Genomic DNA, 113,551 nt, shown 5'->3' on the forward strand with positions numbered 1-113,551 from the left:
CAACGAAGGCCAGGGCCAGTGGGGTGACTTGCCGGCCCAGGCACTGCCCACGGGGGCCCGACGTGAAGTGCCGAGCTGGCCAAAAAAGCCCTAGGCATTCGCCCCCGTTCACCGGCGGGGGCGAATGCCAGACCCCGTGCCGGACGACTCGACCAGGGCCGCCAGGGCCGTAGCAAAGCGACGGCCAGTGGTGCGGTGAATTGGCCAGGGACCTTGCTCAATGGCCGGCCGCGCCTGTACGAAGACCTGCGCTTTCACGGTCGCCATCGCTCGCCCCATCAATTGTGGCTGGTCATCGTCGATGCCTCGGCCTCGACCCGCCGACATCGAGCCCTCAGCGATGGCAAAGGCCTGCTGGCGCAACTGTTCGACGACGCCTACCGACAGCGCGCCCGCTTGGCCCTGCTGACGGCCAGCGGCACGCTGCCGAACTGGCAGGTGCAAGGGCTCAGGGCCTCCGCCGGCCTGCGGAGCTGGCTCGATGGCCTGGGCGCCGGTGGCGGTACGCCGTTGCTGGCGGCGCTGAACGAGGCTGGGCGCTGGTTAATGGCGCGGCGCAAGCGTTTTCCGGCAGAGCAACAGCGAGTATTGGTGATGACGGATGGGCGAGTGAAAGAAGGGCTGGCACTGCCCTCCATGGATTGCCCGTGCCTGTTGATCGACATCGAGCGCGGTCCGATTCGCCTGGGTCGGGCCCGGCAGTTGGCGGGGCGGTTGGGGGCTGAGTATCGGCATATTGATGAAGGGCTTTCTGGCTGAGATTTACTGGGCTCTATCGGGCTTCATCGCGAGCAAGCTCGCTCCCACATGGGTTGTGTTGTGAACACATAACTGCTTAACACCGAAGCCCCCTGTGGGAGCGAGCTTGCTCGCGATTAGCATCCCCTCGGTCCCGGATCTGCCCCCTTAACCCGGATCACTGCTCTATGCTCAGGCAGTCCCTCACAGGAGTGAACCATGCGCGTACTCGTCACCAACGCCCAGGACGATTTTCGGGTCAAGGCCTATGCCGGCACCAACGGCGTGCTGCTCGCCATGGACCTGGCCGAATCCCGGCGCAAGGGCTTGCTGGGTTTTGCCATCGAGAAGCAGCAGGGCGATAAACCCTGGCTGTTCCTGTTCAACAGCCTGACCTTCCCCGACAAGGCCCACACATTCCCCCAGTTCCACGCCACCCCCAGCGACAAGGCACCGTTGCAGAAATTTCGTTGGGCTGACTACGCCGTCAATCCCGGTGTGACAATGCACTATCGCGTGCACCTGGCCTATGGCAGCCCCGATGCGCCGCAATTGGGCGAATCTCTGGAAGTCACGGTCACCAGTGATGACGGGCAGCCGGCCAATCAGCGGGTCATCTTCAATCGGGCCGTGGCCGCCAGCCAGGCATTCCAGCGCAAGTTTCCCGAAGTGGACGCGTTGATCAGTGCCAACAAAAAACTCTCCATCGATGACTGGCCCGACGCGCCGCGCCGTTGGCTGGAAAATGGCTTGCTGGGGCGCTTGACCGGTTTTATCGACCGGGCCCTGGATGCCAGCTGGGCGCTGGATGTCGCCATCTATGAGTACGAACTGCCAGTGATCGTCGACGCGGTGACTGGCGCTCACGCTCGCGGCGCCCGGGTGAGGGTGCTCTACCACGCCGAGCCGGGAGACGACACCACGGCGCGCAACGAAGCCAGCCTCGAAAAAATGCCGGCGGCCAATAAGCGTGGACGGGTCACCCATAACATTTTCCACGATAAGTTCATCGTACTGAGCAAGGTGGATGGCAGTGGCTCATTGCAACCGCAAGCTGTGCTGTGCGGCAGCACCAACTTCACCGCCAATGGTGTCTACCGCCAGGCCAACGTCGTTCATGTGCTGGATGATTCTCGGGTGAGCACCAGCTACCTGCAGGTGTTCGAGCAAATTTGGGCCGAGCCTCAGGACGTCGATGCCACTCGCCAGTGGCTGACCCGTAACAACGCCATGGCACCGCAAGAGGCGTTGTTCGCCGGGTTCTCGCCGCGAACCGGGGAGGGCGACCTGGCCCGCTTCGTTGACATCATCAATGGCGCACGGAAGGACCTGCTGTTCGTCACTGCCTTTGTGTTGCCCGACCGCATCCTCGACGCCGTGCTCGGCCAGCCCAATGACGACGTGCTGCGCTACGGCCTGCAAAACACCAAGAGCCGCATCACCGGCTTTCACGCCGACCGCACCGCCGAATTCGCCGCCACCGCGCTGCTCAACACCGGTCTGGAAGGCTGGCTCAAGGAAAACATGAAAGGCCAGAAGGGCAACCTGCTGGTGCACACCAAAGCCATCGTCACCGACTTCACCAGCGACACGCCGACGATCATCAGCGGCAGCCACAACCTGAGCGCCGCGGCCAGCAGTGGCAACGACGAGAACTATCTGATCATCCAGGGCGACACCGACCTGGCCGACCGCTATGGCCTGGAACTGCTGCGTTTCTATGAACACTACCGCTTTCGCTACTTCGCGAAAAAACTCGCCCTCAAGCAGGTCAAGCCCCTGGCGGTGGACGACAGTTGGAGCGATGACTATTACCGCGATGGGGATCTGCGGATGTTGTCCAGGGTGAGGTTTTGCGGGCGTTAGGTGCAGCAGTTATCCGGTGATAGCATAGGGCTACCTATCAGCCAGGAAGCTGTCATGAGTCTCTGTCACGGAATGTCCGGTTTACTGCGCATCAGTGTCGCGATCCTGTTGTTGGCCCTGGGTACTTCGGCCGTCGCCGCCAATCAACCGTGTTCCGGACGCAAGGGCGGGATCGCCGGGTGTGATGGCGATACCTTCCTGTGTAACGACGGCTCCATCAGTGCCTCGAAGAAGTCCTGTTCTGCTGTGCTGGGGCTGCGCAATGAGGCTCGACCGCAGTCGTTGCTCAAATCCTCCGACGGTTGCCAATGTGGCACTGGCAATTACTGCGTCGGGCCCCGGGGTGGGGTCTATTGCCTCACGCCTGGCGGTAGTAAGAGCTACAAGCGCAAATAGGCCAGGAACACCACCGAACCATTGTGGGAGCGAGCTTGCTCGCGATGGCGTCAGGTCAGTCAGCATTTTATTGACTGATACACCGCTATCGCGAGCAAGCTCGCTCCCACAGGTTATCCATTTACCATTTCAGAGTGGCTCCGTTTCGGTGCGTCGGGCGCGTTGAGTACTCGACTTGGGGCCCTATTACCCGTTACTCGTGGCCAACGGTAGCAACAGCATTCGCGCGCAGACGCTGCTGTCCGCAGGCCGGTTTTTCCCATCCCCCTGATTTTCTTCACTTTCCATTTTCCTCTCCCATGGCTCTCAAGCCTGTGGCACACTTTCTGCTGTCTATTCCGTTGTTACATACTATGTTCCGGTATAGCGGAATAAACTCACTCTGGAGTGCTTGCCATGCAACGCCGACCTTCCTTGTTCAAAGCGTGTGTTTTTCTCTTCGCGGCCACGACGGCTGCCATGGGTGTCGCCCAGGCGGCCGACAGCAAGCTGGACAGCGTGCTGCAGCGTGGGAAATTGATCGTGGGCACGGGCAGTACCAATGCGCCGTGGCACTTCCAGGGAGCGGATGGCAAGTTGCAGGGTTTTGATATCGACATTGCGCGGATGGTCGCCAAGGGCCTGTTCAATGACCCGGAAAAAGTCGAGTTTGTGGTGCAGTCTTCTGATGCGCGCATTCCCAACTTGCTGACCGACAAGGTCGACATGAGCTGCCAGTTCATCACCGTCACCGCCAGCCGTGCCCAGCAAGTGGCCTTCACCTTGCCGTACTACCGCGAAGGCGTGGGCTTGCTGCTGCCGGCCAACAGCAAGTACAAGGAAATCGAAGACCTCAAGGCCGGTGGCGACGGTGTCACCGTGGCGGTGCTGCAGAATGTCTACGCCGAAGAGTTGGTGCACCAGGCATTGCCCAAGGCCAAGGTCGACCAGTACGACAGCGTCGATTTGATGTATCAGGCGGTGAACTCCGGTCGCGCCGATGCTGCCGCCACCGACCAGTCCTCGGTCAAGTATCTGATGGTGCAGAACCCTGGTCGCTACCGCAGCCCGGCCTACGCCTGGAGCCCGCAAACCTATGCCTGTGCGGTCAAGCGTGGCGATCAGGACTGGCTGAACTTCGTCAACACCACCTTGCATGAAGCCATGACCGGCGTGGAGTTCCCGACATACGCAGCGTCGTTCAAACAGTGGTTCGGCGTCGAGCTGCCATCGCCAGCGATCGGTTTCCCTGTCGAATTCAAATGACCCTGTGAGCCCGGGGCGCCACTTTCGGGCGCCCCGTTGAAGGTACTGTCGACCATGAATTATCAGTTGAACTTTGCCGCCGTCTGGCGCGATTTCGACACCTTGCTGGCGGGGCTTGGCCTGGGGCTGTCCCTGGCGCTGGTGTCGATCGCCATCGGTTGCGTGATCGGCCTGGCGATGGCGTTCGCGCTGCTCAGCAAACACCGGGTCTTGCGGGTGCTGGCATCGGTGTATGTCACGGTGATCCGCAATACGCCGATCCTGGTGCTGATCCTGTTGATCTACTTCGCCTTGCCGAGCCTGGGCATCCGCCTGGACAAGCTGCCGTCGTTCGTCATCACCCTGTCGCTGTACGCCGGGGCGTACCTGACCGAAGTGTTCCGTGGCGGGCTGATGAGCATTCACAAGGGCCAGCGGGAAGCGGGGCTGGCCATCGGCCTGGGTGAGTGGCAGGTGAAAGCCTACGTCACCGTACCGGTGATGCTGCGCAACGTGCTACCAGCCTTGTCGAACAACTTCATCTCGCTGTTCAAGGACACCTCCCTGGCGGCGGCGATTGCCGTGCCGGAGCTGACCTATTACGCCCGCAAGATCAACGTGGAGAGCTACCGGGTGATCGAAACCTGGCTGGTGACCACGGCACTGTATGTCGCGGCCTGTTACCTCATTGCCATGGTGCTGCGGTATTTCGAGCAGCGCCTGGCGATCCGCCGTTAGGAGTGTCCCATGTACGAATCCCCCAGTTGGTTGCATGAGTTGTGGGTCGCCCGGGACACCTTGTGGGCTGGTTTCCTGACCAGTGTGCAGTGTTCGGTGCTGGCGATTTTGTTGGGCACCTTGATCGGCCTGGTCGCCGGGCTGGTGCTGACTTACGGGCGGACCTGGATGCGCGCGCCGTTTCGTTTCTATGTCGACCTGATTCGCGGTACGCCAGTGTTCGTGCTGGTGCTGGCCTGCTTCTACATGGCCCCGGCGCTGGGTTGGCAGATCGGCGCGTTCCAGGCCGGTGTCCTGGGCCTGACGCTGTTTTGTGGTTCCCACGTCGCCGAGATCGTGCGCGGGGCCTTGCAGGCTTTGCCGCGCGGGCAGATGGAGGCGAGCCGGGCCATCGGCCTGACGTTCTTCCAGGCGTTGGGCTACGTGCTGTTGCCCCAGGCCTTGCGGCAGATCTTGCCGACATGGGTCAATTCCTCCACCGAGATCGTCAAGGCCTCGACCCTGCTGTCGGTGATCGGCGTCGCCGAACTGCTGCTCAGCACCCAGCAGATCATCGCCCGGACCTTCATGACCCTGGAGTTTTACCTGTTCGCCGGGTTTCTATTTTTCATCATCAATTACGCCATCGAATTGCTCGGGCGGCACATTGAAAAGCGGGTGGCCTTGCCATGACTGACGTTTCGAATCTCTCCCAAACGGAGCTCTCCAACACCCAGCCGCTGCTGGACATTCGCGGTCTGCGCAAGCAATACGGCCCGCTGGAAGTGCTCAAGGGCGTGGACCTGAGCATGCAGCGCGGCAACGTCGTCACGCTGATCGGCTCCAGCGGCTCGGGCAAGACCACGCTGCTGCGCTGCGTCAATATGCTGGAAGAGTTCCAGGGCGGGCAGATCATGCTCGACGGCGAGTCCATCGGCTATGACGACATCGACGGCAAGCGCGTGCGCCATCCCGAGAAAGTCATCGCCCGGCACCGTGCGATGACCGGCATGGCCTTCCAGCAATTCAACCTGTTTCCCCATTTGACCGCGTTGCAGAACGTCACCCTGGGCCTGCTCAAGGTGAAAAAACTGCCCAAGGACGAAGCGGTGGCGCTGGCCGAGAAATGGCTGGAGCGGGTTGGCCTGCTGGAGCGCCGTGATCATTTTCCCGGTCAGTTGTCCGGCGGCCAGCAGCAGCGCGTGGCCATTGCCCGGGCGATTGCCATGAACCCCAGCCTGATGCTGTTCGATGAAGTGACCTCGGCCCTGGACCCGGAACTGGTGGGCGAAGTGCTCAACGTGATCAAGGGCCTGGCCGAAGACGGCATGACCATGTTGCTGGTGACCCACGAAATGCGTTTTGCCTTCGAGGTGTCGGACAAGATCGTGTTCATGAACCAAGGCCGGATCGAAGAGCAAGGGCCACCCAAGGAACTGTTCGAGCGGCCGCAATCGCCGCGTCTGGCGGAATTTCTCAAGAACACGCGTTTTTAACTTTCTATTCAACAAGGAGATAACCCATGAGCATTACCCGATACGGCACCGGCAGTACCGCAGGCGGCGGTCAGCCCCGGCCCTTCGCCCGCGCCGTGGAGGCTGACGGCTGGCTGCACGTATCCGGCCAGGTGCCGGCGGTGAACGGCGAGATCATCGTCGGCGGGATCGTCGAGCAGACGCACCAGACCATGAAGAACCTGGTCGCCATTCTCGAAGAGGCCGGATACGGCCTGGAGGATGTGGTGCGCTGCGGCGTGTGGCTGGAAGACCCGCGGGATTTCTGGAGTTTCAACAAAGTGTTCGGCGAATACTTCAGCCCGGAACACGCCCCGGCCCGGGCCTGCGTACAGGCCAGCATGATGGTCGATTGCAAGGTCGAGATCGATTGTGTGGCATACAAGAAGAAGTGATCATTGATCGTTCCCACGCTCTGCGTGGGAAGCCGCCATGGACGCTTCGCGTCCGCTGTCGATGTGACGCAGAGCGTCACGGGATGCATTGCCCACGCAGAGCGTGGGAACGATCAGGAATACTGAGATGACCGAAGACACCATCAAGCGCCGGGCCCGGGGATTGGATCGGGCGTTCGATATCCTCGATTTCCTCAAGGAAATCGGCCAACCGCTGCGTCCGAACGACATCGCCAGCGGCATCGGCAGCCCCAAGTCCACGGTCTATGAACTGGTGGCGTCGCTGCTGGAGCGACGCATCCTCGAACCCGTGGGCAAGGACGGTCACGTCTATCTGGGCCGCCAGTTGTACTTTCTCGGGCAGGCGCACCTGCGGCATTTCGACTTGAGCCGCGAGGCCGATCATGCGCTGCAGGAGATCGTCAGCCAGACTCGCGAAACCGCACAGATGTGCCTGCTCAACGGGCGCAAATACACAGTGGCGCTGATGAAGGAGGGTGAGCGGCATTTTCGTATTTCATCGGACATCGGTGAAAACGCGCCAATCCCCTGGACGGCGTCCGGACGCCTGTTGCTGGCGCATTTGAGCGACCAGCAGATCGTCGACCTGATCGACCCTGATGATTTCATCCTGCCGGACGGCGAGCGCCTGCCCCTGGAGCAGTTTCTCAAGGAAATTCGTCAGGCTGGCCTCGATGGTTTTTTTTCCTTCGACAGCGTGGCCGACACCTTCACCCATTGCTTCGCCGCGCCGGTCAAAGACCCCAATGGCGTGGCCATCGCGACCCTGTGCATCGTCGCCCCACGGGCCGACGCCAAGAACAATTACGCCGACTACCGCCGGGTGCTGATCGAAAGCGCCAACAACCTGGCCCGGCGCATCAATGAATAGACAGCCGCGCTGCCTGTGAGGAGTTTGAACATGTCTTCTACCATTCATAACGCTGCCGTGGAGAAGGGTGCTGCCACCGTCGGCGCGCATTTGCTGCGGGACGTCAGCTTGCCGGCGCTGGTGCTGCACCGCGCGGCGCTGGAGCACAACATCCGCTGGATGCAAACGTTCGTCAGTGACAGCGGTGCCGAACTGGCGCCTCACGGCAAGACCAGCATGACCCCGGCGCTGTTTCGCCGCCAGCTCGAGGCTGGCGCCTGGGGCATGACTCTGGCCACTGCCGTGCAGACCCGTGCCGCTTATGCCCACGGCGTGCGCCGGGTACTGATGGCCAATCAACTGGTGGGCGCGCCGAACATGGCGTTGATCGCCGAGTTGTTGGCCGACCCGGCGTTCGAATTTCATTGCATGGTCGATCATCCCGACAACGTGGCTGACCTGGGCGCGTTCTTTGCCACGCGTGGCGTGAAGCTGAACGTGATGATCGAATACGGCGTGGTCGGCGGCCGCTGTGGCTGCCGGAGCGAGGCCGAGGTGCTGGCCCTGGCCGAGGCGATCCGGGCGCAACCGGCGCTGGCATTGACCGGTATCGAAGGCTACGAAGGTGTCATCCACGGTGACCACGCCATCAGCGGCATTCGCGCGTTCGCCGCGTCTCTGGTGCGGTTGGCGGTGCAGTTGCAGGACAGCGGCGCGTTTGCCATCGACAAACCGATCATCACCGCCTCGGGATCGGCCTGGTACGACCTGATCGCTGAATCCTTCGAAGCCCAGAATGCCCACGGGCGTTTCCTCAGCGTGTTGCGTCCCGGCAGTTACGTGGCCCATGACCATGGCATCTACAAGGAGGCGCAGTGCTGTGTGTTGGAGCGACGCAGCGACCTGCATGAAGGCCTGCGCCCGGCCCTGGAAGTCTGGGCCCATGTGCAATCGCTGCCGGAGCCGGGTTTTGCGGTGATCGCCTTGGGCAAGCGCGACGTGGCCTACGACGCCGGATTGCCGGTACCGCTCAAGCGCTACAAGCCCGGTTCAGATGGGGTGGCAGGTGACGACGTGAGCGGTTGCAAGGTGACGGCGGTGATGGACCAGCATGCGTTCATGAGCGTGGCGCCAGGGGTTGCGTTGCGGGTCGGGGACATCATTTCGTTCGGTACTTCCCATCCGTGCCTGACGTTCGACAAGTGGCGGGTGGGGTGTCTGGTGGATGAGCAGTTGCGGGTGGTGGAGAGCATGGAGACTTGTTTCTAAGGCTTGAGACCGAGTCGCGGCTATCGCGAGCAAGCTCGCTCCCACGGGGGATCTTTGGCGAGCGCAGATTGTGTGCTCACAACGGCCCAGATGTGGGAGCGAGCCTGCTCGCGATAGCGGCCTGCCAGACACCACCGAAATATCAGGATCATTCATGAGTACACCCAAACCCCGCATCGCCCTGATCGGCGAGTGCATGATCGAGTTGCAACAACGCGCCGACGGCAGTCTGCAACAAAGCTTCGGCGGTGACACCCTGAACACGGCGGTGTACCTGTCCCGCGCGCTGGGCGACCGGGGCTCGGTTGACTATGTCACCGCCCTGGGCGACGACAGTTTCAGCGATGCCATGTGCGAGCAGTGGGCCGCGGAAAACATCGGCCTGGAACGGGTCCAGCGGTTGCCCGGGCGCTTGCCGGGTTTGTATTGCATCCAGACCGATGCGGCGGGTGAGCGGCGGTTCCTGTACTGGCGCAACGAGGCGGCGGTACGCGATTGCTTTACCACCCCGGCCGCTGGGGCGATTCTTGCCGCATTGGTGGATTACGATGTGCTGTATTTCAGCGGCGTCACCCTGGCGGTGCTCGGCGAGCAGGGGCGGGCCAAGCTGATCGAAACCCTGGTCCAGGCGCGTCGGCGCGGGGCCCAGGTGGTGTTCGACAACAACTACCGGCCAAGGCTCTGGACCTCGGTCGAAGCGGCCCGTGCGGCCTATCGCAGCGTACTGCCCTACGTGGAGTTGGCGCTGTTGACGGTGGACGACGAGCAGGCGCTGTTCGGGTATGCCGACAGCGAGGCGGTGTTCGCCGCGTACGCGCAATTCGGCACCCCGGAGGTGGTGCTCAAGCGCGGCGCCGAGGCCTGTCTGATCCGTTGCGATGGCCAGTCTTATGAAGTGCCTGCCCGCCGGGTCGAGCGGGTGGTGGACACCACGGCGGCGGGGGATTCCTTCAGCGCCGCGTACCTGGCAAGTCGCTTGCTGGGTGGCAGCCCGACGGAGGCCGCCGAGGCTGGGCATCTGCTGGCGAGCCGGGTGATCCAGGTGCCTGGGGCGTTGATGCCCAGATAGAGGAGACACAGAACCTGTGGGAGCGAGCTTGCTCGCGATAGCAGTGTGTCAGTCGACATGGATGCTGGCTGATCCGGCGCTATCGCGAGCAAGCTCGCTCCCACGGGGAAACTGGGTACTCGTCAGTCCCGGTAAAACACCTGCACCAAGTGATAGCCGAACTTGCTCTTGATCGGCCCATGCACCACCCGCAGCGGCTTCTTGAAGATCACCGCATCGATTGCGCCGACCATCTGCCCTGGCCGTACTTCACCCAGGTCGCCGCCGCGTTTGCCGGACGGGCAGGTGGAGTATTTCTTGGCCAGCACATCGAAGGCTTCGCCCTTGGCGATGCGTTGCTTGAGCTGTTCGGCTTCTTCGGCGGTTTTCACCAGGATATGGCGGGCTTGGGCTTTCATTACAGCGCGGACCTGAACGTAACGGGCCGGCGATTATGCCTCAAGTCAGCTGCCATGGTTGATCATCGTCCGAATCTTGTTCGCCAGCAGGTCGAGGGTGAAGGGCTTGGCGACCATATCCATGCCCTGTTCGAGGAAGCCCTGGCGTTCGGCAGCTTTCTGCGCATAACCGGTCATGAACAGCACCTTCAGGTCGGGGCGGTGCTGGCGGGCGATTTCCGCCAGTTGCCGACCATTCATGCCCGGTAGGCCGACATCGGTCACCAGCAAGTCGATGCGCTGGTCTGATTCCAATAGGGGCAGGGCTGTCTTGGCATCCTGGGCCTGCAGGGCGGTATAGCCCAGGGCATCCAGCAGATCGAGGACCAGCATGCGCACCGCCGGTTCGTCTTCCACCAGCAACACGGTCTCCCCGGCGAGCGCTGCCGGTACGTCGACCGTTTCTGGCGCCACGGGCTGTTCGGCGGGCGTGATGTGCAGCCGCGGCAGGTACAACTGCACCCGGGTGCCCTGGCCTGGCACGCTGTCCAGGTTGAGGTGACCACCGGATTGCTGGGCAAACCCGTAGATCATCGACAGCCCCAGGCCGGTGCCCTGGCCGATGGGCTTGGTGGTAAAGAACGGGTCGAAGGCCTTGGCCAGCACGGAGGGGGTCATGCCGCTGCCGTTGTCGCTGACGGCAATCATCACGTAGTCCCCGGCTTTCACTGGCTCCAGGGTGCTGATGTCATTGCCGTCGAGGTAGACGTTGGCGGTTTCGATGGTCAGTTCACCGCCGTCGGGCATGGCGTCCCGGGCGTTGATCACCAGGTTGAGCAAGGCGTTTTCCAACTGGCTGACATCAGTGTTCACCGGCCATAGCTCGTCTGCCAGTTGCAGGCGCAGCAGGATGTGATCGCCGGTGGTACGGCTGAGCAGGTCTTCGAGTGAGTGCACCAGGTCGTTAGGGTCCAGCGGCTTGCGGTCCAACGACTGGCGTCGCGAGAAGGCCAGCAGTCGGTGGGTCAGGGCGGCGGCGCGGTTGGCCGAGGACACCGCCGCCTCGGTGAAACGACCGATCTCGGCGGCACGGCCATTGGCGATGTAGCGTTGCATCAGGTCGAGGCTGCCGAGAATGCCGGTGAGCATGTTGTTGAAGTCGTGGGCGATGCCGCCGGTAAGTTGGCCCACTGCTTCCATTTTCTGGGCATGGCGCAACGCTTCTTCGGCACGTTCGCGCTCGAACATTTCACTTTGCAGACGATGGTTGGCTTCGGCCAGTTGCTGGGTGCGGGCGATGACCCGTTCTTCCAATGTTTCGTTGAGGTTGCGCAAGGCCTCCTCGGTTTTCTTGCGCTCGGTCTCGTCGATCACAAAGATGTAGAAACCGTTCACTGCGCCGTCCGAACCGTGGCGGGGCAGGTAGTTGACCAGTGCATGGCGCTGGCGACCGTCGCGATGGTCCGACTGTACGGTGAAGCTGCACGGCTTGCCCGCCAGGGCGCCGGCGATCTGTTCGGCGCGGCTGGCGTAGGCTTGCTCGCCGAGCACTTCGCGGACGGTCTTGCCGTACAGTTCCTGGGGTGTCAGGCCGTACCAGTCCAGGTAGGCACTGTTGTTCAGTCGGAAACGCTCTTCGCGGTCCACGTAGCTGATGAGAATCGGCATGGCATTGATGATCAGCTGTAGCTCGGTCTGGCTCTGGCGCAGAGCTTGCTCGGTGCGCTTGCGTTCGCTCAGGTCCAGGGCCGCGCCAAGAAAGCGCTTGGGCCGACCGTGGCGATCCTTGTAGCAACGACCGCGCACGAACACCCAGCGCAGCTCACCATCGGGCCGCAGCAAACGGTATTCCTCGGCGTATTCGGTGCCATGGGTGATGCAGTGCTTGATGCTGCGAGCCACCATGGCCCGGTCTTCGGGGTGTACGCCTTCGAGGTAGGCGCTGATGGGCAACTGGCGTGACAGGCTCGGATCGACGCCATGAAGCAGGGCGAAATGTTCATCGGCAATGAAGCGATCTTCGCTGATGTCCCAGTCCCAGGTACCCAACGCATCGGTGGCGGCCAGGGCCAGTTGCAAGCGTTCCTCGCTTTCATGTTGGGCCTTGAGGCTGGCCTCGGAGCGCCGTTCGAACTCCTGGGCCAGCTTTCGCCGTTCGCTGGTTTCAATGGCTGTGATCAGGATACCGGCGACGCTGGCGCTTTCGTCGTGCACGGGGCTGTAGGTCAGGTCCAGCCACAGGTCGCAGAGGCGGCCGGCGAAGGGCAGGCGCCATTGCTGATCGCGGCTGCTGTACGTGCGATCTTGCAACACGCGGTGATAAATCGGTTCGCTGACGGCTTTGAGTTCGGGCCATGCGGTATGGGTCGGCAGACCGAACGCCTGCGGATGCTTATCGCCGGCCAACCGGGCAAAGGCGTCGTTGTAGAAGTGGATCAGTTGCGGGCCCCACAACAAGGCCATCGGCATCGGGCAGTGGAGCATGATGTCCACGGCGGTACGCAGGCTTTGCGGCCAGTCTTGCGCGGTGCCCAGCGGGCTGCGGGTCCAGTCCAGTTGGGTGATCAGGCTCTGTATGTCGCTGCCGGAGGGTATCGCGTTCATGACAGCCCCCCTGGAAGTCGTGTCGGTGCCACGGCGTCTACTATCCTCTGAAGAAGGTAAGCGCGGGTTGATCTGAAGGGTTTCATGCTCGGTTCAGCTTGTTTCAATTGATGTCTCGCGGAAATTTCAGTCCATGGAAATCGATCCATTGTTGCGAATCCTGGCAAGCCAGGATGGCTCCGATCTTTACATGTCCACCGGCGCGCCGCCGTGCGCGCGATTCGAGGGCGTGCTCAAGCCCCTGGGTAACCAGGCATTCAAGGTCGGCGAGATCGCCGGGCTCGCCGAGTCTTTGATGGACGCCGAACAGCGCCTTGAGTTCGATCGGGAGTTGGAAATGAACCTGGCGATCTCCATGGCCGGTGTCGGGCGCTTCCGGGTCAATATCTTCAAGCAGCGCAACGATGTGTCGATGGTGATACGCAACGTCAAGCTGGACATTCCACGTTTCGAAGACCTGAAACTGCCACGGGTGCTGCTCGATACCATCATGCAGAAGCAAGGGCTGATGCTGTTCGTCGGGGCGACAGGGTCAGGCAAGTCGACCTCCCTGGCGGCGCTGATCGATTACCGCAATCGCAACAGCAGCGGCCACATCATCACCATCGAGGACCCGGTGGAGTATATCCATCGGCATAAGAAATCAATCATCAACCAGCGGGAAGTCGGTGTCGACACCCGCAGTTTTCATGCCGCCCTGAAAAACACCCTGCGCCAGGCGCCGGACGTGGTGCTGATCGGCGAAATCCGTGATCGCGAAACCATGGAACATGCCCTGGCCTTCGCCGACACCGGGCATCTGGTGATCTCCACGCTGCATGCCCACAACGCCAACCAGGCCCTGGACCGAGTGATCAATTTTTTCCCGGAAGAGCGCCGGCCACAGTTGCTTAATGACCTGGGCAACAACCTCAAGGCCTTCGTTTCCCAACGCCTGGTGCGCACCCGCACCGGCCAGCGTCGGGCGGCGGTGGAGGTCATGCTGGGCTCGCCCACGGTGGCCGACCTGATCCGCCGCAATGAGCTGGGCGAGCTCAAGGGCATCATGGAAAAATCCGAAGAGTTGGGGATGCAAACTTTCGATCAGGCGTTGTTCAACCTGGTGGTCGAGGGGGCGATCGATGAGGAAGAGGCGCTGAAAAACGCTGATTCAACGAACAACCTGCGCTTGCGGCTGAAGTTGCATGCCGAGACGGGCGCGGTGCCGCCACCTGATCCGGCGGCGGGTGAGTGGGGGTTGGTGGATTAATTGGCTTCAGGCAAACCGCGTTATCGTTCATCGCGAGCAAGCTCGCTCCCACAGGGGATCTGCGGCGATGACAAATTCCGTGTTCACAGCGGGCCCGTGTGGGAGCGAGCTTGCTCGCGATGAGGCCCTAGTGACTGACAAAGCTTTCAAAGTCAGGTAGCGAGCTCCACTCGCCCCCGAAACTGCTCCAGTGCCTCAGGATTAGCCAGGGCATCGGTATTTTTCACCACCTCGCCATGCACCATATTGCGCACTGCCAGTTCGACGACTTTGCCGCTGATAGTCCGGGGAATGTCCGTCACCGCCAGAATTTTCGCCGGCACATGCCGTGGCGTGGTGTTGGTCCGGATGACTTGGCGGATCTGTTGCTCCAAGGCTTCATCCAACATCACCCCGTCCCGCAGGCGTACAAACAGCACCACCCGCACATCGCCTTGCCATTGCTGGCCGATGGCGACGCTGTCCAGCACCTGCTCGACCTTCTCCACCTGCCGATAGATCTCCGCCGTGCCGATGCGCACGCCACCGGGGTTGAGCACGGCGTCGGAGCGTCCGTGAATCAGGAAGCCGCCGTGGGCCAGTTCTTCGGCGTAGTCCCCTTGGGCCCACACCCCGGGAAATTGGCTGAAATAGGACGCACGAAGTTTCTCCTGCTGGGGGTCGTTCCACAAACCGATGGGCATGGCCGGAAAATGCCGGGTGCACACCAGCTCACCTTTCTCGCCGATCACTGCTTGGCCGGCCTCGTTCCAGACCTGCACCGCCATGCCCAGGCTCTTGCCCTGCATCTCGCCCCGACGCACCGGCGACAGCGGGTTGCCGTTGACGAAGCAGGAGACAATGTCGGTGCCGCCGGACATCGAGGCCAGGCAGACGTCGGGCTTGAAGTCGCGGTACACGTAATCGTAGCTATGAGGCGCCAAGGCCGAGCCAGTGGACAGGATGGTCTTCAGGCTACCCAAATCATGGCTCTGCCGAGGCTTCAGGCCCTGGTTCTCCAGGGCCGCCAGGTATTTGGGGCTGGTGCCGAACACGCTGATGCGCTGCTGGTCGATCAGGTCCAGTAACCGTTCGGGGCCGGGATGAAACGGCGAGCCGTCATAGAGCACCACCGCACTGCCCACGGCGAGGGCCGACACCAGCCAGTTCCACATCATCCAGCCGCAGGTGGTGTAGTAGAACAGCCGGTCCTCGGGGCTGAGGTCGACGTGCAGGCCATGTTCCTTGACGTGTTGCAGCAACACGCCGCCGGTGCCGTGGACGATGCACTTCGGCACGCCGGTGGTGCCGCTGGAATAGAGGATGTACAGCGGATGATCGAAGGGCACGCCGATGAAGGCGGGTTCGCCGCCGCTTTGATAAAACGCGTTCCACAATGCGACGTTGGCTTGGGTCTTGAAATCCTCGATGCCTGTATCTGGGCGGGCATAGGGCAGCACGATCAACTGCTGCAACGACGGCAATCGCTCGAGGATTTCATTGACCTTGGCACGCTGGTCGATGACCTTGCCGGCATAGCGATAACCGGCGCAGGTGATCAGTACCTTCGGCTCGATCTGACCGAAGCGGTCGATAACCCCCTGGGTGCCGAAATCCGGCGAAGAGCATGACCAGATCGCCCCCAGGCTGGTGGTGGCGAGCATGCCCACCAGGGTCTGCCAGGTATTGGGCATGCAGGCAGCCACCCGGTCGCCCTGGGTCACGCCAGCAGCTTGCAGGCTTCTTTGCAGGCCGGCGACGTGGGCGGCGAGTTCGGCCCAGGTCAGGTGTTCCTGGTCACCGTTCTCGTCGAGTGCCACCACCGCGACGGCCTCGTCACGGCGGCGCAACAGGTGTTCAGCGAAGTTAAGGGTCGCCCCCGGGAACCAGCGGGCACTGGGCATTTGCGGGCCTTCCACCAAGACATCGGTCGGCGCTTGTTGAAAGCCGATCTCGAAGAAATCGACGATGGCCTGCCAGAAGGCTTCACGCTGGTCGATGCTCCAGGCGTGCAGGGCGGGGTAGTCGTTCAGTTGCAGGTGATGCCGCGCGTTGACGAACTGGCGAAAGGCATTCATGCGCGACTGGGCGATGCGTTCGGGGGAGGGTTGCCAGAGGATGTCGGACATGGGGTGCCTCTTGTTCTTTTGTCGGGCCTGACGATCGTTCCTACGCTCTGCGTGGGAATGCCTCTGGGGACGCTCCGCGTTCCGCTCTTGGGACGCAGAGCGTCCCTGTCTGCATTCCCACGCAGAGCGTGGGAACGATCAGTATCCAGTAGTGAGGGTTACTGAGCCAACCACCCACCATCGATATTCCACGCCGCGCCGCGCACCTGGCTGCCGGCTTCGCTGCACAGGAATAGCACCAGTTCCCCCAGTTGCGGTGGGGTGACGAATTCCAGGGACGGCTGTTTCTCGGCCAGCAGGTCATGCTGCGCCTGTTGTGGATCGACGCCTGCGGCAATGCGGTCGTCGATCTGCTTCTGCACCAGCGGCGTCAGCACCCAGCCGGGGCAGATGGCGTTGCAGGTCACGTTGCTGGTGGCGGTCTCCAGACCGACCACTTTGGTCAGGCCGATCACCCCATGTTTGGCCGCGACATACGCTGCCTTGCCCACCGAACCGACCTGACCGTGTACCGAGGCGACGTTGATGATCCGCCCCCAACCCTTGGCACGCATGCCTGGCAGGCTCAGGCGGGTGGCGTGGAACACCGAGGACAGGTTGATGGCGATGATCGCGTCCCAACGTTCCACCGGAAAATCTTCCACGGCGGCCACGTGCTGGATCCCGGCGTTGTTCACCAGGATGTCCACGCCGCCGAACTCACGCTCGGCGTAGGCGAGCATGTCGGCGATCTGCGCCGGGTCGCTGACGTCGGCTGGATGATGGCCGACCTGGCCGCCGAACTGTTTCACCTCGGCGATCACCGCTGAGGCGTCGCCAAAACCATTGAGGATCAAATTGGCGCCGGCCTTGGCCAGGCTCAGGGCGATGCCCAGGCCGATGCCGCTGGTGGAGCCGGTAACCAGGGCGGTCTTGCCCGAAAGAGTTGTCGTCATAGGAACCTCAAACAATGCCAGTGGCGTAGAACACACCGATCACCACGAAAACCGCGAGGGTCTTGATCAGCGTAATGCAGAAGATGTCTTTGTAGGCTTCGCGGTGGGTCAGCCCGGTCACTGCCAGCAGGGTGATCACCGCGCCGTTGTGGGGCAGGGTGTCCATGCCGCCGCTGGCCATGGCGGCCACCCGGTGCAGCACTTCCAGGGGAATGTTGGCGGCGTGGGCGGCGCTGATGAAGCTTTCGGACATCGCCGCCAGGGCAATGCTCATGCCCCCCGACGCGGAGCCAGTGATGCCCGCCAGCAGCGTGACGGTCACGGCTTCGTTGACCAGAGGGTTGGGAATACTCTTGAGCCAGTCGGCCAGCACCAGGAAGCCCGGCAACGAGGCGATTACCGCACCGAAACCGTATTCCGAGGCAGTGTTCATCGCCGCCAGCAAGGCGCCGCCCACTGCGCTCTTGCTGCCTTCGGCCAATTTGCTGCGAATAGCGCGGAAGCCGAACAGCAGGACCATGATGATGCCCACCAACAGCGCGGCTTGCACGGCCCAGATCGCGGTGAGCTTGGCGATGTCGCTGGTCACCGGTGTTGCCATGCCCGGCAGCGCCAGGCTGTGGGTCTTGCCGTACCACAGGGGAATCCACTGGGTGAACAGCAGGTTCATGATCCCTACCGCCAGCAGCGGCGAGACAGCGATCCACGGGTTCGGCAGCTTGATGTCTTCGGCGGTCTCCGGCTCGTTACGCAGTTCGGTGCCGTAGCCCTCACCCACGCGTTGAGCCTTGTGGCGCTGGCGCTGCAAAAACAGCATGCCGAGGCTGAACACGAAGATCGTACCGATCACGCCCAGCCACGGTGCGGCCCAGGCGGTGGTGTTGAAGAAGGTGCTGGGGATGATGTTCTGGATCTGCGGCGTGCCGGGCAGGGCGTCCATGGTGAACGAGAATGCGCCGAGGGCGATGGTGGCCGGGATCAATCGTTTGGGAATATTGCTCTGGCGGAACATCTCGGCGGCGAACGGGTACACCGCGAACACCACGACGAACAGCGACACACCGCCATAGGTCAGCAAGGCGCACACCAGCACGATCACCAGCATGGCCTGGCGCGTACCCAGCAAGCGAATCGCTGCGGCGACGATGGAGCGCGAGAATCCCGACAACTCGATCAGCTTGCCGAACACCGCACCGAGCAGGAACACCGGGAAATACAGTTTGATGAAGCCGACCATTTTTTCCATGAACACCCCGGTGAACGCAGGGGCGACGGCAGAAGGGTCGGTGAGCAGGACGGCGCCGAGGGCGGCGATGGGGGCAAAGAGGATAACGCTGTAGCCACGGTAGGCGGCGACCATCAGCAGCGCGAGGGCTGCCAAGGCAATGATCACACTCATGGTGTGTCTCCTGGATTGTTATTGTTGTGATGAAGCTGTGGAGGGGCTTTAGCGAGTTTTGTGCCAGTTATTTAACTTGTTGAAATATAAGGAAATTATTTGGTTTTGTAGGAACGATCTGAATACTTTGTCTCTGTTTTGAGACTTTCAGGGGCTGTGCGGGCCTCATCGCGAGCAAGCTCGCTCTCACAGGACGACTGTGTGCGACAGGAGAGTGCGATCCACTGTGGGAGCGAGCTTGCTCGCGATGAGCGTAAAGCGCTCTCAAGCAAGGCTGTCTATATCTTGAGAATTAAGTCTCTTTATTGAGACTCCGCAATTCCCAACGCCACCATTTTCTTGTACAAGGTCGACCTTCCCAGCCCTAACCGTTCGGCTGCCTCGACCACCTTGCCCCCGCATTGCGCGAGGGTGGTTTCGATCAACTGCCGGTCGAATCGCGCCCGGGCCTGGCTGAAAGTTTCGTGCGCCAGCGGCTCCAGGCTTGGGCCAGCCGTGCGGGTGACCGGTGCGAAGGTGCCAATGGCCGCACGGATGTCAGCAGCGGTGAGCAGCAGGTTGTCGCTGAGCAGCGCGGCCCGCTCCAGCACATTGCGCAGTTCGCGGATGTTGCCTGGCCAGGCGTGTTGACTCAGCAGGTCGAGGGCGTCGTGGTTCAGTTCGTGCTGGCTGCGCAGCTCTTCGAGGATCGCCTCGCTCAAGGCCGGCAAGTCGTCCAGGCGTTCGCGCAGTGGCGGCACCTGGATCGGCAACACATTGAGGCGGTAATACAGGTCGGCGCGGAACTCTCCGCGTTTGATCGCGGCCTCCAGATCCATGGATGTGGCGGCGATCACCCGCACATCACTTTGCAGCACCTCGTTGGAGCCCACCGGTTCGTACTCCTTCTCCTGGAGCACGCGCAGCAGTTTGCTTTGCAGCGGCAAGGGCATGTCGCCGATCTCGTCGAGGAACAGCGTACCGCCCTGGGCGATCTGCAGTTTGCCGACTCGGCCCTTGCGGTCGGCCCCGGTAAAAGCCCCTGGCGCGGTGCCGAAGAATTCGGCTTCCAGCAGTGATTCGGGAATCGCCGCGCTGTTGATGCTGACGAACGCCTTGTGCGCGCGTGGCGAAGCGCTGTGGATGGCCTGGGCCAGCAACTCCTTGCCGGTGCCGGTCTCGCCGAGCAGCAGCACCGGTGAATCGGCACTGGCGCTACGCCGGGCACGGCGCTTGACCTCCAGGCCGGCGCTGCTGGTGCCGATGAAATGGGCGAAGTTGTATTTGGTTTGCCGTGCCCGCAGCAGCGAGCGGGTGGAGGCCAGTTCTTCCTGCATGCTCAGGTAGCGCTTGAGCATTGGCGACAGGCTGCGCAACTCGTCGAACAAGGCAAAACCGATGGCGCCGATCACCGCGCCGGCGCTGTCGTGGATCGGCAGGCGCATCACCACCAGCGGTTCCTTGGGCGTGTCCTGCATGTCCAGCAGAATCGGCCGCCCGGTACGCACCACTTCACGCAGCAGGCTGCCGGGGATCACACTCTCGCAGGCCCGGCCGATGGCTTCCTGCGCTGAGTTCAGGCCGAAGCGCCGGGCATAACGTTCGTTCATCCAGACAATGTTCGCATCGCGGTCGACAATCACCGTGCCTTCGCTGGACTGCTCGATGATTTCGAACAACGAACGGATCGCCAGCGTGCGTACGCGCTTGTAGTCCTTGAGGCTTTCGGTGGGGTTCATGGTCGAATCCGAATTGTGTATTGCTTGTCAGGCCGCCATCGCGAGCAAGCTCGCTCCCACATTTGATATTCAGCGCGACGCGGGCCACTGTGGGAGCGAGCTTGCTCGCGATGGGCGCGACACGAAGCTACGTCATGCACGGCATTATGCCCACCCCGTATGCGCCGCCGCCAACAGCTCCTTGGTATAAGGATGTTGAGGCGAATCGAACACGTCATGGCTGGCGCCTTGCTCGATCACTTTACCGTCCTTGATCACGATCATGTCGTGGGCCAGGGCGCGGATCACCGCCAGGTCATGGCTGATGAACAGGTAGGTCAAGTCGTACTTCTCCTGGAGCTGGCGGAGCAGGGCGACTACTTGCTTTTGCACGGTACGGTCCAGGGCCGAGGTCGGCTCGTCCAGCAGGATCAGGGCCGGCTTGAGCACCAGCGCCCGGGCAATGGCGATGCGTTGGCGCTGGCCTCCAGAGAACTCGTGGGGATAGCGATGGCGGGTCAGCGGGTCGAGGCCGACTTCCTTGAGGGCCTGGATCACCCGGGCTTCACACTCTTGCGGGCTGGAAGGCTGATGGACTTCAAGGCCTTCGCTGATGATCTGCTGCACCGACATTCGCGGGCTGAGGCTCCCGAACGGGTCCTGGAACACCACCTGCATCTGCTTGCGCCACGGCCGCAAGGCTTTTTGCGACAGTTGATCGAGGGCTTGGCCCTGGAAGCGAATGCCGCCTTCGGATTCGATCAGCCGCAGGATCGCCTGGCCGAGCGTGGACTTGCCGGAGCCGGATTCACCGACAATGCCCAGGGTCTTGCCGCGCTGGATGGACAGGCTGATGCCGTCCACGGCGTGCAAGTATTCCTTGCGCCGGAACAGGCCGCCACCGAGGGGGAAACTGACGCGCAGGTCCTGCACCTGCAACACCTCTTCCCGCTCATCCCGGGGCAGGGCTTCGCCTTCCGGTTCGGCGTGCAGCAGCTCGCAGCTGTAGGGGTGTTTCGGTGCACTGAAGAGAGTTTCGCAAGGCGCCTGCTCGACGATTTCCCCATCTTTCATCACGCACACCCGTTGCGCGATGCTGCGCACCAGGTTCAGGTCGTGGCTGATCAATAACATAGACATGCCAAGCCGTTTCTGCAGCGACTTGAGCAGCAGCAGAATCTTGCGCTGCACGGTCACGTCCAATGCGGTGGTCGGTTCGTCGGCAATCAACAGTTCCGGCTCGCAGGCCAGAGCCATGGCGATGATGACCCGCTGCCGCTGACCGCCGGACAGTTGATGCGGATAGGCCTTGAGTCGTTCGACAGGGTTCTGGATGCCAACCAGGGCCAGCAGTTCCAGAATGCGCTGGCGCGCGGCTGTGCCCCCCAGGCCCTTGTGCAGCATCAGTGTTTCGCCGATCTGCTTTTCGACGCTGTGCAGCGGGTTCAGCGAAGTCATCGGTTCCTGGAAGATCATCGCGATCCGGTTGCCACGTATCTCCCTCAGGGCCGTGGTATCGGCACCCACCAGCTCCTGGCCGCGATAGCGAATGCTGCCGGTGGTGCGGGCTTCTGTTGCGGGCAGCAATTGCAGGATCGAGTGGGCGGTCACCGACTTGCCGGAGCCGGACTCGCCGACCAGGGCCAGGCATTCGCCGGGGCGAATGTCCAGGCAGAGGTTGCGTACCACGGTGTTGTCGTTGAAGGCCACGCTCAGGTCGCGGATTTCGATCAGGTTGTCGCTCATCTCAAGATTCCGCTTCATGATCGTGGGTCGAATGCGTCTCGCAACGCCTCGCCGATAAACACCAACAGGGAAAGAATCAGCGCCAGGGTGAAGAACGCTGTCAGCCCCAGCCACGGCGCTTGCAGGTTCTGCTTGCCCTGGCCGATCAACTCACCCAGCGATGCGCTGCCGGCCGGCATGCCGAAACCGAGGAAATCCAGGGCCGTGAGGGTGGAAATCGCCCCGGTGAGGATGAAGGGCAGGTAGCTCAGGGTGGCGTTCATCGCGTTGGGCAGGATATGCCGTACGATCACCTTGCGGTCGCTAAGCCCCAGGGCTCTGGCGGCTTTGACGTATTCGAGGTTGCGTCCGCGCAGGAACTCGGCGCGAACCACGTCCACCAGGGCCAACCAGGAAAACAGCGCCATGATCCCCAGCAGCCACCAGAAATTCGGTTCCACGAAGCCGGACAGGATGATCAGCAGGTAGAGCACCGGCAACCCCGACCAGACTTCCAGCAAGCGTTGTCCCAGCAGATCCACCCAGCCGCCGTAATAACCCTGCAATGCACCGGCGGCGATGCCGATCAGCGCGCTGATGGCGGTCAGGGCCAGGGCGAACAGGATCGATACTCGCGCCCCGAAGATCACCCGGGCCAGCACGTCCCGGGCCTGGTCGTCGGTGCCCAGCCAGTTCACCGACGAGGGCGGGCTCGGCGCCGGTTGATTGAGGTCGTAGTTGGGCGTGTCGTCGCTGAACGGAATCGGCGGAAACAGCAACCAGCCGCCTTCCTTGTGGATCAGGTTCTGCACGTAGCTGCTGCGGTAGTCGGCCTGGAATGGCAACTGTCCGCCAAATTCCTGCTCGGTATGGCGTTTGAACACCGGGAAATACAGTGAGCCCTGGTAGCTCACCACCAGCGGCTTGTCATTGGCGATCAATTCACCGCCCAAGGTCAGGATGAACAGACCGATGAACAGCCACAGCGACCACCAGCCCCGGCGGTTTTTCTTGAAGCGTTCAAAGCGCCGACGGCCCAAGGGGGAAAACTTGAACATCAGGCGTTCCTCGCGGCGAAATCGATGCGCGGGTCCACCAGGGTGTAGCAGAGGTCGCCGATGAGTTTAATGAGCAGGCCGAACAGCGTGAAGATGAACAGTGAGCCGAACACCACCGGGTAGTCCCGCGACACGGCGGCCTCGTAGCTCATGCGTCCCAGGCCATCGAGGGAAAAGATCACCTCGATCAGCAAGGACCCGGCAAAGAACACACCGATGAACGCCTGGGGAATACCCGAGACCACCAGCAACATCGCGTTGCGGAACACGTGGCCATACAACACCCGTCGCTCGCTCATGCCCTTGGCTCGCGCAGTGACTACGTATTGGCGGGTGATTTCATTGAGGAACGAATTCTTGGTCAGGATCGTCAGGGTGGCGAAGCCGCCGATCACCAGTGAGGTCACCGGCAGCACCAGGTGCCAGAAGTAGTCGGCGATCTTGCCTAGCGTCGACAGCGACTCGAAGTTATCCGACACCAGCCCGCGCACCGGAAACCAGTTCAGCGACGTGCCGCCGGCGAACACCACGATCAGGAACATGGCAAAGAGGAACGCCGGCATGGCATAGCCGATGATGATCGCCGTGCTACTCCACACATCGAACGCGGAACCGTGACGCACGGCCTTGCGAATACCCAGGGGAATCGACACCAGGTAGGTGATCAGCGTGGCCCAGAGCCCGAGGGAAATGGTCACCGGCATTTTTTCCAGGATCAGGTCGGTGACCGTGGCGCCACGGAAGAAACTCTTGCCGAAGTCCAGCCGGGCGTAGCTGCTGAGCATCAGCCACAAGCGCTCGTGGGCCGGCTTGTCGAAGCCGTACTGTTTCTCGATGTCCTTGATCAACTGGGGATCGAGGCCGCGGCTGGCCCGGGAACTGCCGGTCATGGCATTGCCCGAACTGCCGATTGTGGCGCCGCCGATGCCTTGCAGGTGGGCGATGGCCTGTTCCACCGGTCCACCCGGCGCGGCCTGGACGATGACGAAGTTCACCAGCAGGATGATGACCAGGGTCGGAATGATCAGCAGCAGGCGTCGTGCGATATAAGCCCACATCAATGCTGTCCTCCGGGTGTGCCGCGCTTGATGCGTTCGGCGCTCATCTGCTCGTTGGTCAGCGGCGTGGTACTCATTTCCCACCAGCTTTCGATGGCTTCCTCATTACTGGCCTGCACTTTCGGGATACCGAAGCGGTTCCACCACACGGTCGAGCTGCCCGGCGGGTAATAGTTGGGGATCCAGTAGTAATTCCATTGCAGCACCCGATCCAGGGCGTGGGCGTGGCGGAGCATGTCGCTTTTGGTGGTGGCCTTGACCAGCCCGTCGATCAGGGCGTCTACCGCCGGGTTCTTCAGGGCCATGTAATTGTTGGCGCCCGGATCGTTGGCGGCCGCTGAGCCGAAGTAATTGTAGAGTTCCATGCCTGGCGAAGTGCTGACCGGGTAGCCGGTGATGATCATGTCGTAGTCACGACTCATGAGGCGATTGACGTATTGGGAGGCGTCGATGCGCCGGATGCTCATGTCGATGCCAATCTGTGCCAGGGTACGCTTGTAAGGTAGCAGCAGGCGGTCGATGCCGTTCTGGCTGTTCAGGAAGGTGAAGCTCAGCGGTTCGCCCTCGGCATTGACCAGGCGGTCGCCGTCAGGTCGCCAGCCGGCCTGTTCCAACAGCGCCAGGGCTTGCAATTGTTTGTCGCGGATCACGCCGCTGCCGTCGGTTTTCGGCGCCTCGAACACTTGGGTGAAGACTTCGTCGGGTATCTGCCCGCGCAGCGGTTCGAGGATCGCCAGTTCGCCCGCGTCGGGCAGTTGTCGGGCGGCGAGGTCGGTGTTGGAAAAGTAGCTTTGCTGACGCACATAGAGGTTGCGCATCATCTGGCGATTGCTCCATTCGAAATCCCAGAGCATGGCCAAAGCCTGGCGTACGCGGCGATCCTGGAACTGCGGTTTTTGCAGGTTGAACACAAAGCCCTGGGCGGTCTGGGGCGCCTCGGTGGCCAGGTGAGCCTTTTGCAGGCGACCGTCACGCAGGGCCGGGCTGTCATAACCGATGGAATACGCGGTGGCGGAAAATTCGCGATTGTAGTCGTACGCGCCACCGCGCAGGACCTGTCGAGCCACATCGGTGTCGCCGAAGTACTCGATACTGAAATGGTCGAAGTTGTAGAGGCCGCGGCTGACCGGCAGGTCCTTGCCCCACCAGTCGGCATTGCGTTCGAAGGTGATGCTGCGTCCGGAGTCGATCTTGCCCACCCGATAGGGACCGCTACCCAACGGTGCCTCGTAGCCGCCGCCGTTGGCAAAGTCGCGACTCTTCCACCAGTGCTCGGGAAAGACCGGCAGGGTGGCGATGTCCAAGGGCAGGGTGCGGCTTTCATTGTTCTTGAAGTTGAAGCGAACGGTGCGCTCGTCCTCGATCACGACGTCCTTGACCGCCGCGAATTGGGTGCGATAGCGCAGGCTGCCCTGGGTCATCAGCAGCTCGAAGCTGTAGCGCACGTCCTGGGCGGTGATGGGCTTGCCATCAGCGAAGCGGGCCTTGGGGTTAAGGTAGAAACGCAGGGACAGGCCATCGTCGGCGCGTTCCATCTTCTCTGCCACCAGGCCGTAGACGGTGTAGGGCTCATCCAGCGAACGCTGGGCCAGTGGCGAATACAGCAGGCCATCGATCTGGCTGACCCCGATACCTTTGTCGATATACGGCAGCACATGGTCGAAATGGCCGATCTCGATGGCCGAGCGGCGCATGGTCCCGCCTTTGGGGGCCTGGGGATTGGTGTAGGCGAAGTGGCTGAAGCCTGCGGGGTACTTGGCCGGTTCGTCATAGACGGTGAGGGCATGTTGCGGTGCGGCATCCACGCCAGCGACGCCTGTCAGCAGGGCCACGGCAGTGAATAGCAGGGAAGGGAACGCCAGTCGCATTGTCAGCCTTAAAGCCGGGTGATCGATGACCACGATTTGTACGCGAGCGGCGCGTGGATCGCCAGTCCCTCGCGAGACCCAAACACAACGGCCCACCAGAGGGCGGGCCGTTATGCCGATAAACCGGGATCAGTCCTGACGGCTGGTCACTTCCAGCAGGTGGTAGCCAAACTGGGTCTTGACCGGACCCTGGACCACATTGATCGGGGCGCTGAACACCACGGTGTCGAACTCCTTGACCATCTGGCCCGGACCGAACGAGCCCAGGTCGCCGCCTTGACGGCTGGACGGGCACGAGGAGTTGGCTTTGGCGACTTCGGCGAAATCGGCGCCGGCTTCGATCTGGGCCTTGAGTTCGTTGCACTTGTCTTCGCTGGAAACCAGGATGTGGCGGGCAGTGGCTTTGGCCATGGGGAAATTCCTTTCAATATTTTTAAAGGTGATGAGCCTACCGGATTCATTAACGGGTTGTTGTCAAAATTGCGTCAAAACCTTGAACCCAGCGATCAAAGGCCGGCTTTGCGCAAGCGCTCGGCGTGCCGCACATAAAGCTGTACCGGGTCTGTGCCCCTGCGCACCCGATCGCCCGTTTGATTGATGATGTCCATGTGGTCCAAGGGGTAGTCAGAACGAATGACCTTGCCCAAGTGCGAGCTGAAACGCCCGACCATGCCGTCGTTCTGCCCGGCTTCGGTAATGAAATACTCGGAGAATGCCCGGCAGAAAGCCTGCAAGGGGAACGCCGTATTGAATCCTTCGCCCGACGCGTCTGGCAGCGTGCCGCTCCATGAGTAGTAGCGCACGCCGTTGACGATGCCCGGGCCGCTGCTCCCCCAGCTCTTTGGCAAGCCTTGGGGGTATTTATCATTGAATGCCCCTACGCCTTCGGTAGTGAGCGCCGCCAGTGCCGCGACGGCCGTCTGGGGGAGCTGCGCCTGGCCGCTGAGCTGTGAGATGAAGTCGGCGAAAAGCGTGGCCACTTTACTCGCCACAAGCTCTGGCAGGCGCCCTGGGGTCAGGGCCTTGTACAGAAAATCGGCCAGTTCGGAACCGTGGTTCGGGCCGCTGACCGAGGTCACCGAGGCGATCCTGTCGGGAGCCAGCGCCGCGGCATATCGGGCAGCCAATGCGCCCTGGCTATGGCCGATCAGGTTGACCTTGGCGGCGCCGGTTCCACTCAGGACCTGATCCACCTGAGCCAGCAATTGTTCGCCACGGGCTTCATTGGAGTGGGTGGCCGACATATAGGGGATGAACACCCGGGCACCGGTAGCGCGTAATGCCTGTTTGATTCCATGGAAAAGTTCGAAGCCGCCGATCCTGTCAAACCCGAACAACCCATGGACCAACAGGATGGGAAATTGAGTGGTTGCATTCCGTTGCATGTTCGTACCTTTTTCGAAGAGGTTCACGTTGAATTTGCCACCTCACTCTAATTCAGCCCCGTGATGGTCGGTGTAGGAAGAAACCTCAGTGACTTACTGAAAGCGGAATAAAAGAAGCGGGAAGAATCGGATAAGCAGCCGGACCGCGCGCAAGGTGTCGGAGTCCTTCTGATAGCGCCTGACGTATGCAGCTACAGCTTCAAACGCAAGCGACCACTGCCGCTGAGGTCTTGTCTGACTGTGGATTTACAGCGGCTGCGCTTTAATGGGATGTCGGGCACCGTCAGGTAAAAACGGTGCCACTATCCAAGGATTGGAGCCTATACATGAGCACTTACCGAACCGCCCAACGAGCCCGGTTTACATCAACCGCCACGCTACCGGCACCGTCTCTGCCAGCTGCCAAGGCAGGGGTGATCAACCCCGCCTGGAGAAAGGCCGTCATCACCGTCAAGCCTTATCCGCTGATGGCGTGTGGGGACGAACTGTTGCTGTTCTGGCACGGGCTCAACTCAGACGCCCAGGCATATCGACATGAAGTACGACGGTTCGTGACAGAGCGCCAGGTGGGGCGAGACGTGGTTTTCGTCGTGCGCCAAGCCCATATCGCCGAGTTGGATGGCGGCTCGCTGGAGCTCTCCTACCAGGTGACCGGCAAACAATTACCGGCGACGTTGGTTTCAGAAGCCCTGCAACTGGAGATCGGCGACGTGCCATCGCAACTGCTGGCGCCTGTTGCCGATGATGCGGTGGGGGCAAGCCTCGATCCGGCGCGGGTGCCGGAGGGAACCTGTTTGACCATTCGGCCCTATCCCAGGATGGCGGTTGGCGATCGGCTGATCCTGACTGCCAGCAGGGACGCCAAGGCGCTGTGGCGCGATGTGCTGGATATCGAGGCCCATGCGGTCGGTCGTGAGCTGTCGTTCTGGATCGATCATGCGCAAATAGCGCCCCACATCGGCCACCGCCTGAGCCTGGCTTATGTCGTCAGGCGCGGACACTCAGTGCGCCGCGGCGAACCCTTGTCGTTGCACATTGGCCCTTTGGTGCGCCCTGCGTTGAAGGCGCCCCGGCTTCTGGGGTTGGACGGGGGGACGTTGGATCTCGACGATTTGCACGATGGGGTGACGGTCGTCATCGACGGTGCCAGGCTTGAGGCAGGCGAGTTGGTCTGGTTGCAATGCAACGGCAACTATGCCCATGTCGAGGAGCGGGAAATCACCGAGGCCATGGCGGGGCAGCGGGTCACCTTTGTCGTGCCAGCGGCGTACTGGCAGGACCAGCGCGGTCGCTCGGTGCGGCTGTTCTACCAGGTCGAGCGTCTGGATGACGTCAGCCAGCAATCCGGCTGGGTCACGGTCCAGGTGCCCTCCAAGGTGCCGGGCTGAGCGAAGGCCCTCCGAGGGAGGGCTCTTGCGGGGGGGCTCAGGCGGGCAATTGCAGTTTGCGATGGGCCTGGCGCAGCAACTGTTCGGTGGCCTCCCAACCCAGGCAACCATCAGTGACCGATACACCGTAACGCATCGATGGGCTCAATGGCTGGCAGCCTTCGAACAGGTGACTTTCCAGCATCATGCCGACGAGGGCGCGGTTGCCTTGCAGGCGCTGCTCCAACACGTCATTGAACACCTGTGGCTGACGCAACGGGTCTTTGCCACTGTTGGCGTGGCTGCAGTCCACCATGATCCGGGCCGGTATCTTCAAGCGGGTCAGGTCGCTGTGTATCTGCGCGACGCTCTGGTGGTCATAGTTCGGTCCGCGATGGCCGCCGCGCAACACCAGGTGGGTGTCGGGGTTGCCCGGAGTCTGGATGATCGCCGGATGCCCCTGGCTGTCGACGCCGAAATGCCGATGAGGATGGGCCGCCGAACGCATGGCGTCGCAGGCAATGCCGACCCCGCCGTCAGTGCCGTTCTTGAAACCCACTGGCATGCCCAGGCCGCTGGCCATTTCCCGGTGGATCTGCGATTCGGTGGTGCGCGCGCCGATGGCGACCCAACTGAGCAGGTCATCGAAGTAACTGGCGGCCATGGGTTGCAACAGTTCGGTGGCGACGGGCAGGCCAAGCTGGAGCATCTCGCGCATCAGCTCTCGGGACAGCGTCAGGCCGGTGGCCATGTCATCGCTGCCATCGAGGCCCGGATCGTAGGCCAGGCCTTTCCAACCCACGGTAGTGCGGGGTTTTTCCACGTAGGCGCGCATCACCAGCAGCATGCTGTCGCTCACCTCATGGGCAACGCGAGCCAGGTTGGCGGCGTATTCGAGGGCCGATTTCGGGTCGTGGATGGAGCAGGGGCCGACGATGAGCAGCAGGCGGGAGTCCTCGCCATCGAGAATCGCGCGGATGGCTTGGCGGTGGGCGCTAACCTGTTGGCTCAGCGCAGTGCTGAGGGGCAATTGATGCTTGAGCTGCAACGAGCTGGGCAGACGCAGGGTCAGGGCTTCATTGGCAGGGTTGAGCGTGGACAGCGGCAAAGCAGAGACGGACGAATTCATGATCTGACTTCCTGGACGGGCAGCGGGTTCGTTCCCGCGTGCCGGTCCTATTGGGGTGTTCGACAATTGGCCGTATTGGCCCGCAATTGAGGCTTGCCACCGGCAGGTGACCGATCGGAGGCGGCAGGCTGTCCCGAGCGGTGGCTGGTAAATCGCCAGGCGGAAAAACTGTCGTAACGGTAATAAGTGGCGTAGTTCATGGCTCAATCCTCAAGTTGTCGGGTGTTGCAAATGTTTTGGGGCCGGAAAAACAAAACCCCCGGTCGGGAGGCCGACCGGGGGTTTGGAAAACTCTGGAAGGCGACCCGTTTTAAAGTGGGCGCCGGTTGGGTATCAGGCGCGCCAGTGGCTAAACCAATACCCAAAATAAAAGTTGACCGGAGTTTGAACGCTGTTCGCCCAGGCAGCCGCAACCGAGCGCGGGGCGCTGGCGGTTTGAAGCGGTGAGAGGGCGTTGAACATGGTCTGTCTCCGTTGAATGGCCCTGAGCTTACTAGAGTGCGGTGCGCCGGTTCAATCAGAAAATTCTATCGCCGGCATGCAATTGTTCAGGCTGGCTTGAGTCCGCCGGGCTTTATGACAAACTTCGGCTTTGCATCGCCTTTTCGGGAAGAACCATGACCGCTCCAACCTTCGCCGCCGCCCAGTCGATTTCCATCGCGGGGGACATTCAGGCCAATCTGGTGCGCCATCAACGTTTCATGCAGGTCGCCGCTGAGCAGCATGTGCAATTGCTGGTGTTTCCTGAGCTGTCGCTCACCGGTTACGAACGGGGCCTGGCTGCGGAACTGGCTATCCTACCGGAGGATGGCATCTTGCAACCGCTGCGTGAGCTGGCGCGCGAACTTGCTCTGACCGCAGTGGTTGGTATGCCGATCCGTCTATCAGCAGGCGCACCGGTATTGATCGGTGCATTGGTCCTCGGTGCCGACGGATCCCTTGGGGTGTATAGCAAGCAGCATTTGCACCCTGGCGAAGAAGTGGCCTTCGCTCCAGGCTACGGTGGCTCGATGCTGGCGATGGGGCCGGAACACGTCGCATTGGCGGTATGCGCCGATTTTTCCCACGCCAGCCATGCTGCCGCGGCAGCCGAGCAAGGCGCTACGCTGTATGCGGCAGGTGTGTTGATTACCGAAGGTGGCTACGTGCCTGATACGGCACTGCTGCAAGGTTATGCCAGGCAACATGGCATGACGGTCCTGATGGCCAATCATGGTGGCGCCACCGGTGGTTGGGAATCGGCCGGTCGCAGCGCGATCTGGGGCGCGGATGGTGCGCAGATTGCGGCAGCGCCAGGCACGGGTGATCTGTTGGTTATCGCTCGTCGCGCCGCCGATGGCTGGGCCGGGCACGTCGTGCCGGTAGCCACGTTTTGACGAGGTTTGCATGAGTTTTCAGTGGCGTGCGGCAACGGCCGAGGACATCGACTTCGCCCGGCAGCTGACCTGCGACAACATGTTGGCTTATTACCTCAAGCATGATTTGCTGTGGCAGGACGAAGCGTTCGATGTGGCCTGGATCATTCGCCAGAACTGGATCATCTGCCGGGGCGACCAGAAGCTCGGTTTTGCCAGCCTCAGCCGTGATGTCCGGGCGTTGTATATCCGGGAACTACAGATCGATAAGGCGTTTCGCGGGCAGGGTGCCGGTACCTGGGCGATCGGACAGGTTTGGGGCATGGTGGCGCTGGAGCGTCGGCCGGCACTGCGCCTGACGGTTTTCAAGAATAATCCGGCCAGGGCGCTTTACGAACGCATGGGGCTGCGTGTCGTGGGCGAGGACGAGTGTTTCCTGAGAATGCAGCGAGACGCCGGTGCTTGAGACCTCGGATGTTGAGGCGATCAAGAAGTGTTGTAACTTTTATCTGTCCCTTTGCGCTAGGTCTGTCGGATGCTTTTTTGCTAAGGTGTGGGGCAACCCAAATAAGACCAAATCGTGAGGTGTCTGCTTGATTAGGGTGTTAGTGGTCGATGACCATGATCTCGTCCGTACGGGCATTACACGAATGCTGGCTGACATCGATGGCCTGCAGGTAGTTGGCCAGGCCGAATCCGGGGAAGAAGCCCTGATAAAGGCCCGTGAATTGAAACCCGACGTGGTGTTGATGGACGTCAAGATGCCCGGCATCGGCGGTCTTGAGGCTACGCGTAAAATGCTGCGCAGCCACCCGGACATCAAGGTGGTCGCGGTAACCGTCTGCGAAGAAGATCCGTTCCCCACCCGGTTATTGCAGGCGGGTGCAGCGGGTTACCTGACCAAGGGTGCTGGTTTGAACGAGATGGTCCAGGCCATCCGCCTGGTATTCGCCGGGCAACGCTACATCAGCCCGCAAATCGCCCAGCAGTTGGCAATCAAATCGTTCCAACCGACCAACGATTCGCCCTTCGACGCGTTGTCGGAGCGGGAAATCCAGATCGCCTTGATGATTGTCGGTTGCCAAAAGGTGCAGATCATCTCCGATAAGCTGTGCTTGTCGCCAAAAACCGTCAATACCTACCGTTATCGTATCTTCGAGAAACTATCGATCAGTAGCGACGTCGAGTTGACGCTGCTGGCGGTGCGCCACGGCATGGTCGATGCCAGCGCCTGATAATGACTGAACTGTTTGATCCAAGCGCTTTCCTGTCTACATGCAGTGGCCGCCCAGGCGTGTACCGCATGTTCGACAGCGATGCGCGCCTGCTGTATGTCGGCAAGGCGAAGAATCTCAAGAAGCGCCTGGCCAGTTACTTTCGCAAGACCGGCCTCGCACCGAAGACCGCTGCCCTGGTGGGGCGCATCGCGCAAGTCGAAACCACCATTACCGCCAATGAAACCGAGGCGTTGCTGCTCGAACAGACGCTGATCAAGGAATGGCGCCCGCCGTACAACATCCTGCTGCGTGACGATAAGTCCTACCCGTACGTGTTCCTGTCCGACGGGGCGTTCCCGCGCCTGAGTATTCACCGCGGGGCAAAGAAGGCCAAGGGCCGGTATTTCGGTCCTTACCCCAGCGCCGGGGCAATTCGTGAAAGCCTGAGCTTGCTGCAAAAGACCTTTTTCGTTCGCCAGTGTGAGGACAGCTACTACAAGAACCGCACCCGGCCCTGCCTGCAATACCAGATCAAGCGCTGCAAGGCCCCTTGCGTCGGGTTCGTCGAACCCGAGGTCTACGCCGAGGACGTGCGGCACTCGGTGATGTTTCTGGAGGGGCGCAGCAATGCGCTGACCGATGAGCTGTCAGCAGCGATGGAAGACGCGGCGGTCAACCTTGAATTCGAACGGGCCGCCGAACTGCGGGACCAGATCGGCCTGCTGCGCCGGGTGCAGGACCAGCAGAGCATGGAGGGCGGCAGTGGCGATGTCGATGTGATCGCCGCGTTCATCAACCCGGGCGGTGCCTGCGTGCACTTGATCAGCGTGCGCGGCGGTCGGGTGTTGGGCAGCAAGAACTTCTTCCCTCAGGTCGGTATCGAGGAGGACGTCGCCGAGGTCATGGCGGCCTTTCTGGGTCAGTACTACATCAGCAGTCCGGAACGCGACCTGCCGGCCGAGTTGATCGTCAACGTGGTCCATGAAGACTTCCCTGCCCTGATCGAAGCCATCGATACGCTTCGCGGTCGTGAACTGACCATCAGCCACCGCGTACGCGGTACGCGGGCGCGCTGGCAGCAACTGGCCGTGACCAACGCCGAACAGGCCCTGGGTGCTCGCCTGGCTAACCGCCAACACGTGGCGGCGCGGTTCGATGCCCTGGCCGACGTCCTCAACCTGGACGAGCCGCCGCAACGGCTGGAGTGCTACGACATCAGCCACTCCAGCGGCGAGGCCACCGTGGCGTCCTGTGTGGTGTTCGGTCCGGAAGGCCCGATCAAATCCGATTACCGCCGTTACAACATCGAAGGCGTGACCCCGGGCGATGACTATGCCGCGATGCATCAAGCGTTGATGCGCCGCTTCGGCAAGCTAAAGGACGGGGAGGGCAAACTCCCGGACATCCTCCTGGTGGACGGTGGTAAAGGCCAGCTGTCCATGGCCCGCGACGTGCTCAATGAGCTGATGGTGCCCGACCTGATCCTGCTGGGCGTGGCCAAGGGCGCTACCCGCAAGGCCGGCTTCGAGACCTTGTACCTGAACGATGCCGCCCACGAGTTCACCCTGAAGGGCGACTCACCGGCGTTGCACTTGATCCAGCAGATCCGTGACGAAGCTCACCGTTTCGCCATCACAGGCCACCGCGCCCGCCGTGGCAAGACCCGCCGCACGTCGACGCTGGAAGGGGTGGCCGGGGTCGGTCCGACCCGACGTCGCGACCTGCTGAAACATTTTGGTGGATTGCAGGAGCTGTCTCGTGCCAGCATCGAAGAGATAGCCAAAGCACCCGGTATCAGTAAAAAGCTCGCTGAGTCGATTTATGCAAACCTGCACAGCGAGTAGAATGCCCGTCAACCTCGTAGCCAGTTGTGCCGATGAATATCCCAAACCTGATTACCGTTCTACGCGTCCTGCTCATCCCGATCTTCATATTGCTGTTCTATTTGCCGTACCACTGGAGTTACGTGGCCTCCGCCTCGGTCTTCGCCTTCGCCGCCGCGACGGACTGGCTCGACGGCTACCTGGCCCGCCGCCTGGAGCAGAGCACGCCGTTCGGCGCGTTTCTCGACCCGGTGGCCGACAAGCTGATGGTCGCGGTGGCCCTGGTGCTGCTGGTGCAGGAACACGGTAACCTCTGGCTGACCTTGCCGGCGGCGGTGATCATCGGCCGCGAAATCGTCGTATCGGCACTCCGGGAATGGATGGCCGAGCTGGGCGCGCGTGCCCAGGTCGCCGTGTCGAACCTGGGCAAATGGAAAACCGCCGCACAAATGCTGGCGCTGGTGATCCTGCTGGCCAACCCGTCGGACTTCAGCTTCTGGGTCCTGTTGGGCTATGCATTGCTGCTGATTTCCGCTGGCTTGACGCTGTGGTCGATGGTCCAGTACCTGCGCGCCGCCTGGCCGCATCTGCGCACTGACGTAGACCCGAAATAAACTTTTTTTGAATCAAAGGGTTGACGGCGTAATCTGAATCTATAGAATGCGCCACACCAAGACGCGGGAATAGCTCAGTTGGTAGAGCACGACCTTGCCAAGGTCGGGGTCGCGAGTTCGAGTCTCGTTTCCCGCTCCAAGATTCAAAAAAAGCCACTCAGATGAGTGGCTTTTTTTTGTGCCTGGAAAATGCCCCGGCGTTAAATGCACTGTGCTGGAGGTTCGAGCACGTCAGTCGGTACGCAGGTGCAGCTGCACCTCCATAGCGACAAGCAGCGGCCCATTCGCACTACGGTTCCAGTTGCAAAAGTTCCTGCGCATTCCCCTGGCTGACTCGCTGCGCTCGCTCATTGCCTAATCCCATCCGTTCAAACCACTGCAAACTGTCTACCTGCCATTGTTCGATATCAGGTTGAGAGGTCTGGCCCAAGTCGGAACTGTAGAGCGCCCTGGGCACGTCGCGCAGGACCTGAGTGAAGTCTTCCCAGGGCTGGTAGCCGAGCAAGTAGGTCAGGGCGGTTTGTTCGGTATAGACCATGGGCGCTTGAGCCAATTCCAGCAGGGCGCTGGCGTCCAATCCGGTCAAAGGGTTGGCCGGCTGGTTGAGCATCAGTCGGGGCACATCCAACCGCACTGCCGCGTCTATCAACAGACGCACTTCCTGAGCGTCGGCATGACCGGTGGAGATGACGATCGGGTAGTCCCGGGCCATCCGCAGCACATCCAGGGTTTGCTCGTTCAGTTTCCCTTCATGGCTGACTGTCAGTGGCCGGATGGGGTATTTATCCAAGATCCAATGACCGCTGTTGCGCTTGAGTCGGGACTGGTGGGAGCGGCCTGTGACGGTGGGAAGGTGCACGATCAGCCGGGCTTCGCTGTCCCCGTGGTGGCACAGCGAACGCTGTACCACCCTGAAATCGATACCGCCGGCAATTTCATTGAGGACCACCGAGCCGGAGACGGGAAGCCCTTCCTTTCGGGCCTCCCAGGCTTGTGAGGCACTGCAGCCCAGGTGGTTCTTCAACACCACCCAGCCGTTCAACGAACGGTAGCGCCGTCCCGTCTCCATCACCCCATGACGCCGCAGGTAGGCGTCGGGACCGGCGTGATAATGCACATCGATGAAGTCAGCTTCGAGTAAACGCCGCGGGTGGCTCATGCGGCGACCTCCAGGTTGATGCCCAAATGCTCGCGCACGGTGCGCATCACCAATGCCGGGGCATCGAGTAATGGGCGCATGCCGCCGTCGGGGATAGGTAGCCGGTAGTGGCGGGCCTGCTCGTTGACATGCACGTTGATACCACGCACCAGCTGTGACTGTTCGCCATATACCGTCAATAACGCTCCGGGAAAACTGTGGCTGGCCTGCCGCAGGTCGAGACGATTGAGCAGCCGGAAGCCCAAGTGCAGGCGCCTGGCCTGGAGTGCGGCACTGTCCTGGTCGATGTCGATGGGCCCGCTGGGGCGTATCCGGGTCGCCGGTTGTACGAGTTGATCGAGTAGTTGGAGCGCCTGTTCGAGATCACCGAGCAGGGCCAGATCAGCCATTTTTCCAAGTCGACCGTCGAGAATCCCGTCTGCCAGGGCAGGGGAGGACAGCAATAGCACTTTGCTAATGTGCGGGGCCAGGCGAGTGCCGAGTAACGCTTGGACGACCGCGCCTCCCAGGGCCGAGCCTACCAACAGATCGATCTGGCCCAGCGCTGATAACACTTGCTGCCAGCGCTGCGAAAAATCTTCTAGCGATTCGTTCTCATCGGCCAGCAGCGATAGCGTGTCGAATACGAGTACCCGGTAACCCGCTTTTACAAGAGGGGTGATCATGGGTTGGAAGAACAGCCCTTCATCCCAAATGGGCATGACCGGCGACATGACCACCGCCAGTTGATTGCCGTTACCCCATTGGCTGCTGACTGCATTGGACGTTTGCATAATCCTTCTCCCGGATGATTAGGCGATTTTGTCGAGCGCCAACAGCTGTTGGCTGTTGCGCAAGATCCGCGTGGTTTCGCTCAACAGGTCGTGGACGATCTGGTGTGCCGGCTTGATGTCGCCGACCAGATCCAGAACCTCACCTGCCCAGATCGCCCGGTTGTCGAGATCGTCAGCGAGGACCGCTTTGGCATAGTCCTGGCGGATCGAATCCGGCGCATCCCGAAGTGCCTCGTCGCGGCCCAGCCACGCGTGCGAAAAGCGGTTGGCGATGGCCCGGCCGCTGTAGTGTTCAGGCCATTCGATGCCGCGTACCAGATCGAAAATTCGCGTGCGCACCGTGTCCGATGTGCCGGACTTGATCAGCCGTTTCTTGTACGCGGCGGAGGGCAGGGCCTCTTCGGACGCAAGGAAGCGTGTGCCCAGCATGACTCCGTCGGCACCCAACATCAGCGCTGCGGCCATGCCACGTCCGTCTGCGATGCCTCCGGCAGCAATCAGCGGGACCTTGTCGCCGACTAAATCCTGCACAGCGGGCAATAGCGGCATCAGGCCGCGGCGTAAGCTGTGACCGCCGGCCTCGGCACCTTGGACGATCAAGGCATCGGCCCCGGCATCCAGGGCCGCACTGGCCTGGTCAAGTTCATGGATTTGCACGATGGCTTTCGCGCCAGCCCGATGGATGATCGACACGAATGCCGCAGGATCGCCAAACGACAAGGCAACGGCGTTGGGGCCGTATTCCAATGCAAGGTCCAGCAGCGCCATGTTCCGGGCCACGGTGAACATCACCAGGCCGACACCCCATGGCTGCTTCAATTCCCGCATGGGTGCCAGTTCGGTGCGCATCCACTGCTCGTCGCCGTAGCTGGCGCCGACCAGCCCCAACCCACCGGCCCTGGATACCGCTGTGGCCAGCTTAGCCCCCGAGGCACCTCCCATGGGGGCGAGGACGATGGGGTGGGAGATATTGAAGCATTGTGTAAGGCGCGTGTTGAAGTCAGCCATATCGATACTCCTGTTCTCGTGCGGGCAGGCCGGTTCGGGCCTGCCGTTTCGGCTTTTGGATTCACTCAGCGATAAGTGCCGCGGTCAGCGCCTGGGGGATGAAATCGCTCACCTGGTAAAGGTGGAACTCCCAGGTTCCGGTGTCCTTGAGGCCTGAATAACGGGACATGAATGACTCGTCCTGGAACAACGAGTCAAAGGCGTCCTTGCTGGTCCATTGCGCCTGGTTGATGACGGTCTTCCCATCAAGGCTTTTATACAGTCGACTCCATTGGAAGGCCGGATAGGTTTGCGCCACGTACTGGACGGTGTCGCGCAGGACGGCGAGAGCGGCATCCTGCTGGCCTGGATTCACATGGACTACGTTCACCAGAAAAATGGCCTGGTCTTCGTCCGGTTGTGGCGCCTGGAATTGTTCGATCTGAGTCATGAGTCATTCTCCTGGGGATTGGGGTGGGTCATTGCGTCAGCCGGGCGGATATCGCCGGGCTGCCGTTTTCCCAAAGCAGTGGATGGATAGGTTCGGCGAACTGGACTGCGTCGACGCGGCCGATGATCACATCATGGGTGCCGTAGCTGAGGCGCTTGTCCAAGGTGCAGATAAGGCTCGATTGCGCATCCGCCAGGCAGGGCAGGCCTTGGATGTCTTCCCATTGCCCGTGGGCGAAACGTGCGGGGCCTTTGACCTGGCCGGCGAACACCGGCACCAGGGCGCTATGGGCCGCGCTCAGCAGGTTGACGCTAAAGCGTCCAGCCAGCATGAGCGGGCTGTGGAGGCTGGCCGAGCGGTTGACGCAAATCAGTAGCGCGGGGGGCGTGGTGCTCACTGAGATCACTGCCGTCGCGACCATACCTACCGGGTCATTGCCGTCGCGGCTGGCAATGATTGCCACGCTGGACGTCAGCCTGCGCATGGCGTTCTTGAACTGATCAGCCAATTCGTCAGCGTCGACATCGGTGGCGATGGGCAAGACCGTGACGTTGCCCGAAGCATTGCGGGCCTGGGAGAGTCTGCTCATGCCACGGCCTCCATGATCCTGCCAGGTTTGTGCGGCGCGCGTTGGCCGGCTTGCTCCATCAAGGGCAACACTTCCTTGACGAAGCGCTGGAGTCCGCTCTGGTAGTCCAGCCACGTCAGGTTGATGCCGTCCACGCCCAGGTCGGACCAGCGCTGCATCTGGTCGACGATCATCTCGGAGGTACCCACCAACGGCACGCCTGCAAACCCCGCCTTGAAATGAAAGCGGAAACGCTCGGCATCGGCGGCGTCCTTGAACATGCCGCTTTGCACACCGATCTCGCGGGTCACGTTATCCAGCGCGGCGTCGTCGCCATGCTGGGTCACGTAGTAGTCGAGCTGCTGGTGCGCCTGGTCCAGGGTGTCTTCGTGAACGACGTAGGCGTACACCCAAATTTGCAGTTCCTTGCCATGCTCCAGGCGCGCCAGATCGCGGTAAGCCTTGATCTGCGCGCGGATGGTGTCGTCGTCATCTTCGTGCTTGAGGATTAGGAACGCCGCATCGCAATGCTTGGCACAGAATTGACGGCCCCTTGGAGAACCACCGGCGTTCATCAGGAACGGCCGGTTGATCGGCTTGGGTTCGGCGTAGCCTTGCTTCACATTGAAGAACTCGCCCTCATAGTCGAAGTACCCGTTGGCCTCCCACGCTTTTCTGGCGATCTCTATCCACTCATCGGCATGGTCGTAGCGCTTATCGTGGTCACGCTGGTGACCATTGAACATGCCCATTTCCTGGCCGAACCAACCGCAAATCATGTTCAACCCGAAACGGCCACCGCTGATGTGATCGATGGTCGCCGCCTGCTTGGCGGCAAACAAAGGGTGGACCGTGGACAGGTGGGATGTGGTGAACAACGCGATCTGCTCGGTGACCGATGCCAGACCGGCGGCCCAGGTATAGGTTTCGTAGGAAACGCCCATCGGGTTGCTGGCGCCTTCCCAGCCGCGCCAACGGCCGACGGGCAGCAAAAGCTCCAGGCCGGCGCGATCGGCAAGGGTGGCGATTGCCAAGTTGCTTTGCCAATCGGCCGCCCGGTGGCGCTCCGGGGCGCTAGTCAGCGTGCAGCCGCCTTCAATGTTGAAACCGAACACGCCGAGTTTGATTTTGTTTTGGCTGTCGCGCACAGGGTTAGGCTTGCGAGTGGACACGTTTGCAGTGGTCATGTCGTCAATACTCTTTCAAATGAACGGAATAAGTCGCAACTCAGACGTTGGCCTGCTTTTCCCTGGATGACAGCCAGGGCTGGTCGTAACGGTGCAGGGCGCGGGCCTGTTCCAGGGTGTAGCCATCGCTCACGCTCTGGATGATCTCCTTCTCGGTTTGTTCGACGGCCTTGGCGCGTTGGATGACTTGTTCGGCCTTGTCGGCGGGTATTGCCAGGCAGCCGCTGCTGTCGCAGATCACCAGGTCACCCGGATTGACCGTCACCCCGGATATCTGCACGGGCACCTGGGTCGCCTTGAGCTGCACTCGGTTTTTTGCCGACTGCATGAAGCGGGCGCGACTGAACAGCGGATAGTTCAGGCGCTGGACCGTATCGATATCCCGCGCAGCACCATCTATCAGCGTGCCGCGAATGCCTTTGCTTATCGCGACGTGGGTCAGGATGTCGCCCCAGGTTGTGCAGTCGGTGCGCCCAGGGTTGCTGGAAACGATGACCGCGTCGGACGGCACTTCATCGATGTAGTTGGCGGCGGTCCTGAAGCCGCTTCGTTCTTGCACGGGCTCGTACAACACCGTGTAGGCGAAACCCATGCAGCGGGTTCCCGGTACCTGCTGGTTGAGGCCCGCTAAGCCGCCGGCAAGCCCCAGGCTGTCCAGTGCATCCGACAGGCTGGCGGTGTCGAGAGTCTCGCAAGCTTTGAGCAGCGCATCGTTGTTCTGTACGGAGGGAGAGATGATCGCGTTCATGCGTGGGCTCCTTTTTTCAGGGCATGCCTGTCCTGGTTTCCGGTCTGCTGGGCGGTCGACCCATCAAGCCGCTCCGCCCATTCGAGGGTTTGCTTGACAATGGCTGCCGCCACTTCGAAGGTATTGGCCGTTCCGCCCAGGTCGTAGGTGCGGCAATCACTGCGTGCCACCTGGGAGACGGCGTTGCGAGTCGCCTGGGCGGCGTGCACATGTCCGAGGTGCTCGAGCATCAGCGCGACCGACAGAAACATTGCGCTCGGGTTGGCCCGATGCTGGCCGGCATAGGCGGGTGCGCTGCCATGTACGGGTTCGAAGTAGGCACCCTGGGCCCCGATGTTTGCGCTGGGCGCCAGGCCCAGTCCACCCATGACCCCGGCCCCGAGGTCGGAAAGAATGTCGCCGAACATGTTTTCCGCCACGATCACCCCGAAGCGCTCGGGCCGTCGGACCATCCACAACGCAACGGCGTCGACGTTATCGATGTTGCATTGGATGTCGGGAAAATCAGCGGCAACCGACTCCAGGATCTCTCGGGCGAACGCGCCGCTGTACCTCAGGACGTTGGGTTTATCCGCCAGCGTGACGCGGTCATAGCCCTGCTGGCGCGCGTGCTCGAAGGCAAAGCGGAACAGGCGCAAAAGCCCTGCGCGAGTTTGCAGGCGCACCGTCATCGTGGCGTCGGTGCAGCTCTCTCGCGTCCATGGCGCTCCATTGCGTTCGCGCTCAGCCAGGATCGGCTCGAAGGCTTGCGGAATGCTGGCAAAATCCAGCCCTGCATAGAGGCCCTCGGTGTTCTCTCGAATCACCGAAAATCGATAACGGTTGGTGCCCAGCACATCGGTAACAGGCCGCACATTGGCAAACAGCCCAAGCTTTTGGCGAAGCTGGATTACCGGTGAAACATAGACTCGTCCGGTTCCCCTGAGTGTCGATGAAAGTTCTGCCTCTGCCTCGCGAAGAGGCTTACTGGTAATCGCTCCTAACAGCGTTGCATTACTTTGATTGATGAGGTCCCAGGTTTTGTCTGGAATACAATTTCCCTCGTTCTGCCAGCAGCTCCAGCCGATGTCTCCAAACCTGAGGTCGATGGGCAATTCAAGAGCGTCGAATAAAGGCAGTACCGCTTCAGTGACTTCGACGCCAATGCCGTCACCTGCCAATACACATACTTGTTGGCGCTGGCTCATTAGCGGATACCTCCACTTGCAAGCGAGGGTGACGGAGTTGTCGATAACGGCTTGATGGTCTTTTCCGGTTTCCGGTTGCCTTGTTCATGCAATATCTGCAAGGCATGGAAAGTTGAAGCGGGGCTGTGTGCCTTTATCACTTCGTCCAAGCGTTGCTGAACGTCGAACGGCATGTTGTAAGTGCCCATCATGACATCCGTCAGCGACAGCGGAAGGCTGCTGGCTGGCACAGTTTCAGCAGTGCGCTGGGATAAATGCAGGGCGCTCACCAGGTCGTAGTCGTTGCGTATGCCCGCGCGGTGCAGGTAGGCGACAAACACGCCCAGGTGCAAGTTGCCAGCCCCTTTGCCCATGCCGCAAATGGACGCATCGATGTATTCGGCCCCGGCATCCATGGCGGCGATGGAATTGGAAAGCGCCAGGGAAAGGTTGTTGTGGGCATGAAAGCCCAGGGGAATCAGCACCCGACTGGAGATCCGCGTGATCAACCGGTCGACATCGGTAGGGATCATGTTGCCGTTGGAGTCCGCGAATACCAGCAAATCTGCCCCGGCGTTTTCCGCGCGCAGGCTCATGTCGGAGATTTCCCCAGGCCCCAGGGTCGTGACGTGGGTGATATTGGCGCTCACCTGAAAGCCATAAGCCTTGGCCAGTCGCACGGTAGCCAACCCGTCTTCCAGGCGGTCGCGGCGTAGGCAAACCCTGATCATGGACACGCCATGTTCCTGAAGCAGCTGGAAATCACTGGCATCGACATTGTGCGGATGCACCATGACACACAAGTCGATCCGACCCGCTGCAGCGGTATGGACCGCGCTCAGGTACCGGGCATCGACAGCGCTGGTCAGTCCATGCTCGTCTTTACGTACGAACGAACCGTTGCGGTACCCGATTTCGCAATAAGGAATGCCGGCTTCGATCATTTGGGAAATTGCAGACTGGGCGTAATCAACGGTGAAGTTGAAATCATTACGGTATCCACCGTCTCGCAGCGTGACATCGATAATCTTTATCTGGCTCATGAATACAGTCCCTTTTTCATGTTTCGAAGGCACGCAAGTGTGCCGTTTCTACTTCGAATAAACAGAGGCAACCAGGAGTTTCAATGTCTTGCGCAGCCGAATACGTATAACGATATGCCAGCAGAGGCAGCGTTATTTATCGTACGGGCAGGGGGATTTATTATTATAGGAGTTAAGCAGGTGCGGCTTTGTTTGAGGTCATGGCTTCAAGCGAGTCTATTTCCCTGACCTGATTCGATACTGGACAATCTCCCACAGGTTGTAAACAGGTTGTTTTTAACAGTGGCTGTTAAAAAATTCCCAGTCGAGCCGAATCCTTGATTAACGATGTTGCTGGGCAAAACAATGAATGACGAAGTCCATCATTGCGCGTATTCCAGGAGCAGTTCGCATGTCACGATGGACCACCAGCCAGAGTTCAGCATGTAAGGGGTGCTCTTCGATCGGGACCCTTTGCAAATCGCCTGGGGCATCGGCCATGAAGACCGGTAGCAATGCGATACCAGCCCCCGCCCTGGCCGCTTCGGCCTGTACGTCGAAGGATTTGACCCTTAACACCACGGGCCGTTGGCCTGCGGCATTCTCCAGCCAGATCCGCTGAGGGGAGGGCTCCTGCTCATCGTCATGGGCAATGAATTCATAGTCTGCGCAGACGCGGCCCTGAAGGTAGGATTGTGCGGCGAAGAAGCCAAAGTCCAGGGTGCCGATCTTGCGCACGACCAGATCCGTCTCGGTCGGGCGTCCAACGCTGATGGCGATATCCGCTTCGCGCCTGGCCATGGAAGCCATGCGCGGGTTGGACAGGATCCGCACGTTGACGTCGGGGCATTGTTCCCTTAACCGACCCAGATGGGGCGCAATGAAGCGTGTCGTCAGGTGGGGAGGCGCGCTAAGGGTGATGTCTGCGACCTTGTCAGTGCGGATCGCGCAGACGGCGCGACTCAGAGCGCAAGCGGTTTCCTGCATGCGGTTACCCAACTGGGCGATTCGTTCCCCATTTTCGGTCAACTCGTACCGGTGACTTCGTCGGTCCACCAGGCGCACTTTCAGTGCGGTTTCAAGGGCTGCTATCCGCCGTGAGACGGTAGCGTGCTCGACGTTCAAGGATCGCGCTGCGGCGGCCAGGGAGCGTATCCGCGCGAAGGCGATGAAGTACCGAAGGTTCTCCCAATCGAACTGGGTGCTGTCTACAGGGAAGTCGACGGCCTGCGTGGCTGTGAATGAGGTGCTGCTAACATCCATATCGTGACTCCATCCGAGTGGTTCTGACCGATAGAAACTCCGCTGAGTTCGAGAAAGACCGTGGCTTGCCACAGTCTCCGATGAATGACTTTAGTGCAAAACCGCTTGGGTTTCCGTAGCAAGACCTGGATGTCGCGCCCCGTACACAAGTACCTTGGTCGCGATCGTCGCGGCTGCCAGCGCGCAGAAAACCAAGCCGCTTACGATGGTGCCTTCCATCCCCATGCGGGCCAGGAACCAGCCACCGGCAGTCGCGCCGAGCGTCACGCCCAGATTGATGAACGAGATGTAAAGACCAGTAACAAACTCAGGCGCCTCCGGGGCTTCGGAGGTCAGCCAGACCTGGGTCACGATCAGGCCACTGGTGTGGGTGGCGCCCCAGAGTACGACGATCAGAATCATCGGCAAGATGTCTGGACTGGCAAAGAAATGCAGGATCAGGTACGACGCCCCCAGCATGATCGGATGCATTAGCGTGGTACCCACTTTATTTTTGGACAACAAACGGCCTGCCAGCAGATTACCGGCCACACCGCCCACGCCGAACAGAATCAACATGGCACTGATCACTTCACCGCTCATTCCGGCTTCCCGAGACAGATATTCGGCGCTGTAGGAATACACCGAAAACATCGCCCCGAAGATCAGTGTCGAGGCCAGGATATTGAGCCACAACGTCGGTTTGCGCAGGATAGCCAACTGTTCCCCGTAAGGCGTCCGCTGCCCGGCAAAGGTATCGGGTAACCGGGCGATGATGCCCAGCCCGGCGATCACGTTGACTGCGGTGCAGAACAGGAAGGCCGCTTCGTAGGAAAAACGTGCAGCGATCCAGGTGGTGATAGGTACGCCGAGCACCATGCCCATGCTGGTGCCGACAAACGCCTTGGCCGTCGCCTGAGTCGCCTGTTCCTTGGGATATAGAGAGACCACCGCGACAAACGCTAGCGAGAAATACACCGGATGAAAGAACGCCGGAATGATCCTCAGGATCGCGAGCGTTCCATAATTGGGCGCATAGGCCGACAAAGCGCTTGCACCGGCGAAAATAAACAGCGACAGGGTCAGGATCCGCTTGCGGTTGTAACGCGAAAACCACAACACCATGAAGGGACCGAACACCGCGATGATCAGGGCGAACAGTCCCACCAGATAACCCGCCTCGGAGGCGCTGACGCTGTAGCGTTCGATGATCACCGGCAAGATACCGACCACGCCGAATTCGATGGTGTAGACACCGAACAAACCCAGGGCAATGAAGAACAACGGGTTGAACATTTTCATGGCCGGTCCTCCAGCGTCACGATGACTTTACCGAACTGCTCGCTGGCTTCCAGATAGCGATGGGCCTCGACGATTTCATCGAAGGCAAAGGTCTTGGCGACCACAGGGGACAGGCTGCCATCGACCAGGCCGCTGGAGACGAACGCCTTGCCTTGGGCGAACAGGGCGGGGTCGTTGATGATTTCGTGTAGCAGGTAGCCCCGCAGCGTGAGGCTTTTACCCAACACGGTGAACAGCGGAAAAGGCGAGGGGTCGCTGCTCAGGGCACCGTATTCGATGATGATGCCGCCGCGACGGGTAGCGTCCGCCAACTGCTCGATAGCCGGCCCGCCGACAGGGTCGAAGACAACCCGCACGCCATTTCCAGCGGTAATGTGCTCGACGCGCGCTGCCAGGTCTTCTTGGTCGCTGACGATCACATGGACTGCGCCTGCCGCCAGCAGTTTGCGCACCTTTTGTTCACCACGGGTCACTGCGATGGGGATCGCTCCTACGCGGTTGGCGATCTGAATGGCGGCCAGGCCTACGCTGCTCGAAGCCGCGGTGACGAGTACGTAGTCACCCGCGACCAGCCCGGCCACGGGCAGCAACGCGCCCCAGGCTGTGAGGTATTGCATCCAGATACCAGCGGCTTGTTCCATGCTGAGGTTGTCCGGATGACGCACCAGCATCGCCGCTGGCACTACCGCCTGCTCGGCGTAGGTTCCCCACTGGGCGATGCTCGAAGGTGGGACCAGGCTGACTGGATCACCTATTTCGAAGCCGTGTACGGCGTCGCCCACGGCTTCGACAAAACCGGCTGCTTCATAACCCAGTCGGCTGGGAAACGCCGCCTGTTCAAGGTACTGGCCGCGCCTGAACATCGATTCAGCGCGGTTGAGACCGATGGCTTTCACGCGGATGCGGACCTCATCGGGGCCTGGCTGGGCGACCGGCAAGTCCTCTATCCGTAGAACGTCTGGGTCACCATACTCATAAAATCGAACGACACGTGTCATGGAATTTCTCGCAAGGATTAGGAACGTTTGCAGTCTAGAGGCGCGTCCAATGCAGAAAAACGCGCTGGAGTTCCGGTGTTAACGGATATATGTGTCCGCAATTGCAATGGATTGGCCCTGGGGTAGCCGGCGACCGACGCTGCGAACCAGCACGTAGAAGAGCGGCGTGAAAATCAGTCCGAATGCGGTCACACCCAACATGCCGAAGAACACCGCGACACCCATTGCCTGGCGCATTTCCGCCCCGGCACCGGTGGAGATCACCAGGGGAACGACGCCCATGACGAAGGCAATCGAGGTCATCAGGATCGGTCGAAGCCTCAGCTTGCTGGCCTCCCAGGCGGCGTTCAGCGGGGTATGACCCTGGCGCTCCAAGTCCCTTGCAAACTCGACGATCAGGATGGCGTTTTTCGACGCCAGACCCACCAGCACCATCAGGCCGATCTGGGTGAAGATGTTGTTATCGCCTCCGGTCAGCCAGACGCCCGCCAAGGCCGAGAGCACGCCCATCGGAACGATCAGGATCACTGCCAGGGGCAACAGAAGGCTTTCGTACAGTGCGGCCAACACAAGGAATACCAGCAGCGTGCTGACCGCCAATACCCAGCCGGTCGCGTCACCAGCTAGCCGCTGCTGGTAGGTCAGGTCGGTCCATTCCATACGTACTCCCTGGGGCAGTGTTTCCCGGGCGATGCGCTCGATGGCCGCTTCGGCCTGGCCCGAGGAGTAACCGGGGGCGGGCGCGCCGTTGACATCCGCCGCCGTAAAGGCGTTGTAGTGCACGACCATTTCCGGCCCGTAGCTGGGGTCTACCGACAGCAGCGTCGACAGGGGCACCATGTCGCCATAGGCATTGCGCACCTTCAAGCGTGTGATGTCTTCCGGGTTGGCCCTGAACGGCGCATCGGCTTGCGCCCGCACTTGGTAGACCCGCCCGAACAGGTTGAAATCGTTGACATATAAAGACCCCAGGTAAATCTGCAGGGTCTCGAACACGTCCGTTACCGAGACGCCGAGCTGCTTGGCTTTGACCCGGTCAAGATCGACGTCCAGTTGGGGCACGTTAATCTGGTAGCTGGAGAATAGCGGTCCCAATTCCGGCGCTTTGGCAGCCTCGGCCATGAACGCCTTGACGGCGCTATCGAGGGCGACATAACCCAGGCTCGCCCGGTCCTCGATCTGCAGTTTGAAACCGCCAAGCGTTCCCAGGCCAAGGACGGGCGGCGGTGGAAACACGGCCGTGAACGACTGCGCGATCTTGCTGAACTCGCCATTGAGATCTGTCGCTATCTGGTTCGCCCCCAGCGTCTCGCCGGCGCGTTCGGCAAAGGGTTTCAGGATCACGAAAATGATTCCTGAGCTTGAGGAATTCATTAGGCCATTGACGGACATGCCGGGGAATTCGAGGGTATGGGCAACACCAGGATGCTTTAGCGCGATGTCGTTCATTTGTTGGATGACTTGCTCGGTGCGATCCAGCGAGGCGCCGGCGGGCAATTGGGCGAAACCCACCAGGAACTCCTTGTCCTGGGCCGGGACGAACCCCGTCGGCAGCGTGTGGCTGAGCCATGCGCAGGCACACAGCAAAGCGCCGAATAACGCGAAGGTCCTGCCCTTGTGTGCCAGGACACCGCGCACGCCGGCGCCATAGCGGTCCTCGGCCTGCTTGAATCGACGATTGAAGCCTTTGAAAAAACGCCCCATGACTTTGTCGATGCCGCGCTCCAGTGGATCCTTCGGCGCGCCGTGTGGTTTGAGCAGCAGGGCACAGAGGGCAGGAGAAAGGGTCAACGAATTGAACGCCGATATCACCGTGGATATCGCAATGGTCAAGGCGAACTGGCGGTAGAACCCGCCGGAGAGACCAGGCATGAACGCCAACGGAATGAACACGCAAACCAGCGTCAGGGTGATGGCAATGATGGGTTTGCTGACTTCTGCCATCGCCCGGTGAGTCGCCTGGTGAGGGGACAATCCCTGGCTGATATTGCGTTCGACGTTTTCCACCACCACGATCGCATCGTCCACGACGATGCCGATCGCCAATACCAGGCCGAACAGTGACAAGGCATTGATGGAAAATCCGAACGCCAGCAAGAACGCCAGTGTGCCGACGATGGAGATTGGCACTGCCAACAATGGAATGACTGATGCGCGCCAGGTTTGCAGGAACATGATGACCACCAGCACGACCAGCACGACGGCTTCGAACAAGGTGCTGATGACCGCATCGATGCTCGAACGAACGAATTGGGTCGGGTCGAAGACGATCTTGTAATCGACGCCTGCCGGCATATCGGCCTTGGCGTCAGCCATGATTTCCCGTGCACGTGCGGAGATGTCCAACGCATTGCCGCCCGCCATCTGGAAAACACCGAAGCCCACCGCCGGCTGGCCGTCCACCAGCGAGCGAAGCGCGTAGGTAGAAGCCGCCAGTTCGATCCGGGCCACGTCGCGCAGATACGTCACGCCCCCATCCGGCACCGTTTTTACGACGATGTTGCCGAATTCCTCTTCGGTTTTCAGTCGACCTTGGGCATTCACCGAGAGCTGCAACGGGACGCCGGCATGCATGGGAGAAGCGCCAATGACGCCGGCCGCAACCTGGATGTTCTGCTCCCGGATGGCTTGGACCACCTCGCCGGCGGTGAGGCCTCGCTGCACCACGCTGTCAGGGTCGATCCAGATACGCATGGCGTAATCGCCGCCGCCCCAGATTCGCACTTCGCCGACCCCCGGGATGCGTTCGAGCTGGCTCTTGATGTTCAGGATGCCGTAGTTGCGCAGGTAGTTGGCGTCGTATTCGTTGTTGGGCGACACCAGGTGAATCGCCAGGGTCTGTGTCGATGACGACTTGCTGGTGGTCACGCCCAGGTTCAGCACATCGGACGGCAGGCGCGGGAGTGCTTCGGAGACGCGGTTCTGCACCAACTGCTGCGCCTTGTCGGGATCAGTGCCCAAGGCGAATGTCACATTGATCGCCAGCGTGCCATCGCTGTTGGCCTGGGATTGCATATACAGCATGCCTTCCACACCGTTGATACGCTCTTCAAGCGGCGCGGCAACGCTTTCAGCCACCACCTTGGAGTTGGCGCCTGGGTACTGTGCATTCACCACGATGAGCGGCGGCACGACGTCGGGGTACTCCGAGACCGGTAACCGCGTCAGCGAGAGCAGGCCGGCCAGCAGAACAAGGGCGCTGAGGACGCCGGAGAAAATCGGACGGTCGATGAAGAATCCGGAAATATTCATCATTGTTGCGCCTGTGGTTGGGACGGCGCGCGTACAGGATCGACTTGGGTTCCGGGCGTCGCCAAGTGCAGGGAATTCACGACAACCTGCTCCTCGGGTGCGATGCCCTGGTCAATGACCCGTAGCGCACCCTGTCGTATCCCGGGCTTGACCTGGCGATACTGGACGCGGCCCTCGGCATCGACCACCAGCACGTACTTTTTGTCCTGGTCGGTGCCGATGGCGCTGTCTTCAATCAAGGTAGCGGGGTGGCTGGCGCTGCCTGGCAGCAGGACCCTGGCAAACAGGCCCGGGCGCAGCTCGCCGTTGCCGTTGTCGAAACTGGCTCTGACCCGGATAGTGGCTGACCGGGTATCCAGCCGGTTGTCCAGGGAGCTCAGGTTGCCTTTGCGCGGATATCCCTCTTCGTGGGCCAACCCGAGCATGACCGGGACCGGATCGTCTGCCGGACGGTTGCCCAGGTAGCGCAGGAAGGTTTGTTCATCCACGTCGAAGTCAGCGTAGATCGGTGAGATCGACACCAGGTTTGTCAGCGCCGTGGAGCGTTCCCCCACATCGACGATGTTGCCCGGTGTCACCTCTACCCGTGAAGCCCGGCCATCAAATGGCGCGAGGATGCGGGTGTGCTCAAGATCGAGCCGGGCCAGCTCGACCCTGGCCTGGGCTTCATTGACCCTGGCCTGGGCTTCGTTGGCGCTTTGTATGCGCTTGTCCAGGTCGGTTTTTGCGATGGCATTGCTGGTGATCAAATGCTCGTAGCGCTGCAGCTCTTTCTGCGCAAACAAGCTCATCGACCGGGCAGCCACCAACGCGGCTTGGGCTTGTTGCAGCGTGGCGGCATAAGGGCGGGGGTCGATCTCGAACATCAGATCGCCTTTGCGCAGCAGCGCGCCGTCCTTGAAGTGCACGCTGATGAGCGTGCCCGCCACCAAGGGCTTGATCACCACGGTGTCGGTGGCGACCAGGCGGCCGGTGTAGCTCTGCCAATCGATAACATCACGCGTGACGGCAGTCATCACTTGCACCTGGGGCAGCGGTGCGGGGGCGGTTTTTGCCTGGGCAACCGGGCCCCGCATGCTGATAGCAAAGCCGGCAAGTGCCGCTAGCACCAATACACCCAGCGCCCAAGCGGGCACGCCGGTCAACCTGCGAATTAACGATGACATGGCCAGCATCCTTTCTATGTAAAAAATCAGGCTTGAGGGACACTCAATGGCCGCTCCATCGGCTTGGCCTTGCCCCAACGTTGCATGGCGGGCCGCTCAACAAAGGCGAAGAGTAGCCAGCCACCAAGGAGCGACAGGCAGAACGTGGCGGCAAGAATGAAAGAGGCCGGCACAACGGAAAAACGTTGGCCGTCCAGCAGCGAGGTCACGCCCATCATGATCAGCAGGTGGATCATGTAGAACCCGAACGATATCTCCCCCAGCCAGACCATCAGCGGATGACGAAACCAGGACTTGCGTTGCGCGACATCGGCGGCGGCCAGGCTGGTAATCAGCAAGGCAATGGGAACGACGGTGGTGAGTGACAGGCTGTAGATAAAAGGCATTTCTCCTGCGAGGAAATAAGCCACCGCCGCCAACGTCAGGGACGGAGCGACCGGGATAGCAACCCAGCGCCCCGTCATCAGGATCCGCGCCATCAGCATGCCGAGAACGAATTCGAACAGCCGTAGCGGCGGAAAGTAATAAGCCAGCCACCACTGGTTCAGGGATATCGGGTATTCGACGATCTGCGGCGTACCGTTGACAAACTCGGCGATGAACCAGTGGGTTGCGGCCATCGAGCAGACTGTCAGGCCTGCAGTCAACCAGAGTCGGTCCCCTGGAACCTTCCACAACGCGCGCAAGAGAAACGGGAACGCCAGGTAGAAAACCAATTCACAACACAGCGACCAGGACGGCCCGTTGACACTCAGGAACACCGACATGTCCGGCACCCAGGCATGGACCAGCAGCAAGTTGGGCAGCCAGGCGCTGACGGCCGTCAGTGGTACGGCGAACAGAATCATCGCCAGGACGAAGGTGACCAGATGGTTGGGGTAGATCTTCACCAAGCGTCGGCGCCAGAAAGCGCCGAGCGTATCGTTCCTGCGGGCCGACCAGGTGATGACGAAACCACTGAGCACGAAAAAAAACGAGACCCCAAGCCAGCCACCCACGCTGAACAAGCGCTGGAAGCCGACGACGATCTGTGGGTCGGCAAACGGATTGAATCCGATGATTTTTGTCAGTGAGGCATGAAAGAAAAACACCAAGGCCGCGGCGACAAATCGGAACCCCGTCAGGGAGTCCAGGCGTACGTTGGCATAGTCGTGGAAGAGGCGTGAATGCGTCATGAGTCGATACCTTTCAATAAAGATCCGCGGCACTGTCGGGAGCCGAAGTGCCTGGTCAATTCCGTGGGGCAGGTAGCCAAGACAAAGCTGGACAACTCAAACTGCATTCGCATGAAGGCCGGCTCTCAAGCCGGTCTTTTCATGATGGATTTCTTATCGCGGCAACTGACTTGCCTCATTCAAGCGCCGTATACGGCGTTGCACAGATCGACCGTGAACTGTCCGAACATCCCCTCGAAGGCGGTGTTGGTAAACGCCACCACGGAGATCTGCTGCGCCGGATCGACAAACCAGGAATGACCAAAGGCCCCGCCCAGGCGCCAAGTGCCCACAGACTCCGGCGCTTGTGCCGCTTGCGGATCAGTCATCACGGTGAACCCCAGGCCGAAACCACGGCCGGGCCAGTTGGCGAGTTCCAGGTTGCCGGTCTGGACGGTTCCCATTTCTTTCGCCAGGCCCGCCGGCATGAGCGGGCCACCACCCTGGCGCAAGGTTTCGAGCAAGGTCAGAAATTCTTCGGCGGAGCCGATCATCCCTGAGCCTCCTGAGTGGTAGGCATTGCTGTCGAGGGCCCGATCCGCGTCCATCCGGATGCCGGCGGTGTTTTCGAAAACCTCGATCACTTCGACGCCATTCATGCGACGTGGCGCCGGATCGGCATTGAGATAGGCGGCCGTCAAGCGGGAAGTGTCGACGACATTGAAACGGGTATCGGACAGGCCGAGTGGCTCGCACACCAGTTGGTTGATTGCATCGGCCAGACTGGTCCCGCATACCTTGGCAATGAGCGCGCCTAGTACGTCGGTGGCAATTGAATACCCCCAATCGGTGCCAGGACGATAGAGCAGCGGCGCGGTCGCCAGTCGCCGAATGTTTTCCTCCAGGGTCAGCGGCGCATTTTCCAGCCCGTCACACACACCGGCCTGCGCATAGGCGCCGCCGCCCGTGCCTTCGAGAAAACCGTAACCCAGGCCCGCTGTATGGCTAAGCAACTGGCGCACGCTGATGGATACGCGAGTGCCGTCCGCCAGGGTTGGTTGAAACTCCGGTAGCCAGCGAGCGATAGGATCATCCAGGCCAATGCGGCCTTGGGCGACCAAGGCCAGGGCGGCGGCCGAGGTGATAGGTTTGGTCACCGAGGAGAGCCGGAACAAGGCGTCGGTGCGCATCGGCAGGCCAGCCTCTCGGTCGGCCAGGCCCACGGCGTTGCGATAAGTGATTTCGCCGCGACGGGCAACCAGCACCACGGCCCCCACCAGGCGTTTTTCTTCGATGGCGCTGTTCAGGGCAGCGTCGATTCGCGCCTGCATGGGGTCGGTGGCGATGGCGCTGGAAAGTTGGATGGTTTCTTTGGCGGTCATGATCGCGATTCCCTGCTGTAATGGACGTCGCCATGCTAGGTCGCAGACGGCAGGGGAAACAGAGGCTAGAATTCCGGACACATCGGACGTTTCATTCCGCAATCCAAGGCGCAAGAAACTCAAGGAGAGAGCGTGGACAACCTCAGCGGAATCTCGGTTTTCGTCCAGGTCGCCGAAACGCGCAGTTTTGTCGCGGCTGGACGGCTATTAGGCGTGTCTTCATCGGCGATCGGCAAAAGCGTCGCGCGCCTGGAGCAGCGCCTGGGCGTCAGGCTGTTTCATCGCAGCACCCGCAGCATCAACCTGACGGCAGAGGGCATGCTTTTCCTGAACCGCTGCCAGCGCGTGCTCAATGAGCTGGAAGCGGCGGAGCTGGAACTGTCGAGCACCAGCAGCGAGCCGCGCGGCAAGCTGCGCGTGAGCCTGCCCTTGGCCGGGCAGTTTCTGTTCACGTTGTTGTCCAGCTTTGCCAAGCGATACCCGGACATTCATCTGGAATTGGATTTCAGCGATCGCTTGGTGGATGTCGTGGAGGAGGGCTTTGATGCGGTGGTCAGGACTGGTGAATTGAATGACTCTCGCCTGGTGGCGCGGCGATTGGGCGCTTTCCGTTTCTTGCTGGTGGGCGCCCCGGCCTATTTCCAGACCCAAGGTACGCCGATGGACGCCAGCGACTTGAGCAACCATGACTGTCTGTTATACCGGGTGCCATCCACGGGCAAGCTTGAGCGCTGGCCGCTACCGGATAAATCCCACAACGGCGCGCAGGATTTGCGGGCCGTGCTGGTTTGCAACAACATCGACATGCTTTTCAACGCCGCCATGGAAGGGCGGGGCATCGCCTGCCTGCCGGAATTTGCTGTCAAGGAGGCCCTTGAGTCCGGGGAACTGCAGGCCGTGCTGACCCAAGAGGTAACCCGCACCATCCATTTCAGCGTGCTGTGGCCGCCGAACCGCTTTATCACGCCCAAGCTGCGCTGTTTCGTGGATTTCATTTCTTTGCATATGTGAGTGGGAGGGCTGCGTGGGACGATGGATGTAGAAGATCTGCGCCAGTTGCCGGGAGCCTTTCCAGTGGATTTCAGCACGTGTACTGCGACAGCGCCTTAAGGTGGTTAGCTGCAAGACCCAATGCAAGCTCGCCTCAGTTCTGAGCCCTGGGCGGCAAAGCATGTTGGCAATAGCTTGCGGTGGGATGAGAGTTAGCGGTTTTCAGAGAATAATCCTACGCGCAACTCAGTTGCGCCTAGGATCTTCGTACTTTCAGTACGCGGCCACCAGACCATCCTTCCGGGGATCAGTGCCACCCACATAACCATGAGTGGTGCGCTGGATAATCTGCGCGCCGCCAAAGGCGAATACGCCGTTAGGTTCTTCGATAACTATGTCGTGGCCTTTGGCACGCAAGGCTTCGACCACCTGTGGGTCGAATGCATGTTCCACTGCGACTTTCAGGCCAGATTCGAGCCTCCAGCGCGGTGCGTCTGCGGCGGCTTGCGGGTTCTGTTTGTAGCGCAGGATGCGCATCATCATCTGCAAGTGACCCTGTGCCTGCATCGGGCCGCCCATCAGGCCGAAGGACATCAACGGCGTGCCGTCGGCGTTCATCACAAAGCCGGGGATGATGGTGTGGAACGGACGTTTGCGTGGTGCAACGTAGTTGACGTGCTGCGGATCCAGGGAGAAGCCCGCGCCACGGTTTTGCAGGCTGATGCCGGTGCCAGGCACCACGACACCTGAGCCGAAGCCCATGTAATTGGACTGGATGAACGAGATCATCATGCCGCTTTCATCGGCCGCCGACAGGTAAACGGTGCCGCCCGGTTTAGGCGAACCATGCCCCGGATTGGCGGCCTTGTCGGTGACGAGACCGGCGCGCTCCATCAGGTAGGTTTTGTCCAGCAGATGCTCGGAAGGCACGCGCATGTGGTCGTTATCCGCCACGTGTTCGTCCAGATCGGCAAGGGCCAGCTTCATGGCTTCCAACACTGGGTGCACGGTTTCCAGGCTGTCCACTGGATGCTCGCCGACGCCCAATGCTTCGAGCATAGTCAGGCCGGACAGGGTAGCGATGCCCTGGCCATTAGGTGGCAATTCATGAACGACGGCGCCGGCGTAGGGCACCGACAGGGTGTCGATCCAGTCCACAGTGTGGGTCGCCAGATCGTCGAGGCTCATGACGCTGCCATTGGCGTTGGCATGGGCGATGATGGCTTGGGCCAGTTCGCCGCGATAGAACGCTTCGCCTTTGGTTTGGGCGATCAGCTCCAGGGTGCGGGCGTGATCCTTGAGCCGGATTTTGTCCCCGGCCTGTGGTGCTTGGCCGTCGGGCAGGAAGCACTCGGCAAAACCCGGCTGATCCTTGAGCCGTTCAGCGCCGAGCTTCCACAGCTGGGCTATGATCGGGGTGACTTGGTAGCCATCCCGAGCATAGCCGATGGCCGGTTCAGCCAGGCTGGCGAAAGGCAGTTTTCCGTAACGCTCGGACAGCTCGACCCAGGCTGAAACCGCACCCGGCACAGTCACCGCTGGCCAGCCGCGCTGGGGCATTTTGCTCTGCCCGGCGAAAAACTCAGGGGTCCAGGCTTGCGGTGCGCGACCGGAAGCATTCAGGCCCTGCAACTTGCTGCCGTCCCAGACGATAGCGAAAGCGTCGCTGCCGATCCCGCAACCGGTGGGCTCGACCACGGTCAGGACCATGGCGGCTGCGATGGCCGCGTCGACGGCGTTGCCGCCCTTGCGCAGCATGTCCAGCCCGGCCTGGGCGGCCAATGGCTGGGAGCAGGCGACCATGTTACTGCCCATCACTGGCGAGCGTGCCGAAGCGTAGGGTTGGCTGTAATCCAGATCATCAAACATTTGCGTTTCTCTTTGGCAGAAAATGTTAGCCCTTGGGGTCCAGCGCATCACGCAAACCATCCCCCAGCAGGTTGAAACACAGGACCGTAATGTAGATCGCCACGCCAGGCGCAATCGACATCCAGGGTGCCTGCTCCATAAAGTTTTTCGCGGTGTTGAGCATCGATCCCCAGGAAGGCGAGGGCGGTTGCTGGCCCAGACCGAGGAACGACAGGCTGGCTTCAGCCAGAATCGCCGAGGCGATGGTCAAGGTGGCTTGCACAACCAATGGCGACATCACGTTGGGCAGCACGTAGCGCAGGATGATCCAGCGATCCGGCAAGCCAATGGCACGAGCACCTTCCAGGTAATCTTCGTGTTTGATGGCCAGCACCTGACCACGGGTCAGTCGGGCAAAGATCGGCATGGCTGACAGGCCGATAGCGATCATTGCGTTGGTCAGGCTCGGGCCGAGGAAGGCGCCCAGCGCAATCGCCAATACCAGAAACGGGCAGGACAACAGCGCTTCCATGACACGGGAAATTACCGCTTCGAGTTTGCCGCCGAAATAACCGCCCAACAGGCCCAAAGGCACGCCGATGGCCATGGCGATGACCACCGAAACACCACCGGCCAGCAACGAACTGCGTGCGCCCCAGAGCAGGCGGGAAAACAGATCGCGACCCAGTTCGTCAGTGCCCATCCAGTAGATCAGCGATGGTGCCTTGCGGACCGCGAGAAAGTTGGCTTTCAGCGGGTCATGGGGCGCAATCCAGGGCGCCAGGATAAACAGCAGCAACACCGCCGCGCCGAGTACCGCGCCTTTGTTGGCGAGGAATTTCTTCACGAACGGCGAGCGGCTGCGGGGTGCGATCACGCTATGAGGGAGGCTGGAAATAGCGGTCATGAAGCAGTCCTCAGACGCGGATTAATCATCCGGTACAGCACGTCGGCGAGCAGGTTCAGCAGCAGGAAGCCAATTGCGATGCACAGCACCACGCCTTGCACCACGGCGTAATCACGATTGAACACGGCGTCGACAATCATCTTGCCGAAGCCAGGGATGCTGAAGACTTGCTCGGTCAGCACTGCGCCGCCGAGCAGTTCACCAAACAGCAGGGTTGTCAGGGTCACAATAGGCATCAATGCATTGCGCAGGGCATGCTTGAGGATCACCGTGCGCGGGCGCAGGCCCTTGGCCCGGGCGGTGCGCACGTAGTCGGTGCGCAACACTTCAAGCATGGCGCTGCGGGTATGGCGCATGAGAATCCCCGACAACCCTGCGCCGAGCACGAAGGCCGGCAGGATCAAGGTCTTCAGGTTTTGCCCGAAGTCCTCGCCCACAGGCACGAAACCCGAGGCCGGCAGCCATTGCAGTTTCACGGCGAAGACCATGATCAGCAGGATCCCCAGCCAGAAGTGCGGAATCGAGATCCCCGACAGCGCGATGACATTGGCCCCGTAATCCACGACGGTGCCTTTGCGTACGGCCGAGATAATTCCAGTGGGGATGCCGATCAGCAGTGCGATCAACAAGGCCAGCACTGCCAGCTCCAGGGTCACCGGCAACTTGGACGCCAACAGCGTGGTCACCGGTTGTTCGGTGCGCAGCGAAGTGCCGAAGTCGCCGGTCAGCACATTGCCGACCCAGCTCAGGTACTGCACGGGGATCGGGTCGTTGAGCCGATACTTGTCGCGCAGGTATTCCATCACCGCCGGATCGCGCTCTTCACCGGCCATGGCCAGCACCGGGTCACCCGGCAACAGTTTCTGCAGGGTGAAGACGAAGAGCGAAACCAGGATCAGTGTCGGGATCGCACTGAGCAGGCGTCGCAGGATAAACATCAGCATGCCGGACCCTCGTTTTTGCGGCGATCATTCACAGTCATGGCTTGAACGCGACGTTGTTCAGACGAATCAGGCCATCCGGGCTCGGCACGAAACCAGTCACGTTGTTACGCATGGCCATGATTCGCGGATCGAAATACAGATACGCGGTCGGCACTTCGTCAGCCAGCAAGCGCAGGGCTTCGTTGTACAGGGCCTGGCGCTGGGCAACATCGTTGACAGTGCGGGCCTTGTCCAACAGCTCGTCGAGTTTGGCGTTGCAGTATTTGCCGTCGTTCTGGCCGCCCTTGCAGGTCACGAACTGGTGAATGTCGCCATCCGGATCAGGACGGCCCGACCAGGCGCTCATGCCGATCTGGAAGTTGCCGCTTTGCTGTTCGCTAAGCATGGTGGCGTATTCAGTGGCAATCAGATTGACCTTGAAACCCGCTTCTTCAGCCATGGCCTGAATGATCTGCCCGACCTGTTGTGCGATAGGGTTGTTGGCGACTTTCAGGTCCACTGCCAGTGGCAGCTTCACGCCTGCTTCGGCCAGCAAGGTCTTGCTCTTTTCCACATCGCGGGTCGGGATCGGCAGATCCTTGTCGTAGTACGGGCTGTTTTTCGGAAAAGGCTGGGCGCTCGGCGCATACAGGCCTTCGAACACCACCTGGTTGATCGCATCACGGTCGATGGACAGCTCGAATGCCTTGCGCACGCGCTTGTCTTTGCCCATCGGCGAGTTGGCTTTTTCGCCGTTGTTAATGTTGAACATCAACTGCATGTAGCCAAGCCCTGGCGTGTTATAGACCGCCAGCTTGCTGTCCGCCTTGGCGGTTTTCACGTCGGTGGGGGCAACCCGTTCGATGATGTCCAGGTCGCCTGAACGCAGGTTGGCCAGACGCACCGAGGTGTCCGGAATCGGCAGGAAAATCACCTTGTCGAAGTGATAAGCCTGCTTGTTCCAATAGTTGTCGAAGCGCTCCAGCACAATGCGATCCTGCTGCACGCGCTGGACGAATTTGTAAGGGCCGGAGCACACCGGTTTGGAGGCGAACTCACCCTGGGCGGCCTTCGGCGCAAGCATCATTCCGGCGCGGTCCGAGAGCTGGGAGACCAGGGTGGCGTCCGCTTGCTTGAGTTTGATGGCAACGGTTTTGGCGTCGATCACTTCAACGCTGTCCACCGAGGCCAGCTCGCTCTTGCGCAGGGAGTCGGGCAGGGTGCGAGCGCGGTCCAGGTTGAACTTCACCGAGGCAGCATCGAACGCTTCGCCGTCGTGATAAGTCACGCCTTCGCGCAGAGTCATGGTCAGGGTCTTGCCGTCTTCGCTCCAGTTCCAGGCAGTGGCCAGTTGTGGGGCGTAGGTCAGGTCCGGGTTCACATCCACCAGCTTGTCGCACAGTGCGGTATAGACCAGACGGCCCGAATAGGTACGCGAACGATGCGGGTCGAGCCCATCAGGATCGTCCTGAATGCCGATGCGCAGGGTGGATTCGGCAAAGGCGGCGTTGGCGGCCAGCAATAACAAGGTTCCTGTCATGACGCGTGCAATTTTCATGGCTGGCTCTCCACTGCAAGGGATTGATGGTTCTTGAACAGATTCAGGCGCTGGGTGTAGGCAGCGCTGGGTGTCGGCAAAATCAGGGTGCCTGCACCGGCATTGGCGATTTCACGCCAGAAGTGGCACGCCACCTGACGCTCGGCCTCGACGGTTTCCATCACCGGCACCACTTCTTTGCACAGCGCCCGGGCGTGCGGGCAGCGGGTATGGAAGCGGCAACCCGATGGCGGGCGGCTCGGGCTCGGCATGTCGCCGCCCAGCAATGGGCGCGGCCGGCGCAGGTCCGGGTGGCTGACCGGCACGGCGGCCATAAGCGCCTGGGTGTAAGGGTGCAGAGGGTTTTCAAACAGGCCGTTGACCGGCGCCAGTTCGACGATTTCCCCCAAATACATCACGGCTACTCGGTCGCTCATGTGGCGGATCACGGCGAGGCCGTGGGCGACAATCATCAGGGTCAGACCGAATTGATGCTTGAGGTCTTCCAGCAGGTTGACCACTTGCGCCTGCACCGAAACGTCCAGCGCGGACACGGGTTCGTCACCCAGAATCAAACGCGGGTCAGACGCCAGGGCTCTCGCAATGCCGATGCGCTGACGCTGGCCACCGGAGAACTCGTGAGGGTGGCGGCCGCCGTGCTCGGGCGCCAGGCCCACGGTGCGCAGCAACTCGGCGACTTTGGCCTGGCGGTCGCTGCGGCTGGCATCGCTGTGCAGCCAGATAGGCTCACCGACGATGGATTCCACAGTCATGCGCGGATTGAGCGAGGCAAACGGATCCTGAAAGATGATCTGCAAATCACGCCGCACCTGGCGCAGCTTTTCCGGGGTCAGATTGGCCAGGTTGCGGCCTTCATAAATGATGTCGCCCGCCGTAGGTTTGAGCAGGTTGAGCAGTAGACGGCCGAGGGTTGATTTACCCGAGCCGGACTCGCCCACCAGCGCCAGGGTTTCCCCTTTGCGCACCGACAGATTGACCTGATTGACCGCTTGTACCGGCGGCTTCTTGCGCTGGAACAAGCCGCTTTCCACCCCGAAGTGTTTGCTCAGGCCGATGCCGTCGAGAATGATTTCAGGGCTTGCACGCTTAACTGTTTGGCGTTCAGAAAGGCTCACGCGCTGATTCCCATATGCTGTTCCAGTGGCGCACGAATGCACGCGGCGAAATGTCCGGGGGAAAGCTCAAGTAGCGGCGGGCGCGCCTCGCGACATGCCTGAATCGCAAAAGGGCAGCGCCCGGCGAATCGGCAACCGGTAGGCATTTGCGCAGGCGTCGGGACGCGACCATTGATGGTTGCCAGGCGACCTTCACGCGGGCCAATCGATGGCATCGAACCCATCAGGCCGATGGTGTACGGGTGCTGCGGGTCATCGAACAGGGTTTTTACCGGGCCGCTTTCCACCACTCGCCCGGCGTACATCACCATCACGTCGTCAGCGACTTCGGCGACCACGCCCAGATCATGGGTGATCAGGATCATGGCCGTGCCGGTTTCAGCCTGCAGATTGGCGATCAGCGACAGGATCTGCGCCTGAATGGTCACGTCCAGAGCAGTGGTGGGTTCGTCGGCAATGATCAGCGCCGGATCGTTGGCCAGGGCCATGGCAATCATTGCCCGCTGCCGCATGCCGCCGGACAGTTCATGGGGGTAGGCGTCCAGACGTTGCGCGGCGTCAGGCACGCGGACCTTTTCGAGCATTTGCAGGGCGCGCTGACGGGCGTCCCTGGCTGACAGACCCTGATGGCGGATCACGCTTTCGGCGATCTGCTCGCCAATGGTGAAGACCGGGTTCAAGGAGGTCATGGGCTCTTGGAAAATCATCGCCATGCGGTTGCCGCGCACATCCAGCAAGCGCTCGTCGGGCATGCCCAGCAAGGCTTCATCGAGCAGGGCGGACGTACGGGCGGCGATCTTGGCGGTGTCGGGTAGCAAGCCCATCAGCGCCATGGACGTAACGCTTTTACCACATCCGGACTCTCCGACGATGGCCAGGGTCTTGCCGCGCTGGACCGAGAACGAGACGCCGTCCACGACATTGGCGGGTGCGCCTGCAAAGCACACGGTCAAGTTGCTGACACTCAATACCGTGTCGGTGGCCTGAGTTGTGGTGCTCATAAACTTGCCTCCAGATCTTGATTGATGACGTTGTCCAGCGCTTGTTGCAGCGCGCGCAAATGGCCACGCATGGCCGTGGCGGCCTTGATCGGATCACGGTTTTCGATAGCGTCGACAATGTCGTTGTGGTCGTGGCTGTAGGTGTCGAGGCGATCGGCGTTGCGAGCCCGCTGACGCAGGTCACGCCAGGCCGGGTCGAGCCGGATCGCATCGAGCATTTCAAAGATATCCAGCATCAGGCGGTTACCTGCGGCCTCGGCGATCCCGCGATGCAGGGCGCTGTCCCACAGCTCAATGCCCTCGGCATCGGCAGGCTCGGCGGCCTGTTGGTGTCTGGTGCGTTCGGCAAGGCGACGCAAAATTGCTATCTGGTCGCCGTTGGCTCGAACCGCCGCCAGGGACGCCAGTGCCGGTTCCAGATGCAGGCGCGCTTCCATAACCTCGCTGAAGTTGGTCCGCCCGGACAACCGGGCAAAGCTCATGGCCGCACTCGGTGGCGTAGGGCCGACGAAGGTTCCTTTGCCCTGGCGCCGCCAGATCTGCCCTTCGGCTTCCAGCACCGCTAGCGCCCGCCGGATGGCCCGGCGACTGAGGCCAAAATCGGCGGCCAGATCCCGCTCGGTCGGCAATGCCCGGTGCGGGAAGGCAGCATGTTGCGCAACCATCTGCCGCAAGGCATCCAGCGCTAGTTTCGAAGTGTTGTCGATGGGTGTGTCAGGGTCGAACCTTTGCATCGTGGTACTCGCGCCAGAGTATAAAAAACGGCTCCGAGCTGACTGTGGGCAGGAGATCGAGGCAAAAGGGTAAGTGCAAGCGCGATGCCAATTGAAATTGGTTCGCCTCGGGATTAGCGCTATGTGCTTAGCTATTTCTCAGGAGCAGCGACGGCGGGGGCCGATAAGCAAGGGTTCGTCGGGTTGGTTCAGGGGATTAAAGAGGATTGGTTCGTGGATGATTGAACCAATTTTCGCCGCTTATGCAGGTTGTGCATCGATTCGTGCGTAGTGCGCCGGGGTGGTGCTTGGTATTGATCTGGGAAATTCTGTGTTCGGGCATAACATGCTGAAGAGGTGCACGTATGCCAACCACAACCCGTAAATACGACCTGCACTATCGGGACCTTGAAGGCGATATCGAGGCTGAGGTCGTGATCATCGGGGGGGGCTGTATCAACACGTTGCTGGACCTGCCCGAGCACAATGAGCGTGCCTGCAACCATTAAGGTTGTGCCGCCAGCTCATCAGCTTTGGGAGTTCTCCGATGTCACAATCTGCAGCGGAATATGCACCCGGTGACGCACAGGATCGAACTGCTCCGCAGTCTGCAATTCCACCAGTAGATCCACCAGTGCCGTTGCAGTCTGGCGCGGCTGAGAGTCGATCACCACATCGACCAAACCCTGGGCCAGGGCTTGGCGTGACAGCTCGGTGGACTCCTGCAAAATGCAGCACAGCGCCGGGCGCTTGGGCAGTTGCGCCAGGGCGTTGATGATCCCGTCGCCACCGCCGCCTACCACGCACAGCCCGCGCAAATCGTCATGCCGAACCAGGAGGTCGAGGGTTGCTTCTTCGGTGATGTCGCAGTTGTCCAGATTGATCAGCGGCTCCAGCGGGCGCAGCCCAGGTGCGTGTTCGGCCAAGTAACTGTGCAAGCCTTCGACCCGCGCCTGGTGGCCAAGAAAGCGATGACCTCCGAGCAGAATGCCGATGCTGCCTTTGCGCGCGCCACAGGTGCGGGCCAGCAACCACCCCATCGTGCGCCCGACTACCTGATTGTCTTGGCCGACATAGGGCTCGGCCGCTGCCTCATGAATGCCTGACAGCAGTGCCACCACGGGCACGCCGGCCTCGCGAATCTGGGCAAGGGCGGCGTTGATCTGCGGGTGGGCGAAGCTGACCACCGCCAGGCCGTCGCACTGCACCGCCAACTGTTCGATCTGGGCAACGATGGCGCTGGGGGTGCGATCAAAAACGTATTCGAATTGGCAGGTCAGGTTGGCCCCGGCCTGGCGCTGCGCGGCCTGAGTGATGGCTTGGGCCAGGTTGGCGTAGAACGCCTGGGCGGTGCCCAGCAGCAGGATGCCGAAACGGTACGTGGGACGGCGTTCGAGAATGCGCTGGCCGATCAGCCGCGCAGCAAAATAACCCACGGCTTCGGCGGCCTGAAGCACCTGTTCGGCAGTGGCTGGATTAACCGGGGCGCGAGCATTGAGCACGCGGTCGACGGTGGCGACACTTAACCTTGCGTGTTCGGCGACCGTGGCGATGGTGGGGCGTTTATTGTTATTCATGATGAGCCTTCAAAGCGTCTTGATAGAAAACTATCAAGCCCTGCAGGACCTGGATGATAGCTTGATAGGGAATGTATTCAAGACCTTGAGGGTAGCTCCCACGCTCTCTATATTTTTTTACGCAAAGCACCTGACCTCTCACGCTTGCGGAGAACAATAACAATGCCTCAAGACAACACAGCCTCTCCCCGGGACTATCGCCTGAGCGGCCCTGAAGCCGCCCGCGCGGCCGAAAAAGGTCTTGTATCGGCCAGTTGGCACCAGTCGCCCATTTCCCGTCAACGCATGAAGCAACTGATGCAGCGCCGCGACGGCCCGGCCTTGCTCGACACCGCCATCTGGCTGCTGACCCTGGTGGTCACCGGCTTCGGCGGCTACTGGTTCTGGGGCACTTGGGCTTGTGTGCCGTTTTTCCTTGCGTATGGAGTTTTGTACGCCACCGCCTCTAACCCGCGCTGGCATGAAGCCGGTCACGGCACCGCCTTCAAGACCCGCTGGATGAATGATGCGCTCTACCAGGTGGCGAGCTTCATGTGCATGTTCGAGCCCCATGTGTGGCGCTGGAGCCATGCCCGGCACCATACCGACACCATCGTCGTCGGCCGCGATCCGGAAATCGTCGAACCGCGTCCACCGAGCTTGTTCATGATGCTGCTGAGCCTGTTCCAGATCCCGTTGCTGCTGAAGACGATGGGAGGCCTGTGCCGGCACGCGGTTGGCAAAATGGATGCCCAGGAACAGACGTTCATCCCTGAGTCCGAATGGTCCAAGGTGTTCCTGGCGGCCCGTATCTGGCTCGTGATTTACGCCGTTGTCTTTGGCGCGGCGCTTTACCTGCACAGCTGGTTGCCGCTGATGTATATCGGCCTGCCCATCCTGTATGGCGGCTGGTTGTCCTACCTGTTTGGCCTCACCCAACATGTGGGCCTGGCGGAAGACGTGCTGGACCACCGCAGCAACTGCCGCACCATCTATATGAACCGGGTGCTGCGCTTTCTGTACATGAACATGAATTATCACCTTGAGCACCACATGTACCCGATGGTGCCGTACCACGCCCTGGCGCAACTCCATGAAGAGATCCGCCACGACTGCCCGCCGCCTTACGCCAACATAGGCGAGGCCTTCAAGGAAATCATTCCGACCCTCTTGAAGCAGCGTAAGGACCCGACGTATTTCGTGCGACGCCCCGTCGGTAGCTCAAGGCCTGTCACCGACGCTCATCCACAGGCTGAAGCCACGCTGGGCTGACACCTTCCGGCTGTATCCCGAACAAGAGAAAACGCCATGAACGATCAATGGATCGATGTATGCGCCGTGGGCGAAATCAATGAAGAAGACGTTATTCGTTTCGACCACGGTCCGCATACCTATGCCATCTACCGCTCTGCTGACAACGAGTTTTTCGCCACTGCTGGCCTGTGTACTCACGAGTCGATCCACCTGGCTGACGGCCTGGTGATGGACCACGTCATCGAGTGCCCCAAGCACAACGGGCGCTTTGACTATCGCAACGGCAAAGCCTTGGGGGCGCCAGTGTGCGTCAATCTCAAGACCTATCCGGTACGGGTCGACGCGGGACGGGTTCTGCTCGCCATTTCGGCTTGACCGCCAGGAGTGCACGCCATGAATGCTCCACTGATTATCGTCGGCGCCGGCCATGCCGGTGGCCGCGCGGCGCTGACCTTGCGCGAGCAGGGTTATACCGGTCGGCTGATCCTGATCGGCGATGAACTCCATCGGCCGTACGAGCGTCCTGCGCTGTCCAAGGGCTTGCTGCAGGGCACGATGGACCTGGACGATTGCAGCCTGTGGGGGGAGAGCCGGCTCACGGAACTGAACATCGACCACTTGGCGGGCAACCCGGTAAAAAGTCTGGATCCGCAGCACCACCGCCTGCAATTGACCGACGGACGTTGGCTGTCCTACAGCCGATTACTGCTGGCGACCGGAGGCAGAGCGCGTCGCTTGCCCCAGGTGCCTGAATCTCTGGCCAACGTGCTTTACCTGCGCACCCATGACGAAGCCCTGGCCCTGCGCAGCGCATTGAGGCCCGGCACGCGCCTGGTGATTGTCGGCGGTGGCTTTATCGGCCTCGAAGTCGCGGCAACGGCCCGAACCCTGGGCTGTCAGGTGACGTTGCTGGAAGCCGGGCCACGACTGGCCGGGCGAGTCTTGCCTGAAGCCGTATCCCAGGCCTTGTTGGAGTTGCATCGGCAACAGGGCGTGGACGTGCGGCTGAACGTAGCGCTTGAAATTGTACAAGGCATCGAACGCGCTGAGGCGGTGCAACTGGTGGACGGCCAGGTGCTGCCCTGTGACTGGGTGGTGGTCGGTATCGGCATGCAACCCAACATCGAATTGGCCGCGGCGGGGGGGCTTGAGGTGGGCCAGGGAATTCGAGTCGATGCCCAGTTGCGCACCAGCGCGCCAGACATCTTTGCCGCCGGCGATGTGTGTGAGTTTCGCCTGCACGCCGACGCGTTATTCCAGCGCCAGGAAACCTGGCGCAATGCCGAGACCCAGGGCCGTCACGCGGCATTGAATCTGTTGGGCGGCGAGTTGCCGTTCGAGGGGGTTCCCGGCTTCTGGTCTGATCAGTACGACTGGGGCTTGCAGACGGTGGGCATGATCTCACCGACACCACCTTCGGCCATTCGCGCCCTGGCAGACGGTGGTCTGCTGCTGTTCTACCTGGACACCGAGCAGCGTTTGCAAGGCGCCTGCGGTTGGGGGCAGGGCAACAGCGTTGCCAAGGACATCAAGTTGTGTGAACGGCTGATTGCCAACTTGACCCCACTCTCTGTGGACGCATTGGCCGACGCCGATGTGTCGCTCAAACATCTGCTAAGGCCATGACATGCGTGAATTCCTGGTATTCCAGTCCCTGTGGGCCATGCAAGATCACCGTGGTCAATGCGATCTTTCCCTCGAGGCGCAGGTGGAGAAGATTGCCGCTGCTGGCTTCGATGGGATCACCGACCATTTCTGGATCGCGCCACAGGCCGAACGTCTGCATGCCGCTGCCAAGGCGCAAGGCCTGCAAATCGAAGGTCAACTGTTTCCCCGCACCGTGAGTGACTTGGCGCAAGCGCTTGAGGTTGCCTCCCGCTACGGCTGCCATCACCTCACGCTGCAAGCCGACGTCCGGCTGCGCACGCTGGCACAGGCGATCACACTGATCGAAGGCTGGCAGCGTCTGGCCGAGCAGGTGGACTTTCCGATCCTGCTGGAAACCCACCGCTATCGTCTCACCAGTGACCTGTTGTTCACCCTCGACTTGCTTGCGCAGATGCCCGACCTCAAATTGTTGGCTGACTTGTCCCATTACGTTGTGAGCCGCGAACTGCCTGAGTCGGCCACTGCCGAAGACGACGAACAGATTCACACCATCTTGCGACACAGTTGGGGTTTTCACGGGCGGGTCGCTAATAGTGAGCAGGTCCAGGTGCCCTTGACCTTCGCCCAGCATCGCCCTTGGTTGGACCGGTTTTTGGGCTGGTGGCGTTACGGAATCAAGGACTGGCTGGCGCGACCGGACACACCCGCGAGCCTGTCCTTCACTTGCGAGCTTGGCCCGCCACCCTATGCGATCACGGGGAGTGATGGGCGCGATATAACGGATCGCTGGGGCGAGGCGCTGATGCTGAAGGAACTGATGCGTGGTGTTTGGGGTGAGTGTCAGGCGGGGCGCTGATCATAATGCATGATGGTTGTGATGCTCTGTATACGTGGATAAAACCAGAGAGGTCCAGATTGGAAAACCGTTGTTGGGGTGTTTCAAATCCCATAGTCCGAAGCCGCCTCTTATTGACCCTTGATACACCTCAAAAACAAGTCCGGGATTAAGTCTTTTCCTGCTTCGGCAAGAAAAGAAACCCCTTGGATTTCAATGGGTCGGACACCAGATAAGAGTCTCGTTTCCCGCTCCAGGATTCAGAAAAAAGCCACTCGGATGAGTAGCTTTTTTTTGTGCCCTGTCTCGTCCTAAAACGTTTTTATGCAGCCTCGGCCAGAAGCGGATGTTCCGAGGACTTGGCAGACCTTCCTTGAGGCTTGGAGGCATCTACGAAGCCAGGGGCGATGCGGTCTTGGGGGGAATCCATATGTGCACTGGGGCAAGTTTTGAAGGCCGGAGGCACAAAGATCCAAATTGATACAACCCGCTAACTAGCGGAAGTCAGTGTCAATCTTTGGTTTCCCATCAAGCGGATCCGCCGCGCGCTGTGAAGTAGCGTGAGTTCCAAGAACTTGCCAGTCAAACCGTCACGTCGACGTTATTGGCGCCTACGGACATCTGGGTGACTGTTTCATGCGTCATCCGCTCGCCCTTGCTCCACAACTGGGAGGAGAAGAAGCCGTTCAGGGTCTCAGCGTTTGGGGTTGTTCCTTTTTTAAGGAATAGAGCACCCAGATCGATGGTGTTGGCGAAGTTGTCCTTGTTCAGAATGTACCCACCCGTAAAGTTGCCACCCCACGTAGCGTCGGCGGCCACCAGGGCGATGGAGGCGTCGCGGTAGCTGCTCGCTGCCGATTTCAATTCACTGGAAGCATTCAACCGCTCGTTCAGCCGATCCATGTCGGAAGCGCTGAGCTGGTGTGAACTGTCGAGAACCTTGAGGCTGCCATCCGCTTCGATGGTGAAGCCAAATTTCTTGTCGGCGAGATCCGGATCGGTGTGAGCCAACGCTGATTGGAACTCTTCGAAAGAGAGTTTCAGCGATTGATGGGCGCTTTTGTGCCTCTCGGCAATTTGCGGGTAATCCGGCGACTGGGTGCGCGCGATCATGCTCTCGATCGATTCCGTTTCCGGGCTCGGCGCGGGGGCTTCATTGATCGGATGGTAAATTGCCGCCGGATTGATGTTGACCGTGGTTTTCAGCAAGTCTTCACTGAGGGATTTGGTGGTCAATGGCTGGCTGGTTTGGCTCAGCTGAGCGGCTGATGGCCGGATAAATATGGAATTGATTGAAAGGGTCATGTCGTCATTCCTTGAACGTCTGAATTAGCAGGGTATCGACGGCCTATGAAAAAACATGAGGGTGGAAGGGAAGGTCCAGACGGCAGTCCAAATCGTTGAACAGCCTGAACAGGGCTGGGAATGTGAAAACACTGTTGCTGATCAGCAAACAGCGAAGCTTAGATCGTCCTGTACGACAACACCTCATTCTTGAGCGGTTGGCCCCCAACCCTTGGCTGTTGCGCTTATCTCATTGAAGGAGCGCGCGACGGTTTGTGTGATTGTTGCTGGGCTATCGAATAGTCTATTTGATGCCTGGCAACTATCGACAGATTGGTTGTTGATGCGTGATTTTTTGCGCTTTTTTGATCGGTTATCCCGGCTCACCATATGGCTCATCAACCAGCTACACGTGGAGATGACCATGATTGAAGTACGCCCTTTTGCCCAGCTCGGCGGCGCGAACCACGGATGGCTAAACGCTAAACACCACTTCTCGTTTGCGTCCTACTACGACAGCAAACGGATGAACTGGGGGCAGATGCGAGTCTGGAACGACGACACCATCCAGCCTCACACCGGCTTTGCCACTCACCCCCACCAGGACATGGAGATCATTACCTATGTCCGCCAGGGCGCGATTTCGCACCAGGACAGCCTGGGCAATAAAGGTCGCACTGTCGCAGGTGATGTGCAGGTCATGAGTGCCGGCACCGGTATCCGTCACAGTGAGTACAACCATGAGGATGAGGTGACCAAGATCTTCCAGATCTGGATCCTTCCTGAGCAGACCGGTCTGCCTCCGTCATGGGGAACCCGTCCGTTCCCTCGTGGTGAAAACGCAGGTGAATTCGTCACCCTGGCCAGTGGGCTGAAAGGTGATGACGAAGCGCTGCCGATCCGTGCGAAGGCACGTTTGGTAGCGGCTACGTTGGATGAGGGTCATGAAGCCAAATACGAAATCGCACCTGGTCGTAAGGCCTATCTGGTGGTCGCCAAGGGGGCGATCGAAGTCAACGGTTTTCCGATGAAGACGGGCGATGGCGCGGCCATCCAGAGCGAGAAACTGCTCAGCGTCAAAGGCATTGAGCAGGCTGAAGTCGTACTGGTCGACGTGGCTTGAAGATCAGGCGGTCTCGCCGTTGAGGCTGCCGTCCGTTTGAAACGAAGAGGTACCAACATGGGTTGGCTCAACAGCATCGCCCGATTTTTCAGTGGCGATGAAAACAACACTCCACGCGAAGAGGAAGTAAAAATGGCAAAAGTACTGGTGCTGTACCATTCGATGTATGGTCATATCGAGACCATGGCGCATAAAGTCGCTGAGGGCGCTCGCAAGGTTCCAGGCGTCGAAGTGACGGTCAAGCGTGTACCGGAAACCATGGATCCTGAGGCGTTCAAAGCCGCACATGGCAAGGTCGACCAGCAGGCCCCAGTTGCCAGCCCTTCGGAGCTGGGCGACTACGATGCAATCATCTTCGGCACTCCGACCCGTTTCGGCAACATGTCCGGCCAGATGCGCAACTTCCTTGATCAAACCGGTGGTCTTTGGGCTAAAGGCGCGTTGGTCGGAAAAGTTGCGAGCGTATTCACCTCCACCGGTACTGGCGGTGGGCAGGAGATGACCATTACTTCCACTTGGACGACGCTAGCGCACCACGGCATGATCATCGTGCCGATCGGCTACAGCACGCCGGCGCTGTTCGACATCTCGCAGGTTGGTGGCGGTACCCCATACGGTGCCTCGACCATCGCAGGTGGTGATGGCTCCCGCCAACCGGATGACCGTGAACTGGGCATCGCTGAGCATCAGGGCGAATACGTCGCGAAGTTCGTGGCGAAGCTGGTCGGTTAAGCAGTCCCGCGAGCGCTCGAAATCCCCACGGTAGTCAAGCTGGAAATCCGTTCGAGCGCTCGCATCTCTTCCTGCCACTGCCTCCGTTCAGTGTCACCAATGGCGAACCTCTATCCGACCGTTTTTCAAAGGAATGACGCGTTGAGGTGGGCGGTACTATCTAGGCTTGCCGCTCAAAAGCGCTGCCGCGAAATAGCAGCGGCTAGCTTGGAAGCAACCCCAAATATCCAGGTTGCCCCAGCGCGAACAATTGTCGCCAGCGGAAGGTTTGAAACCTGTTGCACGGTTGAATGCACTGATTGGTCACCTGTCGCCAGGTTTGGCGGCCGTTGGAGACCGCAGGCGGTCGTGTCTCAGGCGCACCTCTGTTCCGGGCATGTGCCGTTCATGCTCACCGCCACGAGCAAGCACGTCTTTTCAATGTGCCGCTGAATGGCTACCGGGGCACGCTGGGATGTTCCTGCTTCGCATTTCAGGGCTGCAATCAGCACAAGTGGCCGCGCCCGTCGCCGCTTGTGCTGTTGATGGCGGGACGTTCATGCTCAGCAAAATGACGATGACCGATGAGCAGCGCAAGTCCCTCATCTGGAGTACTTCAGGGCTTTCGATAACGGCGGTGTTCGTCCCGGTGGAGGGAGCATCCTGGAACTCTTTGCCCCTGACGCTCAGGTGTACTTCCCTGAGTGGGGTATCGCCACAGGGCATACGCAAATCGAGAAGATGTTTTCTGACCTCGGGGCGCGCCTTGTGAACATCACCCACGACTACGCTCATTTCAATTGGGTGTTCTCTGGGAGCGATACCGTGGTAGTTGAGGGAGCCAGTCATGGCGAACATGTGGATGGGGCCTGGTTTGCGGGCAACCCAGACTGGGGCGCGGGTTTCTGGTGTGATGTCTTCGAAGTCAGGGGACTGGTTGATAACGCGCTGCTACATCTACCTGGATCCTGACCATGGCAGCGCGGACGCATCGCGCTACCCGTGGCTATCTTTCCGCCATAGCAAAGCTTGGAGCCGGTAAGCGGGAGCGCGGATCATTGTGAGCCGCGCCTTTAAGGCTTGCTCAGTAGGCGTGCTGGTCGTGAGGCTGGTGATGAGAGAGGCGCCGGTAGCCCAGTACGAAAATGACCAGGCCCAGCAAGGCACTGCCCGCCATGACACCCGCCATCGCATTGGCCGAATGGCCATCGTAGAAGTGGCCCACCAGGAAACTGGCTGCAGCGCCACCCGCCATTTGCAAGGCACGTAGGAGCGCGGCGCCGCTGCCAGCGATCTGGCCCAGCTCGTCCAGCGCCACATGGGTCGCATTCGGCATGACCAGGCCGGTGCAGACGTTGCTCGCCACGACCAAGGCGGCAAACACGATCACGTTGGCCGAGCCGACACTGGCGAGCAGCAGTCCAGCGCTGCAGAGGAGGCTGATGCTCAGGCTGGCCCCAATCACCTTGGACTCGCTCCAGCCCGCCTTGATGAGGCGCGTGTTGACCCAAGAGCCTATCAGCGTACCCAACGCGGTCACCGCGAATAGGACGGCAAAGCCTTGGCTGCTCATGGCCATACCCTCCATGAACACCAGCGGCGAGGCGGTGATGTAGGCAAACATGCCGGAAAAATTCAGGGCCAGGATGGGCGCCGCGATCGCGAAGCGCTTGTTGCGCAAGACCTTGGCGTAGGCGGGGAGCAGAGGATGGTTGCTGCGCGCCGACGACGGATGTGATTCCTTCAGACGCAGTCCCGCCCAGATCAGTATCAACCCGGCAAGCGCCAACGCAGCGTAGATGTCGCGCCAGTTGCCGATGAGCAAAATGGCTGCCCCGATCAGAGGGGCGACCAAAGGAGCAACGTTGTTAATGGCCACCAGGGCATTCTGCATGGCGCGGCCCTCACGCCCAGTGTAAGCATCGCGCACGATTGCAACAGGCATTACCGCTGCCGCGCCTGCGGCAGCGCCTTGGATAACCCGCGCGATCAGCAGCATTTCGATGTTCTGCGCGACAGCACAGGCGATCCCGGCCAGGGTAAAGACTGCGAGGCCACCGAGCATCACGGGCCGCCTGCCGATGCGGTCGGAGAGGGGGCCGAACAGCAGCGGGCCCAGCACGAAACCCAAAATGAAGAGGCCGATTGCTTGTGCCGCCAGCGCTGAAGTGCTGCCCAAGGCCGCGCCCACCGAACTGATGGCAGGCAACGCCATGTCGATGGACAGGGGAGGGAGCGCAGTCGCGGCGCCAAGCAACAGGAGGTTTGATGAAGTGGTGCGAGCGGTGGTCATGGCAACGCGACTCCAGCAGAAGACTGCGGACTGTACCCTGATTGAGCTTCATGAATTTAACCAAAAAACACCGCAAACAGATCAGGTAAATCGATCAATAAGCTTCTTGTCTAGACATGCTGCATTGATAGCAAGCTAACAGTTCAATTTTATCAATTGGTTTGAGTGAAAAATCGCCATTTTTTTGATTGGCTGGCGTGGCCAATAATTAGCCATCCAAAAAATCCGAAACAGGGGTATGTGATGGCCAAAGTGGGAAGCTACACCGCGACGGCAAAGTGGTTGCATTGGGGCATGGCGTTGATCTGGGTTGCCGCCTGGTGCATAGGGATCCTGGCCACGCACTGGCGTGACGAACTCAATGCTCATCACGAGCTGACGTTCTTGCACAAGGCAATGGCGAGCACGCTGCTGTTCCTGGTGGTTGGCCGGATTGCCTGGCGTCTTACTCATCCGGCGCCGGCTTTGCCTGACACCATGAGTCCGTTGATGAAGCGTGGTGCCTTTGTGGGGCACCTCTTGCTGTACTCCGTGGCGCTGCTGGCACTTCCTGTCTCGGGTTGGTACTGGAGCTCGGTTGCTGACAAACCGATCCTGGTCGCAGGGCTCTTTGTGCTGCCACCGCTGGTCGATCCAGACCAGAGCCTGTACGACCTGGCCAAAGTGATCCATACCTATGCGGCCTGGCTTTGCGGTGCATTGGTTGGTGGTCATGTCCTGGTCGCGCTCAAGCACCATTTTATCGAGAAGGACGAAGTACTTGCGGGCATGCTCCCAGTGCGCGGCGCCCGTTGATCCCACGAAAGAAGAGGAGCGTCAACATGCTGGACGGGAAAGAGCCAGGCGCGGAACAGATCATTCGCAGCTTGGAGAAACAGCGGTTTCAGGCGGTCGTTGATGGTGACTTCAATCAGTTCGCAGCGCTGGCGCACCCAGAACTTGCTTATGTGCATTCGAGCGGTACGGTCGACACTGTGGAGAGCTACTTGAAGAAGTGCCACAGCGGCTACTACGTGTACAAATCCATCGATCACCCGATTGACGAAATCCGCGTGTACGGTGAATCCGTGCTCGTCATCGGCGAAATGAACGCTGAGATGATCATCAACGGTGAGGCTCGTTCGTTGCGCAACAAGAGCCTTGCAGTCTGGGTCAAACTCGAAGGTCATTGGAAGTTGGCCGCTTACCAGGCCACGCCGATCATGGCTTAATCTTCGGCGGCGTCCGATCAGTACGCCGCTGCCTACCTTCCTTTTTCAAAGCTCTGGCAGACTTCACTCCTCGGTTGCTGCGTGGCTACCAGGGTCGACAGGCATGCCGCGCTGTGGATGCTTCCAAGATAAGAGCATTCCTCTTCTTGCTAAACAATCTTAACCAGCCGAGGCATTCAGCGCCGGGGTGATTTTTCCAATCTGCTCCGACAGGTATTCCAGCAGAACGCGCACCCTCAGCGGGACGTAGCGGTTGCTGGGCAGCACCGCATAAATCCCTAAAGGCGAGGGCTCGAAGGCCTGAAGTACGACCTTGAGGTCCTCTTTCAGGATGTGTGGCGCGACGATGAAGTCCGGAAGCAGGGTGATGCCCAGGCCTTTCAACGCTGCCTGCGCCATGGCATCACCATTGTTCGCCTGCATGACGAAGGTGGGGTAGAACCGCTCTGGCTTGCCATCCACGGAATACGCCCACGGACGATTGTTCACTTGAGGGGAATATCCCAGGCACGCATGACGGCTCAGGTCGACCGGGTGCTCGGGGGCGCCGTGCTTAAGCAGGTAGGAGGGCGAGGCGACGGTGAGCAAGCGCGCCTCGCCGAGCTTGCGAACGATCAGGATGGGATCGAGGTAGCTCGTGATCCGGATCGAGAGGTCGATGCCTTCTTCCGCCAGGTTGACCGTCCGATCGCTGAAGTCCAGGGCGAGACGGATGTCCGGGTACTCACGTCGAAAGTCCATTAGCAGCGGCACCAAGGTGCTCAGACCGAAGCTCAGTGGCAAGCTGATGCGCAGACGTCCACTGGGTGTGTGGCGCTCTTCCATGACCCCAGATTCTGCCTCTTCCAGTAATGACAGAATCTCCCGACATTTCTCCAGGTAAGCCTGGCCCGCAGAAGTCAGCGAGACGTGCCGCGTCGTGCGCACCAGGAGCTTGGCACCTAGGAATTTCTCAAGGTTGGCGACTTGACGGGTGACCATGGAACGCGCAATGCCGAGCTGCGAAGCCGCAGCGGAAAAACTTCCGAGCTCGGCAACTCGGGCAAAGACATTCATGGCTTCAATGCGGTTCATTGTTTACTCCGGAGTGAACAGATATTTCCATATTGTATACTTTTTAGCATCAATGATTGGCGGTAGAGTGGCTCCTAAATCGACAGCTGTAAAGCCAGCTGGAAAGAGAGCCTATACCGTGAACACTCACTACACGAAAACCGCTAAAGCCTTGCACTGGACTATTGCCGTAATGATATTCGGTTTGATCGGTCTAGGCTTTTATATGCATAACCTGCCTATTTCGCCTTCGAAGTTGAAGTTGTACTCGTGGCATAAATGGGCGGGTATCAGCGTGTTTGTGTTGGCTCTGATTCGCGTCTTATGGCGCTTGAACCATAACGCACCGGGACTGCCTTCGACCATGGCCGCAGCCCAGCGGGCAGCCGCTCACTTGGGACACCTGGCCCTGTATGCGTTGATGTTTGCGATACCGATTTCGGGATGGATGATGAGTTCGGCCAAGGGGTTCCAAACCGTGTGGTTCGGTTTACTTCCGCTTCCGGATCTGGTGAGCCGAGACAAAGTGCTGGGTGATCAACTGTTAGCGCTTCACCAGTGGTTGAACATCACCCTTATTGCTCTGCTGGCTGTTCATATTCTAGCGGCACTGAAACATCACATCATTGATCGTGACGACATTCTTAAGCGGATGCTGCCTCGTTTCAATGTTCATCTTTAAGAGAACACTATGAAAACGCTTGCACTTGCCTTTGCACTTCTGAGTGCAGGCACAACCTCCGTATGGGCTGTTGAATACAACACGTTCCAGCCGGACAAGAGCAGCATCGAATTCGCCTACGAACAGATGGGCGTCTCGATGGATGGTCACTTCAAGAAGATCGATGGCCAGGTCAGTTTTGACCCTGCCAAACCGGAAAGCGCGAAGGCGAGTTTGGATGTCGACCTTGCCAGCGTAGATACCGGTTCGCCTGAGAACGACGATGAGGTGGTCGGCAAGACCTGGTTCAACACCGCGTCGTTCCCCAAAGGCCATTTCGAACTGACTGGCCTGACGCCCAAGGGCGGAAACAACTACGACGTCGCCGGCAAGCTGAGCATCAAGGGGGTCAGCAAAGACATCGTCGCCCCGGCCACTTTCACAGAACAAGACAGCTCCGGTGTCTTCGAAGGCACCTTTGTCCTCAAGCGCGGCGATTATGCGATTGGGGAAGGCGAGTGGTCATCGTTCGACGTCGTCGCCAATGACATCAAGGTCAAGGTGCGCATCACCGCGACCGCTAAATGATACCCAACAATCCACCTCAACCGAATTCGAGGAATTACACTGTGAAATCCCTGACCACTGCCTTGCTGATCGCTGGCGCCGCTTCGGTATCCGCCACTGCAGCCATGGCCGCACCGGAAACCTTCGTCATCGACAACTCGCACACCTTCGAGCGTTTCTCGTACAGCCACTTCGGCATGTCGACTCAACTGAGCAAGTTCAACAAGACCACCGGTACCGTGATCATCGACAAGGCTGCGAAAACTGCCAAGGTTGACATCACCATCGACACCACCTCGGTCGACACCGGTTTCGACGTGTTCAACGGCCACATTCAGGGCCCTGAGTTCCTGGACACCGCCAAGTATCCAACCGCCGCTTTCAAGGGTGACAAGGTACGCTTCGAAGGCGACAAGCCTGTCGCGCTGGACGGCGAGTTGACCATCAAGGGCGTGACGAAGCCGGTCACCCTGAAGATCACCAACTACGTCGCCATGCCGCACCCGCTGCTCAAGAAAGACGCCATCGGTGCTGACGCAGAAGTGGTCGTCAAGCGTAGCGACTTCGGTGCGAGCAAGTATGTGCCTTACGTAGGCGACGACGTGACCATCACCGTCTCGCTGGAAGCTGTGAAGAAGTAATCCTTGGGCCTTGACTGGCCCGAGTTACTCCCACGTCAGCTAGACTCGTAGACGGTCTAGCTGGCGTTGCTGCATTCATAAAAATAAAAGCATGGAGGTGTCCAATGGATCGCCTACTGAGCATTGAGGCATTTGTTCGTGTCGCCGAGACCGGCAATTTCGCCCGTGCTGCGCAGCAGCTTGGTGTGACCCGCTCCGTGGTGACGCACCGTATTCAGCAGCTGGAAGCGTTCATCAAAGCTCCGCTGTTTCACCGCAGTACTCGCCATGTCCGGTTGTCCGAGATTGGTGAAAATTACTACCGCGAATGCGCGGACATGGTTGCAGGGTTCAATTCCCTGACCGAGCAGATGCGCGATCAGCGCGCCAAGCCCGTCGGCAAGCTTCGGGTGCAGATGCTGCCTGGATTTGCCATCAACCATTTCGGCACTTTGCTCGCGGAATTCACGACGCTATATCCCGATATCGAAGTTGACGTCATCGTCAATGACCGCGTCGTAGACCCGATCGAGGAGGGGTTTGATGTCGCCTTCCAGATGTTCCCGCCCCAAGCCGAAACGCTCATCGAGCGAAAGCTATTCAGTGTCCGCAGGCTGTTTCTCGCCACGCCTGCCTATCTCGACGTACATGGCGTGCCGGAGCGCCCTGAAGATTTGCTGAACCATCGTATCGCGCTCTATGAGGGGTATCCGACCCGCAACCGATGGCATTTCCACCACAGCACTGGCGTTATCGAGCTGAGCTTGCCTGGCCATATACGCTCAAACTCCGTGCACTTGCTTCGCGACTACGCGCTGACGGGGGAGGCATTGGTCTGCCTGCCGACCCTGGTGGCAAGTCCTGAGCTGCAAAGTGGCAGGATGGTGCCGTTGCTTACCGACTATCCGCTCGCCTCTTTTAACTTCTCTGCTGTCTTTCCCGCAACCCAGCGTAACGCACTCAAGGTGCGGACGTTGCTCGATTTTTTGCTCGAGCGGATGGCCGATGAACCGTTCTGGGACAAGCCTTTGCTGGAGCGCGGCTGGATTCGATAGGCATTCGCCTGTGTCAGGCCGTCGGCTTGTTTCGTTGCCTCAGTTGTTTGTGTTTCGCAAACACTGAGGTCGGTGGATGTGGGATTGTTGGTGATCCTCATGGGATTTACCTTGAACTCACTAATACAACAACAAAGGTAATCCGACATGACTGCTGCCTATCGCACTGTCTTCGGTTCTCTGGCGAACTACCGCAAGGGCACCATCGAACTCGTCAAAGGTGACGCCCGTCATTACGCTTTCTCCAATGTCTTCGAGGTCGCCGATAAGTCGGCCCCGTACGAGAAAGTCATCGTTGGCCTGAACCTGGGCTACGTGATCGAGGTGCTTCGCGCAGAGGGCCGTTCGGCCTGGTACACCTGTGCGCATGATGAGTTTGCCATCTGCATGGACGGCGACGTGCGCATCGACTTTCTCAAGCTCGATCAGCCCTTTGCGGGCGGCGACGGCACCCAGCTCGCTGGCGATGAGCCAAAAGGGCGCCCCATGGGTTACGTCGTTCTGCGCCGTGGTCACCAGGCATTGCTGCCTGCCGGCTGCGCCTACCGTTTCGAAAGTCCACGCCCTGGCGTGATTCTCCTGCAGACCATTCAAGGCCCTCTCTCCGTAGAGAAATGGGCAGAAATCTGCCTGAAGTAAATCGACTTGCAACGTATAAGGAGACCGCAACATGGCCATGCTTGAGACTGTCGAACTCGATTCCACACTGCCTCTGCTCGAAGAGGTGGATGCCAGTGCGCCGGACGCTATCACCGGATATCGCACTTTCCGCCTTGGCGCGTTCACCATTTCCCGCGACGAGTATTTCGCTCGTGTCGAGTGGCCGGCCAAAGGTCAAACTCGCTCGCATCTGATCCCTGCAGATGCCTTCCTCCGTGCGCTGATGCGTGATGTCGCCTGGGGCTTCTTCTACGGCTGGGTCAATTTCGACTCTGTGATCGGTACCCACAACCACTACGGCAAGGTCGACTTGTACGCTGGCACCTTTAACGGTGTACTGCGCGATGCTGGGGTCGACTACATCGAACAGTTCCAAACGCCGAAGATCATGGCGACCTTCAAGGCCATCCTGCGCGACTGGACAAACGAAGGCTTCGATCCGTTTGCCGCGCCCGAGGAAACCGGTAGCGCGTTCGGTCGTAAGCGTGGCGACAACATCGAGGCTATCGAGCGCTTCCGCATCGCCACCAAGCGTATGCCTGGTCTGCCGGGCGATTCGCCGTTGCGCAATGACCTGCCGGTTAACCGCCAGTTTGAAGATGTCGTTCAGGATGAGCCAGAAATGCACGTCGCCGCCGGCTTCGAAGGCGAGCTGCATGCCATCAACCTGTTCAAGTACCTGTCGCGTTCTGACGTGACCTGGAACCCATCGGTCAGCTCGGTGTGCAAGGCCAGCTTGTTCTGTCCGACCACCGAGGAATACATCCTGCCGGTCTTCCACGGTAATGATCGCGTTGAGTGGTTCTTGCAGATGTCGGACGAGATTATCTGGGATGTGGGTGACAAAGACGATGGTACTCCTCGCGCTCGGTTGACCATGCGAGCCGGCGACATCGCCGCCATGCCTGCCGACATACGTCATCAGGGCTACTCCACCAAGCGATCGATGCTGCTGGTGTGGGAGAACGCCACCCCGAACCTGCCTCAGCGCTACGAGAGCGGCGAACTCAAGCCGTATCCCGTCGACTTCTGATCATCCGTTCCACCGAACCTTTTGAACCACGCCGCAGGCGATGCGGCGTAGGGAGAGTCATTGCCATGCAAAACCAACTTTTCATCGACGGTCGCTTCGTACCTGCTATCAAAGGCGGTGAAATCGATGTGATGAGCCCTGCCGACGGCTCGTTGCTCACTCGGATCGCTGCTGCCGAAGCAGAAGATGTCGACCTGGCTGTTGCCGCTGCGCAGCGTGCCTTCCCGGCCTGGGCAGCCCTGTCGCCGGCGGACCGGGGGCGTCTGCTGCTCAAGCTGGCCGATGCCATCGAAGCGAATGCTGAAGAACTGGCGCAGCTTGAGTCGCGCGACACCGGTCACCCGATTCGCGACTCGCGTAATCTGGACGTGCCGCGCACCGCTGCGTGCTTTCGTTACTTCGGCGGCATGGCGGACAAGATCGAAGGTTCGGTGATCCCCGTCGAGGCGGGCTTCCTGAACTATGTCCAGCGCAAACCGATCGGGGTGGTCGGGCAGATCGTGCCCTGGAACTTCCCGCTGATGTTCACCAGCTGGAAGATGGGCCCGGCCCTGGCAGCTGGCAATACCGTGGTGATCAAGCCTTCCGAGATCACGCCGCTGTCCGCGCTGCGCATCGCCGAGCTCATGAAAGAAGTCGGTTTCCCTGACGGTGTCGTCAACGTTGTACCGGGTTACGGTCACACGGCAGGCCAACGGCTGGCCGATCACCCCGACGTGGGCAAGATCTCCTTCACTGGGTCGACGGCTACTGGCAAAAGGATCGTCGAGGCGTCCCAGGGAAATCTCAAGCGCGTCCAACTTGAACTGGGCGGTAAGGGCGCGAACATCGTCTTCGAAGATGCCAATATCGACGCGGCGGTGAACGGTGCCGCCTGGGCCATTTTCCACAATCAGGGTCAGGCCTGCATCGCGGGTTCCCGCCTGGTGCTGCACGACAGCATCGCCGATGAGTTCCTGGCGAAATTCATCAAGCTGGCCGAGTCCATCCGCCTGGGTGATCCGCTGGATCCGAACACCGAGATGGGCCCGCTGACGTCGGCCCTGCACCGTGATCGCGTACTTTCCTACGTGGCAGTTGCCCTGGAGGAGGGCGGGAAGATTCTCACGGGAGGCCGTGCGCCCACCGCGCCGGGTCTGGTTGACGGGTACTACGTCGAGCCGACCGTCGTTGAGGCCTTGCCGCACCACCGCGTTTCGCAGGAAGAAGTGTTCGGGCCTTTCGTGACGGTGATGCGATTCTCGACTGACGAAGAAGCGCTGGCCATTGCCAACGGCACTGCCTACGGTCTGGGTAGCGGCCTGTGGACGCAGAACCTGCAGCGCGCCCACAAGATGGCGTCCAAGATCCGCGCCGGCATGTGCTGGATCAACTGCTACAAGCGTGTCAGCCCAGGCAGCCCGTTCGGCGGCGTGGGGCAATCCGGCTATGGCCGCGAGATGGGCTTTGAGGCCATCCATGACTATACCGAGGCGCACTCGGTCTGGGTCAACGTGGATGCCACCATCCCACCGCACTTCAAACGCTGAGGTCGCTATGAAGTCTTTCACGTATCAAGGTAATCCCAGTCGCGTAGTGTTTGGCACGGGTGCGCTGGAAAAATTGGCCGAAGAAATCGAGCGACTGGGTGCCGAGCGCGCGCTCATTCTGACCACGCCAGAGCAGCGGGCCATGGGCGAGGAAATCGCTCGGATGATAGGTCAACGCAGCGCTGGCGTTTACCCCGAAGCGATCATGCATGTGCCGTTGGAGGTTGCACAGGCGGCTCGCACGGAAGCTGCCAAACGCGGGGCGGATTGCTGCGTGGCGGTCGGTGGTGGTTCTACCATCGGCCTGGGCAAGGCCATTGCCCTGGATTCCGGTCTGCCGATTGTCGCGGTGCCCACCACGTACGCTGGCTCGGAAATGACGCCTATCTGGGGCCTGACGGAAAACCGACTGAAGAAAACCGGTCGAGACAGCCGCGTTCTGCCCAAGACCGTGATTTACGACCCGAGGCTCACCCATACCTTGCCGGCTGAAATCTCCGCCTGCTCAGGCATGAACGCCATGGCTCACGCGGTAGAGGCACTGTATGCCCAGGATGCGAATCCTGTGATCAGCTTAATGGCGGAAGAATCTATCCGGGCCCTGGCCAATGCGCTGCCTTCGGTGGTGGCTGACCCTCGCGATGCAACGGCGCGGGAAGAGGCACTGTATGGCGCTTGGCTGGCGGGTATCTGCCTGGGTTCGGTCGGGATGGCGATCCACCACAAGCTTTGCCATACCTTGGGCGGTACCTTCAATCTGCCCCATGCCCAGGCTCACGCGATCATGTTGCCGCACTCGGCTCACTACAACCGAAGTGCAGCATCCAGCCAACTCAAACGCGCTGCCCGCGCACTGGGCGGTGTTGAAGCGGAAGAGGTTGGGCCTCTGCTCTACGAGCTGAACCGCAAGCTGGGTATTGCACTGGCTTTGGAGGCCATCGGCTTCCCGGTTGAGGGGCCGGAGGAAACCGCGCGGATTGCGTGTGAAAGTCCCTACTACAACCCTCGGCCATTTGAGCGTGCGCCGATTGAGCAGATGCTGGAACGAGCAAGGTTGGGGATGGCACCCGCCTGATGTGTTCAACCTTTGGCACAGGCTTCCGTGCAGGGAGCCTGTGTCCTTTTTCAGGGAGCCAATAACAATGAAACAGACCCCTGCAGAAGCCACGATCACCGAAAAGGCGATTGCCAGCTTCAGTGCTACACCGGATGCCAGGCTCCGCGAGCTTGTTCAAAGCCTCGCTCGTCACGTCCACGCCTTTACCCAGGAGGTTGAGCTGACTGAGCAGGAGTGGCTAGAGGGCATCCGCTTCCTGACCTCCACTGGCCAGATGTGCGATGGCCTGGTGCGTCAGGAATTTATCTTGCTGTCAGATGTGCTCGGACTGTCGATGCTGGTCGATGCCATCAACCACCGCGCTCATCACACGGTCACTGAAAGCACCGTGTTTGGGCCGTTCTACATCGAGGGCATGCCCGACCGCGAGTATGGCGAGAACATGGCCTTCACACCGGGTGTTCCTGCACTGGTGACAGGCAAGATCACTGACGCTGACGGCTATCCACTGGCCAATGCGACCCTGGATATCTGGCAGACCGCTACCAATGGTATGTACTCTGGCCAGGACACCGAGCAACCGGCTGGAAACCTGCGCGGGCGCTACCACACCGATGAACAAGGTCGATATGCTATTCGTACCGTGGTACCGGTAAGCTACCCGATCCCCACCGATGGCCCGGTAGGGCAGCTGTTGTCTGCAACCGGCCGGCATCCGTGGCGTCCTGCCCACCTGCACTTCATGATCGAGGCACCGGGGTATCGAACCTTGGTGACGCACCTTTTCAATCACGACGACCCCTATCTTGATTCAGACGCCGTGTTCGGTGTGAAGGATTCCCTGCGGGTGGTCTATCAGCCCCGCGAGGCCAACGATCCGCTGGCCAAGGTGTTCGGTTTCAAAGGGGCGTTCCAGCACGCCGCCTATGACTTCGTGCTGCCCCGGGTGCCATCGTGAGCCAATACTTCGCCGTGTTCGCCACAGACAAACCTGAACAAGGGCAAGTGCGAGAGCGTGTACGCGCGGCTCATCGACAGTACCTGCGTAATCCATCGCCGCATTTCGTTGTGGTCAGGCTCGGCGGGCCGACCTTGGAATGTGCCAGCGGGAAAATGAATGGCACGCTGCTGGTGGTCGAGGCCAACTCGGTCGAGGAGGTTCAAGCGTTCCTGGCAGATGACCCCTACATGCGGGCCGGCATCTTTGAGCAGGTCGTGGTGCGGCCCTGGAGTTGGGGCCTGGGCAATCCGGAGTTATCGTGATGGCTGACGAACAGGTGATGCTCTGCCGGTTGGATGACATCGCTGAGGGCGGGGCCAAGGCACTGGAGGTGGTGATCAAGGGCAAGCAGCAGCCGCTGGTGGCCGTGAGGCGAGGTGGGCAGGCCTGGCTCTATCGCAATTGCTGCCCTCATTTCTCTGTTCCGCTGGATTACAATCCTGGCGATTTCTGTACCTACCAAAGCCAGCTCATCATGTGTGCTCACCACTCGGCGATGTTCCGATTCGAGGATGGCCTGTGTGTGGACGGCCCCTGCGCCGGGGCGCACCTCGAAAGCGTACCCTGCAGGGTTGAAGGTGGGGCGCTTATCTTGGTTGAGGGCAACGCCGTAATCGTCACGGTCGGGTAGAATAGTGCCCGATTGGCAGAGGCTGGTCGGGCATGGTCACCCTCTGTTTACTGGAGCGTCTCATGCCCGTACACCGTACGATTTCCACCGTTGCCGCTCGCCATTTTCTGAAGAACCTCACACATGATTCACGTATTCCTGATGATGCCAGGAACACCGCGCTTGAGTTGTTGGGGCACTTCCCGACAGCCCCGGATGTGCTGACGCATGCGAAGCGCGGGAGTTACCTGAAAGAAACGGTGGGGATCAGCCATACCCTTTTCTACTTGGGTGAAGGAGAGGAAGCAGAACTGTTGCAGGGGCTGATCCAAGGCGAAGATACGAGCCGCTAAAGACCTTGCCTCGGCCACAGCCCCGCCCAGCGTGTCCGCGATTGCCATCGACTATGCCAACGAATCCATGCGGATCGACACCCACGCCTATCGCTGCAGTTCCATGCTCCAGTGAGCCTTGGGCAAACCGTGCACCTACAAGACCAAAAGGGAAATGTAGACTCGCATGAATAGAAGCCCGAGATCGATCAGTCTCATTTGATCCCGAAGAGAAGGCGCGCTGGGTGTGTGCAACTACGCCCAGGAAGAAGCCTATGAAACCCAGTGCACCTGTGACCAGGTGCCGCCCACAGCTGCACGTATTCGCTCCGCAGCGGAAATAGCGTTCTGGTGCGCTGGAAGCTGTCGGTGAAGATGGTTCCCGCTAGCGGCATCATGAACGACGCGATGCTGACAGAAGCAGCAGTCGGCGCCAGGCTTTCGCGGTGTGGATGCGGTCATCGTTATGACGAATGACGCGATCCAGATGGCGAAGAAGACGGTCGGCCCAGCGGAGTTCGTTGGGCTCGTGGTGCTGGCTGAGGCAATCGATACCAGGAACATGGTCAAGACGGCTGACATCAGTCCGGCAAGCAAGGCAGCGACGAATGTCATGAGATGACATCCCTGTGTGCGCTGGCGATATGGCATGACTGTGCTCAGGGCTACAACAGCGTTGCGAGACGTGCTTCGAAGCCGCCTCGCAATACTTGTGTCACTCTCGTCAGTGGATGATGAGGCGCCGGCGCATGGGCAGTAATTGCCACCCCAGCTTTTCCTGCACCGTGCCCCAAATGCCTTTGGGAGCCCACAGCATCATCCCCACTGCAACTGCGCCGAGAAGGATCATGTAGAACGTGCCGTATTCGGCGAGCGCCCCTCGAAGCGCGAAGTAGAGCAGGGTGCCGATGATGGGCCCTTCCAGCGTGCCGATTCCGCCGATGATGACGATGAAGATGACCACTGCCGTCCAGTCCTGGAGGCTGAATGCCGCATCTGGCGAGATCCGAAGCTTTTGCAAGAACAGCAGGGCGCCGATGAGTGCTGTGAATGCAGCCGTGGCGACGTAGATCATCAGCTTGATGCGGTAGGTGTTCACGCCCAAACTGCCTGCTGCCGTCACCGAGTCTCGCACGGCGGTGAGCGCCAGGCCCTGCCGGGATCGCAGGAAGAGAAAGCTCCCCAGCACTGCGGCAACCAGAAGCGACACGCCGGCGTAGTAAATGATCGCCTCTCGGTGCGGCCCGAGCTGCTTTACCACGGCCACTGGCAGGCTTTGTCCGGAGCCTCCGCCCAAGGCTGCTGACTGTGCGATGCCCAGTCGGAACGCTTCAGCGACCACCCAGGTGCCGATTGCGAAGTATGCTCCGGCCAGCCGGAACACGATCAAGGCTGTTGGAATCGCCAGGATCCCGACCACGACGCCCGCCATTACGACGGCGGCAATTGGGTGCAGACCGAACTTGGTGGCCAGGATGAACAACAGATACCCACCTAGTCCGATGAAGGCTTGCTGGCCTACAGAAACAAGGCCCGCGTACCCGGCAAGCAGGTTCCACATCTGAGCCAGCGCGAGGTAGCAAGTGAACTCCACGATCACGCGCAACGTGGCCCGCTCTGCCCAGGCGGGAGCGCTGAGCAGGATGGTCAAGGCAATCGTCATCAGGAGCAAGCCAACTATGCTGCTGCGCGTCGAGCGCTGCACTACAAAGGAAGGTGCTGCTTGGGCATCGGCCACTTCCAGCTGGTGGCCTACGTTGTTTGTCATGCTGTTCATCAGTCGACACTCCGGGGAAATAGGCCGCGAGGCCGAACGACCAAAATGGCAAGAAAGACCAGGTGGCCTGCTAGGATCTGCCAACCAGGATCGATCTTGGCGCCGACAGCCTGGGCAACCCCCAGGATGACGCCGCCCGCCAGGGTGCCCCAGAGGCTACCCAGTCCGCCGATAATCACAGCCTCGAATCCGTACAGCAGTCGTGCCGGGCCGACCGTGGGATCGAAGCTGGTACGGATCGACAGGAAGACGGCGGCAATGGATACGACGGCCATGGCCAGAGCCATCGCGATACCGAATATTCGAGCGTTATTGATGCCCATGAGCTGAGCGGTGTGTTGGTCATCTGAAGTGGCCCGGAATGCCCGACCGATCGATGACTTGTAGAAGAGCAGCTGCAGCCCGCCGATGATGACGACGGCGGTGCAGAACACAATGAGCGGCATCACGCCTACGCTCAGGCTGCCCATGCTAACGCTGGCCACTTCCAGTTCACCCTGTGACAGCTTCTGGCTGTCGGCGGAGAAGACCTGCATCAGCCCGTTTTGAAGAATGATGGAGAGCCCGAAGGTCACCAGCAGCGGCGGCAGGATGTCGTTGCCCAGGGTGCGGTTCAGCAGGACGCGCTGCAACACATACCCGAGGATGAACATGATCGGAACGACTACGGCAAGGCTCGCCAAGGGCGACAGGCCGAAGTGCGACACGACGACCAAGGCCAGGTACGACGCGAGCACGATGAAGTCGCCGTGGGCGATGTTGACCAGGCGCATGACGCCGAAGATGAGCGACAGCCCAACGGCGAACATGGCGTAGAGGCCACCCAGCAGGACACCCTGCAGTACGGTATTAATCCAGTCCATGCTACACCCCGAAATACGCTGCTTTGATCTGATCCATACCGACTTCGCCAGACTTCCCGGTCAGTGAAACGCGCCCCTCCTGGAAGCAGTAAAATCGATCACTGACCGCCAGTGCCTGGTTGATGTCCTGCTCGACGAGCATGACGGTGGTGCCGTCTGCCTTGATGGAGGGCAGGGCGGCGTAGATGTCCTTGATGGTAGTGGGCGCGAGCCCCAGGCTGATCTCGTCGCAGAGCAGCAGTTGGGGGTTGGACATGAGTGCCCGTCCTATCGCGACCATCTGCTGTTGGCCGCCCGACAAAGCAGTGCCTGGGCGTTTGCGAAGTTTCTCCAATACCGGGAAGAGTTCGTAGATCCGCTCAAGCGACCAGTTCCCCGGGCGCTTGCGATAAGCACCGATGCGCAGGTTTTCCTCGACCGACAGGGACGGGAACAGTCGGCGACCTTCTGGTACCAGGGCAATGCCTGAGGAGAGGGTCTGGTTGGCGGGTTTATCGCCCACTGCAGCGCCGTTGAAGACGATCGCATCCGGTGCATTCCGGATGAGGCCGGCGAGCGAGCGCAAGAAGGTCGATTTTCCTGCGCCATTCGAGCCGATGATGGCCACGGTCTCGCCTTGTTGGAGCTCCAGGCTGATATCGAACAGGGCCTGGAAGTCGCCGTACCGTGCAGACAGATTTTTGACGGTTAGCATCACGCGGCGCTCCCCATGCCCATGTAGATTTCCTGGACATGCTTGTCCGCCATGACCTGGTGCGGATCGCCCTCAGCAATCTTGCGACCGAAGTTCAACACCATCAGGCGACTGACGACGGCGAGTAGCGCGTGCACAATGTGTTCGATCCAGATGATCGACGTGCCACCTTTGTGGATGCCTTGGATGGTCTCCACCAGTGCATGGCATTCGGGTTCGGTCAGGCCGCCCGCGATCTCGTCCAGCAAGAGCAGCTTCGGACGTGTCGACAGCGCTCGTGCCATTTCGAGCCGTTTGCGATCCAGAAGCGTCAGCGAGCCTGCAGGCTGGTTGGCTTTCTTGAGCAAACCAGTGAGCTCGAGAACATGAACGCACCACGCCTGCGCTGCACGCCCGGACAGCTGGCCGCCAAATGAAGCGCCCACCAGCAGGTTCTCGAAGACCGACATTTTCACGAACGGATGCGGGATCTGATGGGATCGCCCGATCCCGCGATAGCACCGTCGAAACACCGGCTCCCGAGTGACCTCGTGCCCATCAAATTGAATCGAGCCCACATCGCACATGACGCCTCCCGCGATGAGGTTGAACAGGGTGCTCTTGCCGGCTCCGTTGGGCCCGATGATGCCGAGTGCCTCGCCCTGCCCGAGGCAGAGGTCGACGCCTTCGGTGACCTTGAACGAGCCATAGCTCTTATGCACATTCTCCAGTGCGAGTAGCTGCTCCATCACAACCTCCTCACCGGTAAATAATCGGTTGCATTTCGCCGCCAACGGGAATGGCGGTAGCACTGGCGTTGCTGGTGATGACCAAATCGAACTTGCCGCTGTCCTGCATGCGCCACTGACCACCGACCAGGGGCGTCTTCGCCACGTTCTTGATCGGACTGTCGCTCCAGTTCACCGGCCCTACCACGGTATTCAGGCGTGTCTTGCGCAATGCATCCCGCACCGCTTCAGGATTTCCGACTTCCTCGGTTCGCTTGAGGATGTCGACAGCCAGCTCGAAGAGCGCGTGAACGAAGCCCAGTGGCTGCGTCCATTGCTTGCCGGTGGCTTGGGTAAACTCGCGAGCCAGCTGGCTCGATGAAGCACCGGTGAGGGAGGAGCTGAACGGGTGATTGGGGCTCCACCAGACCTCGGTCGAGAGGTTGTGCCCTGACTTGCCGAGTGTCTCGACTGCGCTTGGGAACAACAGCGCTTTACCGACGGAAACGATCTTGGGCTCGAAGTTCTGTTGGCGCGCCTGCGTCCAGAAGGTCGTGAGGTCGGGCGGGATGACCACGCCCGTGACGATTTCGGTGTTGGCCTTCTTGAATGCCGAAAGCTGCGCCGAGAAGTCGTCGGTGAGGCTCTGGAAGCGACCTGGGTCGACCAGGCTGAAACCCTTCTCTTTCAAGGTCGGAGGGAAGCCCAGTTTCGCGTCTCCCCAAGCGTTGCCATCGCCATCGTTGGGGAACAGGCCAGCCACCGATCTGTTGGTGTCCAGGTCAGCCCACATGCTCGTATAGGCTGCGATGACATCTTCCAGGCCCCAGAAGAAGTGGTACGTCCATTCGAAACCTTGAGCCGGATCACCGCCACGGGTGAAGAACCAGGGCTGCCAGGGCGCAACGGTGGAGATGCAAGGGACTTCGTTGATTTCGCATTGATCGGATACGGGGTTGGTCGTCTCGGGTGTGGAGGACACCAGCATCAAGTCGACCTTGTCCGAGAGGATTAGCTGGCTGGCAACCTCCGCTGCCCGGTTCGGGTTCGATTGGCTGTCCTTGACCACGACCTCGAATTTGTAGCTCTTGCCGCCGATGCCGATCGTGTTATTCATTACGCGCTGCAGCGATTGGAGGATGTACTGGTCAGCTGCAGCGAAGGGCGCGAGCGGCCCCGTTTGCGGGCTCACATAGCCAATCTTGATGGTGCGCTCAGCAGCCAACAACGGCCCGAAGGGCATGCTGGCGAGCGCAGCGGTACCTGCCACGACGCCAGTGGTGCGCAGGAAGTTGCGCCGCGTTACCGGTAATCCACCGACGAGGTTTTTATTGTTGTCGTCTCGCATGGTCAGCTCCTACGTTGGGATGAATTCCAGGACTGGCCGCCCACCCGAACCAGGTCAGGTGGCGGACAGGGTTTAGAAGAAGACGGTGGCGTCGAACGACAGCACCAGTTGTGCATCCCGACTGCCGTCACCGAATGCATCTCGCCCGGGGCCGGAATGGATGTCGTAACGCGCTTCGGGACGTAGGCGCAGATTCGGTACCGGCAGCCAGGAGAGATTGGTGGTGACCGCATAGAAGCTGCCCCAACTGGGGTCAGGGATACCGGTGCGCGAGTCGATATTGGCCATCACCACATGTACCGGTGCGTCGGTGTAGAACCACTCTGCCCGGCTGTTCCAGCTAAGGTTCTCGCTCAACTTATGATGGAAATTGAAGTTGGCGCCGTACCAAGTCGCGTCGGTTTTGTTGGCAAAGCCTGCGAGCGCGCCGTTCTTTTGTTTGCCGTACGAAGTCTCAACAGCAATTCGGTTCGCCGGATCGAGCTGGTGCGAAATGGTCAGGTAGGTCTCGTAACGCTGGGCGGTGTCATCTTCAGTGCCAGCGGGCATGGGGGAGCCACATGCGCAGTTGGCGAAGCTGTCGCCTCCACCATTGCCGTAGATGTTTTCCCAGTCCACCCATGTGCCAAAGTCGGCTGACCGCCAACGGACGTTGGCGATAACATGTGGGTCGTGGTTCTCGCTCTGTAGGTTGTTCCACCCTTGAACGACGCCGACCTCGAAGCCGAGCATGCTTTCGCCGGGCGCCGACGGCAGCTTGAAGGAGTACAGTGCACCGGCATGCTTGGCTGGCCCATGCATGAAGGAATAGGTGTGGCTGTAGAAGTCTGTGGGCGCCGGGGAGGGCAGCGCAAAGCCGATCTCATTCTCCAGCGGGGTATGGAAGATGCCGAGCATCAAGTCCGAGCCACCGAGTACGGGGAAGTAGAACTCCAGGTACGCCTGAGCGATGGTGAACGCCTCGTCCTCGGGCTTGTTGTCTCGGTTGACTCCGAGGTCTTCATCCCAGCCGTAGGTCTTGAAGTAGCGGGCGTCTTTGCCATAGACCGTCGTGACGTTGAAGCCCCAGTCGGCTTCCTGCGGCATGGGGCCTGGGAACGGGCCGATGCGCCCTTGGATATTGCTGGCAGGGGAGCGCTGGATGCCCAAGGCGAACTGGTTGAGGTTGAAGCCTTCATCCGTGTTGAAAAACGCCTGTTTGCTGACGTCATCGGTGGAGTTGTTGTTATAGATCAGGCCCGCTTGAGCCCAACCGTACACCTTGACCCCATAGTCCTCTTTCAGCTGTTTACCCAGCGCGGTACTACCGACCAGGCTGCCCAGGGGATCTGCTGCGAGCGCACTTGCAGAGATAAGGGTTCCGATTGTCAAAATGGGGGCGAGACAAAGCGCTGCATTCTTAAACGCACGTGTGGACATACCTGCTTCCTTTTATTTTTATTCGGGCGAGGCTGCTGAGTGTTGGCGCTCACCGAGTCAATTGGCGGGAGGCTTGGAGGTGAGGCTACGCGTGGCTAGATCCGCGAACAATTGCGCTTTGAGCGACCTGAGTGTTTGCGTTTTTCGACGAATGTTTAATCGAGAGGAGGCGTAGCGCAGCAAAGCGCCACTCGCTAGGCGATGCTGAGCATTGGTGCGCCCGTAGCCCAGTTCTATGCTGTGAGGATCTCGAATGATCAATGCCCACCGGAAATGCTCCGGTGGGTTTAGAGTTACCCAGCACGACCCTTCAGGGAATCAGTACGGTCTTGTCGCTGTTGCCACCCTCGACAGCCTTGTATTCGGCAATGCCATCGATCAGAGCCACTTCGCGAACACCCTCTGGCGCAGGCAGCACACCTTCATCGAAGTAATGGCCAAAGTCCTTGAGCATGGCTGCGCATTGCGTGGTGTCATACAGCAGGGAATTGACGCCCACCAGTACGCCACCCTTGCGGTACAGCGCCAATGCTGGGAAATTCACCATGCCGTCGACAGGGGCCGCGATGATCGCGATACGCCCGAAGTTCGCGAGTGCTGACACCGACGCCGGGAGCCAGAAGCCGGTGGTGTCGAAGACTACCTCGGCACCGCCTGGGAAAACCTCTGCGACCTGAGCGCCCAGCGATTCCGCCGAGTCGAGAACGATGCTTTGGTAGCCCTTGGCTTCAAGTGCAGCGGCTTGTTCTGGTCTGCGCACGGCGGCCAGCACGCGTGCTCCGCGGATCTTCGCCAGGGCCAATGCAGCGGTACCGACAGCGCCATTGGCACCAATGACCAGGAACGACGTGCCTTGCTTGATGCCAGTGCGCTCAACAGCGTCGTAGGCGGTCGTGAAGGGCACCCCGATGGCGGCTGCCTGGGCGAACGAGAGGCTTTTGGGCTTCAACGCCACGCCGGTTGCGGGCAGGGTGAAGAACTCGGCATGCGAGCCATCGCGCAGGAAGCCAGGGCCTTTGCCCGTGCCCCAGACTTCCTGACCGATCATGTCCGCAGGGCCTTGCTCAACAACGCCTGCAAAGTCCCGACCTGGTACGCGAGGCAGCGTGGTGTAGGGGAAGCGCCCAAGGACGTTCTTCACATCGCTCGGGTTGAGGCCTGCAGCTTTGACGCGAACCAGAATCTCATCGGTAGCCGGGGTAGGGGTAGGCAGATCGACCAGGCTCAGGTGATCGATACTGCCGGTAGCCGTGAACTGCAGAGCCTTCATGATGCGTTACCTCAAGTGGATGATGTGTCCCAGCTTAAGGTCGTCCGTCCTGCCGCACCTGCCAGATACTTACGCGTATCTGACAGTTTGGATTCATCTCTGCAGGTGACGGGAGGCGTAGACGGAAGGTACAACGCCTACCGAGCGGCGGAACATCTCGCTGAAGCTGCCCAAGTTGAAGCCGAGTTCGTCGGCAATGGCGCTGACGGCTGCACCATCGAGCAGACGGGCAGACGCGTAGGCGAGTTGCACCTGTCGCCTCCACTCGGTAAACCCCTGGCCCAGCTCCAGGTTGAACAGGCGGGTCAGTGTCCGTGTGCTGGCACCGATGGCTTGGGCATGCTGTTCGAACGAGATGCTCAGGGAGGGCGTTCGCAGGATGTTCTCGCATAGGTTGCGCAAACGTCGATCGCCATTGGCGGGCATGGGTACTTGCAGGGAGGCGGTGCGTGCTTGCCGCAGCTCGATTACCAGCAATCCATCCAGGGCATCTCGGTAGATCTCATCAGGTGTTGCCCCCACGCTGACACGACGCCTGATCAATTCACGCAATAATGGGCTGACCTCCACCACCGTAAGCTCGCTGCCGATTCGGACAGCCAGTTCTTCTCGCAGGTAGATATTGCGCATTTCCAGGTCGGAGACCACGCGAACTCCATGATGGATAAGCGGAGGAATCCAGACGGCGCGATGGGGCGGTACCAGCAGTGCGGCGTTCGGCGTGTCGACCCACATGAGCCCGCTCTCTGCATACAGCAGCTGCCCCCAATCATGCATGTGAGGCTCGATTGCCAGGCCTCGGGGATAGGTGCGGGCCAGGGGCTGGATCGGGTGTTCCGCGCTATCCAGGTCAGGGGGTACGGCAATTGCCATCACGAGCTTTCCAAAAAACGATGGTCATTGGCTATTCAGGATGAAGCATACCGCCGACGCCGCGTAGCTGTCGTTGAGCGAAAGCCGAAGTGCTTACGGTACCGGACACCAACTTACCGGTTTCATCGCTTTCGACTGCCGCACGCGCGCGTGACACACAGGCCAGCGGTCTTGGGCTTAGACGATTTTTCTGTCACAGAGCGGAGGTCGAACACCATCACCTGTGCGTCGGCGGGTGCTGAAATCGCGAGCTTTCTGGCGTCAGCCAGCTTTAGCCCGTCACCTTGCGCAAGCCTTACGCCATTCACTTGGAGCCGACCATCAATCACGTGCACATAGACCTGTCGCCGGCTGCTGATTGGCAAGGTTACCGAGTCGCCGGCACCAAAGCGGCCTACGTAAATCTTCGCATCCTGACGCACCTTCAGCGAGCCGCTGGCTCCCTCTTTTGAGGCAATCAGCTGGAGCTTCCCGCGATGCTGATCGACTGAAAATTGCTTCTGCTGATAGCTGGGCTTGGTGCGGGAGGCCTGCGGTGTCAGCCAGATCTGCAAAAAGTGGACGGGCTGGGTGCTCGATGCGTTGAGCTCGCTATGTTCGATGCCTGATCCGGCACTGATGAGCTGAAACTCACCGACCTTGATCTTCGCACTGTTCCCCAGGGTATCCCGATGGGCCAGGGTTCCTTGCAGCACGTAGGTGAGGATCTCGACATCGCGGTGGCCATGCTGACTAAACCCTTTACCTGGAGCCACACGGTCGTCATTGATGACCCGAAGGTCGGAGAACCCCATTTCCTGCGGGTTTTTGTAGCCGCCGAAGGAGAACGAATGGCGGGATTTGAGCCAAGGCAAACGGGTGCTTCCGCGATCGCCCGCCTTGCGGATTTCTAACATGATGCGCTACCGAACTGCCTGCCAGGATATGAGTGCGAGGTAGCTTAATGGGATGGATCGATCGTGAATATGCCAAAAAATGAAGGTTAATGATCGAGCGTGTAGATCATTTCTTACCGCTATCTCAACCCGTACTTGGCACTCAATGGCGGACTGCCTGACTGGATGCAGTATCTCGGCGTTTTTTGATCCGAGATGGAAAACGAGGTCATGGGCTATTACTGACCTCATGCCAATCTGATAAAGACCTCCGCCTGTATGAAACCAACGGGCAGATCTTTAAATTCCAGATAGCCTAGATTGGTTTGGACGTGTCCCTGTTCTTTGTAGAACTGTCGCCAGAAGCTTCAAGGTGCCAGAGCTCGATTTGCAAGATTGAATGTAGAGGCAGTCAGCGGAAAAGCGAAGCCCGGCGGAGTGCCGGGCAACGAACAGAAAAGCCACCTCAGGCGATCTGACGCAGCCGACAAGCTCCTCACAAAACTTGATTTAACTGCGTCATGATTCGCCAACCGACCCTTGTCGTGGCCTGGATCGGTCAGTGAGACCTGTTTATCCGGCGAATCGAGTGCAGTCAGGTAACGGTCGATACTCGATTCAATTTCCTCCATTCGCCGCTGACGATACGGCCCGACTCAAACCAAGTCTTCTGGCTGCATCGTCAAGATAATTTTCCCAACGTTCTCGGACGACTCCATCCGGCGATGGGCATCGGCAGCATGTGACAGCGGGAAAGTGCTATCAACGACCGGCTCCAGGCTTCCAGCGCCATCGAATCGATCAAGCCAATGCTCGCGGAAGCGCTTAATCATGTCGTGCTTCTCTGGCTGCGTGCGGGACTTCATGACCGTGCCGATGATTTGCAAGTGACGGTAGAGGATGTGCTCCAACTCCACAGTCACCTTGCCGCCACCGCCGAGGATACCGACCTGGACCATGCGGCCACCGTGAGCAAGAGACGCGACGTTGCGTGCGAAGTAGGGTTCGCCAACAAAGTCGATAACGACATCGACACCCCGGCCATTCGTTTTATCGGCAATGGCTTCAGCGAAATCCTGTGTCTTGTAGTCAATAGCTACATCGGCTCCCAAATGCTCCACACGCGATAACTTGCTAGCCTCGGTTGTCGCATACACCGTGGCACCTGTGGCGTATGCCAATTGCACTGCGGCAGATCCTACGCCTCCAGCGGCAGCGTGAATCAATACTGAGTCGCCGGATTTCAGCCGAGCCAGGTGCATCATCGCTTCATGGGCAGTAACGAAGACCTCGGGAATTGCCGCCGCGTGGACATAGTCGAGCTGCGCAGGGATGTGCATGGCCATGCGGTAGTCGATGCGTGCCAGTTCGGCATAGGCGCCGCCTCCGACTACGCCCATCACTCGATCCCCCACCTCGAACCCCGTAACCGCGCTACCTTTCTCAATCACCTCACCAGCGATTTCCAACCCGATAATCAGCGAGTCGCCGAAATTCGGATGGCCATATCCACCGGTTCGATGAGTCAGATCCGCACGGTTCACGCCCGCTGCATAGACACGCACTAGCAGGTCGGTAGGGCGTACTTCAGGAGTGGGAGCATCTGCGAGTTCCAGTACGTCCGCCGTGCCGAATTCTCTGATATTGATGGCTTTCATATTAGTTTTTCTCCGATTCGGTAAACGTTGCATTAGCAATAGCAGACGCTGTGATGGCAGCAGGGAAACCCACGTAAAACGCCAGGTGGGTTATCGCCGCCGCAATTTCGTCATGAGTAACCCCATTGCTCACCGCCCGCCGTAGGTGCGCAGGCAACTCTTCTGAGTGACCGCCGGCAATCAATGCGGCCACTGTGATCAGGCTGCGGTCACGGGGGGACAACGCTGGATCGCTCCATATCTGCGGATAGAGAGTTGAGTCGACGAATTGCGACAGTTTCGGGGTAAACGCTCGGGCCGCTTCGCGAGGACTGCTGAAATTGATATTGGACATGGGAAAGTTTCCTTAAACCTGACTGATAAATTTGTGGGTGAGATAGTGCTCAATGCCCTCAATGCCGCCTTCCGAGCCGTGGCCGCTTTCTTTCATTCCGCCGAAAGGCAGCTCGGTGGCGACGATGCGGTATTGGTTGATCCCGATCATCCCGGCCTCCAAACCGTCAGCAACGTCAATTGCAGTTCGAGCGCTGGAGGTGAACGCGTAGGCTGAAAGCCCGTAGGGCAAACGGTTGGCTTCTTTCAGACCATCAGTCAGCTCATCGAAAGGCATCAGCACGGCGATGGGCCCGAAGGGTTCTTCGTGCATGACGCGGGCGTTCATGGGGACATCTGCCAGAACGGTGGGCTGGAAGAAGAAGCCTTCACCTGGTAAGGCCTCGCCACCGACCAATACTCGTGCACCTTTCTCGACGGCATCGGCTATCAGCTCTTCCATCTTTGCCAGCTGCCTTGGGTTGGCGAGCGGCCCGACCTGAGTCTGCGGATGCAGGCCATCACCGATTCTCAGGGCTTTGGTTGCAGCGACAAAATGATCGACAAACCTCTGATATGCGCCACGCTGAATCAGAAAACGGGTGGATGAGATACATACCTGGCCAGTCCCGCGAAACCGGTTCGCGACACCCTCTACAGCGGCTTTTTCAATGTCTGCGTCTTCAAATACCAGCACGGGTCCGTGGCCACCCAGTTCAAGGGTAATTGGCTTGACGCCCTCGGCTGCTCGGGCTGACAGGAGTCTGCCAATGGGGACTGAGCCGGTAAATGTCACCTTACGAATGATTGATGAGGCGATCAGGTGGCTGGACACTTGATCCGGGACGCCAAAGACCACTTGCAATACACCTTTAGGCAATCCTGCATCGTCGAGGGCACGAGCCAGGGCCAGCGCCGTGGAGGGGCTTTCTTCGCCTGGCTTGAGAATGACACTGCAACCGGCGGCCAAAGCTGCCGAGAGCTTGCGAGCGGGAGTGATGGCCGGGAAATTCCAGGGTGTGAATGCAGCCACAGGGCCGATGGCCTGGCGTTTTACCAGTTGCAGCACGCCTGGACGGTTGGCGGGTACAACACGGCCATCGATACGACGGGCGCTTTCGGCGAACCACTCAAAGTACTCAGATGCGCGGGTAACTTCATCCATGCTTTCACCCAGCGGCTTGCCTTCTTCCAGAGTCATCTGCGCCGCAATGTGAGGTGCTCGTTCCAGGATCAGATCGGCGGCCCGTTTCAGGATTTTCGCGCGCTTGTCAGGTACGGTCTGGCGCCACTCTTCGAAGCTCAGTCGAGCCACCTCAAGGGCGTGATCAAGGTCGACTGCGGTGGCGAGGGGGACGAGTCCGATTTCACGTCCGGTTGCCGGGTTAACGACAGAGGCAGTATCGCGCCCTTCGGCACTGATCCATTCACCACCGATAAAAAGATAAAGCGGATCGTAGGAAGTGTTCATGATTTGGCCTTCAGTTGGTTGTCAGAGATTCGTATGAATATCGTCGCCTGAGTGGCTGTACCGCAGGGCCTGTTCAGGCGGCCTGTGCAACCAAGTCTATGGAAGGTGAGCCATTTGATTTAGTCGGCCAAAAGGGAATCATTGTTGTACCCAGAAGTAATATCGAGCACGGGGAGGAGCGTGTAGCATCTGGAAAACTCGCTCGTCATCACGGGTATTTGTCAGATCTACAGGAAGGTCGGGATGGATAAACTTTCGAACATGTCGGTGTACGTAAAGGTTGTCGAGATGGGCAGTTTCACTGCCGTGGCAAACCATCTGGACTCCACCGTAGGTAACGTATCGCGTGCTGTGTCTGCACTTGAAAACGTACTCGACGCCCGTCTGTTGCAACGCTCGACTCGGCGTCTCTCGGTGACCGATGCGGGCCGGCGGTTTTATGAGCGGTGCACGAAAATTTTGGCAGACCTCGAGAGTGCGGAAGCCGAAGCAAGCAATGCAGCCTTGAATCCCAGGGGGACTCTACGTGTGCACTGCGTACCCGGATTGGCGAGGCAACTGGTCACCGGCGCCGTGTTGGAGTATCGCAAGGAATTTCCGGATGTGACCGTGGATTTAATGCTTTCCCAACGAATGCCCAACCTGCTGGAAGATCAACTGGATGTCTCGATCCTGATTGCTCGAACGCTGCCGGATTCCGCGTATGTCAGTCAGAAGATTGGAGTCAGCCATTGTGTCTTGGTAGCGTCTCCAGACTATCTGAAGAGGCATGCGGCCCCGGTGACGCCAGAGGATCTCAGAGATCACCAATGCCTGCTGCTGGGTACTGTGGACTATGTGAGGGATGAGTGGCAGTTGAAGAGCAAGGCTGGTGACGCGAAATTTTCGCCCACGGGGCCAAGTTTCAGCGTAAATGATATGGACGCGATGGCGGTTGCCATACGGGGGGGCGCTGGGATCGGCTTGCTGGCTGGATTCACGGCCATCGACGACTTGCGCTCTGGGAAGTTGGTGCGGGTTTTGCCTGACTATCACACGTACGAGCGCAACGTTTATGCCGTCTATACCTCTCGACAGTTTGTCGACGCAAAGATAACTCGCTTTATTGATGTCTTAAAAGATCAGGTTGGCAGTCAGCTAGCAACCACCGTTAAAGAACTCATCGATTGAAAAATGACTAGGAATTTGGAAGAGGGCTTGGACGCTGGCGAGGTCGACGCGGCCATTGGCTATTTCCCTCGTCTGCTCAACACCTCGATCCGGCATCGGGCGCTGTACAGCCACTCTTTCGTGTGCATAGTGCGCAGCGATCATCCCACCATCGGCGACAGCATCAGCGCCGAGCAATACCAGGCCGCCGTGCATGTCGCCGTCCAGGCCGAGGGGCGCGGCATGGGTGTGCTGGAAAGGAGCTGGCCTCCCACGGCGTAACACGACGGGTGCGGTTCAGCCTGCCACGGTTCATGGGCGTGCCGTTCCTGGTGGTCGAGTCCGACATGATCGCCACCGTCCCACTGGCAGTCGGCCGGCGGTTCTCCGAAATGACCAATGTGCGCCTGGTCCCGCTGCCTTGGGCTATCTGCGGATATGACATACACCTGTATTGGCATACGCGCTTTCATCATGACCCGGCTAATCGTTGGTTGCGTCAGTCCTTCATTGAGTTGCTCGGTGACTTCTCTCCTAGCGAGCAGATGTCGATTTGATTCATTGATTAATGGTTAATTTAAATAACTGATGTTGTGATACACCGCATTTGACCCGTCGAAAATGTCGGGGCATTGAGACAATTCGTGAAGAACCTTTAAAAAGCACGTAAGCGCTCAACGGCGTGTCCCCCATTTTGGCTGACCTTTAATAGACCTGAGGCACGATGAGTTCCGGCGGCGTAGGGCTGCGGGAATAATCCTCCTGCCTGACGCGTTGCGGCAGTTCGATTACCGGCATTTCCACTTCTTCATAGGGCATCTGTCCGAGAAGGTGATGGATGCAGTTGAGCCTGGCTTTCTTTTTGTCATCAGCTTGTACCACCCACCACGGCGCTTCGGCGATGTGGGTGCGTTCAAGCATGATTTCCTTGGCCTTGGTGTAGGCCTCCCAACGCCGACGGGACTCCAGGTCCATGGGGCTGAGTTTCCACTGTTTGAGCGGATCATGGATGCGACTGAGAAAGCGCAGATGCTGTTCCTGGTCGGAAATGGAGAACCAGTATTTGATCAATTGGATGCCGGAGCGGGCGAGCATACGTTCGAACTCCGGTACCGTACGGAAGAACTCCTCGTACTGATCTTCGTTGCAAAACCCCATCACTTGCTCCACACCCGCACGGTTGTACCAACTACGGTCAAACAGCACGATTTCGCCCGCCGCCGGCAGGTGCGAGACATAGCGCTGGAAGTACCATTGAGTACGTTCCCGGTCGTTGGGGGCGGGTAGGGCGGCGACCCTGCAGACCCTGGGATTCAGGCGCTGGGTGATACGTTTGATCACACCGCCCTTTCCGGCGGCATCCCGCCCTTCGAACAGGATCACGACTTTGTGGCCCGTCTTGACCACCCAGCTTTGCAGCTTTACCAGTTCGCCTTGCAGGCGGAACAGTTCGCTGAAATAAGTCCTTCGAGCATCCTTCTCAGTACCTTCCTTTACATGATCATCGAACAGCGCGTTCAGGTCATGACCGTCTTCGGATAATTCCAATTCCAGCTCTTCGTCACTGTGATCAAGCAGTTCACGGTGGATGCGCTGCATTAAGGTGGCTTCTCTGGGAGACATAGGAGGGAGGCTCGCGCGAGGGTGGATGGCAAAGTGTTAGGCGTAATTTGTTACGAACCAATTACATTAACTCCTGTGCTGGGCCACATAGAGAATGAGCGTGCTGCTGCCATTCAACTTTCATGAGAACGTAACAAAACTGCTGCAAAGTTCGGGGGCCCGTAATCACAAGGTGTCCCCCTAATGAAAAGTTTGATGAAGTCTGCTGCGCTCGCCATTGCGGTTTCTCTTTGTGCCACCTCGGCGTCCTACGCTGCAGAGAGTGTCCGTCTGACGGGTTCCGGGGCGAGTTTCCCTGCACCGATCTACCTCACTTGGTTCAAGGATTTCAGCAAGAAATCTGACGGTGTCACTGTGGACTACCAATCCAAGGGTAGTGGCGCGGGTGTACAGGACTTTCTGAACAAAACGGTTGATTTCGCCGCCAGTGACTCGGCAATGAAAGAGGAAGATATCGCCAAGGTCGCCGAAGGCGTGCAGTTGTTGCCGATGACCGCGGGTGAAATCGTGCTGGCCTATAACTTGCCGGGCAATCCGAAGGGGCTAAAACTGCCTCGAGATGTGTACTCCAACATTTTTCTGGGCAAAATCACGCGCTGGAACGATCCGAAGATCGTTGCCGCCAACCCGGATCTGAAACTCTCCGATACGCCGATCACGGTTGTTGTGCGTGCAGACTCCAGCGGCACGACTGCGGTATTCACTAAGCACCTGGCGACAATCAATCCGGAGTTCAAGCAGGCGCTGGGGGAGGGCAATACCGTCAACTGGCCGGCTAGCGACAAGTTCATCAAGTCGCCGAAGAACGATGGTGTCACGGCCACTGTGCGCCAAACCCCGGGTGCGATCGGGTACATCGAATACGGCTTCGCCAAGCTCGCCAAGGTTGACTTTGCTCAACTGCAGAACAAGGCCGGTCAGTACGTCGTGCCAAACGCCGAAAGCGGCGCCGAAGCCTTGGCGGCGGTGAAGATGCCGGAAAACCTGGTGGCCTGGTTGCCTGATCCGGACGGTGCCAAGTCCTACCCGATCACGTCCTACACCTGGATGATTTTCCGCAAGGACAACGGCAATCCGGCCAAGGCCAAGGCCATGCGTGAAATGGTCGAATACAGCCTGGCCGAGGGGCAGAAGATTGCCGATTCGATGGGTTATATCCCATTGCCGCAATCGGTCGTCGAGCAGGTTCGCAAAGCGTCCGCCAACATTCAGTAACGCCGTGAGGTCTCTCTCGGAGTGTGCGTCTGCGCCACGCCGGGAGAGTTTTCCCCCTTGTTCCGGACTCAGCCCATGAACAAACCTTTTGTCGTACCGGTTAATCCGGACTCTGCCTGCCAACCACCCTCGAGGAAGGATTTCCTGGTTGATCGCACCTTTCGTGCGCTTGCACGTATCGGCGTGGTGCTGATTCTGGCGCTGGTATTCGCGCTGGTGTTCGAGGTGGGACGCAAGGCACTTCCCGGTATGGAGAAGCACGGCTTTGATGTGCTTTTGGGCAGTGTCTGGGACGTTAACCAGGGCAAATACGGCATCCTGCCGGCTATCTGGGGCACGCTCTACAGCGCCTTGATCGCATTGCTGATCGCCGGTTTTTTTGGCATCAGCATGGCGATTTTCCTGACCCAGGATTTCCTGCCGCCCAAGCTCGCCGCCATCTTCCGCACTATCGTCGAACTGCTCGCGGCCATCCCCAGCGTGGTCTATGGCCTGTGGGGGATCTACGTGGTGATCCCGGCGATTCGGCCGCTGACAACCTGGTTGAACAGCGAACTCGGCTGGGTACCCTTTTTCGGCACGACCCTGAGCGGCCCAGGCCTGCTACCCGCAGCGCTGGTGCTCGCCATCATGATTCTGCCGACCATTGCCGCCGTTTCGCAGGACGCGCTCACGGCTGTGCCGATGAAAACCAAGCAGGCCGCCTACGGCATGGGGACTACCCATTGGGAAGCGATTCTCAAGGTGATGGTTCCTTCCGCCGCCACCGGCATCTTCGGCTCTCTGGTGCTGGGCCTGGGGCGCGCCCTGGGTGAAACGATGGCGCTGGCCATGCTGGTCGGCAATGCCAACAACATTTCCCTCTCGCTGTTTGCACCGGCCAACACGCTCGCCGCCCTGCTGGCGTTGAACTTCCCCGAAGCCGGGCCGAACGAGATCGAGGTGTTGATGTATGCGGCCCTGGTGCTGATGTTGATTACGCTGATCGTGAACATCTTCGGTTCGATGATCATGATGTACGCCCAACGGGGTAATAAGTGATGACTGATCTGACTGCTGCAACAGACCTGACGTCTCCAACAGGCGCGATGCCCAGCCTGCAGCGCAAGTTCGAAGGCCGTGCCCTGCGAAGCCTGATCCTGACCACCCTGGTCTGGGCTGGTGCGCTATTGGCCAGTGTGCCGCTGATCTCTGTGCTCTACATGCTGATTACCCGCGGCGGCGCGCGCCTCAACCTGGAAGTCTTTACCGAACTGCCGCCGACCGGCTTCGAGATGGGGGGCGGTTTCGGCAACGCATTGGCAGGTACCTTCGTGATGGTCGGTATCGCGGCGGCGATCGCGGTGCCGGTCGGCATCATGGCGGCAATCTTCCTGGCTGAGCTGGGACCGGACAGCAAGCTGGGGAACGCCGCGCGTTTTGCCGCCAAGATGCTCACGGGCCTGCCGTCGATCCTGGCCGGGGTGTTTGCCTATGCCCTGGTGGTGATGACCACCGGTACGTATTCGGCGCCGGCGGGTGGCGTGGCCCTGGCGGTCCTGATGCTGCCTATCGTCGTGCTGACGGCGGAAGAGTCGATGCGGATGGTGCCCAAGATCATGAAGGATGCCGCCTACGGCATGGGCTGCACCCGTTCGCAGGTGATCTGGAAAATCATCTTGCCGACCGGCATGCCGGCCATCCTGACCGGAGTCATGCTGGCTGTGGCACGTGCCGCGGGCGAGACGGCGCCGCTGCTGTTTACCGCGCTGTTCAGCAACTATTGGATTTACCACCAGGGCAATCTCGAGGTCATGAACCCGACTGCCTCGCTGGCGGTGCTGATCTACAACTTCTCCGGGATGCCGTTCGACAACCAGCTTGAACTCGCATGGGCGGCCTCACTGGTGCTGGTGATGATCGTGCTGTTCGTGAACATCGTCAGCCGTATTTTCGGCAAGCCCAAATATTAAGAACGGGAGCATCTGATCTTGAACGTATCCACTGCGCAAATAGCCGCTCCGTTTGTCACCCAGGCGCCTGTAGTCATGGACTGCAAACTGGACAAGATTTTCTATGGCAACTTCATGGCGGTACGTGACAGCCATGTGCCGATCGAAAAAAACAAGATCACCGGGTTCATCGGTCCTTCCGGCTGTGGCAAGAGCACCGTATTGCGTAGCCTCAACCGGATGAATGACCTGGTGAAGGGGTTCCGTTTCGAGGGCCATGTGCATTTCCTCGGACAGGACGTCTACGGCAAGGGCGTTGATCCGGTGGTCGTGCGCCGTTACATCGGCATGGTGTTCCAGCAGCCGAACCCGTTTTCGATGAGCATTTTCGACAACGTCGCGTTTGGTCTGCGCCTCAATCGCTACAAGGGCGACATCGGCGACCGGGTCAAGCATGCGCTGCAAGGTGCCGCGCTGTGGGACGAAGTCAAGGACAAGCTCAAGGTCAGCGGCCTGTCGCTCTCCGGTGGCCAGCAACAACGATTGTGCATTGCCCGCGCCATTGCCACCGAGCCGGAAGTCCTGCTGCTGGATGAGCCGTGTTCGGCGCTCGACCCGATCGCTACCCGGCGAGTCGAGGAACTGATGGTGGAGTTGAAGAAGGACTACACCATCGCGCTGGTCACCCACAACATGCAGCAAGCCATCCGTGTCGCTGACACTACGGCTTTCTTTTCGGTGGATATTTCCCAGGGCACGCGAACCGGCTATCTGGTGGAAATGGGCCCGACCACGCAGATTTTCGACAACCCGCGTGAACAGATGACGGGAGACTACATCAGCGGCAAGTTCAGCTAAGCATCTCATCCGGTCAAGGCCGCATACCTGCAGAAGCCAAACGGATTTGGCGGCATCCGGTAGACATTTGCCAAACGTTTTCAAGGAGCACCAATGCCTGTTACGCACCGCCTTGATTTACCTGCAATTGAACGCGCACTGCGTGAAGTTCAAGGCCGCTTCGTCGAGCTGAGCCGGTACTTCACCGAGCCGCGGGACCCCTTGACTGATGAAGTGCTGCAGAATGTGCTTGAAGGTTATGCGTTGGTTGACGACTATGTTGCCCGCGGCGTCGACCTGTTCGATCTTCAGCAACTGAACCTGATGCTGGAGATCAATGCCACGGTGCTGTGTGGCCGAGATCCGGCGCGCCGGTTGGAATACGCCCAGCACCTGGCAGCCACCGAGGCGCATTTCTTCAACAATGTTGAGGGAGGCATCAAGGACTTGTACAACTGGTATTGCGCGTATCGCAGCGAATCCGTCTGGAAGCGTGCGGCCGGCGTCTATGTACGCATTCTCAGCAAGCCGCAGCTGTTCATCGAAGGTAACAACCGTAGTGGGTCGCTCATCGTCAGCTATTTGCTCATGCGCGCGGGTTTGCCTCCTTTCGTGTTGACACTGGAAAACGCAGAGGGCTACTTCAACCCGTCCTCAGTCATACGCAACTCCGCCAAGCATGGCGTCAAAGCGTTGTACGAATTGCCCAAGATCAAGAAAAAATACGCAGCTTTTTTAGAAGAACAGGCGCCCGATCCCATGAAGTTTTTTCTCAAGGACAAATCCTTGCCCATTTATCAAGGTGGCCATTGATGAGCGGGTATCCAGCGTTCGCCAGGTGCAAAACCTTCGGCAGCCGGGTAGGGCAGGTCATCCGCCGCGCGATGCCGACGCAACTGTTCAAGCGTCAGCGCATACGAATTTCGTTCGATATCGATGACACGCTCGCCTGCCAACTTCACCATTGTGCCGTCGAGCAGAGCAGGCTGCCGGCCTGTGTTCATCGTTGGTTGGGTGAGCCGTTGCGCATGGGCACACGCTCCCTGATCCGAGAGCTGCGCCGCCAGGGCTGCAGCGTCTGGGTCTACACGTCGTCCGGGCGCACGCCGTCCTATATCCGGCGTTGGCTATTGCTGTACGGCATCCGTGTCGACGGCGTGGTCAACAGCGTGCTGCACAACCGTGCCCTGACGGTGCATGGGATGTTGAATGCGCCTTCGAAATATCCGCCGGCGTTCGATATCGATTTGCATGTCGATGATTCCGAGGGCGTGCAGATTGAAGGCAAGGATCATGGGTTTCGCGTTGTCGTGGTGCATCCGGAGGATGACCGCTGGGCGCAGAAAGTCCTGGATGCGGTTGCCGTTGTCCAGGCGCAGCTCGTCTGGCAGCAAATGTTCAGGCAGAAAGAGTCGGTGCAACAACGGGCAGACGCTTTCCTTGAACCTCTCAGTTAAGCGAACACGACTCCGCTATTAGTTGCAGTGCAGTTGCTCAACCACTTCGAGCGCAGGCGGGGGAACATGACATCAGATTTGTACTGAGCGCACACTGACGATTCCCGCCGAAAACACCCCATATGAAAGTCATGAATTTCAGTCATTCGGTATCGTTTCGGCGCCGACGGCAGCAGCGCTCCGTTGGGCAAAGTACTGTGCGGGCGTGTTCCCTAGTGCCTTTTTGAACATTGTGATAAAGGCGTTGACCGAGCTATAGCCCACGAGCCACCGTCGATGATTTAACGGTTGTCACTGTTGGGGATGTCGAGCGTGTCAGGGCAGGATTGAGCCGCGCGCCATGAAACGAAGACCCAAGCCTTACCCCATGCTGATGAACACACGTCGATCAGCAAGGACTGAGGTCAGGAGGAATGGACACCGGAGAAGGTCAAGTAAGTGCCATTCAGGTGTTGGCCTCTTTTTCGTTCCCGCGAAACCCGCCTTGCGTTAGTTCATGGATTTCTGAACTAACTATTTGCTACAGCCTATTCAATCATTTGTCACGATGGCCTTAGGATCCTCCACACGGGACCGACGCCATCAGAGCAGCAGCCCGCAGCGGCCCCTTTTCGACTGCCCAGCAACGCCACCAGCCCAATCCGCCAGTGGCCCGACGCAGTCGAGAGGAATGCATGAAGCTAGAGATTTTCCGTACCTTATGGGGCTATACCGCCAGCCATGCATCCGCCCTGGATGAATTGCTTGCCGCCGGTTTCGATGGGATCGAAACACGCCTGCCACTGCAGGCCAATGCGCGTGGCGAGTTCGGTGCTTTCCTGCGCAGCAATCACGTCCCCTACATCTGCACCCTGTTTAGTGCCTACGATGTCTTGCCTGATCAGCGCGCCACGCCTGCCCAGCACTTGGTCGACATCGATCGCAAGCTCGGCTGGGCCACGGAGCTGACACCCCGTTTCGTCAATCTGCTTGCAGGCAATGATCGCTGGCCTCTGGCGCAACAGGTCGAGTTCTTCGGTCAGGCCCTGGAACTGGCCGCCAGGCATGGGCTGTTCTGCAGTTTCGAGACTCACCGCGCCCGCTCCCTGTACAGCCCTTGGGTGACTCTGGAACTGATTCGCCAACTGCCGGAACTGCGTTTCACCAGTGACATCAGCCATTGGGTGGTGTGCTGTGAGCGGTTACTGGACGACCCGGCCGACGATCTGTCGTCCTTTGTCGAGCGCGTTCACCACATTCAAGCTCGGGTCGGTTATGACCAGGGCCCGCAAGTTCCCCATCCCGCCGCTCCGGAATATGCCCGTGAACTGGTGTTTCACCAGCGCCACTGGGAGGCGGTCTGGGCTTCTCAAATTCAGCGTGGCTATGCAATCAGCACCCTGACCCCGGAGTTCGGTGCTGACGGGTACCTGCATCACTTGCCCTTCACCAACATGCCGGTGGCCGATCTCTGGACCTTGAACCAGTGGATGGCGCGAACCGAGCGCGAACACTTCAACCGTTTTACCTGTGAAGGAGCCCGCCATGAATAAGACTTCGCTGACCCAGGCCAACTTCAATAGCATTCCGGTGGTGAACATCGCCGGCCTCTTCAGTATCGAACTGGAGCATCGCCTCGCCGTGGCCGAGCAACTGGGGCGTGCCGCCAGCGATGTGGGGTTTCTGTACATCACTGGGCACGGCATCGATCCGGCACTGATCGAGGGCCTGCGCCAGGCAAGCAAGGATTATTTCGCGCAGCCCCTGGAGACCAAGATGCGCCATTACATTGGTGCCTCGGAAAGCCACAAGGGCTTCGTGCCCGAAGGTGAGGAGGTGTACTCCAAGGGCAAGCCGGACCACAAAGAGGCCTTCGACATCGGTTTCGAAGTGCCGGTGGACGATCCGCTATTCCTGAGTCGAACGCCGCTGCTGGGCCCGAACCACTGGCCCGACGTGCCGGGTTTTCAGGCAGCGGTACAAAATTACTATCAGGCTGTGTTTGCCCTGGGCCGCCGATTGTTCGATGGCTTCGCCCTGGCCCTGGGCCTGGAAGAGGGCTACTTCGACGCACTGGTCACCCGTCCGCCTTCCAAGCTGCGGCTGATCCATTACCCCTTCGATGCCACTGCCGTGGATGCTCCAGGCATCGGCGCGCATACCGACTACGAGTGCTTCACCATCCTGCACGCCGACCAGCCGGGGTTGGAGGTGCTGAATGACCAGGATCAGTGGATCGATGCACCGCCAATGCCCGGCGCGTTTGTGGTGAACATCGGCGACATGCTGGAAGTCATGACCGCCGGGACCTTTGTGGCCACCGCTCACCGAGTGCGCAAGGTGGCTCAGGAGCGCTATAGCTTCCCGCTGTTTTACGCCTGCGACTACCACACGCTGATCAAGCCGTTGCCGGCATTCATCAATGACGCTCAGGTCTACGAGGCGCTGACGATTGGTGAACACATGTGGAGTCAAGCCCTGCAGACCTATCAGTACCTGCGCAAACGCGTCGAGAACGGTGAGCTTGAACTGCCGTCCCGAGCCCGCAAGCCATCGAGCTTCGGTCGCCTGAAAAACACTGCCTCTCATTCCTAAAAAAAACCAACGGAGCTTCCCATCATGAAAACCCCCTACGCCTTGACCCGACTGAGTCTGCTCGCCGCTGGTCTGTTCTGTGCCAGTGCCGCCTTCGCCAGCACCGCGACCCCGGGTGTACTGAAGGTTGGTATGGAAATCACCTACCCGCCGTTCGAGTCCTATGACGCCAACAAGAACGTGGTCGGCTCCGACCCGGAGTTGGCCCATTCCCTGGCCAAGGCAATGGGCGTCAAGGCCAGCTTCGTCGACACCAAGTTTCCCAATCTGCTCAACGGCCTCAACGCCGGGCATTACGACGCAATCATCTCCGGCATGTACATCACCCCGGAGCGCCAGGCCCAGGCCCGGACCATTGCTTATGCCAACACCGGCGCGGCAATCATGGTGCCCAAGGGCAGTGAGTTGAACCCGCAGGTTCCCGAAGACCTGTGTGGCCTGAAAATCGGGCTGGAGCAGGGCACCACCTGGGTCGGCAAGTTCCGTCAGTTGTCCAGCGACTACTGCGTCCCGAACAACAAGGGCGCCATCACCGTCAGTGAGTTTCCCTCGGCACCCGAGGTGACGCAGGCGCTGCTGTCAAAGAACATCCAGGCTCAAGTGGAAATTGCCGGTGCCGCGCACATGATCGCTCAGCGTACCAACGGCCGTGTGATCGTCAGCTCGCAGAAGTTGGTTTACCCGCAAACCTTGGGCATCTACGTCAAGAAAGACGCCGATGCGACCTATCAGGCGCTGGTCAAGGCGTTGGCTGAGAGCAAGGCCAACGGCGAGTACGCCGCCATTCTCAAGGCGTATGACCTGGAACCGGTCTCTGAGTAATGCCTGAAACCGCGCCCTCGATCGGGGGCGCGGCTTGCGCGAGGTGTCTATGCAATTCGATTGGGATTACTTTTTTTCGCTGTTCACCCTGGCTGACTTCTGGGCGGCGAGCCTGACCGTCATCGAACTGAGCACCCTGGCCTGGTTCCTGGGCATGCTGCTGGGTTTTGTCCTGGCATCGGCCAAACTGTCGAGCGTGCGCTGGCTGCGCATACCCGCATCACTCTACATCTGGTTCTTTCGCAGCATTCCGCTGCTGGTGCTGGTGGTCTTCGTCTACAACCTGCCGCAGTTGCTGCCCGGTGCCGGGCCGGTGCTGTCGGTGCCATTTTATTCCGGTCTGTTGGCGCTGGTGGTCACTGAGGCCGCCTACATGGCAGAAATTCATCGTGGCGGGCTGATTTCGATCGCCAAGGGCCAGAAGGAAGCGGGCCGTGCCCTGGGACTCGGGCTGCTTGGCGTGCAACGGCTGATCGTCATTCCTCAGGCGTTTCGTATCTCATTGCCGACGTTGATTAACGAATACATCACGGTGGTCAAACTGACCTCGTTGATCTCGGTGATTTCACTGACCGAACTGCTGACTGTCGGCCAGCGCCTGTATGCCCAGAACTTTCTGGTTATGGAGACCCTGGCGGCGGTGGGCCTGTACTACGTGCTGATCGTGACAGTGTTTGGCTTCGCCTTGCAGCGTCTGGAACGTTACCTGGACCTGAACCTGCGTACACCGCAAACCCTGGAGAACGCCTCGACACAAGTGCTGCGTGACAGTCTGGCACCTAGGGTACCGAGCAAGGTCAGCCTCCCAGCCAAAGGTGCGGCCCCGGCCCTGCACCTGCAGGGCGTGCACAAACGCTACGGCGATCATCATGTGCTCAAAGGTATCGACCTGAAGGTGCAAAGCGGCCAGGTGATTTCCATCATCGGCCCGTCCGGCTCCGGCAAGACCTCGTTGATCCGCACCATTAATGGCCTGGAACGCATCGATCAGGGTGAAATCCTGTTGTTCGGGGAGGGCTTCATTAATGCCGAGGACAAACCGGATGGCTTTCGGGTTCGTCAGGGCGTGCAGCGCATCGGCATGGTGTTCCAGAACTTCAACCTGTTCCCGCACCGGACACTGTTGGACAACATCAGCCTCGCCCCTCGTTACCATGGCGTCAGCCGCGCACTGAGTGAGCAGCGGGCCTGCCAGCTGCTCGACAAGGTCGGCCTGCTGGCCCACGTTCACAAATATCCGCATCAACTGTCTGGCGGCCAGCAACAACGTGTGGCGATCGCCCGGGCCATGGCCATGGACCCGGACATCCTGCTGTTTGACGAACCGACCTCGGCGCTGGACCCGGAACTGGTCGGCGAGGTGCTTACGGTGATCGCCGACCTGGCTCGCGAAGGCATGACCCTGCTGATTGTCACTCACGAAATGGAGTTTGCCCTGTCGATCTCTGACCGGGTGATTTTCATGGAAAACGGCAACGTGCAGCTGGATGCCTCGCCACAGGCGATCCGCGAAGGGCATGGCGCCCAACGGGTGCGACGGTTTATCGGGTTGGAAGAATCAGAGGAGGAGCGTTGTCTGTTGATGGGCTGAATCGAGCGCGTTTGGGCGCACGATCCGCGTTATCGTGGTCACATCGCTCTCGGGCCAAGGCGTGCCCGCGCGATCGAACATTTCACCCTCGAAACCCTGGCAAAACAGGTCGATGGACTCGCCCATTCTCTGGGCACAAGTTAGCTGTGTCCGTACAGGTTTGGAGGCCGTTGCTTTCGGTGGTCCTAGCGCTGAAACCGGTGTAAGCCTATTTCAGAACTAGACACTTTCAATTCAGACTGGCGTTTGGCCGCGTCCGCGGGACAGCGTTACTCGGTTTTCGCCGCCATCAAAGCGTTCAATTCGCCGTATGTGTGGGCTTTCAAGGCGTGGGTGTCGAGTTGGCCGTTGTCCAAGAAACTGCGGACCAATGCTCCCATGGCGCCGTGCAGAAATTCGGCGATGCTGGAGCCCGCACTGAGTCGTCTGACGCCCAGACGCTTCAATTCGTCGGGGGAGGGCAGTCCGTCCCGGGACAGCAGGTTGACGGGCAGTTTGGTGTCCCGGCAGATGGTGGCAATTTCGTTCGAATCGACCACGCCAGCGGCAAACAGACCATCCGCCCCGCCGCTGGCATACAGTGCGCTGCGCTTGAGGAGTTCCTCCAGGCGTTGTTCGGCAGGTAACAGGTTTTTCAGGTAGACGTCGGTCCGTACGTTGATGAACAGCTTGACGCCCGCCTGGTTCGCCACCTTTCTCGCGACGTCGATCTTGCGGACAAGCAGCTCTGGAGAGCCCAGGCCGTCTTCGATGTTGATCCCGACCGCCCCTGCGGCGATGACGGCGTCAATCACTTGGCCGACCCGCTCCAGGTCATCCGAATAGCCGCCTTCGATATCCACCGTGAGCGGTACGCTGAGCACCCGTACCATCGACTTGACGGTGGTACTCAGCAGGTCGAGAGGCAGCTTGTTGCCATCCTGATAACCATGCGACCAGGCCATGGCCGCGCTGCTGGTCGCTACGGCCTTGCCGCCCAAGCGTTCGACGATGCGCGCACCGCCCGCATCGGCCACATTGGCCAAGACCAGTAGTCCATTCTGATGCAGGCTGTGAAAAGCGTTGTCCAGGGTGGGCATGACAATTCAACTCCTTTGAACGTTATGTTTTTAATGGCAAGGGTGGCGTCTTGGGCAGGGCTATCATAATGATTAAATCAGGTAAGTGGTTGCTGGCGGTATGCAATGTCTGCGCAAGGGAGTCTTGGAGGGGGGCACTGTTTTTAAGTGTAGGCGGACAGTGCCTTGGCCGAGCTGGTGTCCGAAGGGATGCTGACGCACCGTCGCACAACCGACACCGCGCTTTCAACAGGCACTTCTAGCCGAGTACCGCACTATGCCACGATCCGATCCGCGCGCTCGGCCCAGGGGATTACCGTCCGCGCTGGCGCCGAGGGTGTCAGGATGCTTGCTGTATCGAGGCGGCTGATGTGCTCGGAAGAAAGCTCAAGCGACAGCGCGCCGAGGTTGTCGGTGAGCTGGGTCATTGAGCGTGGCCCGATGATCGGCACTGCCCCATGGGTGCCTGCCCAGGCAATGGCGACCTGACCCGCACTGGCGCCGATCTCGCCCGCGATGGCAATGACGGTGTCGAGGATGTGCGTACGCTGCGCCGAATTCTCCGGTTGGAACACCCGACCGCCCAAACCTTCGGCGCGACCTTTCTCCCCTTGGCGGTACTTGCCCGTCAGCATGCCGCCGCCCAGCGGCGACCACGTGACGATACCGAGGCCCAGTGCGTGCGATGCCGGGAACAGGTCGGCTTCGGGCTCGCGATGAACCAGGCTGTGCTCGAACTGCGCAGCCGCGATGGGAACGGTACGAGTCAGTTCGGCCAGGGTCACTGTGCGGGCGAGACGCCAGGCGGCGAAGTTCGAAAGGCCTGCATAGAGGATCTTGCCCGCGCGTGCCAAGTCCTCGAAGCCACGGACGATTTCCTCGGCTGGCGTGAGGCCATCGGGATGATGCACCCAGTAAATGTCAATCCGATCTGTCTTGAGTCGCTTCAGGCTTGCTTCCACGGAGGCGACCATGGCCCTGCGACTGTTGCCGGTGACCAGCCGATTGGCATTCGGCTGCGCGCCGTTGCTGTACTTCGTCGCGATGACGAAATCTTCGCGCCGCCCCTGCAGCAGGATGCCGATCTGCTCCTCCGATTGTCCGAACTGGTAGACATCCGCTGTATCGATGAAATTGCCTCCGGCCTCGGCATAGGCGTTGAAGATCGCTTGGCTGGTATCGGGATCGGCACCATGGCCCCAACCCGTGCCAAAGTTGCCCGTGCCGAGCGCCACCTGCGAAACCCGCAGGCCGGTTTTGCCAAAGGATGTGTATTTCATGACTTTCTCCGTTGATCGAGGCGGAACCACGAGGTTGCTCAGTTCAGACCGCAGCG

112 protein-coding genes and 1 tRNA gene (1 of these 113 cut by a window edge) are annotated in these 113,551 nt (G+C 59.9%); 57 read left to right on the plus strand and 56 right to left on the minus strand.

All coding sequences use genetic code 11. From position 1 onward, the window contains the following. From SGN16_RS10555 to SGN16_RS10610, 12 genes are all read left to right on the plus strand, one after another. On the plus strand, positions 1-94 hold the end of the coding sequence (locus SGN16_RS10555) for an AAA family ATPase (RefSeq protein WP_210643890.1). It extends 908 nt beyond the left edge of the window; the window shows 94 of its 1,002 coding nt (coding positions 909-1,002); its start codon lies off the left edge, out of view; its stop codon occupies positions 92-94. A 101-nt stretch (positions 95-195) separates the two neighbouring features. After that, a complete protein-coding gene (locus SGN16_RS10560; protein WP_335943956.1) occupies positions 196-759 on the plus strand; it encodes a VWA domain-containing protein in 564 nt (187 codons plus the stop codon). A 198-nt stretch (positions 760-957) separates the two neighbouring features. After that, positions 958-2,604, plus strand: a complete 1,647-nt coding sequence (locus tag SGN16_RS10565; RefSeq protein WP_335943957.1) for a phospholipase D-like domain-containing protein — start codon at positions 958-960, stop codon at positions 2,602-2,604. A 54-nt stretch (positions 2,605-2,658) separates the two neighbouring features. Next, entirely contained in the window at positions 2,659-3,000 is a 342-nt protein-coding gene (locus SGN16_RS10570) for a hypothetical protein (RefSeq protein WP_210643896.1), read from the plus strand. Between the two features lie 396 nt (positions 3,001-3,396). Then, the gene (locus SGN16_RS10575) at positions 3,397-4,245 is read left to right on the plus strand and encodes a transporter substrate-binding domain-containing protein (RefSeq protein WP_210643898.1); all 849 of its coding nucleotides are present in this window, start codon (positions 3,397-3,399) and stop codon (positions 4,243-4,245) included. Positions 4,246-4,299: 54 nt separating this feature from the next. After that, positions 4,300-4,962 carry an amino acid ABC transporter permease gene (locus SGN16_RS10580; protein WP_092327511.1) on the plus strand — a complete coding sequence of 221 codons (663 nt, stop codon included), beginning with the start codon at positions 4,300-4,302 and terminating at the stop codon, positions 4,960-4,962. Between the two features lie 9 nt (positions 4,963-4,971). After that, positions 4,972-5,634 (plus strand): amino acid ABC transporter permease, encoded by a 663-nt coding sequence (locus SGN16_RS10585; protein WP_335943958.1) that lies wholly within the window; start codon positions 4,972-4,974, stop codon positions 5,632-5,634. Beyond that, positions 5,631-6,437 carry an amino acid ABC transporter ATP-binding protein gene (locus SGN16_RS10590; protein WP_210643900.1) on the plus strand — a complete coding sequence of 269 codons (807 nt, stop codon included), beginning with the start codon at positions 5,631-5,633 and terminating at the stop codon, positions 6,435-6,437. Before SGN16_RS10585 ends, SGN16_RS10590 begins: the two co-directional genes overlap by 4 nt. Before the next feature lie 26 nt (positions 6,438-6,463). Next, entirely contained in the window at positions 6,464-6,850 is a 387-nt protein-coding gene (locus SGN16_RS10595) for a RidA family protein (RefSeq protein ID WP_134923748.1), read from the plus strand. 127 nt (positions 6,851-6,977) lie between these two features. Further along, positions 6,978-7,742: an IclR family transcriptional regulator gene (locus SGN16_RS10600; RefSeq protein ID WP_003182813.1), complete on the plus strand. Its 765-nt coding sequence runs from the start codon at positions 6,978-6,980 to the stop codon at positions 7,740-7,742. A 30-nt stretch (positions 7,743-7,772) separates the two neighbouring features. Continuing rightward, positions 7,773-8,990: an amino acid deaminase gene (locus tag SGN16_RS10605; RefSeq protein WP_335943959.1), complete on the plus strand. Its 1,218-nt coding sequence runs from the start codon at positions 7,773-7,775 to the stop codon at positions 8,988-8,990. A 154-nt stretch (positions 8,991-9,144) separates the two neighbouring features. Next, the gene (locus SGN16_RS10610; protein ID WP_335943960.1) at positions 9,145-10,059 is read left to right on the plus strand and encodes a sugar kinase; all 915 of its coding nucleotides are present in this window, start codon (positions 9,145-9,147) and stop codon (positions 10,057-10,059) included. A 122-nt stretch (positions 10,060-10,181) separates the two neighbouring features. Here the strand turns inward: SGN16_RS10610 and SGN16_RS10615 are convergent, their stop codons facing one another. Both SGN16_RS10615 and SGN16_RS10620 read right to left on the minus strand, forming a co-directional pair. Then, positions 10,182-10,457: a peptidylprolyl isomerase gene (locus SGN16_RS10615; RefSeq protein ID WP_019690952.1), complete on the minus strand. Its 276-nt coding sequence runs from the start codon at positions 10,455-10,457 to the stop codon at positions 10,182-10,184. A 45-nt stretch (positions 10,458-10,502) separates the two neighbouring features. Beyond that, positions 10,503-13,040 carry a PAS domain-containing protein gene (locus tag SGN16_RS10620; RefSeq protein WP_335943961.1) on the minus strand — a complete coding sequence of 846 codons (2,538 nt, stop codon included), beginning with the start codon at positions 13,038-13,040 and terminating at the stop codon, positions 10,503-10,505. A 133-nt stretch (positions 13,041-13,173) separates the two neighbouring features. Here SGN16_RS10620 and SGN16_RS10625 point away from each other — a divergent pair, with 133 nt between their 5' ends. After that, positions 13,174-14,289, plus strand: coding sequence for a PilT/PilU family type 4a pilus ATPase (locus SGN16_RS10625; RefSeq protein ID WP_210643908.1), 1,116 nt, complete (start codon positions 13,174-13,176; stop codon positions 14,287-14,289). A 152-nt stretch (positions 14,290-14,441) separates the two neighbouring features. Here SGN16_RS10625 and SGN16_RS10630 read toward each other — a convergent pair whose 3' ends face one another. The 10 genes from SGN16_RS10630 to SGN16_RS10675 form a co-directional block, all read right to left on the minus strand. After that, positions 14,442-16,397 carry an acetoacetate--CoA ligase gene (locus tag SGN16_RS10630; RefSeq protein WP_335943962.1) on the minus strand — a complete coding sequence of 652 codons (1,956 nt, stop codon included), beginning with the start codon at positions 16,395-16,397 and terminating at the stop codon, positions 14,442-14,444. Between the two features lie 158 nt (positions 16,398-16,555). Further along, positions 16,556-17,332 carry a 3-hydroxybutyrate dehydrogenase gene (locus SGN16_RS10635; protein WP_210643912.1) on the minus strand — a complete coding sequence of 259 codons (777 nt, stop codon included), beginning with the start codon at positions 17,330-17,332 and terminating at the stop codon, positions 16,556-16,558. 7 nt (positions 17,333-17,339) lie between these two features. After that, entirely contained in the window at positions 17,340-18,731 is a 1,392-nt protein-coding gene (locus SGN16_RS10640; protein ID WP_210643914.1) for a GntP family permease, read from the minus strand. A gap of 302 nt (positions 18,732-19,033) precedes the next feature. Further along, positions 19,034-20,449: a sigma 54-interacting transcriptional regulator gene (locus SGN16_RS10645; RefSeq protein ID WP_335943963.1), complete on the minus strand. Its 1,416-nt coding sequence runs from the start codon at positions 20,447-20,449 to the stop codon at positions 19,034-19,036. A 144-nt stretch (positions 20,450-20,593) separates the two neighbouring features. Beyond that, the gene (locus SGN16_RS10650) at positions 20,594-22,174 is read right to left on the minus strand and encodes an ABC transporter ATP-binding protein (protein ID WP_335943964.1); all 1,581 of its coding nucleotides are present in this window, start codon (positions 22,172-22,174) and stop codon (positions 20,594-20,596) included. Positions 22,175-22,188: 14 nt separating this feature from the next. Further along, the gene (locus SGN16_RS10655; RefSeq protein WP_210643920.1) at positions 22,189-23,211 is read right to left on the minus strand and encodes an ABC transporter permease; all 1,023 of its coding nucleotides are present in this window, start codon (positions 23,209-23,211) and stop codon (positions 22,189-22,191) included. Further along, positions 23,211-24,269: a microcin C ABC transporter permease YejB gene (locus tag SGN16_RS10660; RefSeq protein WP_210643922.1), complete on the minus strand. Its 1,059-nt coding sequence runs from the start codon at positions 24,267-24,269 to the stop codon at positions 23,211-23,213. The genes SGN16_RS10655 and SGN16_RS10660 overlap by 1 nt, the downstream gene beginning before the upstream one ends. Continuing rightward, the gene (locus SGN16_RS10665) at positions 24,269-26,137 is read right to left on the minus strand and encodes an extracellular solute-binding protein (RefSeq protein ID WP_210643924.1); all 1,869 of its coding nucleotides are present in this window, start codon (positions 26,135-26,137) and stop codon (positions 24,269-24,271) included. The genes SGN16_RS10660 and SGN16_RS10665 overlap by 1 nt, the downstream gene beginning before the upstream one ends. 129 nt (positions 26,138-26,266) lie before the next feature. After that, a complete protein-coding gene (locus SGN16_RS10670) occupies positions 26,267-26,548 on the minus strand; it encodes a peptidylprolyl isomerase (protein ID WP_016774509.1) in 282 nt (93 codons plus the stop codon). 95 nt (positions 26,549-26,643) lie between these two features. After that, positions 26,644-27,522 (minus strand): triacylglycerol lipase, encoded by an 879-nt coding sequence (locus SGN16_RS10675; protein ID WP_210643926.1) that lies wholly within the window; start codon positions 27,520-27,522, stop codon positions 26,644-26,646. Positions 27,523-27,848: 326 nt separating this feature from the next. Between SGN16_RS10675 and SGN16_RS10680 the strand changes: the two genes are divergently transcribed. Then, positions 27,849-28,910, plus strand: coding sequence for a hypothetical protein (locus SGN16_RS10680; protein ID WP_335943965.1), 1,062 nt, complete (start codon positions 27,849-27,851; stop codon positions 28,908-28,910). A 37-nt stretch (positions 28,911-28,947) separates the two neighbouring features. On the opposite strand, the gene SGN16_RS10685 is transcribed toward SGN16_RS10680, so the two are convergent. Then, positions 28,948-30,018 carry a 3-deoxy-7-phosphoheptulonate synthase gene (locus SGN16_RS10685; RefSeq protein ID WP_210643928.1) on the minus strand — a complete coding sequence of 357 codons (1,071 nt, stop codon included), beginning with the start codon at positions 30,016-30,018 and terminating at the stop codon, positions 28,948-28,950. A gap of 333 nt (positions 30,019-30,351) precedes the next feature. Further along, on the minus strand, positions 30,352-30,480 hold the full coding sequence (locus SGN16_RS10690; RefSeq protein WP_339102097.1) for a hypothetical protein: 129 nt from the start codon (positions 30,478-30,480) through the stop codon (positions 30,352-30,354). Positions 30,481-30,635: 155 nt separating this feature from the next. On the opposite strand from SGN16_RS10690, the gene SGN16_RS10695 reads away from it, so the two are divergent. The 6 genes from SGN16_RS10695 to SGN16_RS10720 all read left to right on the plus strand — a co-directional run bounded on the left by SGN16_RS10695 (position 30,636) and on the right by SGN16_RS10720 (position 35,166). Further along, on the plus strand, positions 30,636-31,394 hold the full coding sequence (locus SGN16_RS10695; protein ID WP_210643930.1) for a carbon-nitrogen hydrolase family protein: 759 nt from the start codon (positions 30,636-30,638) through the stop codon (positions 31,392-31,394). A gap of 10 nt (positions 31,395-31,404) precedes the next feature. Then, positions 31,405-31,839, plus strand: a complete 435-nt coding sequence (locus SGN16_RS10700) for a GNAT family N-acetyltransferase (protein WP_335943966.1) — start codon at positions 31,405-31,407, stop codon at positions 31,837-31,839. Between the two features lie 127 nt (positions 31,840-31,966). Further along, entirely contained in the window at positions 31,967-32,608 is a 642-nt protein-coding gene (gene uvrY, locus SGN16_RS10705; RefSeq protein WP_134923765.1) for a UvrY/SirA/GacA family response regulator transcription factor, read from the plus strand. A gap of 2 nt (positions 32,609-32,610) precedes the next feature. Further along, positions 32,611-34,434, plus strand: coding sequence for an excinuclease ABC subunit UvrC (gene uvrC, locus SGN16_RS10710; protein WP_210643934.1), 1,824 nt, complete (start codon positions 32,611-32,613; stop codon positions 34,432-34,434). Between the two features lie 32 nt (positions 34,435-34,466). After that, on the plus strand, positions 34,467-35,027 hold the full coding sequence (gene pgsA, locus SGN16_RS10715) for a CDP-diacylglycerol--glycerol-3-phosphate 3-phosphatidyltransferase (RefSeq protein WP_123343204.1): 561 nt from the start codon (positions 34,467-34,469) through the stop codon (positions 35,025-35,027). 63 nt (positions 35,028-35,090) lie between these two features. After that, a tRNA-Gly gene (locus SGN16_RS10720) sits at positions 35,091-35,166 on the plus strand. A 150-nt stretch (positions 35,167-35,316) separates the two neighbouring features. Here SGN16_RS10720 and SGN16_RS10725 read toward each other — a convergent pair. The 16 genes from SGN16_RS10725 to SGN16_RS10800 form a co-directional block, all read right to left on the minus strand. Then, positions 35,317-36,186 (minus strand): DUF6282 family protein, encoded by an 870-nt coding sequence (locus tag SGN16_RS10725; protein ID WP_335943967.1) that lies wholly within the window; start codon positions 36,184-36,186, stop codon positions 35,317-35,319. Then, on the minus strand, positions 36,183-36,959 hold the full coding sequence (locus tag SGN16_RS10730) for an alpha/beta hydrolase (protein WP_335943968.1): 777 nt from the start codon (positions 36,957-36,959) through the stop codon (positions 36,183-36,185). Before SGN16_RS10730 ends, SGN16_RS10725 begins: the two co-directional genes overlap by 4 nt. 18 nt (positions 36,960-36,977) lie before the next feature. Then, positions 36,978-37,967, minus strand: coding sequence for a nitronate monooxygenase (locus SGN16_RS10735; protein ID WP_335943969.1), 990 nt, complete (start codon positions 37,965-37,967; stop codon positions 36,978-36,980). 61 nt (positions 37,968-38,028) lie between these two features. Next, entirely contained in the window at positions 38,029-38,397 is a 369-nt protein-coding gene (locus SGN16_RS10740; RefSeq protein WP_335943970.1) for an antibiotic biosynthesis monooxygenase, read from the minus strand. Positions 38,398-38,425: 28 nt separating this feature from the next. Continuing rightward, positions 38,426-38,986, minus strand: a complete 561-nt coding sequence (locus SGN16_RS10745) for a flavin reductase family protein (protein WP_335943971.1) — start codon at positions 38,984-38,986, stop codon at positions 38,426-38,428. Continuing rightward, on the minus strand, positions 38,983-40,152 hold the full coding sequence (locus SGN16_RS10750; RefSeq protein ID WP_335943972.1) for an LLM class flavin-dependent oxidoreductase: 1,170 nt from the start codon (positions 40,150-40,152) through the stop codon (positions 38,983-38,985). Before SGN16_RS10750 ends, SGN16_RS10745 begins: the two co-directional genes overlap by 4 nt. A gap of 40 nt (positions 40,153-40,192) precedes the next feature. Next, a complete protein-coding gene (locus tag SGN16_RS10755; RefSeq protein ID WP_335943973.1) occupies positions 40,193-40,900 on the minus strand; it encodes an RraA family protein in 708 nt (235 codons plus the stop codon). After that, the gene (locus tag SGN16_RS10760; protein ID WP_335943974.1) at positions 40,897-42,087 is read right to left on the minus strand and encodes an isocitrate/isopropylmalate family dehydrogenase; all 1,191 of its coding nucleotides are present in this window, start codon (positions 42,085-42,087) and stop codon (positions 40,897-40,899) included. The genes SGN16_RS10755 and SGN16_RS10760 overlap by 4 nt, the downstream gene beginning before the upstream one ends. After that, positions 42,087-43,109 (minus strand): aldolase catalytic domain-containing protein, encoded by a 1,023-nt coding sequence (locus SGN16_RS10765; protein ID WP_335943975.1) that lies wholly within the window; start codon positions 43,107-43,109, stop codon positions 42,087-42,089. The genes SGN16_RS10760 and SGN16_RS10765 overlap by 1 nt, the downstream gene beginning before the upstream one ends. A 321-nt stretch (positions 43,110-43,430) precedes the next feature. Next, positions 43,431-44,351, minus strand: a complete 921-nt coding sequence (locus tag SGN16_RS10770) for a LysR family transcriptional regulator (protein ID WP_335943976.1) — start codon at positions 44,349-44,351, stop codon at positions 43,431-43,433. Positions 44,352-44,441: 90 nt separating this feature from the next. Further along, positions 44,442-45,632: an MFS transporter gene (locus SGN16_RS10775; protein ID WP_335943977.1), complete on the minus strand. Its 1,191-nt coding sequence runs from the start codon at positions 45,630-45,632 to the stop codon at positions 44,442-44,444. Further along, the gene (locus SGN16_RS10780) at positions 45,629-46,630 is read right to left on the minus strand and encodes a zinc-dependent alcohol dehydrogenase family protein (RefSeq protein ID WP_335943978.1); all 1,002 of its coding nucleotides are present in this window, start codon (positions 46,628-46,630) and stop codon (positions 45,629-45,631) included. Before SGN16_RS10780 ends, SGN16_RS10775 begins: the two co-directional genes overlap by 4 nt. A gap of 78 nt (positions 46,631-46,708) precedes the next feature. After that, positions 46,709-49,882, minus strand: a complete 3,174-nt coding sequence (locus SGN16_RS10785) for a multidrug efflux RND transporter permease subunit (RefSeq protein WP_335943979.1) — start codon at positions 49,880-49,882, stop codon at positions 46,709-46,711. Beyond that, the gene (locus SGN16_RS10790; protein ID WP_335943980.1) at positions 49,882-51,048 is read right to left on the minus strand and encodes an efflux RND transporter periplasmic adaptor subunit; all 1,167 of its coding nucleotides are present in this window, start codon (positions 51,046-51,048) and stop codon (positions 49,882-49,884) included. Before SGN16_RS10790 ends, SGN16_RS10785 begins: the two co-directional genes overlap by 1 nt. A 26-nt stretch (positions 51,049-51,074) precedes the next feature. After that, positions 51,075-52,223: an acyltransferase gene (locus SGN16_RS10795; protein WP_335943981.1), complete on the minus strand. Its 1,149-nt coding sequence runs from the start codon at positions 52,221-52,223 to the stop codon at positions 51,075-51,077. Positions 52,224-52,402: 179 nt separating this feature from the next. After that, positions 52,403-53,584: a serine hydrolase domain-containing protein gene (locus SGN16_RS10800; RefSeq protein ID WP_335943982.1), complete on the minus strand. Its 1,182-nt coding sequence runs from the start codon at positions 53,582-53,584 to the stop codon at positions 52,403-52,405. Positions 53,585-53,716: 132 nt separating this feature from the next. Here SGN16_RS10800 and SGN16_RS10805 point away from each other — a divergent pair, with 132 nt between their 5' ends. Continuing rightward, positions 53,717-54,595 carry a LysR family transcriptional regulator gene (locus SGN16_RS10805; RefSeq protein ID WP_335943983.1) on the plus strand — a complete coding sequence of 293 codons (879 nt, stop codon included), beginning with the start codon at positions 53,717-53,719 and terminating at the stop codon, positions 54,593-54,595. 252 nt (positions 54,596-54,847) lie between these two features. On the opposite strand, the gene SGN16_RS10810 is transcribed toward SGN16_RS10805, so the two are convergent. The 7 genes from SGN16_RS10810 to SGN16_RS10840 are packed head-to-tail and all read right to left on the minus strand — an operon-like array spanning position 54,848 to position 62,660. After that, positions 54,848-56,443, minus strand: a complete 1,596-nt coding sequence (locus SGN16_RS10810) for a gamma-glutamyltransferase family protein (protein ID WP_335943984.1) — start codon at positions 56,441-56,443, stop codon at positions 54,848-54,850. Between the two features lie 25 nt (positions 56,444-56,468). After that, entirely contained in the window at positions 56,469-57,329 is an 861-nt protein-coding gene (locus SGN16_RS10815; protein ID WP_335943985.1) for an ABC transporter permease, read from the minus strand. Then, the gene (locus SGN16_RS10820) at positions 57,326-58,273 is read right to left on the minus strand and encodes an ABC transporter permease (protein WP_176688168.1); all 948 of its coding nucleotides are present in this window, start codon (positions 58,271-58,273) and stop codon (positions 57,326-57,328) included. The genes SGN16_RS10815 and SGN16_RS10820 overlap by 4 nt, the downstream gene beginning before the upstream one ends. Positions 58,274-58,307: 34 nt before the next feature. Further along, positions 58,308-59,810, minus strand: a complete 1,503-nt coding sequence (locus SGN16_RS10825; protein ID WP_210643982.1) for an ABC transporter substrate-binding protein — start codon at positions 59,808-59,810, stop codon at positions 58,308-58,310. After that, entirely contained in the window at positions 59,807-60,925 is a 1,119-nt protein-coding gene (locus SGN16_RS10830; protein WP_335943986.1) for an oligopeptide/dipeptide ABC transporter ATP-binding protein, read from the minus strand. The genes SGN16_RS10825 and SGN16_RS10830 overlap by 4 nt, the downstream gene beginning before the upstream one ends. Then, positions 60,922-61,926: an ABC transporter ATP-binding protein gene (locus SGN16_RS10835; RefSeq protein ID WP_335943987.1), complete on the minus strand. Its 1,005-nt coding sequence runs from the start codon at positions 61,924-61,926 to the stop codon at positions 60,922-60,924. Before SGN16_RS10835 ends, SGN16_RS10830 begins: the two co-directional genes overlap by 4 nt. Next, on the minus strand, positions 61,923-62,660 hold the full coding sequence (locus tag SGN16_RS10840) for an FCD domain-containing protein (RefSeq protein WP_210643988.1): 738 nt from the start codon (positions 62,658-62,660) through the stop codon (positions 61,923-61,925). Before SGN16_RS10840 ends, SGN16_RS10835 begins: the two co-directional genes overlap by 4 nt. A 344-nt stretch (positions 62,661-63,004) precedes the next feature. On the opposite strand from SGN16_RS10840, the gene SGN16_RS10845 reads away from it, so the two are divergent. Further along, positions 63,005-63,148: a hypothetical protein gene (locus tag SGN16_RS10845; protein WP_335943988.1), complete on the plus strand. Its 144-nt coding sequence runs from the start codon at positions 63,005-63,007 to the stop codon at positions 63,146-63,148. 18 nt (positions 63,149-63,166) lie between these two features. On the opposite strand, the gene SGN16_RS10850 is transcribed toward SGN16_RS10845, so the two are convergent. Continuing rightward, positions 63,167-64,216 (minus strand): LacI family DNA-binding transcriptional regulator, encoded by a 1,050-nt coding sequence (locus SGN16_RS10850; RefSeq protein ID WP_335943989.1) that lies wholly within the window; start codon positions 64,214-64,216, stop codon positions 63,167-63,169. A 162-nt stretch (positions 64,217-64,378) separates the two neighbouring features. Here SGN16_RS10850 and SGN16_RS10855 point away from each other — a divergent pair, with 162 nt between their 5' ends. From SGN16_RS10855 to SGN16_RS10870, 4 genes are read left to right on the plus strand one after another with little or no spacing between them, the layout of a single operon-like run. Beyond that, a complete protein-coding gene (locus SGN16_RS10855) occupies positions 64,379-65,467 on the plus strand; it encodes a fatty acid desaturase family protein (protein ID WP_335943990.1) in 1,089 nt (362 codons plus the stop codon). Between the two features lie 36 nt (positions 65,468-65,503). Next, positions 65,504-65,824 carry a MocE family 2Fe-2S type ferredoxin gene (locus SGN16_RS10860; protein WP_109755288.1) on the plus strand — a complete coding sequence of 107 codons (321 nt, stop codon included), beginning with the start codon at positions 65,504-65,506 and terminating at the stop codon, positions 65,822-65,824. Between the two features lie 9 nt (positions 65,825-65,833). Next, the gene (locus SGN16_RS10865) at positions 65,834-67,075 is read left to right on the plus strand and encodes an FAD-dependent oxidoreductase (protein ID WP_335943991.1); all 1,242 of its coding nucleotides are present in this window, start codon (positions 65,834-65,836) and stop codon (positions 67,073-67,075) included. A 1-nt stretch (position 67,076) separates the two neighbouring features. Continuing rightward, a complete protein-coding gene (locus SGN16_RS10870) occupies positions 67,077-67,913 on the plus strand; it encodes a sugar phosphate isomerase/epimerase (RefSeq protein WP_335943992.1) in 837 nt (278 codons plus the stop codon). Positions 67,914-68,474: 561 nt separating this feature from the next. Here SGN16_RS10870 and SGN16_RS10875 read toward each other — a convergent pair. Then, on the minus strand, positions 68,475-69,197 hold the full coding sequence (locus SGN16_RS10875) for a hypothetical protein (RefSeq protein ID WP_335943993.1): 723 nt from the start codon (positions 69,195-69,197) through the stop codon (positions 68,475-68,477). 403 nt (positions 69,198-69,600) lie between these two features. On the opposite strand from SGN16_RS10875, the gene SGN16_RS10880 reads away from it, so the two are divergent. The 3 genes from SGN16_RS10880 to SGN16_RS10890 all read left to right on the plus strand — a co-directional run bounded on the left by SGN16_RS10880 (position 69,601) and on the right by SGN16_RS10890 (position 71,982). Continuing rightward, positions 69,601-70,299 carry a pirin family protein gene (locus SGN16_RS10880; RefSeq protein ID WP_335943994.1) on the plus strand — a complete coding sequence of 233 codons (699 nt, stop codon included), beginning with the start codon at positions 69,601-69,603 and terminating at the stop codon, positions 70,297-70,299. A 132-nt stretch (positions 70,300-70,431) separates the two neighbouring features. Further along, positions 70,432-71,031, plus strand: coding sequence for an NAD(P)H:quinone oxidoreductase (gene wrbA, locus SGN16_RS10885; protein WP_134926609.1), 600 nt, complete (start codon positions 70,432-70,434; stop codon positions 71,029-71,031). Between the two features lie 642 nt (positions 71,032-71,673). Beyond that, the gene (locus SGN16_RS10890; RefSeq protein ID WP_335944284.1) at positions 71,674-71,982 is read left to right on the plus strand and encodes a hypothetical protein; all 309 of its coding nucleotides are present in this window, start codon (positions 71,674-71,676) and stop codon (positions 71,980-71,982) included. Between the two features lie 112 nt (positions 71,983-72,094). Here SGN16_RS10890 and SGN16_RS10895 read toward each other — a convergent pair whose 3' ends face one another. Continuing rightward, positions 72,095-73,303 carry a multidrug effflux MFS transporter gene (locus SGN16_RS10895; RefSeq protein WP_335943995.1) on the minus strand — a complete coding sequence of 403 codons (1,209 nt, stop codon included), beginning with the start codon at positions 73,301-73,303 and terminating at the stop codon, positions 72,095-72,097. Positions 73,304-73,546: 243 nt separating this feature from the next. Between SGN16_RS10895 and SGN16_RS10900 the strand changes: the two genes are divergently transcribed. Next, positions 73,547-74,098, plus strand: a complete 552-nt coding sequence (locus tag SGN16_RS10900; protein ID WP_335943996.1) for a cytochrome b — start codon at positions 73,547-73,549, stop codon at positions 74,096-74,098. A gap of 26 nt (positions 74,099-74,124) precedes the next feature. Continuing rightward, on the plus strand, positions 74,125-74,514 hold the full coding sequence (locus tag SGN16_RS10905; RefSeq protein ID WP_335943997.1) for a nuclear transport factor 2 family protein: 390 nt from the start codon (positions 74,125-74,127) through the stop codon (positions 74,512-74,514). Positions 74,515-74,673: 159 nt separating this feature from the next. Here the strand turns inward: SGN16_RS10905 and SGN16_RS10910 are convergent, their stop codons facing one another. After that, positions 74,674-75,588, minus strand: a complete 915-nt coding sequence (locus SGN16_RS10910) for a LysR family transcriptional regulator (protein ID WP_335943998.1) — start codon at positions 75,586-75,588, stop codon at positions 74,674-74,676. 118 nt (positions 75,589-75,706) lie between these two features. Here SGN16_RS10910 and SGN16_RS10915 point away from each other — a divergent pair, with 118 nt between their 5' ends. From SGN16_RS10915 to SGN16_RS10975, 13 genes are all read left to right on the plus strand, one after another. Continuing rightward, positions 75,707-76,249 (plus strand): cytochrome b, encoded by a 543-nt coding sequence (locus SGN16_RS10915; RefSeq protein WP_335943999.1) that lies wholly within the window; start codon positions 75,707-75,709, stop codon positions 76,247-76,249. 9 nt (positions 76,250-76,258) lie between these two features. Further along, positions 76,259-76,816 carry a YceI family protein gene (locus SGN16_RS10920; RefSeq protein WP_335944000.1) on the plus strand — a complete coding sequence of 186 codons (558 nt, stop codon included), beginning with the start codon at positions 76,259-76,261 and terminating at the stop codon, positions 76,814-76,816. A 41-nt stretch (positions 76,817-76,857) separates the two neighbouring features. Further along, a complete protein-coding gene (locus SGN16_RS10925; protein WP_335944001.1) occupies positions 76,858-77,436 on the plus strand; it encodes a YceI family protein in 579 nt (192 codons plus the stop codon). A 104-nt stretch (positions 77,437-77,540) separates the two neighbouring features. Next, positions 77,541-78,470 (plus strand): LysR family transcriptional regulator, encoded by a 930-nt coding sequence (locus tag SGN16_RS10930; protein WP_335944002.1) that lies wholly within the window; start codon positions 77,541-77,543, stop codon positions 78,468-78,470. 147 nt (positions 78,471-78,617) lie between these two features. Then, positions 78,618-79,109 carry a hydroxyquinol 1,2-dioxygenase gene (locus SGN16_RS10935; protein WP_335944003.1) on the plus strand — a complete coding sequence of 164 codons (492 nt, stop codon included), beginning with the start codon at positions 78,618-78,620 and terminating at the stop codon, positions 79,107-79,109. Between the two features lie 31 nt (positions 79,110-79,140). Next, the gene (locus tag SGN16_RS10940) at positions 79,141-80,163 is read left to right on the plus strand and encodes a hydroxyquinol 1,2-dioxygenase (RefSeq protein ID WP_335944004.1); all 1,023 of its coding nucleotides are present in this window, start codon (positions 79,141-79,143) and stop codon (positions 80,161-80,163) included. 65 nt (positions 80,164-80,228) lie between these two features. Next, positions 80,229-81,692, plus strand: a complete 1,464-nt coding sequence (locus SGN16_RS10945) for an aldehyde dehydrogenase family protein (protein WP_335944005.1) — start codon at positions 80,229-80,231, stop codon at positions 81,690-81,692. Positions 81,693-81,699: 7 nt separating this feature from the next. After that, entirely contained in the window at positions 81,700-82,767 is a 1,068-nt protein-coding gene (locus SGN16_RS10950; protein WP_335944006.1) for a maleylacetate reductase, read from the plus strand. A 67-nt stretch (positions 82,768-82,834) separates the two neighbouring features. Then, entirely contained in the window at positions 82,835-83,707 is an 873-nt protein-coding gene (locus SGN16_RS10955; protein ID WP_307571165.1) for an intradiol ring-cleavage dioxygenase, read from the plus strand. Next, positions 83,704-84,012, plus strand: coding sequence for a YciI family protein (locus SGN16_RS10960; protein WP_307571164.1), 309 nt, complete (start codon positions 83,704-83,706; stop codon positions 84,010-84,012). Before SGN16_RS10955 ends, SGN16_RS10960 begins: the two co-directional genes overlap by 4 nt. Beyond that, positions 84,012-84,380, plus strand: coding sequence for a Rieske 2Fe-2S domain-containing protein (locus tag SGN16_RS10965; protein WP_307571163.1), 369 nt, complete (start codon positions 84,012-84,014; stop codon positions 84,378-84,380). Before SGN16_RS10960 ends, SGN16_RS10965 begins: the two co-directional genes overlap by 1 nt. Before the next feature lie 62 nt (positions 84,381-84,442). Next, entirely contained in the window at positions 84,443-84,712 is a 270-nt protein-coding gene (locus SGN16_RS10970) for a BPSL0761 family protein (RefSeq protein WP_335944007.1), read from the plus strand. Between the two features lie 427 nt (positions 84,713-85,139). Further along, positions 85,140-85,313, plus strand: a complete 174-nt coding sequence (locus SGN16_RS10975) for a hypothetical protein (protein WP_335944008.1) — start codon at positions 85,140-85,142, stop codon at positions 85,311-85,313. Positions 85,314-85,415: 102 nt separating this feature from the next. Here SGN16_RS10975 and SGN16_RS10980 read toward each other — a convergent pair whose 3' ends face one another. The 12 genes from SGN16_RS10980 to SGN16_RS11035 form a co-directional block, all read right to left on the minus strand. Further along, entirely contained in the window at positions 85,416-86,468 is a 1,053-nt protein-coding gene (locus tag SGN16_RS10980; RefSeq protein WP_335944009.1) for a branched-chain amino acid ABC transporter permease, read from the minus strand. Beyond that, positions 86,468-87,331 carry a branched-chain amino acid ABC transporter permease gene (locus SGN16_RS10985; RefSeq protein WP_335944010.1) on the minus strand — a complete coding sequence of 288 codons (864 nt, stop codon included), beginning with the start codon at positions 87,329-87,331 and terminating at the stop codon, positions 86,468-86,470. Before SGN16_RS10985 ends, SGN16_RS10980 begins: the two co-directional genes overlap by 1 nt. Before the next feature lies 1 nt (position 87,332). Continuing rightward, positions 87,333-88,025 carry an ABC transporter ATP-binding protein gene (locus SGN16_RS10990; RefSeq protein ID WP_335944011.1) on the minus strand — a complete coding sequence of 231 codons (693 nt, stop codon included), beginning with the start codon at positions 88,023-88,025 and terminating at the stop codon, positions 87,333-87,335. After that, on the minus strand, positions 88,025-88,753 hold the full coding sequence (locus SGN16_RS10995) for an ABC transporter ATP-binding protein (protein ID WP_335944012.1): 729 nt from the start codon (positions 88,751-88,753) through the stop codon (positions 88,025-88,027). The genes SGN16_RS10990 and SGN16_RS10995 overlap by 1 nt, the downstream gene beginning before the upstream one ends. Before the next feature lie 10 nt (positions 88,754-88,763). After that, positions 88,764-90,080, minus strand: coding sequence for an ABC transporter substrate-binding protein (locus tag SGN16_RS11000; protein ID WP_335944013.1), 1,317 nt, complete (start codon positions 90,078-90,080; stop codon positions 88,764-88,766). Between the two features lie 72 nt (positions 90,081-90,152). Continuing rightward, positions 90,153-91,499: an outer membrane beta-barrel protein gene (locus SGN16_RS11005; RefSeq protein WP_335944014.1), complete on the minus strand. Its 1,347-nt coding sequence runs from the start codon at positions 91,497-91,499 to the stop codon at positions 90,153-90,155. A gap of 310 nt (positions 91,500-91,809) precedes the next feature. Beyond that, positions 91,810-92,769, minus strand: a complete 960-nt coding sequence (locus tag SGN16_RS11010; protein WP_335944015.1) for a zinc-binding alcohol dehydrogenase family protein — start codon at positions 92,767-92,769, stop codon at positions 91,810-91,812. A 93-nt stretch (positions 92,770-92,862) separates the two neighbouring features. Further along, complete coding sequence (locus SGN16_RS11015; RefSeq protein WP_210644003.1) at positions 92,863-93,642, minus strand: helix-turn-helix transcriptional regulator; 780 nt, start codon at positions 93,640-93,642, stop codon at positions 92,863-92,865. Positions 93,643-93,764: 122 nt separating this feature from the next. Then, positions 93,765-94,538, minus strand: a complete 774-nt coding sequence (locus tag SGN16_RS11020; protein ID WP_210644005.1) for a pirin family protein — start codon at positions 94,536-94,538, stop codon at positions 93,765-93,767. Positions 94,539-95,173: 635 nt separating this feature from the next. Beyond that, positions 95,174-96,175, minus strand: a complete 1,002-nt coding sequence (locus SGN16_RS11025; RefSeq protein ID WP_335944016.1) for an NAD(P)H-quinone oxidoreductase — start codon at positions 96,173-96,175, stop codon at positions 95,174-95,176. A gap of 1 nt (position 96,176) precedes the next feature. After that, a complete protein-coding gene (locus SGN16_RS11030; RefSeq protein WP_210644009.1) occupies positions 96,177-96,509 on the minus strand; it encodes a carboxymuconolactone decarboxylase family protein in 333 nt (110 codons plus the stop codon). Positions 96,510-96,521: 12 nt separating this feature from the next. Then, the gene (locus SGN16_RS11035; protein WP_134923778.1) at positions 96,522-97,958 is read right to left on the minus strand and encodes an NAD-dependent succinate-semialdehyde dehydrogenase; all 1,437 of its coding nucleotides are present in this window, start codon (positions 97,956-97,958) and stop codon (positions 96,522-96,524) included. Between the two features lie 243 nt (positions 97,959-98,201). Between SGN16_RS11035 and SGN16_RS11040 the strand changes: the two genes are divergently transcribed. The 3 genes from SGN16_RS11040 to SGN16_RS11050 are packed head-to-tail and all read left to right on the plus strand — an operon-like array spanning position 98,202 to position 99,664. Beyond that, positions 98,202-99,128, plus strand: coding sequence for a LysR family transcriptional regulator (locus SGN16_RS11040; RefSeq protein ID WP_210644011.1), 927 nt, complete (start codon positions 98,202-98,204; stop codon positions 99,126-99,128). A 3-nt stretch (positions 99,129-99,131) separates the two neighbouring features. Beyond that, a complete protein-coding gene (locus tag SGN16_RS11045; RefSeq protein ID WP_210644013.1) occupies positions 99,132-99,389 on the plus strand; it encodes a LysR substrate-binding domain-containing protein in 258 nt (85 codons plus the stop codon). An 8-nt stretch (positions 99,390-99,397) separates the two neighbouring features. Continuing rightward, complete coding sequence (locus SGN16_RS11050; RefSeq protein ID WP_210644015.1) at positions 99,398-99,664, plus strand: hypothetical protein; 267 nt, start codon at positions 99,398-99,400, stop codon at positions 99,662-99,664. 148 nt (positions 99,665-99,812) lie between these two features. Here SGN16_RS11050 and ppk2 read toward each other — a convergent pair whose 3' ends face one another. Beyond that, the gene (gene ppk2 / locus SGN16_RS11055) at positions 99,813-100,706 is read right to left on the minus strand and encodes a polyphosphate kinase 2 (RefSeq protein ID WP_210644017.1); all 894 of its coding nucleotides are present in this window, start codon (positions 100,704-100,706) and stop codon (positions 99,813-99,815) included. Between the two features lie 207 nt (positions 100,707-100,913). Between ppk2 and pstS the strand changes: the two genes are divergently transcribed. The 10 genes from pstS (at position 100,914) to SGN16_RS11105 (ending at position 111,157) form a co-directional block, all read left to right on the plus strand. Then, entirely contained in the window at positions 100,914-101,945 is a 1,032-nt protein-coding gene (pstS, locus tag SGN16_RS11060; RefSeq protein ID WP_109755278.1) for a phosphate ABC transporter substrate-binding protein PstS, read from the plus strand. A gap of 75 nt (positions 101,946-102,020) precedes the next feature. Continuing rightward, positions 102,021-102,986 (plus strand): phosphate ABC transporter permease subunit PstC, encoded by a 966-nt coding sequence (gene pstC, locus SGN16_RS11065; RefSeq protein WP_210644019.1) that lies wholly within the window; start codon positions 102,021-102,023, stop codon positions 102,984-102,986. Continuing rightward, positions 102,986-103,897 carry a phosphate ABC transporter permease PstA gene (gene pstA, locus SGN16_RS11070; RefSeq protein WP_210644020.1) on the plus strand — a complete coding sequence of 304 codons (912 nt, stop codon included), beginning with the start codon at positions 102,986-102,988 and terminating at the stop codon, positions 103,895-103,897. Before pstC ends, pstA begins: the two co-directional genes overlap by 1 nt. Before the next feature lie 75 nt (positions 103,898-103,972). After that, positions 103,973-104,734: a phosphate ABC transporter ATP-binding protein PstB gene (gene pstB, locus SGN16_RS11075; protein ID WP_025214260.1), complete on the plus strand. Its 762-nt coding sequence runs from the start codon at positions 103,973-103,975 to the stop codon at positions 104,732-104,734. A 93-nt stretch (positions 104,735-104,827) separates the two neighbouring features. Beyond that, a complete protein-coding gene (locus tag SGN16_RS11080) occupies positions 104,828-105,526 on the plus strand; it encodes a hypothetical protein (RefSeq protein ID WP_210644022.1) in 699 nt (232 codons plus the stop codon). A 71-nt stretch (positions 105,527-105,597) separates the two neighbouring features. Next, positions 105,598-106,170: a hypothetical protein gene (locus tag SGN16_RS11085; protein WP_210645197.1), complete on the plus strand. Its 573-nt coding sequence runs from the start codon at positions 105,598-105,600 to the stop codon at positions 106,168-106,170. A 674-nt stretch (positions 106,171-106,844) separates the two neighbouring features. Then, entirely contained in the window at positions 106,845-107,702 is an 858-nt protein-coding gene (locus tag SGN16_RS11090; protein ID WP_335944017.1) for a TIM barrel protein, read from the plus strand. Then, complete coding sequence (locus SGN16_RS11095; protein ID WP_335944018.1) at positions 107,695-108,744, plus strand: 2-oxoglutarate and iron-dependent oxygenase domain-containing protein; 1,050 nt, start codon at positions 107,695-107,697, stop codon at positions 108,742-108,744. Before SGN16_RS11090 ends, SGN16_RS11095 begins: the two co-directional genes overlap by 8 nt. Positions 108,745-108,768: 24 nt before the next feature. Beyond that, a complete protein-coding gene (locus SGN16_RS11100; RefSeq protein ID WP_134923799.1) occupies positions 108,769-109,566 on the plus strand; it encodes a transporter substrate-binding domain-containing protein in 798 nt (265 codons plus the stop codon). 49 nt (positions 109,567-109,615) lie between these two features. Beyond that, complete coding sequence (locus tag SGN16_RS11105) at positions 109,616-111,157, plus strand: amino acid ABC transporter permease/ATP-binding protein (protein WP_335944019.1); 1,542 nt, start codon at positions 109,616-109,618, stop codon at positions 111,155-111,157. A 269-nt stretch (positions 111,158-111,426) separates the two neighbouring features. Here SGN16_RS11105 and SGN16_RS11110 read toward each other — a convergent pair whose 3' ends face one another. Both SGN16_RS11110 and SGN16_RS11115 read right to left on the minus strand, forming a co-directional pair. After that, on the minus strand, positions 111,427-112,236 hold the full coding sequence (locus SGN16_RS11110; RefSeq protein ID WP_335944020.1) for an isocitrate lyase/phosphoenolpyruvate mutase family protein: 810 nt from the start codon (positions 112,234-112,236) through the stop codon (positions 111,427-111,429). A gap of 254 nt (positions 112,237-112,490) precedes the next feature. After that, complete coding sequence (locus SGN16_RS11115) at positions 112,491-113,495, minus strand: aldo/keto reductase (RefSeq protein ID WP_335944021.1); 1,005 nt, start codon at positions 113,493-113,495, stop codon at positions 112,491-112,493. Between the last annotated feature and the right edge of the window lie 56 nt (positions 113,496-113,551).

This window comes from Pseudomonas sp. G166, from assembly GCF_037027455.2.
GTDB lineage: Bacteria > Pseudomonadota > Gammaproteobacteria > Pseudomonadales > Pseudomonadaceae > Aquipseudomonas.

Bases quoted from the DNA above. Each gene is read 5' to 3' on its own strand.
- SGN16_RS10565 (WP_335943957.1), top strand. From the start codon at position 958: ATGCGCGTACTCGTCACCAACGCCCAGGACGATTTTCGGGTCAAGGCC.
- SGN16_RS10570 (WP_210643896.1), top strand. From the start codon at position 2,659: ATGAGTCTCTGTCACGGAATGTCCGGTTTACTGCGCATCAGTGTCGCG.
- SGN16_RS10575 (WP_210643898.1), top strand. From the start codon at position 3,397: ATGCAACGCCGACCTTCCTTGTTCAAAGCGTGTGTTTTTCTCTTCGCG.
- SGN16_RS10580 (WP_092327511.1), top strand. From the start codon at position 4,300: ATGAATTATCAGTTGAACTTTGCCGCCGTCTGGCGCGATTTCGACACC.
- SGN16_RS10585 (WP_335943958.1), top strand. From the start codon at position 4,972: ATGTACGAATCCCCCAGTTGGTTGCATGAGTTGTGGGTCGCCCGGGAC.
- SGN16_RS10590 (WP_210643900.1), top strand. From the start codon at position 5,631: ATGACTGACGTTTCGAATCTCTCCCAAACGGAGCTCTCCAACACCCAG.
- SGN16_RS10595 (WP_134923748.1), top strand. From the start codon at position 6,464: ATGAGCATTACCCGATACGGCACCGGCAGTACCGCAGGCGGCGGTCAG.
- SGN16_RS10600 (WP_003182813.1), top strand. From the start codon at position 6,978: ATGACCGAAGACACCATCAAGCGCCGGGCCCGGGGATTGGATCGGGCG.
- SGN16_RS10605 (WP_335943959.1), top strand. From the start codon at position 7,773: ATGTCTTCTACCATTCATAACGCTGCCGTGGAGAAGGGTGCTGCCACC.
- SGN16_RS10610 (WP_335943960.1), top strand. From the start codon at position 9,145: ATGAGTACACCCAAACCCCGCATCGCCCTGATCGGCGAGTGCATGATC.
- SGN16_RS10615 (WP_019690952.1), bottom strand. From the start codon at position 10,457: ATGAAAGCCCAAGCCCGCCATATCCTGGTGAAAACCGCCGAAGAAGCC.
- SGN16_RS10620 (WP_335943961.1), bottom strand. From the start codon at position 13,040: ATGAACGCGATACCCTCCGGCAGCGACATACAGAGCCTGATCACCCAA.
- SGN16_RS10625 (WP_210643908.1), top strand. From the start codon at position 13,174: ATGGAAATCGATCCATTGTTGCGAATCCTGGCAAGCCAGGATGGCTCC.
- SGN16_RS10630 (WP_335943962.1), bottom strand. From the start codon at position 16,397: ATGTCCGACATCCTCTGGCAACCCTCCCCCGAACGCATCGCCCAGTCG.
- SGN16_RS10635 (WP_210643912.1), bottom strand. From the start codon at position 17,332: ATGACGACAACTCTTTCGGGCAAGACCGCCCTGGTTACCGGCTCCACC.
- SGN16_RS10640 (WP_210643914.1), bottom strand. From the start codon at position 18,731: ATGAGTGTGATCATTGCCTTGGCAGCCCTCGCGCTGCTGATGGTCGCC.
- SGN16_RS10645 (WP_335943963.1), bottom strand. From the start codon at position 20,449: ATGAACCCCACCGAAAGCCTCAAGGACTACAAGCGCGTACGCACGCTG.
- SGN16_RS10650 (WP_335943964.1), bottom strand. From the start codon at position 22,174: ATGAGCGACAACCTGATCGAAATCCGCGACCTGAGCGTGGCCTTCAAC.
- SGN16_RS10655 (WP_210643920.1), bottom strand. From the start codon at position 23,211: ATGTTCAAGTTTTCCCCCTTGGGCCGTCGGCGCTTTGAACGCTTCAAG.
- SGN16_RS10660 (WP_210643922.1), bottom strand. From the start codon at position 24,269: ATGTGGGCTTATATCGCACGACGCCTGCTGCTGATCATTCCGACCCTG.
- SGN16_RS10665 (WP_210643924.1), bottom strand. From the start codon at position 26,137: ATGCGACTGGCGTTCCCTTCCCTGCTATTCACTGCCGTGGCCCTGCTG.
- SGN16_RS10670 (WP_016774509.1), bottom strand. From the start codon at position 26,548: ATGGCCAAAGCCACTGCCCGCCACATCCTGGTTTCCAGCGAAGACAAG.
- SGN16_RS10675 (WP_210643926.1), bottom strand. From the start codon at position 27,522: ATGCAACGGAATGCAACCACTCAATTTCCCATCCTGTTGGTCCATGGG.
- SGN16_RS10680 (WP_335943965.1), top strand. From the start codon at position 27,849: ATGAGCACTTACCGAACCGCCCAACGAGCCCGGTTTACATCAACCGCC.
- SGN16_RS10685 (WP_210643928.1), bottom strand. From the start codon at position 30,018: ATGAATTCGTCCGTCTCTGCTTTGCCGCTGTCCACGCTCAACCCTGCC.
- SGN16_RS10690 (WP_339102097.1), bottom strand. From the start codon at position 30,480: ATGTTCAACGCCCTCTCACCGCTTCAAACCGCCAGCGCCCCGCGCTCG.
- SGN16_RS10695 (WP_210643930.1), top strand. From the start codon at position 30,636: ATGACCGCTCCAACCTTCGCCGCCGCCCAGTCGATTTCCATCGCGGGG.
- SGN16_RS10700 (WP_335943966.1), top strand. From the start codon at position 31,405: ATGAGTTTTCAGTGGCGTGCGGCAACGGCCGAGGACATCGACTTCGCC.
- uvrC (WP_210643934.1), top strand. From the start codon at position 32,611: ATGACTGAACTGTTTGATCCAAGCGCTTTCCTGTCTACATGCAGTGGC.
- pgsA (WP_123343204.1), top strand. From the start codon at position 34,467: ATGAATATCCCAAACCTGATTACCGTTCTACGCGTCCTGCTCATCCCG.
- SGN16_RS10725 (WP_335943967.1), bottom strand. From the start codon at position 36,186: ATGAGCCACCCGCGGCGTTTACTCGAAGCTGACTTCATCGATGTGCAT.
- SGN16_RS10730 (WP_335943968.1), bottom strand. From the start codon at position 36,959: ATGCAAACGTCCAATGCAGTCAGCAGCCAATGGGGTAACGGCAATCAA.
- SGN16_RS10735 (WP_335943969.1), bottom strand. From the start codon at position 37,967: ATGGCTGACTTCAACACGCGCCTTACACAATGCTTCAATATCTCCCAC.
- SGN16_RS10740 (WP_335943970.1), bottom strand. From the start codon at position 38,397: ATGACTCAGATCGAACAATTCCAGGCGCCACAACCGGACGAAGACCAG.
- SGN16_RS10745 (WP_335943971.1), bottom strand. From the start codon at position 38,986: ATGAGCAGACTCTCCCAGGCCCGCAATGCTTCGGGCAACGTCACGGTC.
- SGN16_RS10750 (WP_335943972.1), bottom strand. From the start codon at position 40,152: ATGACCACTGCAAACGTGTCCACTCGCAAGCCTAACCCTGTGCGCGAC.
- SGN16_RS10755 (WP_335943973.1), bottom strand. From the start codon at position 40,900: ATGAACGCGATCATCTCTCCCTCCGTACAGAACAACGATGCGCTGCTC.
- SGN16_RS10760 (WP_335943974.1), bottom strand. From the start codon at position 42,087: ATGAGCCAGCGCCAACAAGTATGTGTATTGGCAGGTGACGGCATTGGC.
- SGN16_RS10765 (WP_335943975.1), bottom strand. From the start codon at position 43,109: ATGAGCCAGATAAAGATTATCGATGTCACGCTGCGAGACGGTGGATAC.
- SGN16_RS10770 (WP_335943976.1), bottom strand. From the start codon at position 44,351: ATGGATGTTAGCAGCACCTCATTCACAGCCACGCAGGCCGTCGACTTC.
- SGN16_RS10775 (WP_335943977.1), bottom strand. From the start codon at position 45,632: ATGAAAATGTTCAACCCGTTGTTCTTCATTGCCCTGGGTTTGTTCGGT.
- SGN16_RS10780 (WP_335943978.1), bottom strand. From the start codon at position 46,630: ATGACACGTGTCGTTCGATTTTATGAGTATGGTGACCCAGACGTTCTA.
- SGN16_RS10785 (WP_335943979.1), bottom strand. From the start codon at position 49,882: ATGAATATTTCCGGATTCTTCATCGACCGTCCGATTTTCTCCGGCGTC.
- SGN16_RS10790 (WP_335943980.1), bottom strand. From the start codon at position 51,048: ATGTCATCGTTAATTCGCAGGTTGACCGGCGTGCCCGCTTGGGCGCTG.
- SGN16_RS10795 (WP_335943981.1), bottom strand. From the start codon at position 52,223: ATGACGCATTCACGCCTCTTCCACGACTATGCCAACGTACGCCTGGAC.
- SGN16_RS10800 (WP_335943982.1), bottom strand. From the start codon at position 53,584: ATGACCGCCAAAGAAACCATCCAACTTTCCAGCGCCATCGCCACCGAC.
- SGN16_RS10810 (WP_335943984.1), bottom strand. From the start codon at position 56,443: ATGTTTGATGATCTGGATTACAGCCAACCCTACGCTTCGGCACGCTCG.
- SGN16_RS10815 (WP_335943985.1), bottom strand. From the start codon at position 57,329: ATGACCGCTATTTCCAGCCTCCCTCATAGCGTGATCGCACCCCGCAGC.
- SGN16_RS10820 (WP_176688168.1), bottom strand. From the start codon at position 58,273: ATGCTGATGTTTATCCTGCGACGCCTGCTCAGTGCGATCCCGACACTG.
- SGN16_RS10825 (WP_210643982.1), bottom strand. From the start codon at position 59,810: ATGAAAATTGCACGCGTCATGACAGGAACCTTGTTATTGCTGGCCGCC.
- SGN16_RS10835 (WP_335943987.1), bottom strand. From the start codon at position 61,926: ATGAGCACCACAACTCAGGCCACCGACACGGTATTGAGTGTCAGCAAC.
- SGN16_RS10840 (WP_210643988.1), bottom strand. From the start codon at position 62,660: ATGCAAAGGTTCGACCCTGACACACCCATCGACAACACTTCGAAACTA.
- SGN16_RS10845 (WP_335943988.1), top strand. From the start codon at position 63,005: ATGCCAACCACAACCCGTAAATACGACCTGCACTATCGGGACCTTGAA.
- SGN16_RS10850 (WP_335943989.1), bottom strand. From the start codon at position 64,216: ATGAATAACAATAAACGCCCCACCATCGCCACGGTCGCCGAACACGCA.
- SGN16_RS10855 (WP_335943990.1), top strand. From the start codon at position 64,379: ATGCCTCAAGACAACACAGCCTCTCCCCGGGACTATCGCCTGAGCGGC.
- SGN16_RS10860 (WP_109755288.1), top strand. From the start codon at position 65,504: ATGAACGATCAATGGATCGATGTATGCGCCGTGGGCGAAATCAATGAA.
- SGN16_RS10870 (WP_335943992.1), top strand. From the start codon at position 67,077: ATGCGTGAATTCCTGGTATTCCAGTCCCTGTGGGCCATGCAAGATCAC.
- SGN16_RS10875 (WP_335943993.1), bottom strand. From the start codon at position 69,197: ATGACCCTTTCAATCAATTCCATATTTATCCGGCCATCAGCCGCTCAG.
- SGN16_RS10880 (WP_335943994.1), top strand. From the start codon at position 69,601: ATGATTGAAGTACGCCCTTTTGCCCAGCTCGGCGGCGCGAACCACGGA.
- wrbA (WP_134926609.1), top strand. From the start codon at position 70,432: ATGGCAAAAGTACTGGTGCTGTACCATTCGATGTATGGTCATATCGAG.
- SGN16_RS10895 (WP_335943995.1), bottom strand. From the start codon at position 73,303: ATGACCACCGCTCGCACCACTTCATCAAACCTCCTGTTGCTTGGCGCC.
- SGN16_RS10900 (WP_335943996.1), top strand. From the start codon at position 73,547: ATGGCCAAAGTGGGAAGCTACACCGCGACGGCAAAGTGGTTGCATTGG.
- SGN16_RS10905 (WP_335943997.1), top strand. From the start codon at position 74,125: ATGCTGGACGGGAAAGAGCCAGGCGCGGAACAGATCATTCGCAGCTTG.
- SGN16_RS10910 (WP_335943998.1), bottom strand. From the start codon at position 75,588: ATGAACCGCATTGAAGCCATGAATGTCTTTGCCCGAGTTGCCGAGCTC.
- SGN16_RS10920 (WP_335944000.1), top strand. From the start codon at position 76,259: ATGAAAACGCTTGCACTTGCCTTTGCACTTCTGAGTGCAGGCACAACC.
- SGN16_RS10930 (WP_335944002.1), top strand. From the start codon at position 77,541: ATGGATCGCCTACTGAGCATTGAGGCATTTGTTCGTGTCGCCGAGACC.
- SGN16_RS10935 (WP_335944003.1), top strand. From the start codon at position 78,618: ATGACTGCTGCCTATCGCACTGTCTTCGGTTCTCTGGCGAACTACCGC.
- SGN16_RS10940 (WP_335944004.1), top strand. From the start codon at position 79,141: ATGGCCATGCTTGAGACTGTCGAACTCGATTCCACACTGCCTCTGCTC.
- SGN16_RS10945 (WP_335944005.1), top strand. From the start codon at position 80,229: ATGCAAAACCAACTTTTCATCGACGGTCGCTTCGTACCTGCTATCAAA.
- SGN16_RS10950 (WP_335944006.1), top strand. From the start codon at position 81,700: ATGAAGTCTTTCACGTATCAAGGTAATCCCAGTCGCGTAGTGTTTGGC.
- SGN16_RS10955 (WP_307571165.1), top strand. From the start codon at position 82,835: ATGAAACAGACCCCTGCAGAAGCCACGATCACCGAAAAGGCGATTGCC.
- SGN16_RS10965 (WP_307571163.1), top strand. From the start codon at position 84,012: ATGGCTGACGAACAGGTGATGCTCTGCCGGTTGGATGACATCGCTGAG.
- SGN16_RS10970 (WP_335944007.1), top strand. From the start codon at position 84,443: ATGCCCGTACACCGTACGATTTCCACCGTTGCCGCTCGCCATTTTCTG.
- SGN16_RS10980 (WP_335944009.1), bottom strand. From the start codon at position 86,468: ATGAACAGCATGACAAACAACGTAGGCCACCAGCTGGAAGTGGCCGAT.
- SGN16_RS10985 (WP_335944010.1), bottom strand. From the start codon at position 87,331: ATGGACTGGATTAATACCGTACTGCAGGGTGTCCTGCTGGGTGGCCTC.
- SGN16_RS10990 (WP_335944011.1), bottom strand. From the start codon at position 88,025: ATGCTAACCGTCAAAAATCTGTCTGCACGGTACGGCGACTTCCAGGCC.
- SGN16_RS10995 (WP_335944012.1), bottom strand. From the start codon at position 88,753: ATGGAGCAGCTACTCGCACTGGAGAATGTGCATAAGAGCTATGGCTCG.
- SGN16_RS11000 (WP_335944013.1), bottom strand. From the start codon at position 90,080: ATGCGAGACGACAACAATAAAAACCTCGTCGGTGGATTACCGGTAACG.
- SGN16_RS11005 (WP_335944014.1), bottom strand. From the start codon at position 91,499: ATGTCCACACGTGCGTTTAAGAATGCAGCGCTTTGTCTCGCCCCCATT.
- SGN16_RS11010 (WP_335944015.1), bottom strand. From the start codon at position 92,769: ATGAAGGCTCTGCAGTTCACGGCTACCGGCAGTATCGATCACCTGAGC.
- SGN16_RS11015 (WP_210644003.1), bottom strand. From the start codon at position 93,642: ATGGCAATTGCCGTACCCCCTGACCTGGATAGCGCGGAACACCCGATC.
- SGN16_RS11020 (WP_210644005.1), bottom strand. From the start codon at position 94,538: ATGTTAGAAATCCGCAAGGCGGGCGATCGCGGAAGCACCCGTTTGCCT.
- SGN16_RS11025 (WP_335944016.1), bottom strand. From the start codon at position 96,175: ATGAAAGCCATCAATATCAGAGAATTCGGCACGGCGGACGTACTGGAA.
- SGN16_RS11030 (WP_210644009.1), bottom strand. From the start codon at position 96,509: ATGTCCAATATCAATTTCAGCAGTCCTCGCGAAGCGGCCCGAGCGTTT.
- SGN16_RS11035 (WP_134923778.1), bottom strand. From the start codon at position 97,958: ATGAACACTTCCTACGATCCGCTTTATCTTTTTATCGGTGGTGAATGG.
- SGN16_RS11040 (WP_210644011.1), top strand. From the start codon at position 98,202: ATGGATAAACTTTCGAACATGTCGGTGTACGTAAAGGTTGTCGAGATG.
- SGN16_RS11045 (WP_210644013.1), top strand. From the start codon at position 99,132: ATGACTAGGAATTTGGAAGAGGGCTTGGACGCTGGCGAGGTCGACGCG.
- ppk2 (WP_210644017.1), bottom strand. From the start codon at position 100,706: ATGCAGCGCATCCACCGTGAACTGCTTGATCACAGTGACGAAGAGCTG.
- pstS (WP_109755278.1), top strand. From the start codon at position 100,914: ATGAAAAGTTTGATGAAGTCTGCTGCGCTCGCCATTGCGGTTTCTCTT.
- pstC (WP_210644019.1), top strand. From the start codon at position 102,021: ATGAACAAACCTTTTGTCGTACCGGTTAATCCGGACTCTGCCTGCCAA.
- pstA (WP_210644020.1), top strand. From the start codon at position 102,986: ATGACTGATCTGACTGCTGCAACAGACCTGACGTCTCCAACAGGCGCG.
- pstB (WP_025214260.1), top strand. From the start codon at position 103,973: ATGGACTGCAAACTGGACAAGATTTTCTATGGCAACTTCATGGCGGTA.
- SGN16_RS11080 (WP_210644022.1), top strand. From the start codon at position 104,828: ATGCCTGTTACGCACCGCCTTGATTTACCTGCAATTGAACGCGCACTG.
- SGN16_RS11085 (WP_210645197.1), top strand. From the start codon at position 105,598: ATGCCGACGCAACTGTTCAAGCGTCAGCGCATACGAATTTCGTTCGAT.
- SGN16_RS11090 (WP_335944017.1), top strand. From the start codon at position 106,845: ATGAAGCTAGAGATTTTCCGTACCTTATGGGGCTATACCGCCAGCCAT.
- SGN16_RS11095 (WP_335944018.1), top strand. From the start codon at position 107,695: ATGAATAAGACTTCGCTGACCCAGGCCAACTTCAATAGCATTCCGGTG.
- SGN16_RS11100 (WP_134923799.1), top strand. From the start codon at position 108,769: ATGAAAACCCCCTACGCCTTGACCCGACTGAGTCTGCTCGCCGCTGGT.
- SGN16_RS11105 (WP_335944019.1), top strand. From the start codon at position 109,616: ATGCAATTCGATTGGGATTACTTTTTTTCGCTGTTCACCCTGGCTGAC.
- SGN16_RS11110 (WP_335944020.1), bottom strand. From the start codon at position 112,236: ATGCCCACCCTGGACAACGCTTTTCACAGCCTGCATCAGAATGGACTA.
- SGN16_RS11115 (WP_335944021.1), bottom strand. From the start codon at position 113,495: ATGAAATACACATCCTTTGGCAAAACCGGCCTGCGGGTTTCGCAGGTG.